The organism is Desulfoscipio geothermicus DSM 3669 (assembly GCF_900115975.1).
Taxonomy (GTDB): domain Bacteria; phylum Bacillota; class Desulfotomaculia; order Desulfotomaculales; family Desulfallaceae; genus Desulfoscipio; species Desulfoscipio geothermicus.
On the sequence record NZ_FOYM01000018.1, the window covers coordinates 1 to 81,386 of the forward strand.

General features: G+C 49.5%; 79 protein-coding genes, 8 tRNA genes and 1 riboswitch. Of the genes, 69 read left to right on the forward strand and 18 right to left on the reverse strand.

Annotated elements, in window-relative coordinates; genetic code table 11:
* The 15 genes from BM299_RS11365 to BM299_RS11435 all read left to right on the forward strand — a co-directional run.
* Nucleotides 1-475: electron transfer flavoprotein subunit alpha/FixB family protein (locus BM299_RS11365; protein ID WP_131820637.1), on the forward strand; the 475-nt coding region annotated here is incomplete at its 5' end.
* A 182-nt stretch (nucleotides 476-657) separates the two neighbouring features.
* On the forward strand, nucleotides 658-786 hold the full coding sequence (locus BM299_RS19835; RefSeq protein ID WP_220427522.1) for an acetate--CoA ligase family protein: 129 nt from the start codon (nucleotides 658-660) through the stop codon (nucleotides 784-786).
* A 9-nt stretch (nucleotides 787-795) separates the two neighbouring features.
* The gene (locus tag BM299_RS11370) at nucleotides 796-1,326 is read left to right on the forward strand and encodes an HD domain-containing protein (protein WP_245779748.1); all 531 of its coding nucleotides are present in this window, start codon (nucleotides 796-798) and stop codon (nucleotides 1,324-1,326) included.
* A gap of 181 nt (nucleotides 1,327-1,507) precedes the next feature.
* Complete coding sequence (gene tnpA, locus BM299_RS11375) at nucleotides 1,508-1,909, forward strand: IS200/IS605 family transposase (protein WP_114340127.1); 402 nt, start codon at nucleotides 1,508-1,510, stop codon at nucleotides 1,907-1,909.
* Nucleotides 1,906-2,976: an RNA-guided endonuclease InsQ/TnpB family protein gene (locus BM299_RS11380; RefSeq protein WP_092484183.1), complete on the forward strand. Its 1,071-nt coding sequence runs from the start codon at nucleotides 1,906-1,908 to the stop codon at nucleotides 2,974-2,976. Before tnpA ends, BM299_RS11380 begins: the two co-directional genes overlap by 4 nt.
* A 249-nt stretch (nucleotides 2,977-3,225) precedes the next feature.
* Nucleotides 3,226-4,410: a dihydropteroate synthase gene (folP, locus tag BM299_RS11385; protein ID WP_425429487.1), complete on the forward strand. Its 1,185-nt coding sequence runs from the start codon at nucleotides 3,226-3,228 to the stop codon at nucleotides 4,408-4,410.
* Nucleotides 4,397-4,810 carry a dihydroneopterin aldolase gene (gene folB / locus BM299_RS11390; RefSeq protein WP_342741333.1) on the forward strand — a complete coding sequence of 138 codons (414 nt, stop codon included), beginning with the start codon at nucleotides 4,397-4,399 and terminating at the stop codon, nucleotides 4,808-4,810. Before folP ends, folB begins: the two co-directional genes overlap by 14 nt.
* Nucleotides 4,807-5,340 carry a 2-amino-4-hydroxy-6-hydroxymethyldihydropteridine diphosphokinase gene (gene folK / locus BM299_RS11395; RefSeq protein WP_092484188.1) on the forward strand — a complete coding sequence of 178 codons (534 nt, stop codon included), beginning with the start codon at nucleotides 4,807-4,809 and terminating at the stop codon, nucleotides 5,338-5,340. Before folB ends, folK begins: the two co-directional genes overlap by 4 nt.
* A 104-nt stretch (nucleotides 5,341-5,444) precedes the next feature.
* A riboswitch (cyclic di-GMP riboswitch) is annotated at nucleotides 5,445-5,537 on the forward strand.
* Nucleotides 5,538-5,672: 135 nt separating this feature from the next.
* Nucleotides 5,673-7,070, forward strand: a complete 1,398-nt coding sequence (locus tag BM299_RS11400; RefSeq protein ID WP_092484379.1) for an ArsB/NhaD family transporter — start codon at nucleotides 5,673-5,675, stop codon at nucleotides 7,068-7,070.
* 937 nt (nucleotides 7,071-8,007) lie between these two features.
* A complete protein-coding gene (gene acs / locus BM299_RS11405) occupies nucleotides 8,008-9,990 on the forward strand; it encodes an acetate--CoA ligase (protein WP_092484191.1) in 1,983 nt (660 codons plus the stop codon).
* Between the two features lie 654 nt (nucleotides 9,991-10,644).
* Nucleotides 10,645-11,250, forward strand: a complete 606-nt coding sequence (locus tag BM299_RS11415) for a hypothetical protein (RefSeq protein ID WP_092484194.1) — start codon at nucleotides 10,645-10,647, stop codon at nucleotides 11,248-11,250.
* The gene (locus BM299_RS11420; RefSeq protein WP_092484197.1) at nucleotides 11,247-11,936 is read left to right on the forward strand and encodes an ABC transporter ATP-binding protein; all 690 of its coding nucleotides are present in this window, start codon (nucleotides 11,247-11,249) and stop codon (nucleotides 11,934-11,936) included. Before BM299_RS11415 ends, BM299_RS11420 begins: the two co-directional genes overlap by 4 nt.
* 18 nt (nucleotides 11,937-11,954) lie before the next feature.
* The gene (locus BM299_RS11425) at nucleotides 11,955-13,109 is read left to right on the forward strand and encodes an efflux RND transporter periplasmic adaptor subunit (protein ID WP_245779744.1); all 1,155 of its coding nucleotides are present in this window, start codon (nucleotides 11,955-11,957) and stop codon (nucleotides 13,107-13,109) included.
* A 4-nt stretch (nucleotides 13,110-13,113) separates the two neighbouring features.
* Nucleotides 13,114-14,301, forward strand: coding sequence for an ABC transporter permease (locus tag BM299_RS11430; RefSeq protein WP_092484201.1), 1,188 nt, complete (start codon nucleotides 13,114-13,116; stop codon nucleotides 14,299-14,301).
* An 11-nt stretch (nucleotides 14,302-14,312) separates the two neighbouring features.
* A complete protein-coding gene (locus tag BM299_RS11435; RefSeq protein WP_092484204.1) occupies nucleotides 14,313-15,551 on the forward strand; it encodes a TolC family protein in 1,239 nt (412 codons plus the stop codon).
* Nucleotides 15,552-15,715: 164 nt separating this feature from the next.
* On the opposite strand, the gene BM299_RS11440 is transcribed toward BM299_RS11435, so the two are convergent.
* The 7 genes from BM299_RS11440 to BM299_RS11470 form a co-directional block, all read right to left on the reverse strand.
* Nucleotides 15,716-17,041, reverse strand: coding sequence for a sensor histidine kinase (locus BM299_RS11440; RefSeq protein WP_092484207.1), 1,326 nt, complete (start codon nucleotides 17,039-17,041; stop codon nucleotides 15,716-15,718).
* A complete protein-coding gene (locus BM299_RS11445; protein ID WP_092484210.1) occupies nucleotides 17,038-17,706 on the reverse strand; it encodes a response regulator transcription factor in 669 nt (222 codons plus the stop codon). The genes BM299_RS11440 and BM299_RS11445 overlap by 4 nt, the downstream gene beginning before the upstream one ends.
* A 113-nt stretch (nucleotides 17,707-17,819) precedes the next feature.
* Entirely contained in the window at nucleotides 17,820-18,527 is a 708-nt protein-coding gene (locus BM299_RS11450; protein ID WP_092484214.1) for a hypothetical protein, read from the reverse strand.
* Between the two features lie 757 nt (nucleotides 18,528-19,284).
* Nucleotides 19,285-20,541 carry an NAD(P)/FAD-dependent oxidoreductase gene (locus BM299_RS11455; protein WP_092484216.1) on the reverse strand — a complete coding sequence of 419 codons (1,257 nt, stop codon included), beginning with the start codon at nucleotides 20,539-20,541 and terminating at the stop codon, nucleotides 19,285-19,287.
* Nucleotides 20,538-21,059, reverse strand: coding sequence for a 4Fe-4S dicluster domain-containing protein (locus BM299_RS11460; RefSeq protein ID WP_092484219.1), 522 nt, complete (start codon nucleotides 21,057-21,059; stop codon nucleotides 20,538-20,540). Before BM299_RS11460 ends, BM299_RS11455 begins: the two co-directional genes overlap by 4 nt.
* Nucleotides 21,060-21,072: 13 nt before the next feature.
* Entirely contained in the window at nucleotides 21,073-22,944 is a 1,872-nt protein-coding gene (gene cooS / locus BM299_RS11465; protein WP_092484222.1) for an anaerobic carbon-monoxide dehydrogenase catalytic subunit, read from the reverse strand.
* Between the two features lie 204 nt (nucleotides 22,945-23,148).
* The gene (locus BM299_RS11470) at nucleotides 23,149-23,556 is read right to left on the reverse strand and encodes an RrF2 family transcriptional regulator (protein WP_092484225.1); all 408 of its coding nucleotides are present in this window, start codon (nucleotides 23,554-23,556) and stop codon (nucleotides 23,149-23,151) included.
* Between the two features lie 579 nt (nucleotides 23,557-24,135).
* Here BM299_RS11470 and BM299_RS11475 point away from each other — a divergent pair.
* Together BM299_RS11475 and pyrF are read left to right on the forward strand one after the other, a co-directional pair.
* Complete coding sequence (locus BM299_RS11475; RefSeq protein ID WP_207545171.1) at nucleotides 24,136-24,396, forward strand: AAA family ATPase; 261 nt, start codon at nucleotides 24,136-24,138, stop codon at nucleotides 24,394-24,396.
* Between the two features lie 400 nt (nucleotides 24,397-24,796).
* Nucleotides 24,797-25,525: an orotidine-5'-phosphate decarboxylase gene (pyrF, locus tag BM299_RS11480; protein ID WP_092484228.1), complete on the forward strand. Its 729-nt coding sequence runs from the start codon at nucleotides 24,797-24,799 to the stop codon at nucleotides 25,523-25,525.
* 550 nt (nucleotides 25,526-26,075) lie between these two features.
* Here the strand turns inward: pyrF and BM299_RS11485 are convergent.
* A complete protein-coding gene (locus tag BM299_RS11485; protein ID WP_342741334.1) occupies nucleotides 26,076-26,372 on the reverse strand; it encodes a VUT family protein in 297 nt (98 codons plus the stop codon).
* On the opposite strand from BM299_RS11485, the gene BM299_RS19695 reads away from it, so the two are divergent.
* Nucleotides 26,290-26,565, forward strand: a complete 276-nt coding sequence (locus BM299_RS19695) for a hypothetical protein (protein WP_131820638.1) — start codon at nucleotides 26,290-26,292, stop codon at nucleotides 26,563-26,565. The genes BM299_RS11485 and BM299_RS19695 overlap by 83 nt on opposite strands.
* 99 nt (nucleotides 26,566-26,664) lie before the next feature.
* Here the strand turns inward: BM299_RS19695 and splB are convergent, their stop codons facing one another.
* Nucleotides 26,665-27,684, reverse strand: coding sequence for a spore photoproduct lyase (splB, locus tag BM299_RS11490; protein WP_092484233.1), 1,020 nt, complete (start codon nucleotides 27,682-27,684; stop codon nucleotides 26,665-26,667).
* Nucleotides 27,685-27,965: 281 nt separating this feature from the next.
* Between splB and BM299_RS11495 the strand changes: the two genes are divergently transcribed.
* Entirely contained in the window at nucleotides 27,966-29,282 is a 1,317-nt protein-coding gene (locus BM299_RS11495; protein WP_092484236.1) for a peptidoglycan DD-metalloendopeptidase family protein, read from the forward strand.
* A gap of 81 nt (nucleotides 29,283-29,363) precedes the next feature.
* A complete protein-coding gene (locus BM299_RS11500) occupies nucleotides 29,364-29,813 on the forward strand; it encodes a four-helix bundle copper-binding protein (RefSeq protein WP_092484239.1) in 450 nt (149 codons plus the stop codon).
* Nucleotides 29,814-29,933: 120 nt separating this feature from the next.
* Here BM299_RS11500 and BM299_RS11505 read toward each other — a convergent pair whose 3' ends face one another.
* Nucleotides 29,934-30,452, reverse strand: coding sequence for a hypothetical protein (locus tag BM299_RS11505; RefSeq protein ID WP_092484242.1), 519 nt, complete (start codon nucleotides 30,450-30,452; stop codon nucleotides 29,934-29,936).
* Nucleotides 30,453-30,815: 363 nt separating this feature from the next.
* On the opposite strand from BM299_RS11505, the gene BM299_RS11510 reads away from it, so the two are divergent.
* Nucleotides 30,816-31,271, forward strand: a complete 456-nt coding sequence (locus BM299_RS11510) for a methyltransferase family protein (protein ID WP_207545172.1) — start codon at nucleotides 30,816-30,818, stop codon at nucleotides 31,269-31,271.
* 111 nt (nucleotides 31,272-31,382) lie between these two features.
* Here the strand turns inward: BM299_RS11510 and BM299_RS11515 are convergent, their stop codons facing one another.
* Nucleotides 31,383-32,072, reverse strand: a complete 690-nt coding sequence (locus BM299_RS11515) for a PspA/IM30 family protein (RefSeq protein ID WP_092484245.1) — start codon at nucleotides 32,070-32,072, stop codon at nucleotides 31,383-31,385.
* Nucleotides 32,073-32,481: 409 nt separating this feature from the next.
* Here BM299_RS11515 and BM299_RS11520 point away from each other — a divergent pair, with 409 nt between their 5' ends.
* Nucleotides 32,482-32,811 carry a hypothetical protein gene (locus BM299_RS11520; protein WP_092484248.1) on the forward strand — a complete coding sequence of 110 codons (330 nt, stop codon included), beginning with the start codon at nucleotides 32,482-32,484 and terminating at the stop codon, nucleotides 32,809-32,811.
* Nucleotides 32,812-32,918: 107 nt separating this feature from the next.
* Here the strand turns inward: BM299_RS11520 and BM299_RS11525 are convergent, their stop codons facing one another.
* Entirely contained in the window at nucleotides 32,919-34,385 is a 1,467-nt protein-coding gene (locus BM299_RS11525) for a sensor histidine kinase (protein WP_092484251.1), read from the reverse strand.
* Nucleotides 34,386-34,533: 148 nt separating this feature from the next.
* The gene (locus BM299_RS11530; protein ID WP_092484254.1) at nucleotides 34,534-34,698 is read right to left on the reverse strand and encodes a DUF2933 domain-containing protein; all 165 of its coding nucleotides are present in this window, start codon (nucleotides 34,696-34,698) and stop codon (nucleotides 34,534-34,536) included.
* A gap of 269 nt (nucleotides 34,699-34,967) precedes the next feature.
* Between BM299_RS11530 and BM299_RS11535 the strand changes: the two genes are divergently transcribed.
* Nucleotides 34,968-35,678, forward strand: coding sequence for a response regulator transcription factor (locus BM299_RS11535; protein ID WP_425429488.1), 711 nt, complete (start codon nucleotides 34,968-34,970; stop codon nucleotides 35,676-35,678).
* Between the two features lie 272 nt (nucleotides 35,679-35,950).
* Here BM299_RS11535 and BM299_RS11545 read toward each other — a convergent pair whose 3' ends face one another.
* The gene (locus BM299_RS11545; protein ID WP_245779745.1) at nucleotides 35,951-36,676 is read right to left on the reverse strand and encodes a CAP domain-containing protein; all 726 of its coding nucleotides are present in this window, start codon (nucleotides 36,674-36,676) and stop codon (nucleotides 35,951-35,953) included.
* A 1,050-nt stretch (nucleotides 36,677-37,726) separates the two neighbouring features.
* Between BM299_RS11545 and BM299_RS11555 the strand changes: the two genes are divergently transcribed.
* From BM299_RS11555 to BM299_RS11570, 4 genes are all read left to right on the forward strand, one after another.
* A complete protein-coding gene (locus BM299_RS11555; RefSeq protein ID WP_092484265.1) occupies nucleotides 37,727-38,422 on the forward strand; it encodes a PspA/IM30 family protein in 696 nt (231 codons plus the stop codon).
* A gap of 284 nt (nucleotides 38,423-38,706) precedes the next feature.
* Entirely contained in the window at nucleotides 38,707-38,970 is a 264-nt protein-coding gene (locus BM299_RS11560; protein WP_281246371.1) for a metal-sensitive transcriptional regulator, read from the forward strand.
* 29 nt (nucleotides 38,971-38,999) lie between these two features.
* Entirely contained in the window at nucleotides 39,000-41,423 is a 2,424-nt protein-coding gene (locus tag BM299_RS11565) for a heavy metal translocating P-type ATPase (protein WP_281246372.1), read from the forward strand.
* Nucleotides 41,424-41,771: 348 nt separating this feature from the next.
* A complete protein-coding gene (locus BM299_RS11570) occupies nucleotides 41,772-42,185 on the forward strand; it encodes a hypothetical protein (protein WP_092484268.1) in 414 nt (137 codons plus the stop codon).
* Between the two features lie 271 nt (nucleotides 42,186-42,456).
* Here BM299_RS11570 and BM299_RS11575 read toward each other — a convergent pair whose 3' ends face one another.
* Together BM299_RS11575 and BM299_RS11580 are read right to left on the reverse strand one after the other, a co-directional pair.
* The gene (locus BM299_RS11575; protein WP_092484271.1) at nucleotides 42,457-42,957 is read right to left on the reverse strand and encodes a transposase; all 501 of its coding nucleotides are present in this window, start codon (nucleotides 42,955-42,957) and stop codon (nucleotides 42,457-42,459) included.
* 161 nt (nucleotides 42,958-43,118) lie between these two features.
* A complete protein-coding gene (locus tag BM299_RS11580) occupies nucleotides 43,119-44,201 on the reverse strand; it encodes an amidohydrolase family protein (protein WP_165608287.1) in 1,083 nt (360 codons plus the stop codon).
* A 512-nt stretch (nucleotides 44,202-44,713) separates the two neighbouring features.
* On the opposite strand from BM299_RS11580, the gene panC reads away from it, so the two are divergent.
* From panC to bioB, 8 genes are all read left to right on the forward strand, one after another.
* Nucleotides 44,714-45,559 (forward strand): pantoate--beta-alanine ligase, encoded by an 846-nt coding sequence (gene panC / locus BM299_RS11585; protein ID WP_092484277.1) that lies wholly within the window; start codon nucleotides 44,714-44,716, stop codon nucleotides 45,557-45,559.
* Between the two features lie 4 nt (nucleotides 45,560-45,563).
* Nucleotides 45,564-45,944 carry an aspartate 1-decarboxylase gene (panD, locus tag BM299_RS11590; RefSeq protein ID WP_092484280.1) on the forward strand — a complete coding sequence of 127 codons (381 nt, stop codon included), beginning with the start codon at nucleotides 45,564-45,566 and terminating at the stop codon, nucleotides 45,942-45,944.
* A 131-nt stretch (nucleotides 45,945-46,075) separates the two neighbouring features.
* Entirely contained in the window at nucleotides 46,076-46,999 is a 924-nt protein-coding gene (gene nadA, locus BM299_RS11595; RefSeq protein WP_245779746.1) for a quinolinate synthase NadA, read from the forward strand.
* Nucleotides 47,000-47,014: 15 nt separating this feature from the next.
* Complete coding sequence (gene nadB / locus BM299_RS11600) at nucleotides 47,015-48,598, forward strand: L-aspartate oxidase (RefSeq protein WP_092484283.1); 1,584 nt, start codon at nucleotides 47,015-47,017, stop codon at nucleotides 48,596-48,598.
* 30 nt (nucleotides 48,599-48,628) lie between these two features.
* Nucleotides 48,629-49,498: a carboxylating nicotinate-nucleotide diphosphorylase gene (gene nadC, locus BM299_RS11605; protein WP_092484286.1), complete on the forward strand. Its 870-nt coding sequence runs from the start codon at nucleotides 48,629-48,631 to the stop codon at nucleotides 49,496-49,498.
* A 74-nt stretch (nucleotides 49,499-49,572) separates the two neighbouring features.
* Nucleotides 49,573-50,544, forward strand: a complete 972-nt coding sequence (locus tag BM299_RS11610) for a biotin--[acetyl-CoA-carboxylase] ligase (protein WP_092484288.1) — start codon at nucleotides 49,573-49,575, stop codon at nucleotides 50,542-50,544.
* A gap of 147 nt (nucleotides 50,545-50,691) precedes the next feature.
* Entirely contained in the window at nucleotides 50,692-51,270 is a 579-nt protein-coding gene (locus BM299_RS11615) for a biotin transporter BioY (protein WP_092484291.1), read from the forward strand.
* Nucleotides 51,271-51,521: 251 nt separating this feature from the next.
* Complete coding sequence (bioB, locus tag BM299_RS11620) at nucleotides 51,522-52,511, forward strand: biotin synthase BioB (protein ID WP_245779747.1); 990 nt, start codon at nucleotides 51,522-51,524, stop codon at nucleotides 52,509-52,511.
* 2 nt (nucleotides 52,512-52,513) lie between these two features.
* Here the strand turns inward: bioB and BM299_RS11625 are convergent, their stop codons facing one another.
* Nucleotides 52,514-53,248, reverse strand: coding sequence for a geranylgeranylglyceryl/heptaprenylglyceryl phosphate synthase (locus tag BM299_RS11625; RefSeq protein ID WP_131820639.1), 735 nt, complete (start codon nucleotides 53,246-53,248; stop codon nucleotides 52,514-52,516).
* Between the two features lie 217 nt (nucleotides 53,249-53,465).
* Here BM299_RS11625 and BM299_RS11630 point away from each other — a divergent pair, with 217 nt between their 5' ends.
* The 16 genes from BM299_RS11630 (at nucleotide 53,466) to BM299_RS19700 (ending at nucleotide 68,035) form a co-directional block, all read left to right on the forward strand.
* Nucleotides 53,466-54,233, forward strand: a complete 768-nt coding sequence (locus tag BM299_RS11630) for a type III pantothenate kinase (RefSeq protein ID WP_092484297.1) — start codon at nucleotides 53,466-53,468, stop codon at nucleotides 54,231-54,233.
* A 34-nt stretch (nucleotides 54,234-54,267) separates the two neighbouring features.
* Nucleotides 54,268-55,281: a tRNA dihydrouridine synthase DusB gene (dusB, locus tag BM299_RS11635; protein WP_092484300.1), complete on the forward strand. Its 1,014-nt coding sequence runs from the start codon at nucleotides 54,268-54,270 to the stop codon at nucleotides 55,279-55,281.
* A gap of 136 nt (nucleotides 55,282-55,417) precedes the next feature.
* The gene (locus BM299_RS11640; protein ID WP_092484303.1) at nucleotides 55,418-55,948 is read left to right on the forward strand and encodes a transcriptional regulator; all 531 of its coding nucleotides are present in this window, start codon (nucleotides 55,418-55,420) and stop codon (nucleotides 55,946-55,948) included.
* Between the two features lie 15 nt (nucleotides 55,949-55,963).
* Entirely contained in the window at nucleotides 55,964-57,052 is a 1,089-nt protein-coding gene (locus tag BM299_RS11645; RefSeq protein ID WP_092484399.1) for an NAD(P)H-binding protein, read from the forward strand.
* 229 nt (nucleotides 57,053-57,281) lie between these two features.
* Nucleotides 57,282-57,761 (forward strand): transcription elongation factor GreA, encoded by a 480-nt coding sequence (gene greA, locus BM299_RS11655; protein WP_092484309.1) that lies wholly within the window; start codon nucleotides 57,282-57,284, stop codon nucleotides 57,759-57,761.
* Between the two features lie 30 nt (nucleotides 57,762-57,791).
* Complete coding sequence (gene lysS, locus BM299_RS11660) at nucleotides 57,792-59,303, forward strand: lysine--tRNA ligase (protein WP_092484312.1); 1,512 nt, start codon at nucleotides 57,792-57,794, stop codon at nucleotides 59,301-59,303.
* Nucleotides 59,304-59,437: 134 nt separating this feature from the next.
* Nucleotides 59,438-59,514: transfer RNA gene (locus BM299_RS11665), tRNA-Ile, on the forward strand.
* Nucleotides 59,515-59,589: 75 nt separating this feature from the next.
* A tRNA-Ala gene (locus BM299_RS11670) sits at nucleotides 59,590-59,664 on the forward strand.
* Between the two features lie 5 nt (nucleotides 59,665-59,669).
* Nucleotides 59,670-59,744: transfer RNA gene (locus BM299_RS11675), tRNA-Asn, on the forward strand.
* 457 nt (nucleotides 59,745-60,201) lie between these two features.
* Nucleotides 60,202-60,672, forward strand: a complete 471-nt coding sequence (locus BM299_RS11685; protein ID WP_092484318.1) for a CtsR family transcriptional regulator — start codon at nucleotides 60,202-60,204, stop codon at nucleotides 60,670-60,672.
* A 14-nt stretch (nucleotides 60,673-60,686) separates the two neighbouring features.
* A complete protein-coding gene (locus BM299_RS11690) occupies nucleotides 60,687-61,196 on the forward strand; it encodes a UvrB/UvrC motif-containing protein (RefSeq protein WP_092484321.1) in 510 nt (169 codons plus the stop codon).
* A gap of 13 nt (nucleotides 61,197-61,209) precedes the next feature.
* Nucleotides 61,210-62,274 carry a protein arginine kinase gene (locus tag BM299_RS11695; RefSeq protein ID WP_092484324.1) on the forward strand — a complete coding sequence of 355 codons (1,065 nt, stop codon included), beginning with the start codon at nucleotides 61,210-61,212 and terminating at the stop codon, nucleotides 62,272-62,274.
* 9 nt (nucleotides 62,275-62,283) lie between these two features.
* Nucleotides 62,284-64,728 carry an ATP-dependent Clp protease ATP-binding subunit gene (locus tag BM299_RS11700; protein ID WP_092484402.1) on the forward strand — a complete coding sequence of 815 codons (2,445 nt, stop codon included), beginning with the start codon at nucleotides 62,284-62,286 and terminating at the stop codon, nucleotides 64,726-64,728.
* A gap of 283 nt (nucleotides 64,729-65,011) precedes the next feature.
* Complete coding sequence (radA, locus tag BM299_RS11705; RefSeq protein ID WP_092484326.1) at nucleotides 65,012-66,361, forward strand: DNA repair protein RadA; 1,350 nt, start codon at nucleotides 65,012-65,014, stop codon at nucleotides 66,359-66,361.
* Nucleotides 66,362-66,418: 57 nt separating this feature from the next.
* Nucleotides 66,419-67,480: a DNA integrity scanning diadenylate cyclase DisA gene (gene disA, locus BM299_RS11710; protein ID WP_092484329.1), complete on the forward strand. Its 1,062-nt coding sequence runs from the start codon at nucleotides 66,419-66,421 to the stop codon at nucleotides 67,478-67,480.
* Between the two features lie 294 nt (nucleotides 67,481-67,774).
* On the forward strand, nucleotides 67,775-68,035 hold the full coding sequence (locus BM299_RS19700) for a hypothetical protein (protein ID WP_092484332.1): 261 nt from the start codon (nucleotides 67,775-67,777) through the stop codon (nucleotides 68,033-68,035).
* 88 nt (nucleotides 68,036-68,123) lie between these two features.
* On the opposite strand, the gene BM299_RS11720 is transcribed toward BM299_RS19700, so the two are convergent.
* A complete protein-coding gene (locus BM299_RS11720; protein ID WP_092484335.1) occupies nucleotides 68,124-68,522 on the reverse strand; it encodes a nucleoside triphosphate pyrophosphohydrolase family protein in 399 nt (132 codons plus the stop codon).
* Between the two features lie 193 nt (nucleotides 68,523-68,715).
* On the opposite strand from BM299_RS11720, the gene BM299_RS11725 reads away from it, so the two are divergent.
* The 18 genes from BM299_RS11725 to BM299_RS11810 all read left to right on the forward strand — a co-directional run.
* Nucleotides 68,716-69,192 carry a CarD family transcriptional regulator gene (locus tag BM299_RS11725; RefSeq protein ID WP_092484338.1) on the forward strand — a complete coding sequence of 159 codons (477 nt, stop codon included), beginning with the start codon at nucleotides 68,716-68,718 and terminating at the stop codon, nucleotides 69,190-69,192.
* A 138-nt stretch (nucleotides 69,193-69,330) separates the two neighbouring features.
* On the forward strand, nucleotides 69,331-70,473 hold the full coding sequence (locus BM299_RS11730; RefSeq protein ID WP_092484341.1) for a PIN/TRAM domain-containing protein: 1,143 nt from the start codon (nucleotides 69,331-69,333) through the stop codon (nucleotides 70,471-70,473).
* Complete coding sequence (ispD, locus tag BM299_RS11735) at nucleotides 70,466-71,155, forward strand: 2-C-methyl-D-erythritol 4-phosphate cytidylyltransferase (RefSeq protein ID WP_092484344.1); 690 nt, start codon at nucleotides 70,466-70,468, stop codon at nucleotides 71,153-71,155. The genes BM299_RS11730 and ispD overlap by 8 nt, the downstream gene beginning before the upstream one ends.
* An 85-nt stretch (nucleotides 71,156-71,240) precedes the next feature.
* Nucleotides 71,241-71,723, forward strand: coding sequence for a 2-C-methyl-D-erythritol 2,4-cyclodiphosphate synthase (gene ispF, locus BM299_RS11740; protein ID WP_131820640.1), 483 nt, complete (start codon nucleotides 71,241-71,243; stop codon nucleotides 71,721-71,723).
* A gap of 214 nt (nucleotides 71,724-71,937) precedes the next feature.
* Nucleotides 71,938-73,404 (forward strand): glutamate--tRNA ligase, encoded by a 1,467-nt coding sequence (gene gltX, locus BM299_RS11745; protein WP_092484347.1) that lies wholly within the window; start codon nucleotides 71,938-71,940, stop codon nucleotides 73,402-73,404.
* 165 nt (nucleotides 73,405-73,569) lie between these two features.
* On the forward strand, nucleotides 73,570-74,244 hold the full coding sequence (gene cysE, locus BM299_RS11750; RefSeq protein WP_092484350.1) for a serine O-acetyltransferase: 675 nt from the start codon (nucleotides 73,570-73,572) through the stop codon (nucleotides 74,242-74,244).
* Nucleotides 74,245-74,293: 49 nt separating this feature from the next.
* Nucleotides 74,294-75,751, forward strand: a complete 1,458-nt coding sequence (gene cysS / locus BM299_RS11755; protein WP_092484353.1) for a cysteine--tRNA ligase — start codon at nucleotides 74,294-74,296, stop codon at nucleotides 75,749-75,751.
* Between the two features lie 2 nt (nucleotides 75,752-75,753).
* The gene (locus tag BM299_RS11760; protein ID WP_092484356.1) at nucleotides 75,754-76,173 is read left to right on the forward strand and encodes a Mini-ribonuclease 3; all 420 of its coding nucleotides are present in this window, start codon (nucleotides 75,754-75,756) and stop codon (nucleotides 76,171-76,173) included.
* Between the two features lie 34 nt (nucleotides 76,174-76,207).
* Nucleotides 76,208-76,948: an FAD-dependent thymidylate synthase gene (gene thyX, locus BM299_RS11765; protein WP_092484359.1), complete on the forward strand. Its 741-nt coding sequence runs from the start codon at nucleotides 76,208-76,210 to the stop codon at nucleotides 76,946-76,948.
* Nucleotides 76,949-77,049: 101 nt separating this feature from the next.
* On the forward strand, nucleotides 77,050-77,781 hold the full coding sequence (gene rlmB, locus BM299_RS11770) for a 23S rRNA (guanosine(2251)-2'-O)-methyltransferase RlmB (protein WP_092484361.1): 732 nt from the start codon (nucleotides 77,050-77,052) through the stop codon (nucleotides 77,779-77,781).
* Nucleotide 77,782: 1 nt separating this feature from the next.
* The gene (locus BM299_RS11775) at nucleotides 77,783-78,295 is read left to right on the forward strand and encodes an NYN domain-containing protein (RefSeq protein WP_092484364.1); all 513 of its coding nucleotides are present in this window, start codon (nucleotides 77,783-77,785) and stop codon (nucleotides 78,293-78,295) included.
* A gap of 221 nt (nucleotides 78,296-78,516) precedes the next feature.
* Complete coding sequence (sigH, locus tag BM299_RS11780) at nucleotides 78,517-79,161, forward strand: RNA polymerase sporulation sigma factor SigH (RefSeq protein WP_092484367.1); 645 nt, start codon at nucleotides 78,517-78,519, stop codon at nucleotides 79,159-79,161.
* Between the two features lie 685 nt (nucleotides 79,162-79,846).
* Nucleotides 79,847-79,922 (forward strand) — tRNA-Thr (locus BM299_RS11785).
* A gap of 40 nt (nucleotides 79,923-79,962) precedes the next feature.
* Nucleotides 79,963-80,047, forward strand: a tRNA-Tyr gene (locus tag BM299_RS11790).
* 68 nt (nucleotides 80,048-80,115) lie between these two features.
* Nucleotides 80,116-80,191: transfer RNA gene (locus BM299_RS11795), tRNA-Met, on the forward strand.
* 3 nt (nucleotides 80,192-80,194) lie between these two features.
* A tRNA-Thr gene (locus BM299_RS11800) sits at nucleotides 80,195-80,270 on the forward strand.
* 108 nt (nucleotides 80,271-80,378) lie between these two features.
* Nucleotides 80,379-80,455: transfer RNA gene (locus tag BM299_RS11805), tRNA-Met, on the forward strand.
* A 368-nt stretch (nucleotides 80,456-80,823) separates the two neighbouring features.
* Nucleotides 80,824-81,386, forward strand: a 563-nt coding sequence (locus tag BM299_RS11810) for a GTP-binding protein (RefSeq protein ID WP_114340126.1), incomplete at its 3' end; no start/stop codon positions are given.

The following is an 81,386-nucleotide window of genomic DNA, read 5'->3' on the forward strand; positions in this document are numbered from 1 at the left end:
AAACGCCAAAACACCGGAAGTTGTTAAAGTCGACGCCAACACCGGCGACATTCGCCAAGTCATTAAAGACATCGTGCGGCAGGTTTCCGAGCGCCCGGAACTTACCGAGGCCGATATCATCGTCAGCGGCGGTCGGGGTATGAAAGGGCCGGAAAACTTCAAGATTCTGGAAGAGTTAGCCGACGTGCTTGGTGCCGCCGTGGGCGCCTCCCGGGCGGCGGTGGATGCTGGTTGGGTGTCCCACAGTTTCCAGGTGGGCCAGACCGGTAAAACCGTTTCTCCCGTGTTATACATTGCCTGCGGTATTTCCGGGGCCATTCAGCACCTGGCCGGTATGAGTTCCGCCAAGTGTATCGTGGCTATCAACAAAGATGAAGAGGCCAATATCTTCAAGGTGGCGGACTATGGCATCGTCGGCGACCTGTTTGAAGTGGTGCCTGTATTAAAAGAAGAATTAAAGAAAATATTGGCTTAAAACAGTTGCAGCAGGGTAAAAGAAAATACGTTTTATTGCTAACTTATTTATAGATTAGAATGCGGGTAGCCACCATTAGCTACCCCTCTTCTTTTATACTTTGGTTCTTGAGAAGAACCTAAAAGAAATTAAACTTTGCGACAAAACCTATTAAGTTAATGGTCGGCCTGGGGGGCATTTTTGTGGAGGTGCTGGAAGACGTGGTCTTCCGGGTGGCCCCGCTAAAAGAAATTGATATAAATCCGTTGTTGGTGTATCCTAAATGGCAAAGGGTCCGGGCAGCCGACGCCCTGGTGGTGAAAAAAAGATAGTTGGAAAGGGTGAATTTTTTGTACCGGGTGGATAATATTTTAAAGGACCCGTGGTACAACAAATGCCTGGAGCACAACGCCGCCTGGGAGCGGGAGAGACGCTTCTGCCGGCACGATTTGCAGCACATGCTGGATGTGGCCCGCATTACTTACATGCTCATGCTGGAGGACGGTTGCCTGGGGAAAGTGGCGGCTATCGGCGCGTCCGGTAAGCCCCTGGATGGCAAGGAAATAATTTACGCCGCCGGACTGCTGCACGATATGGGACGCTGGGTGCAGTACAAGACCGGCGAGGACCATGCCGTTGCAGGCGCCCGTATGGCCGGGCCGGTCCTGGACCGGGCCGGTTTTGACGCTGCGGAAAAGGAAATCATCACCACGGCCATCCGGGAACACCGCACCGGCGGCCCCGCAGCCAGCCCGCTGGGCCGGTACATCTGCCGGGCCGACGACCTCGCCCGCCCCTGCAGCCGCTGCGCGGCCCGGGCCGACTGCTATAAAATCGACCGCATGGAAACCGCCCGCCTTCTCCTCTACTAAGGGGGTCAGGCCTTTCCTAGCTGTAATAACTTGTTTATCGTAATTTGCCCAGAGGGCTCCCGCCTCTACAGGCGGGAGGTGAATGGGCAGCCGGGCTAAAAGCCCGGCAATATTGTTGCAACTTACCAAAAATTGCTGTAAAATAGAATCAGTAGCAATTAACGAAAGCCTTGGTGAAACAGTGAAACTTGACAGCAATTATCATTCAGTGTTCAAGTTGACTTATCACCTTATCCTGGTGGTTAAATACCGCCGCAAGGTGATTGACGACCTAATTGCCGCGCGAATCAGGGAAATCGGCGAGTATATCGCGCCAAACTACAACATTACGTTTTTGGAGTATAACCACGACCAGGACCATGTGCATATACTTTTCAGTGCCCACCCTAACAGCGCGTTGTCAAAATACATCAATGCCTTCAAGAGTGCCTCGTCCCGGCTTATTAAAAAGGAGTTTCCGAGAATCAAGAAATATCTCTGGAAGGAATATTTCTGGTCCCGGAGTTTTTGCCTTTTAACCACCGGTGGAGCGCCGATGGAAGTGATTAAAAAATACATCGAATCACAAGGTGAAAAGAAGTGATTATCGTTCACCGGTTCCATATTGAGCCAACCAAAGAGCAGGAGCAAAAGTTATTCCTAACCCTCACCCTTTGCCGCCGGCTTTACAATGCCGCCCTGGAACAGAGAGAGATTTGTTACAGGCAAAGAGGAAAATCGCCTACCTGTACTTCACAGAAGAACGAACTCCCAATGCTGAAGAGAGAGCTGCCGGAATACAAGCAGGTCAACGCCCAGGTCCTGCAGGATTGCCTCCAGAGATTGGATAACGCATTTGGGCGGTTCTTCAACAGCCTGGCCGGGTATCCCCACTATAAAGACCATCACCATTACCGCTCTTTTACTTATCCGCAAGCAGATAAGCAGGACCATTTCAAAAAATCCGGTTGCATTTACCTGCCAAAGATCGGTCACGTCAAAATGAAGGCGCACTTCGAGTTTGACCCTACAACGGTCAGCCGGATAAACGTCAAGTACCAAAACGGCAAGTGGTACGTCAACCTCACCTCGGAGATTCAAGAAGCCGATACTGTGGAAATTGTGAACAAAGTCGGTATTGATGTTGGGCTACTAACCTTTGCCGCCCTTTCTGACGGCACTAAAATTGATAACCCAAAATACTTTCGCGAGTCCGAAAAAAAGCTGGCCAGGTTACAGAGGCGGCTTTCCCGCAAAAAGAAAGGTTCAAACAACCGAGGGAAGGCTAAAGCCAAAGTAACCAGGTTGCACGACAAGATCGCCAACCAGCGCAAGGACTTCCTGCACAAAACCACCTGCGGCATAGTCAAAAAATATGACTTAATTGCCGTGGAGAACCTGTCAGTCAAAAATATGGTCAAAAATCGCCGTTTAAGCAAGAGTATTGCCGATGCCGGATGGGGGAAGTTCTTGGACTACCTCGAATACAAGTGCCTGAAATACGGCAAAACATTCGTAAAAATCCCGCCCGGCGGCACTTCCCAGACCTGCGTGTGCGGCGCTCATGTGCCCAAGGATCTGGGTATCCGGGTGCATAAGTGCCCTGAATGTGGACTAATTGCAGACCGGGATCTGGTTTCGGCAATGGTGTTACTGCAAAGAGCATCATAAGTTTTAGTTTAAGTAGGGCTGGGAGCACCCGAACTCATGCCTGCGGAGATTGCGTAAGACCTTTAAGGCTGCGGTCGATGAACCAGGAAGCTCCCACCTCTACAGGTGGGAGAGGCTTCACATAACAAAAGTAACATACTTGGGAAACTATTAAACTAAAAATTTGCAGTTGACCGTTGTTTTTTTAAGTTAAGTTGTGCACCGGTAAAAATACCTACATATGAATATTTTTAAGGAGTGAACAAGCAGGTGTCCTTTAACTTGCATAGTATAGTGATCAGCAACCGGGGTGATATACAGGAGGAGTTTGGTAAAATAGGCGTGGACAAGGCCGGCAGTGCCATCATGGCGCCCAAGGCTATGCACCGGCTGATTAAAATTTACGACCTGGCGCCCAGGCAGGCGAATATTATCAAGCAGGAAATGCTCAGCAAGGGCGGCGACGCCGCCGTTGCCCGGGGTACCGTCGACGCCTCGGTGGAAAAAACCGATGTATTGATGATGGGCACCGAAAAACAGTACCGGGCTGTCATTAAAAAGCTGCGCATGCAGCCCTTCGGGCTGGCCGCCCTGGCCGACCGGCTGGAAGAAGCCCTGAATAACCTGGCCGGGCGCAAGCCCAGGGAACTGGCCTGCCGTGATAAAAAACTGGTGCTGGGCGAGAGAACCCTGGTGATGGGCATCCTTAACGTAACGCCGGACTCCTTTTCCGACGGCGGCAGGTTTTACGATGTTGAGAGCGCCGTGGCCCAAGCCCGTCGCATGGAGGCCGAAGGGGCGGATATTATTGACCTGGGGGGTGAATCTACGCGGCCGGGGCATACACCGGTGGGTCCGGAAGAAGAATTGAACCGGGTGCTGCCGGTGTTGAAGGCGCTGGTGCAGGAAATCAGCCTGCCCATCAGCGTGGACACCACCAAGGCTTTGGTGGCCCGCCGGGCCCTGGAAGCGGGGGCGCATATTATCAACGACCAGTGGGCGCTGCGGGCTGACCCCGAGATGTCGTCAGTGGTGGCGGAATTCGGGGTGCCGCTGGTTATCATGCACAACCAACAGGGTACGGAATACCGCGACCTGATGGGCGATATGATCTGCTATTTCCGGGAAAGCATTGAAATGGCCGAGCGGGCCGGTATAGCCCGGGAAAACATCATTATTGACCCCGGCATCGGTTTCGGCAAAACCGTGGAGCAAAACCTGGAAGCATTGCGCAGGCTGCGGGAACTGGACTGCCTGGGGCTGCCGGTGCTGCTGGGTACTTCCCGCAAATCAGTGATCGGTAAAACTTTGGACCTGCCCCCCGACCAGCGGGTGGAAGGCACCGGGGCCACTGTATCTATCGGGATAGCGGGCGGAGCGGATATTGTGCGTGTGCATGATGTGAAAGAAATGGTGCGGGTGGCCCGGATGACCGATGCTATTGTCCGGCGGTAAGCATGGAAATGAGGTGTTTGGTCTGGATAAGATAATTATGAACGACATGGCCTTTTACGGGTATCACGGAGTGCTCCCCCAGGAGCGGGAGTTGGGTCAAAAATTCGTGGTGGACGTGGAGCTTTACCTGGACCTGCGCGCCGCCGGGGTGCATGACGACCCGCAAATGACTGTAAGTTACGCTGATGTATACGAGGTGGTGCAGCGTGAGGTGACTGGCCGCCCCTGTAAGCTGATTGAGGCGTTGGCCGAGCGCATTGCCGCCCGTTTGCTGGAAGGCTTTCCCTTGCAGGAAGTGCTGGTGCGGGTGAAAAAGCCCGCCGCACCCGTGCCGGGCCATTTCGGTTACATGGGCGTGGAAATCCGAAGGCTTAATGAACAGGTGGGAAACCGGCCATGACGGGACATGAAGTGCGCTGCTACATCGGACTTGGTTCGAACTTGGGGGATAGCCTGGAAAATATTCGGCAGGCCTTGCGGCAATTGGCGGATACAGAAGGGGTGGCGGTTATGGCCGTGGCCCCCTTTTACCGTACCGCCCCGGTGGGTTATGCAGACCAGAACTACTTTATTAACACTGTGGCTGAAATTCATACTATACTCGCACCACGGCAGCTGTTGAAAAGGCTGCAGGAAATAGAAAACAAGCTTGGCCGGGTGCGGGTAATCCGCTGGGGCCCCCGCACCGTGGACCTGGACATTTTGCTTTACGGTAACCAAATTATCAATGAACCCGACTTGGAAATACCGCATTCCCGCATGCACCAACGCGCCTTTGTTATGATACCCCTGGCCGACTTGAACCCGGGGCTGGAGGTTGCGGGTGAAAAAGCCGTCACGCTGGCGCGCCGCCTGGCCGGGGAACAGGAGATTGAGAAATTGTATTGTAAAATAGATCACGTTTGGTGCAAAAATAAAAGAAAGAGTTAGTTAGAGGGATTAGATTTACTTATATAGCTTATGAATAATTTGTACTTTACGCAAAAATACTATAAAATTTATTTATAAATACTGCAAAACAGAATAATTCTTCTCCACGGGTTAGGCAAACCTGGCGAAAGCCAGGGGCGCTAAAGCTATGGGTCTAAGGCTTTAACAAATAAAGCTACGATTGCCAGGCTATAACGGTTCGTCTACTGGGGGGGGTAGTCAATTTATTTGGCTGCCCCTCTTTTATTTTTTTCCACAGCAGGGGGGTGTCAAAAAGCGTTCAGTTGTAGATTTATTAAATGCAAACTTTTTAAACAGGAAGGGAGATGAAAATGGAAGCACAAACTCAAGTAATCTTTGCTACGGCCGTTTTCCTGGTGACCTATGCCATCATAGTATCCGAAAAAATTCACCGGGCGGTGGCCGCCTTTTGCGGTGCGGCAGTAATTATCATAGCGGGCATTCTCAATGTCGAACAAGCTGTTCATTTTGTGGACTTTAACACCATCGGCCTTTTGGTGGGTATGATGATTATTGTTGGTATTACGCGCCAAACAGGGGTATTTGAGTATCTGGCCATTAAAGCAGCCAAACAGGCCAAGGGAGAACCGATCCGGATAATGGCCGCCCTTGCTTTTATAACGGCGGTGCTGTCGGCGTTGTTGGATAATGTCACAACTGTGCTGCTCATAGTTCCGGTAACCTTTGCCATAGCCCGCCAGCTGCAGGTTAATGTAATACCGTTTTTAATTGTTGAAATACTTGCCTCCAACATTGGCGGCACGGCAACATTGATTGGCGACCCCCCGAACATTATGATCGGCAGTGCCACCAAACTAGGGTTTATGGACTTTGTGGTTAACCTTACCCCCGTGGTAGTTGTAATTTATGTTCTAACTATCTTTATTTTAAAGTTGATATACAGACGGCAAATCACCACCAGACCGGAATTAATGCAAAATATCATGGCCATGGACGAAAAGGATGAAATAAAAGATCAAGCCCTGCTGAAAAAGTGCTTAACGGTTTTAGCCCTGACCATCACCGGTTTTGTCTTGCACCAGTTTGTCCACCTGGAAAGCTCGGTAATCGCCCTTTCAGGCGCCGCATTGCTGCTGCTGGTTACCCGCATGGACCCCGAACACGCCTTACATTCCGTAGAATGGCCGGTTATCTTCTTCTTTATCGGTTTATTCGTTGTAGTAGGCGCTCTGGAAGAAGTGGGGGTTATCGAAGCCATTGCCCAATATGCCCTGGAAGTAACGGGCGGAGCGTTACTGCCCGCAGGCCTTTTAATTCTGTGGCTGTCTGCCGTTGCCTCCGCCTTTGTGGATAACATACCCTTTGTGGCCACCATGATTCCGCTGATACATGACATGGGGCGCCTGGGCGGTATCCAGGACCTGAACTTCCTGTGGTGGTCGCTGTCCCTGGGCGCTTGCCTGGGCGGCAACGGCACTATCATTGGCGCTTCGGCCAATGTGGTGGTAATCGGTATGGCGGAAAAAAGAGGGTCCCATATCGGTTTCATGGGGTTCTTTAAAATAGCCTTTCCGCTGATGCTCCTTTCCATTGTCATAGCTATGCTTTACCTGTTTTTATGGTATACCCTTCCTGTTGCGAAGGTTATCCTGGCGACTTTGGCGTTCGGTATATTGCTGGCCTTTGTCTTAAGCATAATGGACAGGGGTTCGACTCCTGCCCAAAACCAAAAAATATCCGTAAAATAAAAGTAATGTGAACGAAGCAACCCGGGCGAGGCTTTCACTGATTCAGATGTGAGGGTCTCGCTTCATCTAATTATTTATTGTTGAAATTATTGCTGCTCTTAATTATAATAGTTGTTAATGCAACTAAATAATATTTTTATTGATCTTTGGTAATTCTATCGCAGGCTAATAATCTGGGGATTTTTTTATAGCAGCAATACCGGCTGTATTAGCATTGGTGATATATCTATTGCAAAATAAACGTGGCATAAAACAACCTGAAGAGATGAGGTGAAAATGTACAGAAGAGAGAGCACCCTAAGAATGGTGCTCTCTCTTATATAACATAATTATTATTTTTCTGATATTATTTTCTTGATATTTTTTCTCTTAAAGGAAGGGACTTAGCTTGGTAAACAAAGACTTATCCATTGGCCGGTGGATCTCCGTATTATATCGTTATGGACAATGCTATCTGGAGAATGAATTAAAAACCTTTCAATAAGATGGTCTGATGCTTTAACCTCTAAATTTACCCCCGAAGAAAAAGAACAGGTTATTGTCTTATTGCAAAAAATGTTCCAAAATGCCTGTCCTTGTAAAACTAGTTTTCCTTTATCAGAAACGCTACTTTTTTAAAAATTAAAAGTTCTAATTGAATAAATAGTTTAGTTTTGGCCAAAGCAAAAATAGTTAATGCTATCCATATAAAAACAAAAGATACTAAATGAACAGATGTGTGTATGCGTTTTTAACTTAAATTCGGAAAGTAACCAATACCAACTACCATTAATCAGGCCGTAAAAAAACATTATGCTATTAGAATTTATTTAAATAGTACCATAAGTATGGTATAATTTATTGCTGAAAGTTTTGTATAGTTTAAATTTAATGAAAATTTAGCCCATTTTAAGCATGATGCTTCAGAAACATCTTTTAAAAAAACAGGGGGGAATTTATGGTGGCTGAAAAAAGTGGTAGTGTGCAGCATTTAATGGCAGAAAACAGGGTGTTTGAACCACCAAAGGATTTTTCCGAAAAGGCCAGGGTTAAAAGCCGGGAACAGAGGGACGAGCTTTACCGCAAGTCAGTAGAAGAACCGGAAGCATTCTGGGCCGAAATGGCGGAGGAAAACATCGAGTGGTTTAAAAAGTGGGACTCCGTTGAGGAGTATAGTTTTACAGACGATATATATATAAGATATTTCAACGGCGCCCAGTTGAACGTGTCTTACAATTGCCTGGACCGCCACCTGAAAACATGGCGCAAAAACAAGGCTGCTCTGATCTGGCAGGGTGAGCCTCTGGAAGAAAGCAAGACATACACTTACGCGCAACTCCACCGGGAAGTATCCAAATTTGCAAACGTGCTGAAGGGTCTCGGTGTTAAGCGTGGGGACCGGGTAACCATTTACTTGCCCATGATCCCCGAACTGGCGATCGCCATGCTAGCCTGCACCAGGATTGGTGCCATTCATAGCATTGTATTCGGTGGCTTCAGCCCGGACGCCTTGCGGGACAGAATCCTGGATGCCAAGGCGGAAACACTGATTACGTGCAACTATGGATACCGGGCCGGCAAAGTGCTTAAGAGCAAGGATAACGCGGACAAAGCCCTGGAGGGATGCCCAAACATCAAGAACTGCGTCGTGGTTAAAAGGATAGACCAGGATTGCAACATGGTTGCTGGTCGGGACCTATGGTGGCACGATCTGATGGCCGGCGCATCCCAGGAATGCGAACCCGAGCGTATGGAATCTGAAGATCCGCTATTTATCCTCTACACCAGCGGCAGCACCGGCAAGCCCAAAGGCGTCATGCATACCACCGGCGGTTATCTGACATACGTCACCACCACGTTTAAGTATATCTTTGATTACAGAGATGAGGATATTTACTGGTGTACTGCTGATATCGGCTGGGTTACCGGTCACAGTTATATCGTTTATGGTCCGCTTTCGGCTGGCGCAACTTCGTTGATGTTTGAGGGCGTGCCCAACTACCCGCAGCCCGACCGTTTCTGGGAAGTGGTTGAAAAATACGGTGTAAACATTTTCTACACTGCCCCTACCGCTATCAGGGCCATGATGCGGGACGGCGAGAAGTGGCCTAATGGCAGGAACCTCGAAAGCCTGCGCCTGCTGGGCACTGTGGGCGAGCCCATTAACCCGGAGGCCTGGATGTGGTACCACCGGGTTATCGGCAAAGAAAGCTGCCCCATCGTCGATACATGGTGGCAAACCGAAACCGGCGGCATATTGATCACACCGCTTCCCGGGGCGATTCCCACAAAACCGGGTTCGGCCACCCTGCCGTTTTTTGGCGTTAATCCCAAAGTCATCCGCCAGGACGGCAGTGAATCCGATCCCAACGAGGGCGGTTACCTGGTGATGACCAAGCCCTGGCCCGGTATCATGCGGGGCGTATTCGGTGACCCCGAGCGGTTCAAAAACACTTACTTTGTCCAGTACCCGGGTTATTACTTTACCGGCGACGGCGCCCGCAGGGATGAGGACGGCTATTTCTGGTTGATGGGGCGGGTTGACGACGTAATTAACGTGTCCGGCCACCGCCTGGGTACCGCCGAAGTGGAAAGCGTGCTGGTGGCTCACCCCAAGGTGGCTGAGGCTGCCGTGGTCGGCTACCCGCATGACATCAAGGGCGAAGGTATTTACGCCTACGTGACGTTAAAAGAAGGGTTTGAGGACACCGACGACCTGAAGAAAGAATTGGTCATGCACGTCCGGAAGGAAATCGGACCCATTGCGACCCCGGACAAGATCCACTTTTCAGTGGGCCTGCCCAAAACAAGAAGCGGTAAAATTATGCGCCGGATCCTGCGCAAAGTGGCCGCCGGAGAAATTGAGTCTCTTGGCGACACCTCCACCCTTGCCGATCCCACCGTGGTCGATAACCTGATCAAGGGGCGCCCGCAGGTATAGGCCGGAAGAGGACGCCGGTTTACTGGAGCTGGGGTACGGTCTGACCAATATAGTGTCCCGCCCCACCCGGGCGGCAGCCGATATAACGAATCAGGAATATAAGAATGGCGGGGCGGAACTATACCGGAAGAGCCGCGTGTAGTGTGCTTTGTTGGAAAGGGAGTATATGAAAAATACAGCGGCCGGCGGAATGTACCCTGGGGTAAGCAAATTAAGCCTGTAGTATCCGGGGTATGTCTCTGGATATCTACTGAATCTTTGAATTTTGTTTTTTAATGGCTTCCTTATGATGCAATATCAATAGAATGCGCCACTCGGCTGTTGCCGAAAGAGGCGCATTTGTCTTTTTTTATTTGTTTGAATAATTTTTGCAATTTACCATATGGTAACTGGACGGGAGTGTCAATAGGCGCCATTTAAGGATATGGCATAGAATCATGGACTTTCACAATTTCCCATAATCTCTTGATAATTACCCCATATTTGTTTAGTAAATTTTTACTATGAAAGCCTATTTTTAAACTACATTTATTCAGTAAAAGGTTGGTGATTATATAGTAAGCATCAAAAACGCAACCATAAATGCAATATACCATTGCCAAGTAAATAATGTTGCAATTAATCTTATTTAAATATTAGGTATGAGGTGTGATTATGAAATTAAATAAATTGCTTTTAGTGTTAATATTAGCTTTTATTTCAGCAACAGCTATTGGCTGCGGCAGCAATACAGAGGCGCTTAAGGAACCGTCCAAGGAGGATAATGCAGCTACTGTTTCTGAGGGCGAAAAGGTCGTGTTTCCTGAAGAAAAACCGGCTTTAATCGGTCAAGTAAAAGATGTTATCGGCAATGAAGTTACGGTGTACAAATTACAAGACTCTCTGAACGAGGGAACGCCGTCAGAAGGGCGTCAGGAACCAACGGGTCAAGAAATAAACCCAAACGTACAAGGTCCCGGGCCGGGAAACCGAGCCGGGTTTAAAGTAACCGGGGAAACTGAAACTTTTATAATACCGGTAGGCACACCAATCGTAACAGTGCAAAGGGGGACTAATGAAACTACCCCCATGGGGTTGACAGAGATTAAAAAAGACCAAATGTTAAGAGTTTGGAAAAAAAATGATGCAGTTAGTTTTGTTCAAGTGATGGGCGGCAATGGACCGAGAACAGGCAACCCTGAAGGCGCCAACGGGCAAAGACCCGGCAATGGTCAAGGTTTTGGCGGCATGGGTGGTATGGGTGGTAACAGGCAACCATGATTGAGAATGCCAAATGTATCATAGATGCCAGAAACATTGTAAAAATTTATCAAAATGGCTCTGAAAAGCTAAAAGTATTGGATGATGTAAGCATGCAAATTCTGGAAGGTGATTTTATTGTAATTTTAGGTCCTTCCGGTTCAGGTAAATCCACTCTGATGAACTTACTTGGTTGTTTGGATTTACCCACTTCCGGTCAATATTATTTGGATGGCCTGGATGTTTTAAAAGCCAAAGATAATCAATTAGCTGAAATACGAAACCAAAAAATTGGTTTTGTATTTCAGAAGTTTAACTTATTACCCAGGTTAACAGCCATCCAAAATGTCATGCTTCCCTTGCTTTATCGCGGCGCCAAAGAGGAAGAAGCCAAGGAATCGGCCAAGGAAAAATTAAAGCTTTTAGGCTTGGGGGAAAGACTTAATCACCGGCCCAATGAACTATCAGGGGGGCAGCAGCAGAGGGTGGCCATTGCCAGGGCCATAGTCGGCAATCCACATCTGGTTTTGGCAGACGAGCCCACTGGAAATTTAGATAGCAAATCCAGCAAAGATGCTATGGAGATTTTTAAAGAGCTGAACAGGCAAGGAAATACAATAGTAATCATTACCCATGATATTGAAGTGGCTGAGCAGGTGAAAAAGGTAATCTACATACGAGACGGTAGAATCTATGACAAAAATTAGGGGTGGGGGTTAAAGGAGTTGGTTGATCATAAAACCCAAAAGAACCTGGGTGTTGTTCTTATATTAATTATCTTCCTGGCAGCCGGCATGGGTTTTTGGCTGCAAAACAAAAGTAATGATGCAAGCTCGGAAATACAATACGAACAGGTGCAAGTGAAAAGAGATGATATTATTGTTGGCTTTGACTCTGATGGAACCATTGAATTTTCCAAGGTTAATTTAAGGTTTGGCGTCAAAGGCACCATTTCGGAAATATTGGTTGACGAGGGTGACGAGGTCAAAAAAGGTGCGGTTATTGCCAAATTGGACAACAGCGATTACCAGGACCAATACCAGTTGGCTTTAGCTAAACTGGATGATGCCCGGGAGCAGCAACAAACAAGCCTGTTGGATTATGAGTTAAAGCTAAAAAGTATGGAATCCGAATTGCAAAAACTCAAAGATGAATACGCAGAAATGGAAACAATTCCTGAAGCATACCCGGCCAACGAAATTAAGCTGAAAAAAATGGAACTTGATAACAAAGAGCTGGAATACCGGAATTTAATTAAAAAATATACAATAGAAAAAAATCAGGATTTCAAGCAAGATGAATTACAGGTGAAAATGGCTAAGGAGAATTTGGAAGACACTATTTTATACGCGCCGGTCTCAGGGGTTGTTTTGGGCTTATCCAAGAAAGCAGGAGAAAGCATAACTGATGAACAGGATTTTGCCACAATCCATGAAAACAATACCATTAACGCGATCACTAACGTAATTGAGTATGATATTGGTCAAATCAAAACAGGTCAAAAAGTTTATGTGACTGTGGAAGCCCTGCCGGATAAAAAATTTGAAGGTGAAGTCAGCAAAATAAGCCTTTTGCCAATATCAGATTCTTCCGGCCTGGTTAATTATTCAGTTGAGGTCAAAATTAAAGACCCCGGCCCTGAATTAAAAGATGGCATGACTTGCATGGTTTCATTTATAAGAAAAGAAGTTAAGAATTCCTTAATAGTGCCTTACAAGGCGGTTAAAATCATTAACGGTAAGCAGTATGTTACTGTCATTGATAATAATGGCCAAAAGTCGGAAAAGCAAATAAAAGCCGGTTTCACTGACGGAACCAGTGTGGAAGTCCTGGAAGGTCTTAAAGCAAACGAGACTGTGGTTTACCCGAAAAGCAGGTGATTTCTTGAAAATAAAGCAGCTGCTCAAACTTGTTTTAATAAATATCTACCAGAACAAGGTGAGAACCTTCCTAACTACACTGGGAGTAATTGTCGGGACGGCCACTATTTTTCTGGTGGTGGCGATAGGCGCGGGGGGAGAGGCACAGGTTAACGAGCAATACTCGAAGCTTAATGTAGGAACGATTATTGTAATGCCGGCCCAAAGGGGCAAGGTAGTTGACCCTTTGACTGAAAAAGATGCCGAGTTGTTTATGGCAAGTGACAACATTGCTCATGCTTTCCCAATTTTACAGGGCAGCGGAGATATTAATTACAATAATTTTTCATTTAACAGCAGTTTTATTGCCATTCCCCCCGAGTATCAGGAAAACAATAATCTTACCGTACAACAAGGCAGAGCACTTGACGATGAAGATGAGAAAAAGAAACACAAATACGCCGTACTGGGGGCGGAACTGGCCAACACACTTACGGACGGCAATCCTTCTGAAATAGTCGGTTCGAACATCAGCATCAACAGAAGAAAGTTTGAGGTAATAGGTATTTTCAATCGGGTGGGAGATACCGGTTCACACTCAAGTTATGACGACTCAGCGTTTATTGCTTACTCGGTAGGAGAAAAATATTTACTGGGCACCAGGGCCAACCCCATAATTACAGTTCAGGCAACGGGATTGGAAACGGTTCAATCAGCTATAAATGATATAACAAACACTTTAAATGAAACTCATCGCATGGGAGGAGCGGAGCAATTTCGTATTCTGGATGCAGGTAGCAGATTGGCGGCAGCACAGGAATCAGCCAGAACCATGTCTTTACTGTTGCTGGCAGTGGCGGTAGTTGTCTTGATAGTCAGCGGGATAGGAATTATGAATGTAATGTTTGTTACGGTAAAAGAAAGAACCAAAGAAATAGGCACCCTTAAAGCAATCGGGGCTAAAAAGAGGGAAATATTGAGCCAGTTCCTGTTGGAAGCCGTAATTATCAGTTTAGTTGGCGGGTTGCTGGGTGTAATTTTAGGTTTTTTTGCCATCCCTCTGTTGAAATATTTTGAGCTTCCAGCCCTCCCTTCAATTAGCGGGATTTTATTGGGTCTGATATTCTCTGTGATTACAGGTGTGTTTTTTGGGTTTTACCCGGCCTGGAAAGCAGCTGAGTTAAACCCGATAGATGCGTTGAGATACGAGTAAAGGAGATGCATATGAAAAAGAAGTTAGTTTTATTATTAACTATGCTTTTTATGCTGGTTTGTTTATCTGCGGGATATGCGTCCGAAAACGATTCAGAAGATGCTGCAGAGAATGTTGTCACCCTGGAACAGGTCAAGGAGTTGGCCCTTGAAAACAGCAGAAACCTGACCCAATACGAAATTAATAAAGAAAAGGCAAAGTATCAATTTTACCAGGCAGATGATCAGTATGATGAAGCCGAACATGAAAATAATAATCTGCTGTCCGGATATAACAATTTAGGGCAAGAATATTCTACTCTACAAGAACTTTTAAATGAAGGGGACACATCGGTTATTTCCAGAATGAATGATATTAAAGAGGAAATGTCATCCATTTGGGAAAATATAGATAAGAATGCCGAATCAATAGATTCCTTATTAGATAAAAAAAGAGATGCAGAAGCCAATTATAATGACGCTAAAATAGATGAAGAAAATTATAAGAAACAGTTGGAATATATAGTAGAGGAACAATACACAACAATATTGAACCAGGAGAATAACTTATTAACTTTAGAAAAAGAACTTGAGGTGAAACAGTCCTTGTTAAATCTTGAAAGAGCCAGACTGGCTCTGGGAAACAGCAACCAACTGAAGGTAGATCAGTTGGCTGTAGATGTTTCCAATATAGATAAGCAAATAATTGAATTAATGAGCTCAATCAAAAAAACAAAGGGAAATCTTAATGATATGATCGGTAGAGATTATGATGATGAACTGATTTTGGCTCCGTTCGAGATTCCAGAAACGGGTGAAGTACCCGATTATGACATATTACTTTCAAGAGCTACCGGGGAATATGATAAAATTGATGAGCTTAAACGGGATATTGAGCAGAGAGAAGACGACCTTGATTATGTGGAGGACGACAATTACCAGGAGGAATTATTGGAATTGGAAATCGAGGAAAAGGAGCTGCAGCTGAAAGATGAAAGGTATAAATTAAAGGATGCCATAAACAATTTAATGGCTGAAGTTAAATTAAAGCAAGAAGAGTATCAATTATCATTAATTAATTATAATAATGCTCAGCAAAACTATGAATGGGACAAAAAAAGATTTGAGCTGGGCCAGATATCCAAAATGGATCTTTTGCAAAGCGAACTGGACTGTTTTAATATGAAAGACAAGAATATCTCCGCCGGTTATGGTTTTTATTTGGCCTATCGCTCTTTAAAGCTGGCTGAAGCCGGCATATTATTAAACTAACTACTTACAGAGGTTGTTCGAAGAGTCCGCGAGAGACACACGTTTGATAGGTGCCAGGTGTTGAAAGTTGAAAAATCCTCGATTTTCAACTTTCAACACCTGGCACCAAAGCTAATTTCCAAAAGCGAAAAACCAGCCTATCCCCTTTTTGCTTTTCGCCACTCCTATCTAAATGGGATAATAACAGTTGAAGTTACACCGCCTCTTTCATTTTTCAAGGTGATTTGCCCCTGATACATTTTTACGATTCGCTGCACTATGGTTAACCCCAGTCCGAACTTACCTTCTCCGGCTTTATGGAAAGGCTGGAACAGCCGGTTTAGGATATGGGGCTCAATCCTGGAGCCGTCATTCCAGAAACTGAGTATTATTTCCGTTTTTTTACTGTTTAACCCAAGGTTAACCTCAAGGCGGGAAGCAGCATGACGAAGGTGATTTTCCAGCAGGTTTTCAATCATGACCCTTAAGGTTTCTTCGTCCCCTGCAATAGTTACCGGCTGCAAATCCAACTGCCAGGTTATTTCCGATCGCTGCAAGTATAAAAGCTGAACTGTTTTTTTAACCAACCTGTCCAATTCTATCTCCTTCTGAACCTGCTCCCGGGTATCCAGGTAGTCGAGGCGTGTTAAATAAAGCAGCTGTTTAATCAATTTTTCCAGGCGCGCACCTTCCGCATCGATCACCTGGATACTGCCGGCCAGATCGCCTTTGGGGTAGACCCCGTCCTGGATGGCCTGGGCATAGCTGCGGATCACCATGACCGGCGTTTTCAACTCGTGAGAAATATTTTGCAGCATGGATTGCTGCGCTTCATCCTGCCTGACAAGCTGCCGGCGCATGGTTTCAATGGAGCCGGCCAACTGCCCTATTTCATCACCTTGTTTTACAGTAAGGGGTTCATGCCAGTTGCGGTTGGCTATGCGCTTTACATGCTGCTTCATTTGAACCAGGGGCCGGGTTAAGTAACGGGCAATAAAAAGCGAGGCAAACCAGCTGATTACCAGGGTAATACCGGCGAACACCATAAAATTAAACAATAAAGTTTTTATAAATTTGTCTTCTTCCGATCTTTTAAAAAACGATACCTGATACAAAGGGCGCCCATAGGCAATGTTTTTGCGGATAACATAGCGAACTCTTTCCTGTCCATCGACATATTCGTACAGATGCCTGGATGTTTGCTGAGTTGAGGCGTTTTGTTTTATATTTTGTAAAAGAGCATCAGGAATCGCTTTCGGGGCATTGGGTGGTATTGTTGTCCCGTCTTCCAATATAATAAGGTTGCGAATATTGAATCCCCGGACACCAAGAAAAGAGGGTAACGGTTCCTTGATAATATTTTTTTCCGGTGGTACATGTGGTTGCATTAAGGTAGCTGTAAAAAAGTTGCGAATTAAGTGAGGCATAATAAGCAATACAATTAAATATAACAATAAGCTAACCAGGGAAAGGGCCAGCCAAATTTTTACTGTCAGCGATATATTTTTCATTTGGCCGTCATCCTGTATCCAAAACCATATATGGTTTCAATGCGGAGGTCCGGCATTTTTCTTCGCAACCGCCGTACCAGGTCATCTACGGAGCGGTCGGTGCCGACGTAGTCCTCTCCCCATACATGGTTGATAATTTGTTCCCGGGATAAGGCCTGTCCCCTGTGTTTGGCAAAAAATAAAACAAGGTCGTATTCCTTTGACGTTAATTCAATGTTATTATCCTCTTTAAGAACTATGCGCCTGTTTTCATCCAGAATATAGGGATGCAGGTTAATAGCTGAGTTTTTTGCCTCAGTTGATTTGTAAACCCGTTCCAGGAGCCGGTGTGTGCGAATAACCAGTTCCCGGGGTAAAAATGGTTTTGCCAGGTAGTCATCACTTCCCATCTCCAGGCCAATAATGCGATCCAAATCGGCATCCCGGGCGGATATAAAGATAACGGGAACGTCCGGGGACGCCTCTTTGATGCTGCGCAACAGCTGGTAGCCGTCAATATCAGGGAGCATAATATCTAAAATCCACAGGTGAGGGTGCTCTTTAATGGCTTGCAGTGCAGATTGCCCATCAGTAAAGGACCGTACTTCCCAGCCTTCTTTTGCCAAATAGGAAGTTAATATTTGACTTAAGTTTATCTCATCTTCAACCAGGAAAATCCGAAACAAGTGCGACCCTCCTTTTAACGCTTCTGTGTTATTATATCAAAAAATCCAGACTCCCATTGAAAAGGGAGTCTGGTTTAAGTCATCGCATACTCTTGCTGCTTTTTTTCGGGGGGTTAATTTGTTTCCGACAGCCTGACAGAAAGTTGCTGATTTTTTTCTTTCAGTTGTTCCAGTAGCTGGGGCAACAGTTCCTTAATTGCAGATTCATCATCCGCTTTTACCGCTTTATTAAATTGGATCATCAGGTTATTGTGGCCGGCGAAATTTTTCTTACCTTGAAGGCCAAGGCTTTTCAGTTCTTCTGCAGCCTGTTCACGAGTTAGCTTGCCGTTCTTGACATCTTCACGAATGGCCTTGACTTTTTCTTTTACTTCATCGGATAACCGGGGATTTTGCTTATTTTGACGCACTCTGTCAAGACCAAGGTTTTTCAGTTCTTCCCCGGCCTGTTCCCGGGTAATTGTACCGTTTTTTACGCCTTCACGGATAGCTTCAACCTTTTCTCTTATCTCATCGGATATTTGAGGTCTTTGCCTTTGCACCGGCGCCTTTTCCTTCAATTCACTCATTAATTGCTCGCGTTCAGCAAAGGCATTTTTCCAATCTTCCACATCCCCCGGTGTATACTTGCCAACCATATCCAGCATCTTGTCCATAGCTGCAGTGCGCTGATCAACGTCAAAGCGTTGATAATGGGCGAATCCCTTTCTAACCGGCATATCCTGGGTGGCAGTGACGGTATCAGCCGCAAAAGAGGCAGTGGGCGCCAGTACTGACAATCCTAATACAATTGATAAAACCTTCGTCTTCCAGTTCTTCACGATTCATACATTCCTCCTTTAAAATATATATTAAGTGGCCAGCCCCATTTACAATATACAAAGCAAATGCGGAACAATTATCAATGAATTGTGGGAAAATATGAAAAAAATATAATAGGATAGAGGTAGTGCCATGCGCAGGGAAATAGCTATTAAAAACATGTCCCGTGTTGAAAAGCTGCGACTGGTCAGTAGTAACGGGGGAACGGTTTAGTTTTCGGGGGAAAATTGTTATAAGCCGTAAACGCTTGCTCAATGGTGTCTCGGCTTTCGGGAAACTTTAAAAATTCACTGTGGATTCTGGCGAAGGCCCGGCGAAATTCCGGGCTTTCATGCAGTAAAGTGATGCCTAGCTCGGTAAGATTAGTTAGTGCTTCAACCAGCTTTTTCGTTCCGATTCATCGGCTTCCTTTAGTTCCCGCGCTGTTATTTGACTGATCCCGGTAAGTACCTCTGTAAACATGCTGTAAACCTCCATTAATATGTAAATCTATTTACTAGCTGCATTGTCACTGGTAAACGAAACTCGAGGGAATGTGTTATACGTCTTCGCCACTAAATCAATTAATGAACAAATTAAAGACAAAGCAATTGACCTATAATTTGTAGTTGATAGGAAGTGTGAAGATGAATGATTACGAACTTTATAATCTTTTATATTTGTTTAAAAGCAAGCCCACCCGGCAATACCGGAGGGGCCTGCTTGTTGCAAGTTTTTAACACCCGGTGCTTAAAGGTGTTAGATTTTTAGCAGCTTCTAAATGGTAAAGTAAAAGGCTCCATTTTCTTTTTGGGTAAAGAAATTTGCATAGGTAAGATCGAAAACCCGTTCCTGATAATTTGTTACATCTATTCCTTCTTTGATCAGGGCGGCCAGCAAACCGGCGCCGGTAATGTCCCCTTGTAAAACAGCCCCCTTGATGCGCCCATTCTGGAGGATTACTTTTTTGTAAGCGTCGGCATCTTCGTCAATAAGCTCCCGGTAACTTGCATCCGGTGGATTGATGAAGCCGAAGGATGCCGCCGGAAGGCCGAAAAAGGTCATAGCATTCCGGAAGGCGAAGTTATCCTCCATACGTTTGGGCACGCCGGCCATATTAGAACCGGCCACCTGCCCCTGCTTGACTGCCGCCGGCCAAATTGGCGTAAGCATTACCTTGCCGGTAAAAGTTTCCCGGGATTCGCAAACATCCCCCGCGGCGAAAACACCCGCCACCGAGGTTTCCTGGAATTCATTGACCTTGACCCCCCGCCCGGTTTCAATGGGGGTACCTGCGAGGAATTCTATGTTTGGCCTTACCCCGGTCGCCACAATTACCATACCACAGGGTACGGTTTTACCGCTTTTGAGTTTTAAGCCGATCACATTGTCCTGCGCGTCCAGAACCACTGAGCCGACCATCTCGTTGAAAAAGAATTCCATACCATGCTGTCGGCATAGCTGCTCATACTTTTCCGCCGCCCGCCGGTCCAGTTGTAACGGTAGAAGCTGCCCGGCCACTTCGATAACCGATACCTTGACCCCGCGCCGGGCCAGGGCGTAGGCGGCATCCATACCCACCAGCCCGGCGCCGATCACTGCTGCGGCGTCTGTCTCACCGGCCATCCGGGCAATGGCCCGGGCGTCCGCCAGGTCGCGCAGGCCCCGAACCTGCTTGCCCCGCGCCAGGTTTTCCACGGGCGGCAGCACGGAGGATGCACCGGTGGCAATCAACAAGCGGTCATACCGCTCTTCTTCGCCATTTGACAGCTTGACTTTTTTACCTGCCGTATCCAGGCTAATCGTTTCCCGACCGGCCAGCCAGCGAACGTTATACCGCTTAAAGAAATCTGCTTCCACAAAACCGGCTTTTTCCGGGGAACGCTCCCCGCTGATCACATGGTGCAGCATACAGCGGGAATATACTTGCTCATCCCTGGAGATCACGGTAATATCACCGGCACTATCCAACTCGCGGATGGTTTTGGCCGCGTTGATACCGGCGGCACTGGCTCCCAAAATAAGATATCTCACTGGTGCGCTCCCTCCTCCGGTGCGGTCTCGCCGGCAACTGGTTCCGGCAGACAAATTTTCTTTACTGTGCCCTGCGCGTCCACCTCAATTAGTGTAAGGGCGCCGGTGGGGCAGGCTTCCACACAGCGGGGGAAGGGCCTGCCATGACAGAAATCACACTTGATCGCCACCTTGGATTCCCGGCTGTCCGGGCGAATAACCCCAAAGGGGCAGGACATTACGCACATCCAACACCCGGCGCATTTTCCCGGGTCATGGTCAACGGTTCCCGTAGCGGGGTTTTTGGTTAGCGCCCCGGACATACAGGCGGTAACACAGGCCGGTTCATCGCAGTGACGGCAGAGGATGGGCACCGGTTGCCCATGTGGGCCGGCCTCGATGAAATTCCTGGCCCGGTTGGCCGGGTCCTCCAGGTCCAGGCATAGTACGGATCTGTTCGCGGTATGCTCGGCCATGCAGGCCAGCTGGCAGTTCCTGCAGCCCTGACACAATTCTTTGTCAATGAGGATGCGTTTCACTGTTATTCCCCCTTTACAATTCCAGGGCTTTTCTTTTCTGCTCGATGATCTCCGCCAGTTTTTCCGCCGCCGGCACGATTTCACCCTCCAGGATGACCTTGCCGCCGGTTAGCTGTTCCATATCCTCCGTTAATACTTTGCTCACCAGCTTGCTGCCGGTAACAAAGGGCGGGATGGCCAGATGCAGCGGCAATCCCAGGGCCAGGCCGAATGCGCCGTCAGCCAGGGCTTGTTCTTCCAGCCACTGCGGAGCGGACAAAACCAGGGGCAACTGCGGGATGTCGATATCAAGGGCCCGGGCCAATTCGGCGGCCACTATTTCCAGCCGCCCGATGGCCAGGCAGGGGCCAAAGTTCAGCACCGGCGGTATACCCAGCGTCCGGCAAACCTCTTTAAGGTTGTCGCCGGCCAGTTCCGCCGCCCCCGGGGAGGTCAAACCGACATTTTCCAGGCCGCCGCTGGTACAGCCGGCGGACAGCACGATGATATCCCGCTTGATCAGTTCTTTGGTTAACCCCACGGTAAAAACATCATGTCCCTTGGCTGTAAGGTTGGAACAGCCCACCACCGCGGCAACTCCCTTAATTTTGCCGCCGGCAATCAGGTCGATCAGCGGTTTAAAATTGCCGCCCAGGAATTTTGGCAATGATTTTTCACTAATACCGGTGACCGCGTCGTCGTAGCCGTGTTCGGGTATATCCACTTGCACTTTACCCCGGCGCCGGATATAACTTTCCAGGGCCGCGTGCATAATTTTTTCCGCTATGGCCGCACTCTCGTTGCAATCGAACCGTACATAGTCGGCGTTGGCCTTTTTAGCCACGTCATCCAGGCAGATCTGCCGCACCAGAAACTGCTCGCAAATGGGCTCAATGCCTGGCACCGTGCAATTGAACTCAGATACTACCAGGTCGATGCCCCCGGTGGTCAGCAGGGCTTCGCTGGTAAAGTTGTTTCCGGCGTGGCCGGCAAAGACCTCCCGGCAGTGCGCCCCACGCAGCTGCATGTCCTGGCCCACGCAGGTGCAGCCCACTATCTTGAATCCTTTAGCTCCACCCCGGCCCGCCAGCGCGGCCGCCTCGGGAGTAACCATCTTCTCCTGCAGCACCCCGATAAGGGCCTGCTGATGGCCGGTAACCATAATATTGATATAATCCGGGTCCACCACGGAAAAACCCACTCTGGCGGTGGCAATTTGGGGTTCGCCCAACATGATGTCATTTAAATAATTGGTTACAGTCAACCCGTATAGCCCCGTAGCAATGCCCAATTTTAAAGCATGCAGCAGCATATCCACCGGGTCGCTGGACAGGTTGGTGCTGGTTTTGACGATGGCGTCGAACACTTCGGACTTGGCACCGCCGGGTAGTATCCCCAGTTCCTGCCAGCGCCGGAATCTCGGCTGATAGGCCAGTTTTTCCACCAGGGTCATCTGTTGTCCCCGGGGGCGGTACAGGTCTTCCAGCACCCGGTCCGCCACTTTGACGGCCTGCTGTGCCGGGTCGGTTTCCTTGATTTCCAGCACCCCGGCCAGCTCACGCAGTGTTTCCGCTCCCTTAATGGTCAACCCGGATTTTCCCTGGCCAACAGCCCGCAGGTTATTGGCGGTGTTTTCCACTATGTGCAGGTAGCAGGCCGCTCCGGCAGCCACGGCCCGTAAAAAGTTCCGGGCTACGATGGTGTCGGCGGTGGCCCCGCAGACGCCCTTGGGGGACTGGGGGGTGATCCGGCAGGGTCCGTTGGAGCACAGCCGGCAGCATACCCCTTGCATGCCAAAGCCACACTTGATGGCTTGCCCTGGCACGCGGTTGAAGGATGTCTCCACTTCGGGTTTGGAACCCATGAAATCAATCAGTTTGCTGTCCGCGGAAGTACACATTTTCATTTGTTTTCCCTCCTGTTTATAATTCTTATACTAGACTCAAATAGTATACTTTGGGATATAACTATAGTAAAAATTTTCTTTTCCGACTGATTCAGAAATTAGCATTTGGATAATGGTGATTTTAAAACTATACTAACATAGTATAGTCTGGTGGAAAAAAATAGTTTCAATTATACAAGTCTAAATCAAGTATAACAACGCAGCTTACGATTTACTTAAAGTTTCAAAATCATATTCCTCCAGCTTATCATTAATGGTTTGCTGGATGGAAAAAAGGGCCTTGTGAATGGCGCATTTGGCAGTGTTTCTTTTATTACACTCATCAGGGGCAATCAAACACCTGTTAACATAGACCGGTCCCTCTACCGCTTCCACTACATCCCGCATAGTGATTTCCCGGGGCATTTTGGCCAATGCGTAACCGCCGCCTACTCCACGGTAAGATTCCACAATGCCGGCCCGGGTCAGCATGCGGAGTATCTTTAACATAAAACGGATGGGGATGTGTTCTTGTTCCGCAATGGCCCTGGCCTCCACCACTTCCCCCCGGGGGAGCCGGGATAAATATAATACCGCCCGAAATGCATAATCCGTTGCTTGATTGAGCTTCATTGTTTATACCTTCCTTCAGGCTTAAAGTGTACTATATGAGTCTATTTTTAAAAAATATAGCCTATTTGAAACCGGTTGTCAACCCCCGGAAGTAATATGTTGTCAACCGCACCGTCATAAAGCATTAAGCCCGGGGGAAACATTATCCCTCTGAGTTTATTGTGCTTTATGTAAAAATGTTTCAGCAGATATTTTCTGCCATTACACACCAATTCTTGTGTTTATATTCTTGGATAATAATTACTTTGGGATCCATTTAGCTTCCGATAAATGATATAATCTCGGGTTATAGGGGGGATTCCTTCAGCCATTTTGCAAACTGGCGAACCGGGGCCATGTATGAATAAATTGTGTTATTGGATTTTCCCTGGTTTTTTTAAGATACTGTTATGTTGCTCTATATAAGAGTTCATTTTTACTTCCGGCTTAACCGGGTTAGGTATGTAAACGTTAGATGATGTTTGAAATAATTTTTCCTACATAGGGAGTGTATTTATTTGTTTTTGCGTAGAGTAACTCTTTTGTAAAGAAAAAATCAAATATTTTAAAACTTACCCTTTCTCTATAGCAATAAAGGGAATGGACGAGTTGGATTTCGTTAGCGAAGTAACCTTTTTCGTAGGGGAAAATGGTTCTGGAAAGTCTACTTTACTTGAGGCAATTGCGTGCCAGTATGGTTTTAACACCGCAGGTGATGGGAGAAATAACGCATATGACGTTGATTCATCCCAAGCTGCATTGGGAGATTACATTCTCCTTTCTTGGCTGTCAAAAGTCACTCAAGGATTCTTTTTTAGGGCGGAAAGTTTTTATCATTTTGCATCTCATCTTGACCAATAGCCATGGACGATCCCACTTTCAATTATCAAGGTTGTGCTTAAAGTGGATGGGGTTTACCCTACAGTGGAAACAATCGGCAGCGGTTATCTCTGCGGGATCCGGTGGTTCGCTGCTGCAACCGGTTATGGCCCTCCCCTACCATTTGTACATTCTGTTCAGCCAACATTAACCTTTTTTTCTCTAAAGGATTTATACTTAAGGTAACTTCCGGTACACACCTCCTTCGGAGGAATGTCCCCAATTAATGTAGCAAGTAAAGATTTTCACAACCTGCCGTGTATCGTTCAGATTGCCAATTGTGGTATAATTACCAGTGTTGGTATACGATTCCGGTAACTGTAATTGGAACGTTCTTAAAAAGGTATCAAAATAACAAAATACGTGTTGGAGATGAACTGCTATGCCAAAGGAAAAATTAATCGTGGCTCTGGACGTGGACGACCGGAACCGGGCCATGGAACTGGTGAACAAACTGGCCGGGCACGTTGGTTTCTTTAAAGTGGGGATGGAACTTTTTTACGCCGAAGGACCCGGGATTATCCGGGATATCACGGAAAACGGCGCCAAAGTGTTCCTGGACCTGAAGCTGCACGACATTCCCAACACCGTGGGGCGTGCCGCCCGGGTACTGGCGCGCTACGGCGCCTCTATCATCAACGTGCACGCGGCTGGGGGCGGGGACATGATGCGGGCCGCCCGGGAATCCGTCGCGGATGAAGCCCAAAATAAAGGACTGCCCACGCCCATGGTGGTGGCGGTGACCGTACTGACCAGCATTAATCAGGCAGTATTCAGCCGGGAAATGGGCATGCCGGGCGAAATAGAGGACCGGGTACGGGCCTGGGCTCTGCTGGCCCGGGAATCCGGATTGGACGGAGTGGTCTGCTCGCCCCGGGAAATAGAACTGGTACGGGAAGCTTGCGGTCCTGGTTTTAAGATCATTACCCCGGGCATCAGGCCGGACGGCGCGAAACTGGGTGACCAGCGCCGGGTGATGACACCGGCTGAGGCGGTTCGTGCCGGAGCAAGTTACATTGTTATCGGTCGGCCTATAACAGGCGCACCTGACCCGGCGGCAGCCGCCAAGGCTATCCTGGAACAGATTAGCGGAGTTGCCGATAATGGATAAATTGGGTGCAAAATGACAGAAACGATAGTGGTCAGGGTTTTCGGCTGGTCAGGGTGAGCACACCGGGGGCTGCCGTGCAGCTGCCTCGACGCGGTGTCGCTGGATAGTGTAACCAAGCTCTTTGCTGCAAGACTGAAGGCAATGTATGAGATAAGGTGCAGGTGGAGTTTGTGGATCTGACCGGGGAAGTAGAAAATGAACGGTACACCGGTCTGTGGAAAATGGTGCAAGGGCAGATATTTGCTACCCATAACCATTATGGACGGTGATGTAATAAACTCGGCAAATAACCTGTCCAGTTCGCGCTTTGACGTTCGGAAAGTGGTTTTCACGACGCGAATCATGCTTTTTCACCTCCTTTTTCGCGTTTGGACACTTTCATTGTAGCACAAAATGTTAGCCATAAGAACAAGTGTTCTTGAGAAGTGGCTGGCATTCATCCCACGACTTGAAGAAGTCGGGGTCTTCTGCCGAGAGATGATAAAATGCAGCAACAAAAAAAGCCCTTTGGTAGAACAAGGGCATATGTCCATTGACACATATAAGACCATCAGTATGATTCCAGGTTTATGTCTTTAAACGAAAACTTGAAGGGATTAAAATTAGTGTCTATATCGTAGTAGTCAAAGGATTCTACTTTCTTTATATAGCCAACCGTGGCGTATGTCAGGTGAGTGGCTAAAATCTCAAAAGCTGTTTTGAAAATGTAATTTGATATGATCATGTATAATAGCAGGTTAAACGGCAGAAGGCCTGAAAACGCTATGACTACAAATATGACTGTGTCTACCCCCTGGCCCACTATTGTGGACCCGATGGTCCTGGCCGGGCTGAACCAGTATGGCACCAGGATGGGGACCTCGGACCCGACCGCTGCTGCAGTATATTACGAGCGCTTACTAGTACTACAGCGTAATTTAAAGGTTGGCGGAGCCATGGGGACGGTTCGAGCGTCCCCGAAGCGAAGGGCCGAAGGGAAGACGATGGAACCGTCCCCATGGCGTAGCGGGCATAACGAAATAAGCAATATTACGCTATAGTGCTAGAAGCGGAGGACACCCTCGAAGCCAGGTCGGACCCTGGCCGAGGTTCACTTCAATGCCGGCAGGGATGACCGGGCAGAGACTTTGTACCGTTCCCTAAACCAGATACTCCACCCGGGCCTCGGGAAAATGCCGGTTTAGCTCCCCGCGGAAGAAATCATTAATCTCTTCCAATGTTTCCTTGGGATAAATGTACTTTCCGTAGCCGAACTGCCCGTATTTAAACTTGCGTTTTGATTCTTCCATGGGCAGGGTGGTGTCCGGGAACACTTCCAGGATGCGCTTTTTAGCGGACTGGGTGAACCGGTGGGATATCAGCTCAAAGGTAAGGTCTTCCAGATCGGTGGACTTTAACTCCTCCGCCAGGGATCGAATAAGCGAGGCGTAGTCTTCTTTCCATCCCGGGTAAACAAAAATCGGGGCGATTAAAAATCCCATCGGGTAGCCTGCCGCCGCCACTCGCCGGGCGGCGCTTACCCGCGCTTTGGCCGCCGGGGTGCCCTGCTCATAGGATTTGATGATATGGTCCGCGTTGATGCTGAAGCGGAAGCGGGTGTGCCCGTTATGTTTAACATCGAGCAAGGTGTCGATGTCGGTGAACTTGGTGACAAAACGAAACCGGCCCAGGGGCTGCCGGCCGAAAAAGGCTACAGCCCGGGCCAGGGAGCCGGTATAGGGCTCCACGGGCACGGGATCGGAGGTGGCTGCCCCTTCAAAAACGGTTATTTCCGGGGCCCGTTTTTTTATGTATTCTTCCGCCTGTTGCAGGATTTCTTCAACATTGACGTATATCCGGACGTAAGGCTTTTTGCCCAGGGTGGTGTTCAGGTAACAGTACTGGCACTGGCCGGTGCAGCTGGTGGCTAGGGGTAGTTGATAATGGGCAGAGGGCTTGCAAGAAGAAAACTGCAGGGTACGCCGCACCCCCACCACCAGGGTGCGCTTGGCTTCCAGATAGGCCTCACGGAAGGTTTTGCCGGGAATGCCTGTAACCCGGTTATGGCTGCCGATCATGGATACCGGCACTTTTTCCAGTTTAAACTTTTGATATAGTTGCCTGCCCAGAGGGTAATCCAGTGCTTCCTGTTCAAAAAAGACCCGCTTGGGATTAAACAATAAAGATCACCTCGGCATTAGTATGTTAAAAGCGGGCCGGTTTATTACTGCAAGCTGGCAGCAGGTAAAAAAAAAAGCGTTTAAATCGTTCAGGCTCAAATATTAATAAAATATTAAAATTATGTACCTTTTTTCGATTATCAGCTTAATTGTTACATTTTATTTAAATTACCGCAATATAATTGCAAATATTTTTCATTATTATAGTTACTGTAAACCCCACGTAATAGCGTGGGGTTTGGAGTTTTGGTAAAGTCTATCAAAAAAAACAGGAGGAATAGATGAAAAACAGGTTAATTACAGCATTTTTAGTGAGCTTTTCTTTGTTGATAATAATTATTATTAGCTGGTTGATTTATGCCGGCCCCTACAAAAAAATATACATGGTAACTATCGATGATAATTTTATAGGATATGTCCAAAGTAAGGATATAGTAAATAAAAAAATAGAAACTATAAAGCTGAAACTTTTGGCAAACGAATTTCAAGAAGTGGCAACAAAAGAAAAGGTTAACCTTGTCCCGGTTAGGAAATATGGTCAAAAATATCTAACAAATAATGAACTAACTGATGCTTTGGAAAAAAATCTGACTTTCATTGCCAAAGGAATATCAGTAGATATAAACGACAAGAGCACAGTTATTGTTAAAGACAGGTCCGAGGCAGATTTTATTTTAGATGTCATAAAAAATGAATACACAGGAACCAATACAGAAAAAATATATTTTCTGGAAAGAGTTAGTTATTCCAGTGGTAAGTTTCCCGTTAATAGTTTTTATGATAAACAAAGAGCTGTAAATTACTTTCTTAATAAACAGAAATTGACCACGTATAAGGTCCAACCCGGGGAAACCCTCTGGGATATTGCAGCAAAAAATAATTTGGCAGAAAAAGACCTTTTAGAAGCCAACCCAACACTAACACCTGAACTGCTGCAGATTGACCAGGAAATATTTTTGCCCCGGAAAAGTATGTTAACGGTTGTAACAACTGAATTAGAAACCGACCAAGAAGAAATACCTTTCAAAACGAAGGTTACCTGGAACGATTCAATACCTTATGGCCAATCGAAAGTAATGCAGAACGGTATTGCTGGGTCTAAACGGGTTGTTTACAGAAAAATATTACATAACGGTAAAGAAGTCGACAAAGTTAAGCTTTCAGAAGAAATCATAAAACAACCTGCAACCAAAATTATTCAAAGGGGCGCACAAAGAGCAGCGGTTTCGCGCAGCGGGCGTTTTCTATGGCCCACAAAGGGTTATGTTTCATCCCGCTTAGGACAGCGTTGGGGAAAGATGCATGAAGGAATAGATATCGCTGCATCCTACGGCCAAGTTGTTAAAGCGGTTACCGACGGGAAAGTGATTTTTTCTGGTTGGAAAAGCGGCTATGGCCTGGCTATAGATATCAAACATCCCAACGGACTTGTGACAAGATACGCACATCTTTCGCAAAAAAGTGTTTCCACCGGGCAACAGGTAAAGCAGGGACAAGTTATTGGTCAAGTAGGGACTACAGGAAAGGTAACAGGGCCAAACCTGCATTTTGAAGTGCGGAAATACGGTAAGGCTGTGGACCCGTTGCAATTCCTATGATAGTTTATTTTTAAAAATGATACAGGAGCATTTTCTATAAATTAACATATTATGTAAATAAAAGCAGGGGAGGTGTATATAATGGCTGAAAGTTATGCTTATTACCCGATTACCCAATATAGCAATGTATTAAGAATTGTTCAAGAATGTGAAGCAGTATGCGAGAATACGTTCACTGCGGTGCTGGGAAGGCAAGATGTCTCTTCAAGGGTGACACAACTTCAATTATTACGTGATTGCGCAGACATTTGTACTTTAACTGCAAAATATATTGCTCGCTGCAGTATGTTTGCAAGGTCGCTCGCTGCTTTATGTGCACAAGTTTGTGAAGTTTGCGGAAACCATTGTTTGAGAATGCCTGACCCGGTATCACAACATTGTGGCCGCATTTGCATGGATTGTGCAAGAGAATGTCGGGCTTATGCAGGGCAAGCTTCATATCCGACTCCAGGATACCAGGGGCCTGGATATAGCTATTCTGAATTTCCTGGTGTTTATTCCCAGTCGGAAAAGGAAAATGAAAACAAATAAATCCAAAATTCTAATAGTATTGTACCATTCATGTAACGTTATAAAAAAAAGATAGCCCGGCGGTTATCGCCGGGCTATCTTTTTTACTGGCTATTAGATGAGATTTTAATTTAATCTGGGTTAGCGGCGCATGCCTCCCATTGCGCTGCTGCCGGATTTGGAATTATTTTTGTGTACTTCATTCATTTGATCAACCATGTCATTATGTGTCTCAACCATTTGTTTCTGCATGCTGTCGTGTACTTCATTCATTTCTTCTACGTCAATGTTGCCGTTTTGATGAACATCCTGCATTTGTTTTTCCAAATCAGGGTCATTAACCATTTGAGGGCCCATTACAAAAGTGTTGGAATCAGTGTCTTCATCGTCAGCAGTTGTTTCTTCTTCAGTGGTAGCTTCATTATCGGTAGTCGCCTCGTTATCGGCAGTTGCCTCATCATCAGCAGTTGCCTTTTCGTCAGTTGCTGCTTCATCCTGGGCCGGAGTCGTATCATTTACATCCTGCATAATAGCGTTCATTTCATCCACGGTCATTTGAGCACCGTTGATAGTCGCTGCGTTTGCTATGCCAACCAGTGCAACTCCCAAAACCACTACAAACAATGTCAGCATTAATTTGCTTTTTGCGTTCCTTATCATCGCATTTCCTCCTTAATTATTAAGTTAATTTTATTTATGCGGCGCCTTACCGGTGGCCACCTTCTTTTGCCGCCTTCAATCAGTCTTTCGCTATGGTTATATTTTTTTGGTGGGTAGTTTTAAAATTTTTTATAAAAAAACAAATAAATAACCAAATATTATATAAGCCAAATCTTAAACGTTAACAATCATTTTTGATTGCTTTAAACCTGCAGTAACTGTTTTTGAAAAGTATACATTTTGTGACTAAAACGTAATATTTACCTTGTATCATTATTGCATGGAGAGTTTTAAAGGACATGATAAAAAGTTTTTCACCGAAATGTATGGTTTTCCGCTTACGATTTATTTTTTTCCGGATGGTTGGGCTCAAATTACCCGGAATTAAACTTTTTTACTCACGATGCAGGCCACTTATGGTATACTCTTTTTGGTTTTAAGGGTGACCCTCATACCGCACCTCCCCATTTGTTAAGCAATGTGCTTGTTTTTATAGGAATGTACATGATTTTCAGTGCCTGGAAAGCACTTCATAATGCACAAAAGAACCATACTATGGTAACCACCGGGTTATATGCCCATGTGCGCCATCCGCAATATGTTGCGTTTATTATGATTATGTTTGCATTTTTGCTGCAATGGCCAACTTTATTAACAATCCTTATGTTTCCTGTATTGGTATTTATGTACGTACGACTTGCTCGCCAAGAAGAGCTTGATTCCATTGCCGTATTTGGTGAACAATACATTTGGTACGCTGAAGAAACACCCGCTTTTATTCCGAGAATCAAACGAATGAAAAAAGTTGAGCATTCGTAATGCCCCTACCCCCAAATAGTTTATTTTTGTTGGGGGTAACAGAACAAAATTACAGCCCCCTTGCATGAGGGGGCTGTTCAGTTGATATTGCAAGCTCCTGCCACTTCTATTTTATAAACTTTCCTTAAGTTTTTTCAGTTCATCTTTAGCTTTAAAAGCTATCTCAGCTTTTAACAGTTCTCTATCAGCTTTATCCTCATTAACTTTATCTGCAAATATATTTATTTCTACAAGCTCCTCAATCGCTGTAGTTTTAGCTTTTAACTCTAATGTTTTCTCCTTGACCCTTTCCATGGCGGTGCCTATGTCTGTAAAATCCTTGGACAAACCGGTTACAGCTTCATCAATTTTGACTTGAGTCTTAGCTGCTGCATATTGTGCTTTAATAATCTCTTTTTGAGCCCTTAAAAATTCCAAGTTATTGGTTAATTTGGCTTCTGTAGCTATTAACTGTTCTTTTTCCGCATCAAGTTCTTCAATTTTGAGCTTTATTTCCTCAATTTGCCCTAATAGTTCGTGCTTTCTCAGTAATAATGATTCTGCTAAATCTTCCTTACCTAATTCGACTAATCGATGCGCTTTTTGTTCAAATTCTTTTACCGATACATTAAGGCGATAAATTTGAATTTCCAGTCTTTTTTTTGAAGTTAAAACGGATACGATGCTTCTTTTAATCAATATTAAAAGATCGCTTTGTTTTTTAAAGGAATATTCCAATGTTTCCATTGGATCCTCCAAACGATCCATTATTTTGGAAAACCGCATTTTAAAAAAGTTTGATAACTTGCTGGATGTGCTCATAACATTTGCTCCTTCAGAGATTATTGATGGTGTGCATTATGGTCAAAAATATAAGAGAATCCGTTACTTTGTTGTGTATTCTCTTCTTGTTGAGGAATATTTTGTTTGTAATTGTTATAAGTAAAATTATTGTTCTGATTAATAAAATAAGTTTTTAAAAAAGCTATTAATATAAATATAATGATTAAAAGGACTAACCAATGTACTAACTTTTTTATAATTACTACCTCCCTCGTGCATTAATTTTTTATTTATTTATATCATTTTACTTTTTCGATTTGTTTAAGATTATTTATCGATTTTTTTAAAATGTATAAGATAAAAAATTAAAAAAAACTTATTTTTTATGTAAATATTTTGCAATAAATATGCCTTAAAATCAGTATAGACAGCAAAAGGAGGTTATGCATTGGCAGGTTTACTAGTGAAATTCAGGGAAAGCAGTGTCGGTCAGGGTACAAGCGGTGGTCTTCTAGCCGGGTTATGCTGCATATTGCATGCGGTTGCATTAGCCATAGGTTTTAGTGCCGGAGCAACACTTTTTGGGCAATGGATGGTCGAGTATCGTTTATATTTTCTGGCAGCGGGGATGTTTTTTATGGGGTGGACATTTATGCGTAGCATAAAAAAACATAACCTTAGCACTAAAAGGGCCATCATCACCCATCTTGCCATTATGCTAGGTACGTTCACCATTGTTTTCACGCTTTTAAATATCTACCTGATCCTTGTATCATAAGAACAGGCGCGATAAAAAAAGGCACTGGCGAAAAAGGGGACTGGCTTTTTTTTCTCTTTTTGAAAAAATTGCCTGTCCTTTTTTTTGCCTGTCCCCTTTTTGTTTTTTTACTTTCGCTGGTTATTTGGGATGGAGATAGTAAAAGTAGTTCCTCTTCCTACCCGGGATTGAACATTTATCATGCCTCCGTGAGCTTCAACGATACCTTTAACGATTGCCAATCCCAGCCCTGTGCCGTTACTGGCATCATGTCTGTTTGTGCTTCTTTTCCGGGATTTGTCCGTTTTATAAAATCGTTCAAATATAAATGGTAATTCTTCCTTTGGTATGCCCGGACCGGTATCGCTTACCGAAATATGCAAACAGCCTGCTCCCGAACCGGCCGTAACCATTATTACATCCCCGGGAGCAGAGACATTAATTGCGTTAGCTATCAGATTGATTAATACCTGTTCCAATCGGTCGGCATTACCCATGATAGGCTCGAGATTAGCAGCAAAACTGGTTTTAATTTGTATTTTATTTTTCTTAACAGATGGCTCAAATTTTTTAACTACCTTTTCAACTGTTGTCTTAATATCTACAAAATCCTTTGTAAAGTCATGTTGTCCCGACTCTAAACGTTTTAGGTCCAGCAGGTCCAAAACAAGGCGATTAAGGCGCTTTAATTCATCTTGGATGTTATTTAAATAAAAATTTTGTTCTTGGGGATCATCTGCTATTCCATCTACCAGCGCTTCCGTGTAACCCTGCATGATTGTGAGAGGCGTACGCAATTCATGGGCAACATTGGCCACAAATTCGCGTCGTGTGCTGTCTATCTTTTCCAGCGCGGTTATCTTTTCTTCCAGTTTTAAAGCCAAAGTGTTTAAAGAATTCGCCAATAAACCTACTTCATCATTGGATATTTTATGCACCCGACGCCTGTAATCTCCATGTGCCATTGCCTGCGCTACTTTATTCATTTCCAGCAACGGGTTGGAAAAACGCCGTGATAGTAAAAAGCTTAATATGGTTGCAATAAATATACCTTCCAGCCCCACATTTAAAGTGACCTGCTTCAGGTCGTTTATCCGATTGCTTATAGGAGCGACCGGGGCATGGAGCATTATTATTTTTTCTACTTTGTCACCCGACATAACAGGTACACCGGCTGATATTACTTCCAAATCTAAAATCTTACCCGGACCCAGGTGTACAATGGGCTTTCCCGCAAATAAACTTTTTACTTCACTATCAACAAGCGGGTCATGGTGAATCAGTTTTGGATCATTTCCGGAGTAATTATCATGAAGATTTTGGCATTGTTCCAGAAATTCTTCTTTATCCATAAGCATAATAACTGCATTTAAGACTTTCGCAGAAGTGCGAAGTATTTGTTCCTGTTGTTCTTTGCTCTGTTCCTTTTCCAGCAAAGCTGAAATCCTATAACCTTCCCTTACAAGTTCATCACCTTGCTGCTGAAAATACCTTCTGGTTTGAATATTTGTATGGACAAACCAAGCCAATGTCAGGACCAGCAGTACCAGTGCTATCATATAAAGCCAAAGTTTAAAAACAATACTGTTGCGCAAATTATTTACCCCCGCAATAAAATAATAATTTTTAAAAGGGAAACAATGGCCGGAAATTTAATTAAAACTAATAAACCCCGTTTTATAACAAAGCGGGGTTTATCCAATGGGGGAGACTATATAGGTTGGGAAGGAGGTTAATTTATAATTAATGCTTAACTGTTTGAGAATCTTGGGTTTTTTCTTGGTCAATTTTACTATCATGTTTATTATCTTGTTTTCCGTGACAAGATTGATTCCCATGACCTCGCATCATGAAAATATGCATGAGTGGACATAGTAAAAGTATTAACCATGGAATATACTGTTCCATATAGCTACCTCCTTGTAAATGAATAATAACAAAATTTTTTTTCAAAAAATCCACCTTATTTTAAACTTTTTGTTACATTAACAAGTCAGTTCTCAAAAAAAGCCAGGTAAAATTAAATTTTATAATTGTAACAAAAATGAAACAGATTTTTTTAAGAATCGCAATATAAATGTTTTATATTAGATACAATCTAAGTTATTGTTACTTTGAGTGGTTTAGAGGTATTTTCCGGCAAAATCCTTATATCACTTAAGCAAAGGATGGTTAAAGTGAAAAAAGAAACCATACTAATTGCAGATGATGAAGAAAAGATTCGCCAAATTGTTAAAAAGTATCTCGAAAAAGAAGGTTTTTCAGTATTAGAATGTGTTGATGGGCTTGAGGCAATTCAAGCTTTTACCAAACACGCCCCTGATTTAGTAATTTTAGACATTATGATGCCGGGCGCTGATGGGTGGGAGGTCTGTCGCGAATTGCGAAAAACTTCAAAAGTACCCATTATCATGTTGACTGCAAGAGAGGACGAAGTAGACAGGGTACTTGGACTTGAGATGGGAGCAGATGATTATGTCGTTAAACCATTTTCCCCCAGGGAACTTATGGCGAGAGTAAAAGCTGTATTACGTCGTCTTAATGATCGTAATTTAGGTGAAAAAGAAAATATTTTAAGTTTTGAAGGGTTAACTATTAATCTTGATGCCAGAAAGGTAACTATTAATGATAAAGAGATAATTCTTACACCTAAAGAATTTGATATTCTGTATTTTCTGGCAAAGTCATCGGGAAAAGCTTATAGTCGAGATCATATTCTCTTATCTGTATGGGGTGATGATTATTTTGGAGATACCAGAACAGTTGATACACATATTAACCGTTTAAGAGAGAAACTTGCCAAAGCTAATAATAAAATTAATTATATTAATACAGTTTGGGGCGTTGGGTATAAATTTGAACCTGTAGTCAAAAATGATTTGGGTTGATATGTGATTATTGTTTTTTAAAAAGGTTTCTCATCAGAGAAACCTTTTGTTTTCCCAATGCTCTATCATAAATCAGATGTTTGACTGGGGAAAACAGTGGGCCAGACAAGCTCAACAAAACGGCACTATTACCGAGGAGCAGGCCAACGCATGGCAGGATCATTTTAAATACATGAATGACTTTCATCGGTTTTTATTTTAAAAACCACAATAAAAAAAGGTAAGCAAAGGTTGATTTGATTTCACCTTGCTTACCTTGAGTCAAGAAATATTTAACCTATAAACAGTTGAACAAACATTTTGCCATATGGCCCTCCATCAACAATACCAATTCCTACTTCTTTAAAATTGGGGTTCAGAATGTTAGCCCGGTGACCGTCTGAATTCATAAGGGCATTGTGAGCTACGTCAACACTGTATGCCCCGGCAAGGTTTTCACCAGCGTAATAATATTTAATCCCTGCAGAATTAATCATATCAAAAGGTGACCCGTATGTTGGGGAAGTATGGCCGAAATAACCCAGATCGATCATGTCTTGGGCTTTTAGACGCGCCAATCGGACCAGTTCCAGGTTTGATTTTAATGGCGCCAAGCCTACCTGCTGTCTTTCCTGGTTCACGAGATTAAGCATTTTTTGCTCGTCTGTGCTCAGGCCGGTTGGGGCCGGGGAAGGCGCCGGTTCCGGTTTCGGTTCCACGGGTTGAGGTTGCGGAGTTGGTGTTATGGGGTCACTGGCATTTGTATTATCAGGATTGTATTTACTTGTTGTGCCTGCATATTTAATAATTATTTCGTCTGGATTTAAGTTATATTTATCTATCAGTTGTTCAATAAAGCTATATAGCACTTCCTGACTCACGTTGCCGGATACGCTAATTGTTAGAGTTGTTCCTGCTGATGCCGGTGATGCGGGTATAGCACTGAAAAACAGTCCTGTCACTAACAAAAAAATTGCCAGAAAGGATAATAATTTACTGCCCAACCTAAAAGATGTCAATATTAATTCCTCCTTGTTGTTTTGGGATTTTTAAAACTGATGCTATTGAGCCTTGGTTAAGGTTACTATGCCTTGGATACACCTCCTTTTCTGTAAGATATTCGCAATATTAGTCTTTTTTTGGGGGGGTATCTAACAAAATAAAAAATTTTTATGAGCCGGGCCCGTGTTTTATTAGGTGCCGGTTTCTCCATTTTATTCATAAACTTTGCCGGCTCTAAACCCCACGTTAATCTAAAATTCATATTCGGGGCTAAAGACTATGTTTTGGAGTATCTATTTTTTGCATCTAGACAAAAACGTTAAACTTTAGTCATATTTACCTAAAAGTTTTATTGTATAGTTAATAAACAAAGAAGCTGCTTACTTGGTACACGTTATTGGAGTAAATTGTCAACAAAATAAGAATTAAACCGGGTGGTGATAGCGAGCAGAAAATTTTTAGCGATTTTATGTTTTATTAATAGGCGGTTCGTAACAGCTACCGACATGCCAACAACTATTGATTCCTTACCTGGGGAAGGAAAAGGGATGACCCGAAAGATAAAGCGGCTCTTTGGCCGGCTGGACGGAAAGGTTTCTGTCCATAACGGGCTGACCCGTTTTAAGTAGGAATCCTTTTACTCCGTCTGGCATGATCTAAAGCAACTCGCTTTATCAAGTAGGTGACCCCGTTAGCCGGAGTGCGGAAATAACCGGCAGGCTGTATCTAACAGATCACGGGAGGCGTCCGGCCACTCAAAGAACTTGAGTGCCGGATAGCTTAACAGTCATGGTAAGATTATTTTTCGCCCGCAAACTAACGGATGCAGAGGAATTAGCGGACCACGGTGAGTGCCGGGCCATTAGTCCGTGTCTTGCGCCTGTTAAGCGCCATTCTCCCGTCCGGGTGAAACTCCCGGAGCCGAGGTCTCCCTGTCGCAAAGCCTGCTGCCTCAAAGTAGGCAAAACAAATCACGAAAGGAGCGAAAGCCTGGTCATGGGGAGGCCGAGTTTGCAAAATCTAACTATTGTTAGGTCTTATAAACTTTTTTGAACCAGGGACTTGGAATGGGCGTACTTTCACGTGTATCTTCACTGGTAAACACTAAAATAAATAAATTATTGGATCGAGTAGAAAAACCTGAAGAAATTTTGGAATACTCGTATCAAAAACAGCTGGAACAATTGCGTAAGGTAAGACGTGGCCTGGCAGACATTGGAGCTTCTAAAAAAATGTTGGAATTTCAGTTAATTAAACTTAAAGAAAAAATGCTCGAACTGGAAAAACAGGCCAAAAAGGCGTTATCCATGGGAAGGGATGATCTGGCTGCTATTGCTTTGGAAAGGAAGATGGAAATCCAAAAGCAGGTAGAACAACTCAACGACCAAATCAGTGAGCTCGAAAAAGAACAGGAAAAACTGGCAACTGCCAAGGTGCAGCTCTCAGTTAAAGTGGAATCTTTCCGCACGCAAAAGGAAGTTATAAAGGCCCAGTATTCTGCGGCTGAAGCTCAGGTTAAAATTAGTGAAGCTGTCTCAGGAATTTCCGAGGATGCGGATGATCTGGGACTGGCCCTGGAACGGGCCAAGGATAAGACAAAGAGCTTAAGGGCCAGGGCTGCTGCTATTGGACAACTGACGGACCTCGGGATACTGGAAGATCATTTGGATAATACTCATATAAATAGCGAGTTAGATGAGATTTCTAAAAAACAGAGTGTTCAGGAGGAATTGAAAAGACTAAAAAAAGAATTACAAAATTAAAAAATCAAACGAAAAATAAGTAACTGTTTTATAAGTTAAAAAGCAAATCATAATGCCTTAGAGGGTCGTATGGTTTGCTTTTTTTATAATAAACTTAAAATAAATTAAAAGCATGAAAAGTTTTTAATGTTTCGTTGTATGTATAGGTTTTATAAGGGTTAATATGGAAGCCGATATAAAATAGTAATAGTAATACCTTATTGACAAAAACAAAATGCCGGTATAAAATATGCTTAAAATACAATACCCCCCTATGGTATATAAAAAGAGGAGGACTGGATTTTTTGCAGGGAGATAAGAAAGAATTAATGTCCAGGCTTAAAAGAATTGAGGGGCAGATTCGGGGAATACAGAAAATGATTGAAGAAGATCGTTACTGTATCGATGTTTTGTACCAGGTCAGCGCCAGCCGGGCGGCTTTAAAAAAGATTGGATTGTTAATGATCAGAAACCATACCCGGGTATGTGTGTCTAATGCTATTAAGCAGGAGCATGGTGAAGAAGCAATCGCCGAGTTGATGCAGTTGCTGGACAAGTTTATGGACTAATATTTTTCAACAAGTGGAGGTGCTGCTGGGTGAAAACCGAAACTGAAATTGAAAAAATTGAATTTAAAGTAACGGGTATGTCCTGTGCCGCCTGTGCGGCCAGGGTGGAGAAAAAGCTGGCCGGTACGGATGGTGTTCAAAGCGCGACAGTTAACTTTGCCACCGGTACGGCTGCCGTTAAACACGACCCCGCTCGGATTGGTCCGGACCGTCTGGCTGAAATCGTAGAACAGCTTGGTTACGGCGTATTGAAGGAAAAAGCTGAATTGAGAATAACCGGTATGACATGCGCCGCCTGCGCGGCCAGGGTGGAAAAAAGGTTAAATTCTCTGCCGGGGGTACAGGGTATTGTGAACATAGCTACGGAAAAGGCCGTAGTGGAGTTTAGTCCTGCTACTACCGATCTAAGGCAAATAATGCAAGCTGTCACGGACATTGGCTATGGGGCGGAGGAAATTAATGCCGGTGGAATGGATGCAGAGAAAGAGGCGCGGGAGCGGGAAATTCGCTGGTTTAGGAATATGTTCTTGTTTTCAGCCGTACTGTCGCTGCCGCTGCTGCTTTACATGTTTGGCATGTTGTTCAGGTTAACAAACTTGCCGCAAATTATTTATAATCCTTATTTTCAGCTTGTGCTGGCAACTCCCATTCAGTTCGTTGCGGGATGGCACTTTTACCGGGACGCTTATCACGTACTGAAAAACAAGGGGGCCAATATGTCGGTACTGGTGGCTCTTGGCACCACTGCCGCCTACGCTTATAGTGTAGCAGTGGCCTTTTTCGGCAATTATATCGGCACCGAGGAAGTATACTTTGAAACCAGTGCTCTGATCATTACACTAATATTGCTCGGGCGTTTCCTGGAGGCGGTAGCCAAGGGCAAAACATCTGAAGCCATAAAAAAATTAATGGGCTTGCAGGCTAAGACCGCCAGAGTTATACGGGACAGTCAGGAAATGGAAATACCCGTTGACCAGGTTATGGTTGGAGACGTTATCATTGTTAGGCCCGGCGAAAAAATTCCTGTCGATGGGGTACTGCTCGAAGGTTACTCCAGTATTGACGAATCCATGCTCACCGGTGAAAGCCTACCGGTGGATAAAAAAGTCGGAGATACGGTAATTGGTGCCACAATCAATAAGTTGGGAACTTTTAAGTTTAAGGCCACCAAGGTGGGTAGGGATACCGCACTGGCTCAAATTATCCGCATTGTTGAGGATGCACAGGGCTCCAAGGCTCCCATTCAACGCCTGGCAGATGTTATTTCCGGTTATTTTGTACCTGTGGTGGTGGCTATTGCCCTGATCACCTTTGGCTTGTGGTACTTTATAGGCGACCCCGGCAACTTTACCTGGGCGCTGATCAACTTTACCGCTGTGCTGGTGATTGCCTGTCCATGTGCCCTCGGTCTGGCTACACCCACCTCGATCATGGTGGGTACCGGCCGGGGTGCCGAGAATGGTATTTTGATCAAGGGGGGCGAATACCTGGAGCGGGCCCAAAAAATTAACGCTATTGTGCTTGATAAAACCGGCACCATTACCCGCGGCGAGCCGACCCTTACCGATCTGGTGGTACTGGACTCCTCGGCGGGCAGTGAACGGGATTTATTAGTCCTGGCTGCCGGGGCGGAAAAAGGGTCGGAACACCCCCTGGCCCGGGCTGTAGTACAAAAAGCTGAAGAGGAGGGTCTGAAGCCGGCGGATCCGGAGCAATTTGCAGCTATCCCGGGACACGGGGTGCGGGCCAAGATGCAAGGCCGCGAATTGCTGCTGGGAACCCGTAAATTAATGGAAGAAAACGGTGTGCAATGGGACATCCATGAGAGTAAAATTGAAGAATTGGAGCGGCACGGCAAGACCGTGATGATTATGGCCCTGGATGGCCGGGCAGCGGCCTTGCTCGGTGTGGCCGATACTGTTAAGGAAACCTCGGCAGAAGCAGTGCAAGCCCTGCAGCAAATGGGTATTGAAGTCTGGATGATTACCGGTGACAACAGGCGCACGGCAGAAGCTATTGCAGCCCAGGTGAGCATAAACAATGTACTGGCCGAGATATTACCCGAGGATAAAGCAAATGAAGTACAAAAATTGCAGCGATCCGGCAAAGTCGTGGGTATGGTTGGTGACGGTATAAACGACGCTCCGGCCCTGGCTACGGCAGATGTAGGCTTTGCTGTGGGTACCGGCACTGATGTGGCCATTGAAGCGGCGGATATCACACTGATGAGCGGAGATCTCAGGGGTGTTGTAAACAGTATCAGGCTGAGCAGGGCTACTATGCGCAACATCAAACAAAACTTGTTCTGGGCACTGATCTATAATACGGTAGGCATACCGGTGGCCGCACTGGGCTTTTTAAGTCCCGTATTTGCCGGAGCCGCCATGGCTTTCAGTTCAGTTTCCGTGGTATCCAATGCTTTACGGTTGAAGCGAGTTAAATTCCAGCAGTAATAATAGTTCAATCAATTTCATAAAAGATTTATTGGATAAGTAAGAACTATTTGTACAGGGGGGGTGAAATGATGCTGAGAAGGCAATACATGCTTCGTCCTGTAGCGCATTGTAAAGGCGGTTGCCGAAGTTAGTCCCGGGCATGACGCAAAACTGCCTCTACGCAGAGGAGGAAGGAATGCTTATACCCTTCCTCCTTAATTATTTATCTTTTATAAATTTGGTTTTAAAATGGGGGTTGCTCCGGTCAATCTTAAAATTTTTATTTTAACCCTCCCAAAATCATTATCAATCTACGAACAACTAACCACAAAACAAAAAACCATTTAAAACTTAGGAGGGTTAAAATTGATAACCAAAAAAATTGTTACCGGAATTTCAGTTACAGTGCTGGGGATAGCCCTGATGGGAGTAGCAAATGCTGCTCCTTTACAAAACACCAAGGACTATAAAATGCCGCAGTCTCAAATGCAGATCCAGGATTCGGCCGGTAAGTCGGGTGATCAGGGTGCTTTGCAGTTTGAAATGTCGGGGAAATACATGAACAAGTACACCGGTGCAGTTGAAAACCAGGATAAAAACAAAAATGATTCTGTAACCGCCAAACAATACGGGCAGTTTAACATGGGCCCTCAAATGGATTATAAAACCATGCAGCAAAATCATGAAACGATGGTACAATATATGAATGGCGCGGGTATGATGGGCGGCAGTCGCGGTAGTATGGGAAGCGGTATGGGTTCCGGCAGTATGGGCATGTAATTTAAAATAACACGTTAGGCTTGCGTTTGGTTTAACGCAAGCCTTTTTAATAAGTTTAAATTTATTTAAAATGTTATACTTTTGCACAATATCCTTAAATTTATTATTTTAAAATACTATTAAGCAAAATATCGAGGAGGTTGCAATGAGTATAAGCAAGCGTATAAGAGTTTCTACCGGAACCATAGCCTTTATTGACATTGATAACGGTTTAGTGGGATTAACTGACGCTTCAGGCCATGTAACAAATTATAATATCTTACCGGCAGATTTATATGATACCGATGGAAATCGCATATTCATTGATGAATTGCGGCCGGGAGACCATATAATGATAAACGAAACGGGGTATCTGATGATTATGAGGGTACTGAAAACGGCTTAAAGATAATAGGCCGGCGATAAGAAATAAGATCTGGTAAAAGCGCTCGACCCCTACTTTGGTCCTAAAGTCGCTCATGCTGTTATGTGAGGGTATACGTTGTGAACCGTCTGCAGAAATAAAATTCCGGTAACTTTGGTTTTGAGGCTCTTTCAATTTACGCTCTAAATCACGGTAAGAGGTAATTTCGCTTTTGGCAAAATACAAGTAATGAGCCCGGAACATAGTTACCGGGTTGTGTGGATTGCGTCCGCCTTGCCTGTATAACGGTAAAACCAAATCATAAATAATTGAATCATCCACAATATCAATATAGTCAATGAGTTCTCTATCAAAGCCAAGTGTGTTATAATAACTCATGGGAAAAAGGTCCAATTGAACTGTTGCCATAATTGTGCACCTCACTTGGTTTTCGGTAGTTTTGTCCTTATTACTACCTAATACGACAAGTGACGGTGCATTTCCTATTTATGGTTGCCTAAAGTTTTAACTTTTCGAACAGACTCTTACAGAATAAAAAATATGTTTTAAATAAATTGTTAACGTTATTATTAAGGTACGATAACATACTGCACATTTCGCAAAGCATCGATTTCCTGCAATGGGTCGCCTTTCAGCGCTATCAACGCGGCGGGGCGGCCCGGCTCGATGCGGCCCCAATCAAGGCCCAGGATGCGGGCACCGTTGACGGTGGCGCACTGCAGTATTTGTGCCGGTGACAGCCCGGCTTGCCGGTACAGCGCCATTTCTTCCAGGTATCCGTACCCGTGGCGGACCCCGGCGGCGCCGGCGTCTGTGCCCACTCCCAAGGTGACCCCCAGGGCGACGGCTTCATTGATCATGGCCAACTGCCGGTCTACGGTTTTTTCTATAACGTAGGGCTGTGCCAGGTCCGTACCGTTCCCCGCCCGGTTATGCAATTGGGCGGCCACCGGGATCACGGTGGGGACCCAGGCGATGCCCTTTTCGGCCATCAGCTCCAGGGTATTCCGGGTTAAAAAGTAGCCGTGCTCCACGGTGTCCACGCCGGCCCGCACGGCCATGGCCACGGCCGCGTCCGAACTGGCATGCGCCATTACGGGCAATCCCCGGTTGTGCGCCCCCTTTACCAGGGTTGCCAGTTCCCCGGCTGTGTACTGCAGTGCCCCCACCCGACCGTAATCGGTGAAACTGACCACGCCTGAAACGATAACTTTTACCTGGTTGACACCGTGCCTGACCAAATTATCCAGGGCGCTGTCCAGTTCACCCGCGGTAATGCCCCGTCCCAGGAAGGACCCGTATTTTCCGGGCTTGCGCAGGGCGAACCCCGCGGCGCGCACTACGGGACCGGCCATGGCCCCCCCGGTCACCAAATTCCGAAAGCGAAGCGCGATGCCCGCGCGGTCGCCCCCGTCCCGCACCGCCAGTATGCCATGGCGGAGGGTGTCCTGCAGCGCGTTTTGCACCTGGGATGTTATTTCCCCCGGGGTGTCCCAGCGCCGCCGGGCCGCCGCGAAATCCACGCCGTCCAGGGCCAGGTGCACATGACAGTCCACAGGCGGCGCTAATGCCGTTAAACCGGTCCAGTCCAGCACAACGGTTTCCCGGGTAGGGCCGGGGAAGGTGAATTGCGTATCGCCTTCTTTGGCCACGGCTGCTATCCGCCCCTCTGATAGGTACAAGGTCCGGTGGCGAGTTGACCAGCCGGGCGAATCACACAGTGAATCATATAATAGAAGGTTTGTTTCAATAATATAATTTTTATCAGTACTCAAATAAACCGGTTGCATATGTAAACTTTATCACCGGTCGCCTGGATGATCAAACAGATTTTTACTTTATTGAAAATTTTAAAAACAATTGCCCTGTTTGTAATGATATGATAAAATTGGTGGCACAGGGCGGTATCTGCTTTGCGGAACCGTACCGTAATCACTTGATCCGGTTAATTAAAGTGAGTGTTCGAAAAGATTTGGTGCCGGGTGTTGAAAGTTGAAAGTCTTTGATTTTCAACTTTCAACACCCGGCACCAGTTGCGCGGGCTTTTTTGAACAACATCTTGAAAAGAACCGCTTGGAGCCGGGAAGGACCGAGACGGGTTTAATGGGGGAAATATGCCCTCCGGACTTGTCCGGGGGGTTTTATTATTTAGGGGGTAGTTGATATGCAAATTTGCCGTACTGTTGAGGAAATAAGGACTTTTGTGCGCCAGGCCCGGGCGGACGGGAAAATTGTGGGTCTCGTGCCCACCATGGGTTATTTTCACGAGGGGCATCTGACTCTGATGCGCGAAGCCAAAAAATCGTGCGATGCAGTGGTTGTCTCGCTGTATGTTAACCCCCTGCAGTTTGGCCCCAAGGAAGATTTGGCGCAATATCCCCGGGATTTCGACCGGGACTGTGCCATGGCCTGGGAAGTAGGGGTAGATGCGATTTTCTCTCCCGCCGATGAAGAAATGTATCCCGCGGGTTTCAGCACTTTTGTGGAGGTAACCGGAATTACCGAAAAACTTTGCGGGTTGTCGCGGCCGGGCCATTTTCGCGGGGTGGCCACCGTGGTGACCAAGCTGTTCAATATAGTCCGGCCGGACAGGGCTTTTTTCGGCCAGAAAGACGCCCAGCAGGCCATGGTTATTGAAAGAATGGTGACGGATCTGAACATGGGGCCGGAAATTGTTCTGGTGCCCATCGTGCGTGAAGATGACGGGCTGGCCATGAGTTCCCGCAATGTGTATTTAAATGATGAGCAGCGTCGTGCGGCGCCGGTTCTTTACCGGAGCTTGTGCGCCTTCCGGGAGGCCGTGGCCCGGGGCGAACGGGATGTGCAGGAATTGCGCGGGCAAATTGTGCAAATGATTGCGTCGACCCCCGGCGCGGAAATGGACTACGTGGAAATATTGTCGGTGCCGGACCTGGAACAGCTGGATAAAGTGCGGGGCAAGTGTATTGCCGCCCTGGCGGTGCGGTTCGGCCGGACCAGATTGATTGACAACATTATTGTGGAGGTTTAGATTTATGTTTTTAACTATGTTTAAGTCCAAGATTCATCGCGCGACAGTTACTCAGGCCGATCTGAACTACGTGGGCAGCATTACCATCGACGAAACCCTGATGAAGGCGGCCGACATTTTGCCCAACGAAAAGGTACAGGTGGTAAACAACAATAACGGGGCCCGGTTGGAAACCTATGTCATACCAGGTCCCCGGGACTCCGGGGTCATCTGCCTCAACGGGGCCGCCGCCCGGCTGGTACAGCCCGGGGATACTGTAATAATCATTACTTACGCTGCAATGGACCGTGATGAAGCGCGCAACCACAAGCCGACAGTGGTTTTGGTTGATGAGCAAAACAAAATTTCTCGGATTATCGAGGAGAAGCACGGCGAAACGGCTTAATTTAGCGGCTGACGCCTGTTTTCCTCAAATATTTTGTTGGCTCGAAAGAAATTTGCGTGTATAATATTTGGGTAATTAATTTTATTTTCAAAAATTAAAATCGGCGTTAATTTAACTAAGGAGTGATTCAAGTGCCCGACGCTGCCGGTATCAAACAACTGACGGACAAAATAATACAGCTCAAGCAACAACGTAACGCGATTATTTTAAGCCATGTTTACCAGCGGCCCGAAGTTCAGGAAATTGCCGACTTTGTAGGTGATTCCCTGGAACTTTCCCGCAAGGCGGCCGGCACCGACGCCGATGTAATTGTTTTTTGCGGCGTTCATTTCATGGCTGAAAGCGCAGCCATCCTGTCACCTGAAAAAACAGTGCTGTTGCCCGAAGAAGACGCCGGGTGCCCCATGGCGGACATGGTTACCGCGCAGGACCTGCGGGCCCGCAAAGCTGAAACGCCGGGCGCGGTGGTGGTTTGCTACGTTAACACCTCGGCCGAGGTCAAAGCAGAGTGTGACATTGCCTGCACGTCGGCAAACGCCGTTAAGGTGGTGGGTTCGCTGCCGGCTGATCGACCGGTTATTTTTGTGCCGGACCGGAACCTGGGTCATTATATATCCAGCCGGACCGGACGGGAAATGATTTTATGGGAAGGTTATTGCAATACCCATCACCGGCTGACCCGGGATGAAGTGCGGAAAGTGCAGTCGGAACACCCGGATGCTTTATTGCTGGTACACCCTGAATGCCGCCCGGAAGTAGTGGAACTGGCGGATCACGTGGCCAGCACCACCGGCATGTTGCGGTTTGCCCGGGAAAGCGAGGCCGGGGAATTTATTATTGCCACCGAAAAGGGTATTTTACACCAGTTTGCCAAGCAATGTCCCGGTAAAAAGTTTTACCCGGCATCGAATAAGTTGATTTGTCCGAATATGAAGGCGACCACTCTGGAAAAGGTGCTCCGGTCCCTGGAGACGCTGGAACCGCGGGTGACCGTTCCCGAAGACATCAGGGAGCGTGCCTTGAATTGCCTGGAAAGGATGCTGGCGGTACAGTAACGGAGGTTTTTGCCAGTGGCTGATCATTATATTATGAACTTCAATACCCGGGACCTGCCCGGGTATAACTCTGATTTCATTATCCTGGGCAGCGGCATCGCCGGGTTTTTTACCGCCATTTTGGCCGGCAGGCTGGGGGCCGGCGTTACCGTGCTCACTAAGCAAACCATTTTGGACAGCAATACGGACAAGGCCCAGGGCGGCATCGCCGCGGCCATGGATACCGAGGACTCGCCGGAATTGCATTACCAGGATACGCTGCGGGCCGGCGCCGGGCTCTGCGACCGGGGAGCGGTGCGCATCCTGGTGAACGAGGGGCCGCGCCGGGTGCTGCAGCTGATGGATATGGGTGCCCGCTTCGACGTGGAGGGCGGACGCCTGGCCCTGACCCGGGAGGGGGCGCACAGCTGCCGGCGTATTCTGCACGCCAGCGGCGACGCCACCGGCGCCGAAATTCAGCGGGTTTTGAACAAACAGGCCCTGGCAGAAAAGAATATCGAAGTGCTGGAGCAGCACTTTGCCGTGGACCTGCTGGTACGGGATAATGTTTGTTACGGGGTCCTGGCATATGATTATAAAAACGACACTCTTAAGGTTTATCGCAGCCGGGCGGTCATTTTGGCCACCGGCGGAGTGGGGCAGCTGTACGCACACAGCACCAACCCCGAGGTGGCTACCGGGGACGGCATTGCCATGGCTTACCGGGCCGGTGCCGAAGTCATGGACATGGAATTCCTCCAGTTCCACCCCACCGTCCTGAACTTGCCCGGTGCGCCTCGTTTTCTTATTTCCGAGGCTGTGCGGGGCGAGGGTGCGTACCTGCGCAACGGGCGTGGGGAGCGGTTTATGCCGCGTTATCACGAGCTGGCGGAACTGGCGCCCCGGGACATTGTGGTGCGGGCCATTCTGGAAGAAATGCAGCACGACCCGCAAGGCGGCGTGTTCTTGGATCTGTCCCACTTGGACACTGAACTGGTGCTGCACCGGTTTCCCAATATCAACCGCACCTGCAAGGGTTACGGACTGGACATCACCCGGGACATGATCCCGGTGGCCCCGGCCGCCCATTATATGATGGGCGGTGTAAAAACCAATTATTTCGGGGAAACAACTATTGAGCGGCTTTATGCCTGCGGTGAAGCGGCCTGCCAGGGTGTGCACGGGGCCAACCGTCTGGCCAGCAATTCCTTGCTGGACGGCCTGGTTTTCGGCGGGAGAATAGTGGAGCGCACCGCCGGCCTCTGGCGGGAGAAGATGGAGACCCGGGTTGACTTTGCCGCTGAACTTCCTTATATGAATGAACCGTTGGACTGCCTGGCGCTGCAGGAGGAACTCCAGGCACTGATGAGCCGGTATGCCGGGCCGCTGCGTGACCGGCAAGGGCTGGAAAAAGTGCTTTCTTATTTGAGCGAATTGTCCGATATGGAAAATACGGCGGCCCAAACTCCGCGGCAAGCCGAAATGCGTAACCGGCTCATGGTCTCCCGCCTGGTGGCCGAAACGGCGTTAATGCGCACCGAGAGCCGGGGCGGTCATTTTCGCAGGGATTACCCCAGGCCGCGCAAGAGCTGGCTTAAGCATATCATTTTGCGTAAGTGAGGACCGATTAATGTTGGGAGAAGAGAGCCTATGGAGATTAATGAACGGGCTTTGCATGAACTGATTGACCGTTGTTTGGCCGAGGATATCGGGCCGGGCGACCTCACAACGAACAGTATCGTTCCGCACCGGATGCAAGTTACCGGTTTTATTAAGGCCAAGCAGGACGGAGTGGTGGCCGGCTTACCCGTAGCCCGGGCTGTTTTTCATCGTTTGGATCCCGAGTTGGAGTTTTTGTCGCAGGTGAACGAGGGGGCGCGGGTCAGAGCAGGCGAGGTGCTGGGGCGGCTGTGCGGTCGCGCCCGAACCATACTTACCGGTGAACGGCTGGCCTTGAATTTTTTGCAACGCTTATCCGGGATTGCTACCGTTACTGCTAACCTGGTGGAACTGGTGCGCGACTATCCGGCGCGTATCGTAGATACGCGTAAAACCACTCCCGGGCTGCGCCTGTTGGAAAAATACGCCGTGCGGGTGGGGGGCGGCCACAATCACCGCCTGGGCCTGTATGACGCTGTGCTCATCAAGGACAACCACATCCGGGTGGCCGGCGGCATTGCCAACGCAGTCAGGCGAGCTAGGGCGTCAATCCCGCATACGGCTAAAATAGAAGTGGAAACCGAGGACCTGGCCGGCGTGGCCCAAGCCCTGGAGGCGGGGGCTGATATTATTATGTTGGATAATATGGACCCGGAAACAATGGCCGTCGCCGTACGGCAGGTAAACGGCCGGGCGCTGCTTGAGGCCTCGGGCGGCATTAGCGCCCAAACCATCAGAGCGGTGGCGGCCACCGGGGTGGATATAATTTCGGTGGGTGCGCTGACCCATTCCGCCCCGGCGCTGGACATCAGCCTTGACGTAGGGCAACTCAAGCCCATGCCCGGGGTCATTGAAACGTAAACTCTGCCAGGTTTGTTGGTTGACAATCTTGCCGGTAAATTTTAAAATTAACTTGGCCGTATGGAGTGGCTGGCATGAAAGACAAGATATTGAATATCTTAAAAGAAAGCAATGACTGGGTATCCGGCGAGTTGTTATGCCGGGAGTTGGGGGTATCCCGCACCGCTGTGTGGAAGCATATTCGCGGTTTGCGGAAGGGTGGCTACGATATCGAAGCGCGGGCCAATCTCGGCTACCGCTTGCGTGAAGTGCCCGATATACCTTTTCCCGGCGAGGTGGCCTCCGGATTGGCCACTGCCGTTATGGGCACGCGAATCGAATACTTTGCTGAACTACCGTCCACAAACGGGGAGGCCAAGAGGCTGGCCCGGGAGGGAGTCCCTGAAGGTACGGTGGTGGTGGCCGAAAGCCAAAGCGGCGGCAAGGGCCGGATGGGCCGGTGCTGGTTTTCGCCCCGGGGAAAGGGCTTGTGGTTTTCCACTGTGCTGCGGCCGCCGGTCAACCCGGTGGAAACTCCCCGGGTGACGATGGTGCTGGCCGTGGCCATAGCAACGGCGGTTCGCAAGCATACCGGTGTGCCGGCGGATATCAAGTGGCCCAACGACATTCTGGTGCAGGGAAAGAAGGTCTGCGGCATTCTGGTGGAATTAAATGCCGAAATGGACCGGGTTAATTTCCTGGTTGCCGGCATCGGGCTTAATGTAAATATCGACCGGAAGGATTTCCCCCTTGACGTGGCAGACATAGCCACTTCATTAAAGCTGGAGGCGGGGCGTTACATACCCCGGGTGCCGCTGTTGCGGGCTTTGCTGGAATCAATTGATAAATGGTACCGGTGCTGGCTGAGCGACGGCTTTGCCCCTGTACTGGGAAAGTGGCGCGAATTATGTATAACCCTTGATTGTCCCGTAACAGTACATACCATGCAGGGCAGTTATGACGGCCATGCTATTGATGTGGACGAAAAAGGGATGCTGCTGGTGCGTACGCGGGACGGTTCTGTACAGCGACTGGTGGCCGGGGAGGTGTCGTTACGTAAAAAATAGCTTTTTTGGGGGAAAATGGTTAACTTGGTTTGTGGAACGGGTTAACGATTGAGCTTAAAATTAACATATATATGGCTATCTATATATATGGTTAATTTAGTTATTTTAAAGAAGTTAAAGTCTGACCCTCTGAAAGGAGTGCTTGGATTGGGTAAATTAACTCCCAAGGATTTGGTGCTGGTAGCGTTGTTTGCCGCCCTGGCCGTGGTGGCGGCGTTGTTGTTCCGTTTCTTTGGCGGTATGATCGTACCTTTCAGCTTGATGCCCTTTGTGGCGCTGCTGGCCGGTGGCTTGCTGGGCGCCCGGCTGGGAGCGTTAAGTATGGGTGTTTACGTGCTGATGGGGTTGATGGGTATACCGGTCTTTGAAAAACCCCCCTTTGGGGGTCCCGCTTACGTACTTTCACCCACCTTTGGATTTTTGCTGGGCTTTATCGCTGCCGCCTTTGTTGTCGGCCTCGTTCTGAAGGGTAAGCGTGACGCAGGCCCCGTGCGCCTGTCCCTGGCCATGCTGTCCGGCATTGTGGTGATTTACGCCGTGGGGCTGCCTTATTTATATGGCATCCTTAATTTTTACATGGGCAAGTCAATTGATATTTCCGGATTGTTGATGATCGGGTTTGTACCGTTCATTGGTTTTGACTTTCTGAAAGCGCTTGTGGCCGGAACGCTGGTGCGCATGGTGGGGATGCGCCTGCCGGAATTCAAGGAGCAGCAGGCCCGTTAAAAAGGCCACCCGAAAGAAGCAAAATATGTCTTTTGCAAGGCCGCGCCACTACCGATTCGGTGGCGCGGCGTTTTTGGGTTGAAAGGGTAAGCATTGAAGCTTTGGTGCCAGGTGTTGAAAGTTGAGAAATCTTTGATTTTCAACTTTCAACACCTGGCACCTATCAACAAGGCGGCGAATGCTTTGAGGAGCGGAGCGACTAGCGCGGATTTCGCGCGGACTTTTCGAACAACCTCTTTTAGAATGACGGAATGGAGTTGAAAAAAATGCGGGTCATGCTGAATGAACTGGAAGCGAAAATATTGCAAGGGTATGAAATAACTGAACAGGAAGCTTATCGGTTGGGGGAACTGCCCGGCTCATATATATTTGACCTGCTGGCGACAAGCGGAAGGGTGACCAGGTTATACGGCGGCCGGCGGGTGGAACTTTGCTCTATCGTAAACGCCCGTTCAGGCCTTTGCAGCGAAGATTGCGCGTTTTGTGCCCAGTCGGCGCATCACCGGACCAATATTCAAACTTACCCGCTGTTGCCGGCGGAGGACGTTTTACGCCAGGCCGCGAAAATGGAAGAGGCGGGGGTGAAAAGGTTTTCCCTGGTGACCAGCGGTAGAGGCATCGGCCGGCGCGACCTGGAAAAGGTGCTGGAAACTGTGCGCCTTTTGCGCCGGGAGACAAATCTGCATATTTGCGCTTCCCTGGGGATTATCGGGGAGTCCGAGGCCAAAATGCTGGTTGAAGCCGGGGTGGCAACTTACCATCATAATCTGGAGTCCGCTGCCGAATATTACCCCAGTATTTGCACCACCCATGATTACCGGGAGCGGGTGCAAACCATCAAGGCCGCCGTCCGGGCGGGATTGCGTGTTTGCGCCGGGGGTATTATGGGAATGGGTGAAACCATGGCCCACAGGGTGCAGTTGGCGCTGGAACTGCGTGAGCTGGGTATTGACTCGGTGCCGTTGAATTTTCTTAACCCCGTACCCGGAACACCGCTGGCACACCTTACGGCGCCGTCGCCGTTGGAAATGCTGCAGGTGGTCGCCATATTCCGGCTCGTCCTTCCCCGGGCGGTAATTCGCCTGTGCGGGGGCCGGAGGGAGGGCCTGCGCGGGACGCAGGCTATAGCGTTCACATCGGGCGTCAACGGTCTGATGGTGGGTGATTATCTGACCACCCGCGGCGGAGCGCTGGCCGAGGATATACAATTGCTACGCGACCTGGCACTGGAAATAGTTTAATATTAACGCCGGCCCGGGCTGCCCGTTGCTCGTACGGCTTTTACTATATCCCCAATGGCTGCGGGGTTGTCGTAAATAACATTGCCGACGATTACGGTGTCAGCCAGCCGGGACATGGCCAGCGCCCTGGTCTCCGAGTCTATGCCGCCTCCGTAAAACACATGGATGCTCTCCCTGCGCCGGGCCACGGCTTCAACCAGCGCAGGATCACCGAAAGTACCGCTGTATTCCAGATAAATTACGGGCAGTCCCAGAATTTTTTCGGCTATATCGCAATAAGCCGTAGCGTCCGGGGTTTTTACGCTGTTTACCCGGGTCATTATGCCGGCGGCACAAGCAGGGTTGCAAATCACATACCCTTCCGCCAGCGTCCTATCCCAGGGAATTCTGCCGGCGTAATGTTTTATGGCCCGGTGATGCAGGCCGGTAATCCATTTAACATCCCCCGCGTTGAGAACAACGGGTAGAAAATAAGCATCCACGTTTTGCGCCACCACGCCCGGAACAGTTATTTCGTGCACCAGGGGGCCGGGGTAATTTGCTTCCCGGATCAGGTTGATCAATCCGTCCGTATTATCCGAGTTGATCCCCTGGGTGCCCCCCACTATTAGGGCGTCAAACCCGGCATCAATAATTGTTTGCAGGGTATTCTCACGCAGTTTTTTATCAGGATCAAGTTTGGCCGCTATGCGCCAGTTTTTCCAGTTCAGCCCGTTCCACATTTTCCTGTCACCCACATTTGTGCACCCTGCCGGGCGCCGGCAAAATCGCTTCAATTTCGCAAGGTAAATTATATTATAACCGGGTTGTCCTGTAAAACGGAAGTTATTGCGCGGGTTTTGTTGTTCTGATAAAATTGGCGTAGTGCAAAGGGGAGTTTTATTATAAGTTCCCGGCTGCGCAAGCCTTTGCGCTGATCAAACAGTTTAACGGAAGAAAAGAGGGGAACTGCCGGTGATACTGGTATTTGATGTGGGTAATACTAATATAGTGCTGGGTGTTTTCCGGGGGCGGGACCTGGTGCATAACTGGCGCCTGTCCACCGCCCGGCATCGTACCGCCGATGAATACGGCATGCTTTTGAAAAACTTGTTTGAAGCATCGAAATTGTCCATGGCCGAAATTCACGCCGGCGCATTATCTTCAGTAGTTCCGCCCATTAACCCGGTTCTGGAAAAGACCTGCCGGAAATATTTCGGCTTTACTCCGCTGACCGTGGGCCCGGGCACCAAAACCGGCATGCCCATTAAATACGAAAACCCGCGGGAAGTGGGAGCCGACCGGATTGTCAACGCGGTGGCGGCCTACGAACAATATGGCGGGCCGCTCATTATCGTGGACTTTGGCACAGCCACCACATTTTGCGCCATTTCCGGCAAGGGAGAGTACCTTGGCGGGGCCATCGCCCCCGGAATCGGTATCTCCACCGAGGCGCTGTTTGCCCGGGCGGCCAAACTTCCCCGGGTGGAGCTGGTGAAACCCCCTTCCGTAATCGGCAAAAATACCGTGAACAGCATGCAGTCCGGGATTGTGTACGGTTTTGCAGGACAGGTTAACGAGGTTGTAAGGCGGATGAAAAAGGAAATGGCCGGCATCCCCAGGGTTATTGCCACCGGCGGGCTGGCCGAACTGATTGCCGGGGAAACGCCCATCATTGACCGGGTAGATAAATATCTTACCTTAAACGGATTGCGGATCATATATGAACGCAACAGCCATTAATTTTTTAAGCGTACTGTAAAAGGATGGAGTAAACATGTCCAGTCTACCACCGAATACCGACCGTCGGCTGCCGGCGGCCTTTCATATTGGCGGGGTGACGATAGCCAACCCGGTGGTGGCGGCGCCCATGGCGGGGGTAACCGACCGCGCTTTTCGGATTTTAGCCCGCGAACACGGTTGCGGCCTGGTTTGTACGGAAATGATCAGCGACCAGGCCCTTATTTACGGCAATCCTAAAACCAATATTTTGCTGGACTGCCGTGGGGAAAAGGGGCCCATCAGCATGCAAATATTCGGCAGCAGCGTGGAATACATGGCCCGGGCAGCGGAGATTGTGGCCGGGCGGGGCGCGGACATTATAGACATCAATATGGGCTGCCCCACCCCCAAAATAGTCAAAAACGGCGAGGGGGCCGCTCTGATGCGCGACCCGGAACGGGCGGCCCGCATAGTGGCGGCGGTGGTGTCCCGGGTGGACTGCCCGGTAACGGTAAAGATGCGCAAGGGGTGGGATGAGGATTCAGTCAACGCCGTGGAACTGGCCCGCCTGATGGTGCAAGCCGGTGCGGCGGCGGTGACGGTGCACGGACGCACCCGGTCGCAGTTTTACAGCGGCGTCGCCGATTGGGAAATTATCAGGCAGGTAAAGGAAACCGTGGACGTACCGGTGATCGGCAACGGTGACATAGGCACCCCGAGGGACGCCGCGCGGATGCTGCGGGTTACGGGGTGTGACGGGGTGATGATCGGGCGGGCGGCGGCGGGGAACCCGTGGATTTTCAGCCGCACAGTGCATTACCTGGCCACCGGGGAAATATTGCCGCCCCCCACTTGGGAAGAGCGCCGGGAAACCGCCGTCCGGCATTACAAGCTGCTGGTGGAAACCAAGGGGGAAGACGTGGCCAACCGGGAGATGCGCAAGCACCTGGCCTGGTACACCAAAGGTTTGCGTGGTGCCGCCCGCTTGCGGGCGCGAGTCAACCAGGGCTGCAGTTACCGGTTTTTTACGGAGGAATTTTGGGAGATGCTGCAAGAAGAGCAAGACTAGACGCGCCGCCTGCTAAAGGCGGCTTTTTGCATGCTTGCTGTTTTTTAAAGTAGAATAGGCTTTGACTTATTTGGGAACTGCTGTTAAAATAGTGCTGTACACAATATTGTGCACAGTTTTGGGGGAGGCTGGGGCCGTGGACTTAATCCGCATCGGCGACAAGGTGGTCAGCAGACACAAGATAGACACCTTAATCAATGAGATTCTACGGCTTCGCTCGGCGGGGCTTTCCCAGACAGATGTGGCAGCCGGCCTGGGCATCGACCGCACCTTGGTATCTCGCCTGGAAAGCCTGGGTGAGGTGCGCAAGGGCAAAAGTGTGGCGGTGATCGGCTTTCCCATCGCCAACCGCGAGGAAATTTATGCGCTGCTGCAGGATGAAGGGGTGGATTTCGCGCTGCTGATGAGCGAAGCCGAGCGACTGGATTATGTCCGGCAAAAAAGCGGCATCGAACTGTTTGACAGCATCATGGAGTTGATTGCCAAGGCTCACTCTTACGATCAGGTGGTAGTCATCGGCTCCGATAAAAGAATTAAAATTATCCGGGCCGTGCTGGACAAGGAAGTGGTGGGCCTGGAAATCGGGGAGTCCCCCCTCAAGGAAGACAAATATGTGGATCCTGCCGAAGTGGCGGCGGTAATCCGGGCCGTCAAGGCCGGTAATTAGGGGAGGAATTTATTGGTGCATACATTTGCTTTCATGATTCACCCTCTGGATATTAACGACATTGCCAGGAAATTCGGCCTTTTGGGCAAGTTGCCGCCCCGCCTGGTGGAAGGTTTGTTTAAATACTCGCCGCCCATCAAGGTATCCAGAATAACCGGCGTATGTTCACCGCACGCCCGGGCGGAGGGCTGGTTCGTGGCCTGCCCCATAACCGCCCGTTTAATGGTGGAACTGCCCGAGAAACAGGTGCTCAATAAAATTATTCAAACCGGTAAACTGGCCCAGAAGTTGGGGGCTAAAATACTGGGGCTGGGCGCATTTACTTCCGTGGTCGGGGATGCCGGTATCACGGTGGCGAAAAACCTGGATATCGCCGTCACCACCGGCAACAGCTATACCGTGGCCACGGCGCTGGAGGGCGCCAAGGAAGCGGCGCGCTTGATGGGGCATGATCTGCAAAAATGCCACGCCGTGGTGGTGGGTGCCACCGGGTCCATCGGGCGGGTGTGCGCCCGCATGCTGGCCCGGGATGTGCGTTCCCTGACCCTGGTGGCCAGGGAAAAAAAACGCCTGGAAGAACTGTCCCACAAAATATTGTATGAAACCGGGGTTGCGGCCCGGGTAACTTCGGATATCAAGCAAGCCTTGCAAAATGCCCAGATCGTCATTACCGTTACCAGTGCCGTGGATACCATTATCGGCCCGGAAGACCTGATGCCCGGGGCGGTGGTGTGTGACGTCAGTCGCCCCCGCAACGTATCCAAACAGGTGGCCGAAAAGCGCAAGGACGTACTGGTCATCGAAGGCGGTGTGGTGGAAGTGCCCGGCGAGGTCAATTTCAACTTTAATTTCGGCTTTCCCCCGGGCATGTCCTACGCGTGTATGGCGGAAACTATGATGCTGGCCATGGAAGGCCGGTTTGAAAGTTTCACCCTGGGGCGTGACTTGTCATTGCAGCAGGTGGAGGAAATCTCCCGGTTGGCCCGCAAGCACGGTTTTCGCCTGGCCGGTTTCCGCAGTTTTGAAAGGGCGGTGAGCCCGGAAGAAATATCACGCATCAGGGAGCGGGCCCGGGCCGCGCTGGCCATGGCCGGGGTAAAATAACTTGTTGCATATTCTTTACATTACCTTGACAAAGTATAAAGGCCTTCATATAATGTTATGGAATGAAACAACAAAATAAAAGGCACTGCAAAAATCCCTTTTGCAGTGCTTTAATAGTAACTGGGGGTTTTTGTTAATAATACGTTTTTCTCCTGGTTTTTCTTTGAATAAATCATGGGGAAAAACATATATTGTTCTGTAAAAAAAGATAACGTTGAGGAGATCAAGTATGACCAATAATAAAGAAGTTATTCTCACCTTAGAAGGCCTAAAAAAGTTGGAAGAAGAACTCCAGCAATTAAAAACCGTGCGCCGGCGGGAAGTGGCCCAGCGCATTAAACAAGCCATTGAGTTTGGCGACATCAGCGAAAACTCTGAGTACGAAGATGCCAAAAACGAGCAGGCTTTTATTGAGGGCCGCATTCTAACTTTGGAAAAAATGCTGCGCAACGCCAAAATAATTGATGATGAAAACCTGGGCACCGAAGTTGTGTCCATTGGTTCCACGGTGCTCTTGCGCGACGTGGAGTTTGGCGATGAAGTTAAATATACAATTGTTGGTTCGGCGGAAGCCGACCCGGAAAAAAATAAAATTTCCAATGAATCTCCGGTGGGCAAAGCCATTCTGGGCAAAAACAAGGGAGAGACTGTTGACGTTACAGTGCCTGCCGGCGTTTTAAAATATGAAATTTTGGATATTATCATGTAGTTTCCAAAGCTCCGGAGGTTAAGACAAGTAATGTCCCATGAAAAAGTACATAACAGCAATAACAAAATAATTGATAAAGAGACGGACCTGAATGAGTTGATACGGGTACGGTTAGAGAAACTGGCCGAATTCCGGGAGCAGGGTATTGAGCCATACGGCGGCAAGTATGAAGCTACCCATACCACCCGGGAAATTTTGGACAACTATGACGACTTCGAGGGCCGGCAGGTAACCCTGGCCGGTCGCATTATGGCCAAGCGGGGGCACGGCAAGGCATCCTTTGCCAATTTGCAGGACAGTGTGGGCCGGATTCAATTATACGCGCGGTTCAATGATATCGGCGAAGAGGCCTACGATTTGTTTACCAAGCTTGATATCGGCGATATTGTGGGGGTGACCGGCAAGGTATTCAAGACCCGGATGGGAGAGGTCACCGTGGCAGCCCAAGCCCTGCGCCTGCTCAGCAAATCCCTGCGCCCGTTGCCTGAAAAATGGCACGGCCTGCGGGATGTGGAACTGCGTTACCGGCAGCGTTATGTGGACCTGATTGTCAACCCCGGTGTCAAAGAGACCTTTGTCAAGCGCAGTCGTATCGTGCACGCCATTCGCAATTACCTGGAGCAAAAGGGGTTCCTGGAAGTGGAGACCCCCATGATGCACCCCATTGCCGGCGGCGCCACGGCCCGTCCTTTTATAACGCACCATAACGCACTGGATATGGACCTGTACCTGCGCATCGCGCCGGAGTTATACTTGAAGCGCCTGCTGGTGGGCGGATTTGATCGGGTTTACGAAATCAACCGCAATTTCCGCAACGAAGGGATCAGCACCAAGCATAACCCGGAGTTTACCATGCTGGAGCTTTACCAGGCCTACGCGGACTACAATGATATGATGGATCTGACCGAGGATCTTATTTATAACGTTGCCAAAGAGGTGCTGGGCACATCTGCCGTGCGTTACGACGATGTGGAAATCAGCCTGGACAAGCCCTGGGCGCGCGTGCCCATGCTGGAGGCGGTAAAAAAATACAGCGGGGTGGACTTTGCGGCGCTGCAAACGGATGAAGAGGCTTACGCCGCGGTGCAGCACTTGCATTTGGAAGTGGAGCGCGGGGAATCCTGGGGGTCTGTTTTAAATAAAGTGTTTGAAGAAAAGGTGGAACCCAATTTAATACAGCCCACGTTTATTTACGATTACCCGCTTGATATATCGCCGCTGGCCAAGAAAAAGGAGGACAGGCCCGACCTTACCTACCGTTTTGAGCTGTTTATTTACGGGCGGGAAATGGCCAACGCTTTTTCCGAATTGAACGACCCGCTGGATCAGAAGGAAAGGTTCTTGAAACAGCTGGAAAAAAGGCGCGCCGGTGATGATGAAGCCCACATGATGGACGAAGATTATATTAACGCGCTGGAATACGGTATGCCGCCCGCCGGAGGATTAGGTATCGGCATTGACCGGCTGGTGATGTTGTTGACCGGTTCGGCGTCAATCAGGGATGTTATCCTGTTCCCGCTGATGAAACCCCGGGATAGTTAATAATTAAGCAACAGTGGCATAAACTGTCTGTTGACTAGAGGCGTGCGCTGTGGTATTATTTAAGATGTCGGTTACAGCATCTATGTAACAAGCAACTTTGCTGTGACCGAAATCTTAAGGCGAGTTGCCAACATGGGCTTGTAGCTCAGCCGGTCAGAGCGCACGCCTGATAAGCGTGAGGTCGGTGGTTCGAGTCCACCCAGGCCCACCAATTTTGTGGTCGGTGGTCGGTGAAGCAGTACCGTTCGCTGAGTAAGGCGGTAAACCGGCGGCAGGCGACCATCATGGGGGTGTAGCTCAGTGGGAGAGCACCTGCCTTGCAAGCAGGGGGTCACCGGTTCGAATCCGGTCATCTCCACCATTTATTCCTCGATAGCTCAACGGTAGAGCATCCGGCTGTTAACCGGAGGGTTGCTGGTTCGAATCCAGCTCGGGGAGCCAAACAACAAAAAGGGGACTGGCTCCGGTAAAAGGGTACAGGCTCCGATTCGATTTGTGAATCGGTGCCTGTACCCCTTTTACCGGAGCCTGTTCCATTTTACGGGGCCTAATAAGCAAAAAAGGGGGACAGGCACTTTTTTCAAAAAACGAAAAAAGAGCCAGTCCCCTTTTTGTTGTTTCTTTTTGCAAAACAATATGTATGTAAACAAAATCAAACGGAAAGATTAAAAATTAAGAGATAATTAATTAAGTCAAGCAAATTTAGCCTTATCTGCAGCTTGAAAATGTAAAAAATCAAGTGCATACTAAGGTTAAGGTAAGGCAAAGTCAAAGTCAAAGCCGGTGTCAGATAATGACCCGGTCAAGGTCCCGCCGGCGCGGCAGGGGCTACCGACCCCGCAAGATAACGGAGACTTGGCGAGTAAGGTTCTCAGCGGGAGGTGTTCAAAGAAACCAAATGTCCAGCATGGCCAATATAATTGAAAAATACTTACACCGGTTAATTGAACAAAGCGAGCAAAAGCTGGTGGAAATTCAGCGCAACGAACTGGCCGAAAAGTTCAATTGCGCCCCGTCGCAGATTAATTACGTGCTCGCCACCAGATTTACCATTGAAAGGGGCTATATGGTGGAGAGCAGGCGAGGCGGCGGCGGATATGTACGGATCGTCAAGGTGCCGCTTAATGCCGACGAACTGGACCTGGTAAACGAGGTGGTCAACCTGGTGGGTGATCGAATTTCCGAGCGCAGCGCCACCGCCATTCTGGCCCGGTTGCTGGAGGAACAGGTTATCGCCCCGCGGGAGGCCGCCCTGGTCAAAGCCGCCATTAGCCGCAATGTACTGCGCATTGGTTTGCCGGCACGTGACCAGTTGCGGGCCAATATATTAAAAGCGATATTAATAACTTTGTTTAAAAACTTGAAGTAACGGGGGGTATGGCGATGCTTTGTGAAAAGTGTCAGGAAAGACCGGCTACCGTGCATTACACGGAGATTATCAATAACAAGCAAAAAAAGATGCACCTGTGCGAAGTTTGCGCCGGGCAGCTGCAGGCCGAGGGATTCAACTTCATGCCCCAGATGAACCTGCATAATTTTTTGGCCGGTTTCTGGAACCAGGTGCCGGGGACGCAAAATTTCGCCCCGCACACCCGTAAGGAGGCGGGGTGCCCGGCGTGCGGTGCGCCGGAAAGCCTTCTGGCCAAGAAAGGGTTGTTTGGCTGTGGTGACTGCTACAAACATTTCGGCGATCGCCTGGAGCCCTTGATGCGCCGGATTCATGGTTCCAGCACCCATACCGGCAAAGTGCCCGAGCGCGCCGGCGGGCGGGCCCGGCTGCTTAGGAAAATTGAAACCTTGCGGGCCCGGTTGCAGGACGCCGTGAACCGGGAGGCATTTGAAGAGGCGGCTCAGTTGCGTGATCAGATCAAGGAACTGGAGAAACAGTTGTAAGGGGGGCGAAAGCATGGGCATAAAGAAAACGGTAAACAGCGCCAGAAGCGGCTGGATGGGAGCGGGCGCCCCGGAAGGGGATATCGTGGTCAGCAGCCGCATCAGGATTGCCCGTAATTTGCACGGCTACTCCTTTCCGCACCTGCTGGACCGGGAAAAGGCTGAACAGGTCATCCATGCGGTCCAGTTGGCCCTGGAAAACGGGGAACTTGTGAAGCAGGCGGGCATCCTCGAGATGAACCGCATGGCGGAATTAAGCCCTGTGGAAAGACAAATACTAGTGGAAAAGCACTTGATCAGCCCCAATTTGCTGGAGGAACATGAGAAAAAAGCCGTGGCCTTGCGGGATGATGAACTGGTCAGCATCATGGTCAATGAAGAAGACCATTTGCGTATCCAGTGTTTGCTGCCGGGACTGCAGTTGGAAAAGGCCTGGGAAATGGCTGACAAGATTGACGATGGTCTGGAAAAGACGCTGGACTACGCCTTTTCCAGTAAATATGGCTACCTGACCGCCTGTCCCACCAATGCCGGCACGGGTTTGCGGGCGTCGGTAATGCTGCACCTGCCCGGCCTGGTGCTGGTGGACCAGATCAGGGGAGTGCTGGCCTCCATTTCCAAGTTGGGATTTACGGTACGGGGCCTGTATGGCGAGGGCACAGAGGCCTTGGGCAACCTGTTCCAACTCAGTAACCAGGTAACCCTGGGACATTCGGAGGAAGAAATAATCAGCAGTCTCAATTCCATCACCGGGCAGTTGCTGGCCCGGGAGCGGGAGGCCCGCAAGGCCTTGCTGCAGCAACGCCGGGAACAGCTGGCGGACAGGGTGGGCCGTTCTTACGGAACCCTGATGCACGCGCACATGATGTCTTCGGAGGAAGCTATGCGCCGCATATCCGACGTGCGCTTGGGTGTAGATTTGCAGATGATAACCGGCATTGCTCCCGAGCAGTTGACGGAGTTGATGGTAATGACCCGCCCGGCATACTTGTTGAAACAGGCGCAGGGAGATTTAAGCCCCGCGCAACGGGATAATATGAGAGCAAATATTATTAGAAGTAAACTCAATCAGAGGTGATAAAAGATGTTGTTCGGTAGGTTTACACAACGGGCACAAAAGGTGCTCATGCTGGCACAAGAAGAGGCCAGGCAGTTGAATCATCCATATGTGGGCACTGAGCATATATTGTTGGGATTGATCAGCGAGGGCGAGGGTGTGGCCGCCAAGGCTCTGGCCGGGCTGGGCATTCAAGCCGATAAGGTGCGCGAATTAGTGCTCCAGTCCATCGGCAAGGGGGAGGAAGCCCCCCGGGAAATGGCCCTTACCCCGCGGGTGAAAAGGGTGCTGGAACTGTCCGTGGATGAGGCCCGCCGTATGGGAACCAATTACGTGGGCACCGAACATTTATTGCTGGGCCTGATCCGGGAAGGCGAAGGCGTAGCCGCCCGGGTGCTGGCTGCGCTGGGCGTGGATCAGGACAAGGTGCGCCAATTGGTGATCCAGATGCTGGGCGGTGCCGGCGGGGCGCCGCAGGGGCAGCCGAACCAGCCGGGTTGCGCCGGTGGCGCCTGTGGCAGCAAGACGGTCACCCTGGACCAGTTCGGACGGGACCTGACGGCCATGGCCCGGGATGATAAACTGGATCCCGTGGTGGGGCGGGAAAAAGAAATCGAGCGGGTAGTGCAGATTTTAAGCCGCCGCACCAAAAACAATCCCGTGCTCATCGGCGACCCCGGTGTGGGCAAAACGGCCGTGGTGGAGGGCCTGGCCCAGCGCATCGTGGCCGGCAACGTGCCCGAGGTGCTGCTCAACAAGCGCCTGGTTACCCTGGACCTGGCTTCCCTGGTGGCCGGAACCAAGTACCGGGGCGAGTTCGAGGACCGGTTGAAAAAGGTAGTGGAGGAAATCACCCGGGAGAAAAATATAATTGTTTTTATTGACGAACTGCACACCATCATCGGTGCCGGAGCGGCGGAGGGGGCCATTGACGCCGCCAATATATTAAAGCCGGCCCTGGCCAGGGGTGAACTGCAGTGCATTGGGGCCACCACCCTGGATGAATACAGAAAGCACATCGAGCGCGATTCCGCCCTGGAGCGCCGCTTCCAACCCATTACCGTGGAAGAACCCACCGTGGAGGAAACGGTGGAAATACTAAAAGGGCTGCGCGACAAGTATGAGGCTCATCACCGGGTGCGGATCAGTGACGCGGCCCTGACGGCGGCGGCTCGGCTGAGCGACCGGTACATTACCGACCGGTTCCTTCCGGATAAAGCCATTGACCTGATGGATGAAGCGGGCTCCCGGGTTAGGCTGCGGGCCTTTACTGCGCCGCCGGACGTGAAAGACCTGGAGCAGCGTATTGAAGAAGTACGCAAGGAAAAGGAAGCTGCCGTAAATAACCAGGAATTTGAAAAGGCGGCCCAGTTGCGGGATGAAGAGAGCAAGCTGCGGGAGGAACTGGAAACCCGGCGTTCTGACTGGCAGCAGAAAAAAGGCGGCGAGGAACTGGAAGTGGCCGAGGAGGACATCGCCCAGGTTGTGGCCAGTTGGACCGGCATTCCGGTGCGCAAGCTGGCCGAGGAAGAATCCGAACGCCTGCTGCGTATGGAAGAAATACTGCACCAGCGGGTGATCGGCCAGGATGAGGCGGTCAGAGCGGTATCCCGGGCCATCCGCCGGGCCCGCGCGGGCCTCAAGGATCCCAAGCGGCCCATCGGCTCGTTCATCTTCCTCGGGCCCACCGGGGTGGGTAAAACTGAACTGGCCAGGGCGCTGGCCGAGGCCATGTTCGGCGACGAGGACGCCATGGTGCGCATCGATATGAGCGAATACATGGAGAAGCACGCTGTCAGCCGGCTGGTGGGCGCGCCCCCGGGATACGTGGGCTATGATGAAGGCGGCCAGCTTACCGAGGCCGTGCGGCGCAAACCATATTCAGTGGTGCTGCTGGATGAGATTGAAAAGGCGCATCCGGATGTGTTCAACATCCTGCTGCAGGTGCTGGAGGACGGCCGGCTTACTGACGCCAAGGGCCGTACGGTTGACTTTCGCAATACCGTCATCATCATGACCTCCAACGTGGGCGTGGACTTGATCAGGCGGGAGACCAGGCTGGGCTTCAAAGACGAGGAAGGGCAGGAAACCGGTTATGAGACCATGAAGAAAAAAGTAACCGATGAACTGCGCCGCGCCTTCCGGCCCGAGTTTCTCAACCGTATTGACGAAATTATTGTCTTCCATTCCTTGAGCCAGGAGCATATTAAGGATATTGTGGGCCTCATGGTGCAGGAAGTGGCCAAACGGCTGGCTGATAACGACATTGCCATCGAGGTTTCCGAAGCGGCCAAGGAATACCTGGCCAGGGAAGGCTTCGACGAGAATTACGGCGCCAGACCGCTGCGCCGGGCCATTCAAAAGGAAATTGAAGACCGCTTGTCCGAGGAAATGCTTCGCGGCACCTTCAAACGCGGCGACCGCGTGCGCATTGACAAAGAAGCCGACGGCGGCCTGCAGGTGGAAAAAATATAACGGTTTGGTTTAAAACCGGGCAAGAAGTAAACTTTGCTTCCTGCCCGGTTTTTTCCTTTGTTAAGTATACCAAAAAGGAGGCAAAAAAGGGGACTGGCTCCATTTTCGTTTTTTGAAAATGGTGCCTGTCCCCTTTTTTGCTTGGCTCCATTTTCGTTTTTTGAAAATGGTGCCTGTCCCCTTTTTTTGCCTGGCTCCATTTTGGTACATGTTCATACTCTTTATAAAGCATGATTTATTGTGCTATAATATAACAATATAATTATCCTCGGGAGTATTTGCCATGCCTGCAAAAAAAACCGGTTATTACTGCAACATATGCGGGCACTTTACCTCCCGCTGGCTCGGGCGCTGCGCCGGGTGCGGTGCGTGGAACAGCTACGTGGAGGAAGTGGTCGCCCCCGGACGCGCCGGTCGGGGAAGCGGCGGTCGGGAACGCCCGCGATCGGTAACCGAGGTGTCGCCGTTGGATAATGAACGCTGCTCCACCGGCATGACGGAGTTGGACCGGGTACTGGGCGGCGGAGTAGTGCCCGGTTCCCTGGTATTGCTGGGAGGCGATCCGGGCATAGGCAAGTCCACCTTGCTGTTGCAGGTGGCGGGGGCGGTAAGTTCCAGCGGCCGCCGGGTACTTTACGTGTCCGGGGAAGAGTCCCCCCGCCAGATTAAACTACGGGCGGACCGGCTTGGTACAAGCAATTCCGAGTTATATCTGTATACGGAAACCGACCTGGAAGCCGTGGATGGGCAGGTGGCGGAGATAAACCCCGCGCTGTTGGTGGTGGACTCCATCCAGACCATGTATTTGCCGGACGTTACTTCAGCCCCCGGCAGCGTGAGCCAGGTACGGGAATGCACAGCCCGCCTCATGCGCCTGGCCAAGGACCGTTCCGTTTCTGTTTTTGTGGTGGGACATGTTACCAAGGAGGGTACCATTGCCGGGCCCCGGGTTATGGAACACATGGTGGACGCGGTGCTGTATATCGAAGGGGAACGTCACCAGTCATTTCGCATCCTGCGTGGCGTAAAAAACCGCTTCGGTTCCACCAATGAGATCGGGGTTTTTGAGATGTCCGGCGCCGGGCTGCACGAAATAGCCAATCCTTCCTCCTTTTTCTTGATGGACCATGCTTACCGGGACGTGGCCGGAACAGTGGTGGTGCCTACGCTGGAAGGTACCCGGCCGCTTTTGGTGGAAATTCAGGCCCTGGTCTGCCCGACGTCATTCGGGGTGCCCAGGCGCATGACTGCCGGGGTGGACCATAACCGGGTGGCCCTGATTATGGCGGTGCTGGAAAAACGGCTGGGGTTGATGCTGGGCAATTACGACGCCTATGTCAACGTGGTAGGTGGCGTAAAAATCGATGAACCTGCTGCGGATTTGGGCATAGCTGCGGCCATTGCCTCCAGTTTTCGGGACCGCCCCATGGACGGCCGCACGGTGGTAATGGGGGAGTTGGGTTTGACCGGAGAACTCAGGCCCGTCACCGCTGCAGATAAAAGAATTCGGGAGGCCGCCCAGCTGGGATTTGGCCGCTGCGTGGCGCCCCGGCAAAAGGGTTTGCCGGAACTGGACGGAATTCAAGTATTGGAAGCCGCTACGCTGTCGGAAGCGCTTGATTTAGTGTTTTAAATGACGACACTCCGGCATAGCGTGTTTAATAATCGAGGGTAACATAAAGGAGGAACAATGGAAGACAGGTTGCTGGATGTTCTGCGAATAGTTGCACCGGGCACGCCGCTGCGGGAAGGAATGGAAAATATATTACGGGCCAAGACAGGCGGCCTGCTGGTAATTGGCGACGGCCCCGAGGTTATGGAGTTAGCGGAAGGCGGTTTTGCCGTAGATGCCGAATTTACCCCGGCCAACCTTTACGAACTGGCCAAAATGGACGGGGCCATCATTATCAGTGAGGACGTGAAACGCATCATTGCCGCCAACACGCAGTTAATCCCCAATTTAAGCATTCCTTCCAGCGAGACGGGTATCCGGCACCGCACAGCGGAACGGGTGGCCAAACAAACCGGTTACCTGGTCATTTCCATCTCGCAACGGCGGAGTGTCATTACCATATATAAAGGCAATCTCAAATATGTATTGAGGGAATTGGGGGTCATTATCACCAAGGCCAACCAGGCCATGCAAACTCTGGAAAAGTACCGCAATGTGCTAAACCGCGTGGTGGCTAATTTGAGCATCCTGGAGTTTGCGGAAGCCGTGACCCTGTATGATGTTGCAAAAGCCATTCAGCGCACGGAAATGGTATTAAGGATAGCCAGTGAGATCAGGCGTTACATTTGCGAACTGGGCACCGAGGGCCGGCTTATTACCATGCAGTTGGAAGAGTTGGTGGTCAATGTGGAGGACGAGGGACTGCTGATGGTTCAGGATTATGCTGCCTTAAGCGGTGAAAAACCGCCGGAAAGCGTCATGGCCATGATTAGCAGCTGGCCGGCCGAGGATCTGCTGGACCTCACTTTGATTGCCCGTGCGCTCGGTTACCCCGGTAGTGCCAGCATTTTGGACCAGGGAGTGGCGCCCCGGGGTTACCGCATACTACAAAAGATCCCCCGGCTACCCTTGCAGGTGGTGGAAAACCTGGTGCGGGAGTTTGGCTCGCTACGCAAGGTGCTGGGGGCCACCATTGAGGAACTGGATGCCGTGGAGGGTATCGGAGAGGTGCGGGCGCGTTCTATCAAAGAGGGCCTGCAGCGGTACCGCGACCAGCTTACCCAGGAGCGACATGTGTAAAAAAGGGACAGGCACTGGTTAGTTTTGTGAATCGGTGCCTGTCCCCTTTTACCGGTGCCTGTCCTGAAAAATAGTATCTTCCTTTTAGGACCGGTGGTCCCCGCTGCGTTCCCACTTCATTCTATGCCTTGCCATGTTTATGGCAAGGGCTAAGGTTTGAAGTATTAAAAAGCGCGCGATTAAGGGAGCTGATTTAATGCGCGCTTTTTAAAGAACTCCCGCGCGTGATGCGCACCAGCGGCTACTAGTTGGGGACATACCTCCGACCCCAAAGCCAATCCCCGAAGAGGAGGTGTGTCCCCTTTCCTATTTCCGAAACCGGACCGGCTTCAATTCGCCGTGCATCTTGCTTATGCCCTGCGGGTATGCCCGGAACGGGTAGCCGCTCGTCCGGTTTCACAGCCTCGCTGCGCAGGGTGCTTACCGGTGCTCCGGGACGTCACTTGCGGGGAACTGCCGGCCCCCCACACCGCTTTTTCATTCCCTGATGGTGCCGCGCAGGCGGCAGGCATGGGCGTTTGTCCCTTTTTTATTGTCTTTCTTATTTTTACGTAAATATGTAATTAATGTAATTGCAGCGATAAAGGAAAATCGACTGCCGTTGTTGAATATCTATAATTATAAAGAAGCTTGCGCTAAAGATTTACGCCAGGTTGTATATACCCAGGGTTTTAAGTTTTTTCTGTTCCTTGATTAATATGTCGTACATGTTCAGGTCGAGCAAATTGCACAGGGCGGCCATGTAAAAAAGGGTGCGCCCCATTTCCAGTTCCAGTGCTTCCCGGCACGATTCACACAATTCACCATCCAGGTGTGAATCCAGGTACTTTTTCAGTTCCTCCAGGGTTGATCCGGAGGGAATTTGCTTTTTATTGGCATTTATTTTTAAACACCCACAGCCGGTAACTGATTTGATGATGGCCCGGTTCATTCTGGCGTTGGTTTCCTGCGATTTTGCCAGAAGATCCAGGATGCTCCGGTTGTAGAGCAGTAATTCAGAAACCGTATGTTGAAATTCATCGTAGATAATATCTTTGAGCAAACGGTTTCACCATCCTTTATGATTTTAAAACCTTGCAGTAATTATAACGGCCGGCGGCTTGTCCTGTCAAACTTTCGAATTTCAAAAATATTGTTGACACAATGTGCATGCTATGCTAAAATATTAGATTTCCTTGACAATATTCTGCTTCTGTGGTATATTAATTTATGAATATTGTAAGGAGGTCCGGGAATTGTTTAAAATAGGAGATAAGGTTGTCTATCCCATGCATGGGGCCGGAATTATTGAGGCCATTGAGGAAAAAGAAGTTCTCGGGGAAACCAGACAGTATTACATTCTCAGGTTGCCGGTGGGGGATATGAAAGTGATGATCCCCATTACCAACTGCAAGGAAGTGGGCTTGCGCCAGGTCATAGATGGTGATGGGGTGCAACGGGTTATGGGGATTCTCAGCGAAAAGTCCACCAGCATGTCAGACAACTGGAACAGACGCTATCGGGCCAACTTGGAAAAAATAAAAAGCGGCAACATCTATGAGGTGGCGGAAGTGGTTAGAAACCTGGTTAAAAGGGACAGAGAAAAAGGGCTTTCCTCCGGGGAGAGAAAAATGCTGGAAAATGCCCGGCAGATTTTGGTAAGCGAACTGGTGCTGGCTACGGAAATGGAAGAAGATAAAACAAAAACCATGATAGATCAGGCATTCGCCTAATACGTCAGTATAATCTGACGTATTTTTATTTGCCGGAAAAAATCTCCAAAGGAGGTTGAAACAAACCGGGAAATCAATCATAATAGAATAAAATACCTATGTAAATAATAATTAACAGTAAAGGAGGTGAAACGGGACATGGTGAAAAAAATTGTCTTCATTTTTATGGTGATTTTATTTGCGGCTGCCGGGGGTTATGTAGGTTTATACCTATCTGAACTTGGTTTGCTGCCCCTGACTGAGACCATGGAAATGGGCTTCATCGGTTTAACTACCCTGGTCGGTCTGGTGGCGGGCATTTTATTGACACCCTGGCTGATTCGATTCTCCCTGTGGCTTACTGCCCTGCTGGAGCAAATGCTCAGCAAGATGCCTGTGCAGGACCTGGTTATGGGCTCGGTGGGGTTGATTATCGGACTCATAATAGCTAATTTATTAGGTCAAGTTTTTTCTTTCATGGGCTTTATCGGCATGCTGGTCCGGATAGCGGTGACGCTTCTGCTCGGCTACCTGGGATTGGCGGTCAGCATAAAAAAACGCGAAGAAATTATGGGATTTTTCAGCAGCCTTTCCCGCCTGGGTGGTGTTAAGGAAAAGGCAACTGCGGATTGTAAGCAGCCTGGTATCCAAAAAATCCTGGATACCAGCGTGATCATTGACGGGCGCATCGCGGATCTGGCCGACAGCGGGTTTATCGAAGGGACCCTGTTGGTGCCCGGTTTTGTGCTGGAGGAACTGCGCCATATCGCTGATTCCTCAGATTTGCTCAAGCGTAACCGGGGGCGACGCGGCCTGGATATTCTGAACAATTTGCGTAAGGGCTCTGCCGTTAAAGTGATTGTCTACGATAACACCAAAGGAATTGACGAATCTTTGGAGGTGGACACCAAGCTGGTCAAGCTGGCGCAAAAATTAAACGCAAAAATTATCACCAATGATTTCAATTTGAACAAGGTGGCCGAACTGCATGGCGTCAGGGTGCTCAACATAAATGAGCTGGCCAATGCCGTCAAGCCGGTTGTGCTGCCGGGAGAGGAAATGCTGGTGCAGGTGGTTAAAGAAGGCAAGGAACCCGGACAAGGTGTGGCCTACCTGGACGACGGGACCATGATCGTGGTGGATGGCGGTAAACGTTTCATGAACAAAACCATTACCGTGCTGGTCACCAGCGTGCTGCAAACGGCGGCGGGGCGTATGATTTTTGCCAAACCCAAGACCGAGAACCGCAACGATGTGCAGCAGGACGCCCACCGGTACAAAGAGGTGAACGTCCTTGGGTAATTTTTACGCCGTGGTGGCTGCCGCCGGCCGGAGCACCCGGATGGGCCGGGCAGTGAACAAGCAGTTGCTCGACCTGGCCGGCCGTCCTGTGGTGGAGCATTCCCTGCGGGCATTGCTGGCGGTGCCGGTGGACGGCATTATCCTGGTGGTCACGCCCGGCGAAGAAGCACAATTTGCCGGGGCGCTGGCAGATATATTGCAAAGAGAAAACATTAAAATTGTACCGGGCGGCGCCAGCCGCCGCGCATCGGTCGGGCAGGGCCTCGGGGCACTGCCCGCTGACGTTGAACTGATATTGGTGCACGACGGCGCGCGTCCCCTGGCCAGGCCGGACAACATCCGGGCAGTCGCCGGGGCGGCCCGGCGCTGGGGCGCCGCCACACTGGCGGTGCCCGTAAAAGACACCGTTAAAATGGGCAGCGCGGAAAACTTTGTGCGGGAAACCCTGCCCCGGGAAATGCTGTGGCAGGTACAAACCCCCCAGGTATTTTGCCGCGACCTGCTTATGGAGGCGCACCGGGCGGCGGCCCGGGATGGGTACGAGGGTACGGACGACGCATCCCTGGTGGAGCGCCTGGGTCGGCCCGTCAAACTGGTGCGAGGCGAATACACCAATATCAAAATCACCACCCCCGAAGACTTCGCCCTGGCCCAAATATTGATGGGGTCAGACTTAAACTAGTTTAAACTAACTCTTTTATTTGCATATTAAGTTTTTGTGGTTAGTTTAAATAAGTTTAAGTCTGACCCCCAAAGGTGAGGTGATGATTTTGCGGGTGGGCATCGGGTATGATGTGCACAGGTTGGTAAAAGGACGGTCTTTGATTTTGGGCGGGGTCGAGATACCGTATCATTTGGGACTGGAGGGTCATTCGGACGCCGATGTGCTGGTGCATGCCGTTATGGATGCCCTGTTGGGCGCGGCCGGCGCGGGTGATATCGGCAGACACTTCCCCGACACTGACCTGCGCTACCGGGGCATTTCCAGTCTGGTTTTATTGAAGCAGGTGATCAATTTATTGAATGCCCGTCATTGGGAAGTGGGCAACGTGGATGCCGTCATAATCGCCCAGGCACCCAAAATGGCTCCTTACATAAACCGGATGCGGGAAAACATCGCCCGGAACATGTTTATGGCCCCGGAGCAGGTGAATGTGAAGGCCACCACCACGGAAAAATTAGGTTTTGCCGGCCGGGGTGAGGGTATCGCGGCCCAGGCGGTGGCCTGCATATATCAAGGGCAGCGATAGCCCTTCACTGCAGCAAATAACATGTGCGGGGCGTCGGTTTTACCGGTACCGTTACAGTCAATAATAAAAGTGACAGGTGGTTTTTCGCCGTTATCCGTTTCGCGGAACGGCTTTTCTTTTATCTGGCAAAACAGTGTTAAAAGTTGCTAGTCCGTAAGGGGCAGTGTTATAATTAAGTGTCGAAAAACAGCTATGGTAAGGAGTGGAACCAATATTGAGCGGCGAAGTCAAGGTTAGGTTTGCACCCAGCCCGACGGGGCCTTTACATATCGGTGGGGCGCGTTCTGCCCTTTTTAACTGGCTTTTTGCCCGCCGGTACGGCGGCAAGTTCGTAGTGCGTATCGAGGATACCGATCTGGAGCGGTCCTCTCGGGAATCGGAAGAAAATATTGTTTCTTCCCTGCGCTGGCTCGGCCTGGATTGGGACGAGGGGATCGACGTGGGCGGCCCCGGCGGGCCGTACCGCCAGACCGAGCGCCTGGATCTGTATAAACGCTATGCGGAGCAGTTGCTGGCTAACGGAATGGCCTACAGGTGTTATTGCAGCGAGGATGAACTGGCTGCCCAGCGGGAGAGCCAGCTGGCGGCGGGGGATATGGTCCGTTACACCGGAAAATGCCGGGATTTGACGCCGGAAGACTGCGCGCGCCTGGAAGGGGAGGGGCGCAAACCGGTTATCAGGTTTAGGGTGCCTGCGGACAAGCTGATTACTGTCAGGGATAAGGTACGGGGGGATGTTAATTTTGACTGCGCCGGCATAGGCGATTTTATAATCGTTAAATCGGACGGCATTCCCACGTATAATTTTGCCGTGGTGGTAGACGACCACTTCATGGGTATCACCCACGTAATGCGGGCCGAGGAACACCTTTCCAATACGCCCTTGCAGGTATTGTTGTACGAAGCGCTGGGCTGGCCCGTACCCGCATTTGCACATGTTTCCCTGATACTGGGCAAGGATCGTTCCAAAATGAGCAAACGTCACGGTGCCACATCCATTGAGCAATACCGGGAACTGGGGTATTTGCCGGAGGCGCTGGTAAACTTTCTGGCCCTGCTGGGCTGGTCTCCGGGCACGGAAGACGAGGTATTAACCCTGGAACAACTGCAGGAGCAGTTTTCGCTGGAGCGGGTGTCCAAAAGCCCGGCAGTATTTGATCTGGAAAAACTGAACTGGCTGAACGGTTACTATATCCGGCACAGTTCACTGGAGCGGATAACCGAACTGGCCGTGCCGTTCTTGCAAAAGGCGGGTTATTTGCCGGAAAACCCGGACAAAACCATGTGGGAAAAGGCGCGTTTGATTGCCGCGGCAATCAGGGAACGCATTGAATATATGGATCAAGTTACAGAACAAGCCCGGGTATTTTTTGTCGATCCTGGTTACGAAGATCCCCAGGCGCGGGACATACTGGCCCAGGAGCAGGTGCCGGAGGTTTTTCGGGCGCTGCAGGATAAACTTGCTGCATTGCCGGCGGTCCTTGACGAAGAAACGGCCCGGGGGTTGTTGAAAAAACTGCCCAAGGAACTGGGCCTGGGCGGCAAGAAGGTTTACCAGCCGCTGCGGGTGGCGTTAACCGGAAAAACCAGCGGCCCGGAACTGCACCACCTGCTGCCCGTGCTGGGCAGCCAAAGGGTGATCACCCGGCTGCAAAACGCGCTGGCCGCCGCCGGCGCGTAGATTAGCCAGCGCAGTAGGGACCACCGAACCCGTAAGACGACGGATAACTTCCATCTTGTTTGTGGTGCGGTACCAAGAGAGGCAGAATACGGCTTATGGATTTTTCAGTGGTGCCATGCAAAGGCAAGCATACAATGATGCTAAAATTGAAAGGTAGGGATTAATTTGTTTTTCGGTCGGCTCCGAAAAGAAATACAGGCGGTCTTTGACAGGGATCCGGCCGCTAAATCGGTGCTGGAGGTGCTGCTTTGCTATCCCGGGCTGCATGCCATAATTTTGCACCGGATAGCACATTTTTTTTACCGGCACCGGTTTTTCCTTGTTGCCCGGCTGATTTCCCAGTTTGCCCGGGCGATAACCCAGATTGAAATCCACCCGGGCGCCAAAATAGGCGAAGGTCTGTTCATCGACCACGGCGCGGGAGTGGTTATCGGAGAAACTGCTGAAATAGGCAACAATGTGACTATTTACCAGGGGGTAACCTTGGGCGGCACCGGCAAGGAAAAGGGTAAGCGTCACCCCACCATCGGGGATAACGTGGTCATCAGTACCGGGGCCAAAATATTGGGATCGTTCAAGGTGGGAGAAAACAGCAAGATCGGCGCCGGTTCCGTGGTGTTGAAACCCGTGCCGCCCAACAGCACCGTTGTCGGGGTGCCGGGCAAAGTGGTTATTCGGGATGGTGAAAAAGTGGGTACGGCCGGGGTATCCATTATTGATTTGCGGCACGACCTGCTGCCCGACCCTGTGGCCGAAGCTATGTACGCTATGCAGAAAACCATTGAAAGGTTGGAACAACGCGTGGCGGAATTGGAAAAACAGCGAAGTAAGCCGGAGTAAGGTTTTGAGGAAAGTTTATTTTCATGGGTATAAAAGGGGGAATCGAGGTTTGCGCGTGTATAACACCCTGACCAGGCAAAAGGAAGAATTTAAACCCCGGGAGCCGGGCAAAGTGGCCATGTATGTTTGCGGGCCCACCACCTATAACTTTATTCACCTGGGCAACGCCCGGCCTATCGTGGTTTTTGACACTGTCCGCCGCTACCTGAAGTATAAGGGATTTGATGTGCGTTACGTGCAAAACTTTACTGACATAGATGATAAAATCATCAACCGGGCCCGGGAGGAACAGGATGACCCCTTGAAACTGGCCGCCCGCTACGTGGATGAATACTACAAGGACGCCGATGCGCTGCATGTTTTACGGGCTGATATCCATCCCAAAGTGTCCGGGCATATTACGGAAATTATCGAAATGGTTAAAACGCTTATAGAAAAGGGTTACGCTTATGTAGTAGACGGCAACGTTTACTATGACGTGCGCAAGTTCGCCGCTTACGGCAAGCTGTCCGGGCGGGCACTGGAGGACATGCAGGCGGGCGCCCGGGTGGATGTTGATGAACGCAAGCGTGATCCCATGGATTTTGCCCTGTGGAAATCGGCCAAACCCGGGGAACCGGCGTGGGACAGCCCGTGGGGCATGGGCAGGCCGGGCTGGCACATTGAGTGTTCCGCCATGGCCCTGAAATACCTGGGCGTTGGTTTTGATATTCACGGCGGGGGTTTTGACCTGGTTTTTCCCCATCATGAAAATGAAATCGCTCAGTCCGAGGCGGCCACGGGACATCCTTTTGCCCGCTACTGGATGCATAACGGTTTCATTACCGTCAACCAGGAAAAAATGAGCAAATCCCTTGGTAATTTCTTTCTGGTGCGGGAAATATTGAGTAGGTTTCCGCCGGAAGTGGTGCGCTTTTACCTGCTGGGTACGCACTACCGCAGCCCCCTGGATTTTGACGACGAAAAACTGTCGGCGGCGGCCAGGGGCATGGAGCGCATAAAAAACAGTATTCGTTTGCTGGAAGAGGCCCTGGCGGGTCGGGATGAAGGCGCGGCATCCCGGCCGGACCCGGCGCTGGCGGCCCGCCTGGACGAACTGCGCGGTGAATTTGAAAAGGCCATGGACGACGACTTCAATACCGCCCTGGCCATCGGGGTAATGTTTGACCTGGCCCGGGAAATAAACGGCTGTCTGGCCCGGCAAGATTTCCCTAATAAGGCGGAAAAAACCGCCGCGCTGCAAAAGGCCCGGGATCTGTTCAGGGACTTCAACAGTGTGCTGGGCGTTTTTAAAACAGGCGCGGACGGCGACATTCAATTGGATGAAGAAGGTGAAGAAGACCAGAGCCTGGTGGAGGAATTGATTGGTTTAATCATTGAAGTCCGCCAGGAGGCGCGCAAGAAAAAAGACTGGTCCACCGCCGACCACATCCGGGACAGGCTGAAGGAAATGGGCATCGTCCTGGAAGATACACCGTCCGGGGTGCGCTGGAAGAAGCAGGGATGATTATGTTTGGACAAGCGGATTTAAAGGTTAATCCGGTGGAGCTACCTTCGCTGGTGCTGGCCTATATCGGCGACGCGGTGTACGAACTGGCCGTACGGGAGTACCTGATCAACCGGGGCCTGACCAACGTCAACAAACTGCACCGGGAAGCCGTGCGGCATGTGCGGGCTTCCACCCAGGCCCGGGTGTTCCACGCCCTGGAAGGCTGTCTGGACAAAACCGAGGAAGCGGTGGCCCGGCGTGGGCGTAACGCCAAGTCCGGCCACGGTCCGCGCGGTAACAACATTATCGAGTACCGCCATAGTACAGGTTTTGAGAGCCTGGTGGGCTACCTGTACCTGCAGCGGGACTGGGCCAGGCTGGAGAAGATCCTCAGCCTGGCCAGAGAGGTTATTGAACAGGAATTGGATTCTAATACATAAATATTGATATTAATTTAATTCGGGGGAACATTATATGGGGAGAACGGAACTGCGGGTGGAACTGCTCCAGCATACTGAAAATCCGGAGCAACTGGTGGCTATGGCGGCAAAACTGTGCTATTCCGCCGCCGGTATCGGCGAACTGCAAAAGGGCGTTTCCGCCCGGGATCAATCGGGCTTTGTGCGCAAACTGTCCGACATGGGCCACCTGTCGCCTTTTGAACACGCCACTTTCACCTTCGGCATAGAAGGGGTTTCGCGCAGCCTGCTGGCCCAGATCACCAGGCACCGGATCGCCAGTTTCAGCGTCAAATCCCAGCGTTACGTCGGCGAGGGCAGCGCCGCTAACCGGGATGACGTATTCAATTACATAATCCCGCCCCGCATTGCCGCGCTGGGCGAGGCTGAAGTAAAAGAATATTCCCGGCAAATGGCGCAAATGCAGCAGTGGTATGATTACTGGCTGGAAAAGCTGGCGGCTGCCGGCGATGCCGCCAAGGAAGACGCCCGGTTTGTCCTGCCCAACGCTGCCGAAACCAAGTTGGCGGTGACCATGAATGCCCGGGAACTGCTGCACTTTTTTGCGGTGCGCTGCTGTAACCGGGCGCAGTGGGAAATTCGCGCCTTGGCCACGGAAATGCTTCGCCTGGTGCGCCGGGTGGCGCCCGAGTTATTCCGGGAGGCCGGCCCGCGCTGCCTCATGGGGCCCTGTCCCGAGGGCCCCATGTCCTGCGGTGAACATGCGGCGGTGAGGGAAAAGTTCCGGCAGTTGTGATTATTGCTAAAAGCTTAGCGTGAAACAATAGTAGATAAATAACCGGTACCGCAGTGAGAAATAATTTTCATTGCGGGGTGAACCGATAGGGTGAATTGATCATGGAAGAAATAATTGCCGGCCGTAACCCGGTGTGTGAGGCGCTGCGGGCCGGCAGGCCAGTGAATAAAATATTTATCGCTCGGGGTGCCAAATCGGCTGCCACCGCTGAAATTATCGGGCTGGCCCGACAAAGGCAGGTGCCGGTGCAAAACGTGGACAAGCCTTTTTTGGACCGGTTGGCCCCCGGCGCTGTGCACCAGGGCGTCATTGCCCAGGTTGCGCCTTACCAATACGCCGATCTGGATGATATCCTGGCCGGGGTTGGTGACACCGCCCCCCTACTGGTGGTGCTGGACGAAGTTACCGACCCGCATAATCTCGGGGCCGTGATCCGTTCAGCCGATGCCGCGGGAGCGCACGGCGTGGTCATTCCCCGGCGTCGGGCCGCCGCCGTCACCCCCGCGGTGGTCAAAGCGTCCGCCGGTGCTGTGGAGTATTTGCCCGTGGCCCGGGTGGGCAACCTGGCCCGGACCATTGACCAGTTGAAAGAGCGCGGTATCTGGGTGGTTGGGGCGGATGCGGCGGCCCGTCAGGTAATCTGGGAAGCCCCGCTGGACGGCCCCCTGGCCATTGTGGTGGGCGGGGAGGACAAGGGCCTGGGCCGGCTGGTGCGGGAGAAATGTGATTTGCTGGTTAAACTTCCTATGGCGGGCCGGGTGAATTCCCTTAACGCCTCGGTGGCCGCGGCACTGGTGTTGTTTGAAGCGGTGCGGCAAAGAAGTAGGGGTTAACATGAGCGAATATATCGTGGTGGATGGGTATAATGTGGTGCACGCCTGGCCCGAGCTGGCCAAGTTGAAAGAGGAAAGCCTGGAGCACGCCCGGGACCGGCTGGTGGACATGCTGGCCAATTACGCCGGGTACAGCGGCGATCGGGTGGTGGTTGTGTTTGACGCGCACCGGGTTAAGGGAAATGCCGAAAGATATGAGGAAATAAACGGCGTGCAGGTGTTTTACACCCGGGAGGACGAGACCGCCGATGCGTTGATTGAGCGACTGGTGGGCGATCTGCCCCGGGACGGGTATACCAGGGTGGTAACGTCGGACTGGGACGAACAACGCATTATTCTTGGGCGGGGCGCTTATCGCATGACGCCGAAGGAGTTGAGTCAGCGGATAATGCGAGCCGAAAAAGAGGGTCAAAAGCCTTATAAGCACAAAAACCCCACAGATGATTATTTGGAAAACCGTCTGGCGGGAAATATTCGTCAAATATTTGAACAGTGGAGAAGAAAAAAAGAATAGGTGGAATATGGGTGGCCAGGGAGCTTTTTTACTTGACGAGCCCTGTGAGGGCGGATATAATATTTCTTGTAAATATGGATACTAATCAGTTGATAGAGAAAATGTATTATTTGCCCCATGCTATCTGGGATTAACTGCCCGGATTTACTTGTCTAATGAAGCGTTGCGGGCTATTTTTGTTTTGGGTTTAGTTAGGGGAAATTATGGCGGGAGGGATATTGTTGAATTTAAATGCCCAAAGGGAGGCTTCCAGCGATTTTCAGTTAATGATTGACGAAGATGTCGTGGAATTTGCTCGCGAGGGTGACGACGCAGCTCTGGAATACCTGATTAACAAGTACAAAAATTTTGTACGAGCCAAGGCCCGCTCATATTTTTTGATCGGTGCGGACCGGGAGGATATTATCCAGGAGGGTATGATCGGTCTATACAAGGCGATTCGTGACTTTCGGATGGACAAGTTGTCGTCTTTTAGGGCTTTTGCTGAACTTTGCATTACCCGGCAGATAATTACCGCAATCAAGACAGCTACCCGGCAAAAACATATTCCGCTGAATTCTTACGTATCACTAAATAAGCCCATATACGACGAAGATTCCGACCGTACTTTGCTGGATGTTATATCCGGTTCGAAAATTTCCGATCCTGAGGAACTGATTATCAGCCGGGAAGAATTCGACGATATCGAAGAAAAAATGGGTGAAATTTTAAGCTCGCTGGAATGGAAAGTGTTAATGTCCTACCTGGAGGGCAAGTCTTACCAGGAAATCGCCGAAGACCTCAAACGCCATGTCAAGTCTATTGATAATGCCCTGCAAAGAGTTAAACGGAAATTGGAGCGTTACCTGGAAAAACGCGAAGCGTAAATAATAAATCAATTAATTCTTAAAAAAAACCGGGTTGCCGCGCGCAACCCGGTTTTCTATCATTAAGGAAAGTGTACGCAAAAAGGGGACCGGCTTCGGTAAAAGGGGGACAGACTTTCATGCCGCTATCGCGGCACTAACAGAGGATGAAAAAGCTTTGTGGAGGGCCGGGGGCTCCCCGCAAGTGACGTCCTGGAGCGCCGGTAACCCGGCACTCAATTTACGTTAACTTCTTGGTCACGGAATAACCGACAAATTGTGGTGAGCAATGCAAGTTATTGAGTGCCGGGGCGCAGCGAGGCTGCGAAACCGGACGAGCGGCCATGGATGGCCGCGAGAGGCTGAAACTGAGCCTACTCGTTCCGGGCATACCCACAGGGCACAAGCAAGATGGACGGCGAATTGAAGCCGGTCCGGTTTCGGAAATAGGAAAGGGGAAACACTTCCTTTTTTGGGTCGTAGCTTTGGGGTCGGAGGTATGTCCCCAACTAACAGCCGCTGGTGCGCATCACGCGCGGAAGTTCGGAACGCACGGGGATCACCGGCCCTAAAAGGAGATGCTTTTCTTTCAGGGCAGCCAAAGACGGGGGAAGGTTTGATATAATATTTCCCCTGGCAGAAGTTTTCTGGCGGCAACCTGTTGACAACAATCTGTATTTAACGTATAATAACTTTTGTCGCAAGTGCCGGCGTAGCTCAATTGGCAGAGCAGCTGACTTGTAATCAGCAGGTTGCGGGTTCGAGTCCCATCGCCGGCTCCAGCATGAAATTCGGTCGAATGCCGAGTTGGTGATAAATAATGGAGAGGTTCCCGAGTGGCCAAAGGGAGCAGACTGTAAATCTGCCGGCGACGCCTTCGCAGGTTCGAATCCTGCCCTCTCCACCATTCATTTTAAAAACCAAAAATTACAGTTTGAAAAGTAATTATGAATGTGTTATAATAAAAAATGTTGACGCGGGGTGGAGCAGCCGGTAGCTCGTCGGGCTCATAACCCGAAGGTCGGGGGTTCAAATCCCCCCCCCGCAACCAAATGCCACTATAGCTCAGTAGGTAGAGCGCATCCTTGGTAAGGATGAGGTCACCGGTTCAATCCCGGTTAGTGGCTCCATTTTCGTAGTTTGTAGTTCGAAGTTGGAAGTTCGAATAGGTGAAATTGGCCAATGGCCATTTCAGTAAATTATCGAACCTCGAATTTCGAACATCGAAATTCGAATAGGGCGGCGTAGCTCAGATGGTTAGAGCATGCGGTTCATACCCGCAGTGTCCGGGGTTCAAATCCCTGCGCCGCTACCAGCATAACCAGCTATACAGCTGGTTTTTTGTTAATTCTGCCTTTTGAGGTTTAGATAATCGATTTTTCAATAAGCGATTTTTTTTTGCTTTGCAGGATTTGATTATTTATTATAGAATACAATTTGATGGTATTGAGGGGTTATTTGAAATAAAAATAGGTAAAAATGGCAACAATTTAATAGTATCCAATATTTTAGCCCGGCAAAGTGATATAGTTGTTTTTTACATATTTAATGCCTTTGCCGGTGTATGTTTGGACAAGTGTTTATTTTAAAATTCTTGCCGGAACTGCAATAACCGGATTTTCGGCAAGGTAAAAATCACAAAGAAAAAAGGCTGGATACCCTGCAAGGAGGAATTGAAAAACCATGGCAAAAGCGAAATTTGAGCGTACCAAACCGCACGTAAACATTGGTACCATCGGCCACGTGGACCACGGCAAGACCACCTTGACCGCGGCCATCACCACCGTACTGTCCACCGTGGGCCACGCTTCCGTCAAGAAGTATGACGAAATCGACAACGCGCCGGAAGAAAAAGAGCGCGGCATCACCATCAACACGGCGCACGTGGAATACGAGACCGAGAATCGTCACTATGCGCACGTGGACTGCCCGGGTCACGCCGACTACGTCAAGAACATGATCACCGGCGCCGCCCAGATGGACGGCTCCATATTGGTAGTATCGGCCGCCGACGGCCCCATGCCCCAGACCCGTGAGCACATCCTGCTCTCCCGCCAGGTAGGCGTGCCCTACATCGTAGTATATCTGAACAAAGCCGACCAGGTAGACGACCCTGAACTCTTGGAACTGGTCGACATGGAAGTGCGTGAACTGCTCAGCCAGTACGAATTCCCCGGTGACGACGTACCCGTCATTACCGGCTCGGCATTAAAAGCCCTGGAATGCGGCTGCGGCAAGCGCGAATG

Bases quoted from the DNA above. Each gene is read 5' to 3' on its own strand.
- folK (WP_092484188.1), top strand. From the start codon at position 4,807: ATGACGGGACATGAAGTGCGCTGCTACATCGGACTTGGTTCGAACTTG.
- BM299_RS11400 (WP_092484379.1), top strand. From the start codon at position 5,673: ATGGAAGCACAAACTCAAGTAATCTTTGCTACGGCCGTTTTCCTGGTG.
- acs (WP_092484191.1), top strand. From the start codon at position 8,008: ATGGTGGCTGAAAAAAGTGGTAGTGTGCAGCATTTAATGGCAGAAAAC.
- BM299_RS11415 (WP_092484194.1), top strand. From the start codon at position 10,645: ATGAAATTAAATAAATTGCTTTTAGTGTTAATATTAGCTTTTATTTCA.
- BM299_RS11420 (WP_092484197.1), top strand. From the start codon at position 11,247: ATGATTGAGAATGCCAAATGTATCATAGATGCCAGAAACATTGTAAAA.
- BM299_RS11435 (WP_092484204.1), top strand. From the start codon at position 14,313: ATGAAAAAGAAGTTAGTTTTATTATTAACTATGCTTTTTATGCTGGTT.
- BM299_RS11440 (WP_092484207.1), bottom strand. From the start codon at position 17,041: ATGAAAAATATATCGCTGACAGTAAAAATTTGGCTGGCCCTTTCCCTG.
- cooS (WP_092484222.1), bottom strand. From the start codon at position 22,944: ATGAAAATGTGTACTTCCGCGGACAGCAAACTGATTGATTTCATGGGT.
- BM299_RS11470 (WP_092484225.1), bottom strand. From the start codon at position 23,556: ATGAAGCTCAATCAAGCAACGGATTATGCATTTCGGGCGGTATTATAT.
- BM299_RS11475 (WP_207545171.1), top strand. From the start codon at position 24,136: ATGGACGAGTTGGATTTCGTTAGCGAAGTAACCTTTTTCGTAGGGGAA.
- pyrF (WP_092484228.1), top strand. From the start codon at position 24,797: ATGCCAAAGGAAAAATTAATCGTGGCTCTGGACGTGGACGACCGGAAC.
- BM299_RS19695 (WP_131820638.1), top strand. From the start codon at position 26,290: ATGACTACAAATATGACTGTGTCTACCCCCTGGCCCACTATTGTGGAC.
- BM299_RS11495 (WP_092484236.1), top strand. From the start codon at position 27,966: ATGAAAAACAGGTTAATTACAGCATTTTTAGTGAGCTTTTCTTTGTTG.
- BM299_RS11500 (WP_092484239.1), top strand. From the start codon at position 29,364: ATGGCTGAAAGTTATGCTTATTACCCGATTACCCAATATAGCAATGTA.
- BM299_RS11505 (WP_092484242.1), bottom strand. From the start codon at position 30,452: ATGATAAGGAACGCAAAAAGCAAATTAATGCTGACATTGTTTGTAGTG.
- BM299_RS11515 (WP_092484245.1), bottom strand. From the start codon at position 32,072: ATGAGCACATCCAGCAAGTTATCAAACTTTTTTAAAATGCGGTTTTCC.
- BM299_RS11530 (WP_092484254.1), bottom strand. From the start codon at position 34,698: ATGGAACAGTATATTCCATGGTTAATACTTTTACTATGTCCACTCATG.
- BM299_RS11555 (WP_092484265.1), top strand. From the start codon at position 37,727: ATGGGCGTACTTTCACGTGTATCTTCACTGGTAAACACTAAAATAAAT.
- BM299_RS11575 (WP_092484271.1), bottom strand. From the start codon at position 42,957: ATGGCAACAGTTCAATTGGACCTTTTTCCCATGAGTTATTATAACACA.
- panC (WP_092484277.1), top strand. From the start codon at position 44,714: ATGCAAATTTGCCGTACTGTTGAGGAAATAAGGACTTTTGTGCGCCAG.
- panD (WP_092484280.1), top strand. From the start codon at position 45,564: ATGTTTTTAACTATGTTTAAGTCCAAGATTCATCGCGCGACAGTTACT.
- nadC (WP_092484286.1), top strand. From the start codon at position 48,629: ATGGAGATTAATGAACGGGCTTTGCATGAACTGATTGACCGTTGTTTG.
- BM299_RS11610 (WP_092484288.1), top strand. From the start codon at position 49,573: ATGAAAGACAAGATATTGAATATCTTAAAAGAAAGCAATGACTGGGTA.
- bioB (WP_245779747.1), top strand. From the start codon at position 51,522: ATGGAGTTGAAAAAAATGCGGGTCATGCTGAATGAACTGGAAGCGAAA.
- dusB (WP_092484300.1), top strand. From the start codon at position 54,268: ATGTCCAGTCTACCACCGAATACCGACCGTCGGCTGCCGGCGGCCTTT.
- greA (WP_092484309.1), top strand. From the start codon at position 57,282: ATGACCAATAATAAAGAAGTTATTCTCACCTTAGAAGGCCTAAAAAAG.
- lysS (WP_092484312.1), top strand. From the start codon at position 57,792: ATGTCCCATGAAAAAGTACATAACAGCAATAACAAAATAATTGATAAA.
- BM299_RS11685 (WP_092484318.1), top strand. From the start codon at position 60,202: ATGTCCAGCATGGCCAATATAATTGAAAAATACTTACACCGGTTAATT.
- BM299_RS11690 (WP_092484321.1), top strand. From the start codon at position 60,687: ATGCTTTGTGAAAAGTGTCAGGAAAGACCGGCTACCGTGCATTACACG.
- BM299_RS11695 (WP_092484324.1), top strand. From the start codon at position 61,210: ATGGGCATAAAGAAAACGGTAAACAGCGCCAGAAGCGGCTGGATGGGA.
- radA (WP_092484326.1), top strand. From the start codon at position 65,012: ATGCCTGCAAAAAAAACCGGTTATTACTGCAACATATGCGGGCACTTT.
- disA (WP_092484329.1), top strand. From the start codon at position 66,419: ATGGAAGACAGGTTGCTGGATGTTCTGCGAATAGTTGCACCGGGCACG.
- BM299_RS11730 (WP_092484341.1), top strand. From the start codon at position 69,331: ATGGTGAAAAAAATTGTCTTCATTTTTATGGTGATTTTATTTGCGGCT.
- BM299_RS11760 (WP_092484356.1), top strand. From the start codon at position 75,754: ATGTTTGGACAAGCGGATTTAAAGGTTAATCCGGTGGAGCTACCTTCG.
- thyX (WP_092484359.1), top strand. From the start codon at position 76,208: ATGGGGAGAACGGAACTGCGGGTGGAACTGCTCCAGCATACTGAAAAT.
- rlmB (WP_092484361.1), top strand. From the start codon at position 77,050: ATGGAAGAAATAATTGCCGGCCGTAACCCGGTGTGTGAGGCGCTGCGG.
- BM299_RS11775 (WP_092484364.1), top strand. From the start codon at position 77,783: ATGAGCGAATATATCGTGGTGGATGGGTATAATGTGGTGCACGCCTGG.